This window comes from Deinococcus betulae, assembly GCF_020166395.1.
In the GTDB taxonomy this organism is placed as follows: domain Bacteria; phylum Deinococcota; class Deinococci; order Deinococcales; family Deinococcaceae; genus Deinococcus; species Deinococcus betulae.
Window position 1 is genome coordinate 1 of record NZ_JAIQXU010000021.1, and the last position, 96,348, is coordinate 96,348.

The 96,348-nt window shown below is 62.7% G+C and carries 84 protein-coding genes and 6 pseudogenes; 40 read left to right on the top strand and 50 right to left on the bottom strand.

The window, feature by feature from the left end:
- Positions 1-654 precede the first annotated feature (654 nt).
- The 4 genes from K7W42_RS15295 (at position 655) to K7W42_RS15315 (ending at position 9,090) form a co-directional block, all read left to right on the top strand.
- Positions 655-3,120 carry a hypothetical protein gene (locus K7W42_RS15295; protein WP_224575690.1) on the top strand — a complete coding sequence of 822 codons (2,466 nt, stop codon included), beginning with the start codon at positions 655-657 and terminating at the stop codon, positions 3,118-3,120.
- A gap of 125 nt (positions 3,121-3,245) precedes the next feature.
- Positions 3,246-4,085: a hypothetical protein gene (locus K7W42_RS15300; protein WP_224575691.1), complete on the top strand. Its 840-nt coding sequence runs from the start codon at positions 3,246-3,248 to the stop codon at positions 4,083-4,085.
- A gap of 2,576 nt (positions 4,086-6,661) precedes the next feature.
- Positions 6,662-6,829 (top strand): hypothetical protein, encoded by a 168-nt coding sequence (locus K7W42_RS15310; protein ID WP_224575692.1) that lies wholly within the window; start codon positions 6,662-6,664, stop codon positions 6,827-6,829.
- Positions 6,829-9,090, top strand: a complete 2,262-nt coding sequence (locus K7W42_RS15315) for an NHL repeat-containing protein (RefSeq protein WP_224575693.1) — start codon at positions 6,829-6,831, stop codon at positions 9,088-9,090. Before K7W42_RS15310 ends, K7W42_RS15315 begins: the two co-directional genes overlap by 1 nt.
- A 104-nt stretch (positions 9,091-9,194) precedes the next feature.
- Here K7W42_RS15315 and K7W42_RS15320 read toward each other — a convergent pair whose 3' ends face one another.
- Both K7W42_RS15320 and K7W42_RS15325 read right to left on the bottom strand, forming a co-directional pair.
- Positions 9,195-9,341: a hypothetical protein gene (locus tag K7W42_RS15320; protein WP_224575694.1), complete on the bottom strand. Its 147-nt coding sequence runs from the start codon at positions 9,339-9,341 to the stop codon at positions 9,195-9,197.
- A 220-nt stretch (positions 9,342-9,561) separates the two neighbouring features.
- A complete protein-coding gene (locus tag K7W42_RS15325; protein WP_224575695.1) occupies positions 9,562-10,074 on the bottom strand; it encodes a hypothetical protein in 513 nt (170 codons plus the stop codon).
- Between the two features lie 407 nt (positions 10,075-10,481).
- On the opposite strand from K7W42_RS15325, the gene K7W42_RS15330 reads away from it, so the two are divergent.
- From K7W42_RS15330 to K7W42_RS15340, 3 genes are all read left to right on the top strand, one after another.
- Entirely contained in the window at positions 10,482-10,649 is a 168-nt protein-coding gene (locus K7W42_RS15330; protein ID WP_224575696.1) for a hypothetical protein, read from the top strand.
- Complete coding sequence (locus tag K7W42_RS15335; protein ID WP_224575697.1) at positions 10,649-12,874, top strand: delta-60 repeat domain-containing protein; 2,226 nt, start codon at positions 10,649-10,651, stop codon at positions 12,872-12,874. The genes K7W42_RS15330 and K7W42_RS15335 overlap by 1 nt, the downstream gene beginning before the upstream one ends.
- Positions 12,875-13,427: 553 nt before the next feature.
- A complete protein-coding gene (locus tag K7W42_RS15340; RefSeq protein ID WP_369411372.1) occupies positions 13,428-13,787 on the top strand; it encodes an IS1 family transposase in 360 nt (119 codons plus the stop codon).
- Here K7W42_RS15340 and K7W42_RS15345 read toward each other — a convergent pair.
- Together K7W42_RS15345 and K7W42_RS15350 are read right to left on the bottom strand one after the other, a co-directional pair.
- Complete coding sequence (locus K7W42_RS15345; protein ID WP_224575699.1) at positions 13,756-13,989, bottom strand: hypothetical protein; 234 nt, start codon at positions 13,987-13,989, stop codon at positions 13,756-13,758. The genes K7W42_RS15340 and K7W42_RS15345 overlap by 32 nt on opposite strands.
- A gap of 69 nt (positions 13,990-14,058) precedes the next feature.
- Positions 14,059-14,244 carry a hypothetical protein gene (locus K7W42_RS15350; RefSeq protein WP_224575700.1) on the bottom strand — a complete coding sequence of 62 codons (186 nt, stop codon included), beginning with the start codon at positions 14,242-14,244 and terminating at the stop codon, positions 14,059-14,061.
- A gap of 74 nt (positions 14,245-14,318) precedes the next feature.
- On the opposite strand from K7W42_RS15350, the gene K7W42_RS15355 reads away from it, so the two are divergent.
- Entirely contained in the window at positions 14,319-15,122 is an 804-nt protein-coding gene (locus K7W42_RS15355; protein ID WP_224575701.1) for an IS5 family transposase, read from the top strand.
- A gap of 83 nt (positions 15,123-15,205) precedes the next feature.
- Positions 15,206-15,646, top strand: coding sequence for a hypothetical protein (locus tag K7W42_RS15360; RefSeq protein ID WP_224575702.1), 441 nt, complete (start codon positions 15,206-15,208; stop codon positions 15,644-15,646).
- Between the two features lie 170 nt (positions 15,647-15,816).
- On the opposite strand, the gene K7W42_RS15365 is transcribed toward K7W42_RS15360, so the two are convergent.
- Positions 15,817-16,869, bottom strand: coding sequence for a hypothetical protein (locus K7W42_RS15365; protein WP_224575704.1), 1,053 nt, complete (start codon positions 16,867-16,869; stop codon positions 15,817-15,819).
- Between the two features lie 266 nt (positions 16,870-17,135).
- Positions 17,136-17,534: pseudogene (locus K7W42_RS15370) on the bottom strand (HK97 gp10 family phage protein); the annotation flags it as partial.
- A gap of 41 nt (positions 17,535-17,575) precedes the next feature.
- Between K7W42_RS15370 and K7W42_RS15375 the strand changes: the two are divergent.
- Both K7W42_RS15375 and K7W42_RS15380 read left to right on the top strand, forming a co-directional pair.
- Positions 17,576-18,286: an IS6 family transposase gene (locus K7W42_RS15375; RefSeq protein WP_224575706.1), complete on the top strand. Its 711-nt coding sequence runs from the start codon at positions 17,576-17,578 to the stop codon at positions 18,284-18,286.
- Between the two features lie 432 nt (positions 18,287-18,718).
- Positions 18,719-19,231 (top strand): hypothetical protein, encoded by a 513-nt coding sequence (locus tag K7W42_RS15380; RefSeq protein ID WP_224575794.1) that lies wholly within the window; start codon positions 18,719-18,721, stop codon positions 19,229-19,231.
- Between the two features lie 281 nt (positions 19,232-19,512).
- Here K7W42_RS15380 and K7W42_RS23295 read toward each other — a convergent pair.
- The 4 genes and pseudogenes from K7W42_RS23295 to K7W42_RS15400 form a co-directional block, all read right to left on the bottom strand.
- Positions 19,513-19,932 (bottom strand): annotated as a pseudogene (locus tag K7W42_RS23295) (tyrosine-type recombinase/integrase); the annotation flags it as partial.
- A 296-nt stretch (positions 19,933-20,228) separates the two neighbouring features.
- The gene (locus K7W42_RS15390; RefSeq protein WP_224575707.1) at positions 20,229-20,867 is read right to left on the bottom strand and encodes a dihydrofolate reductase family protein; all 639 of its coding nucleotides are present in this window, start codon (positions 20,865-20,867) and stop codon (positions 20,229-20,231) included.
- A 191-nt stretch (positions 20,868-21,058) separates the two neighbouring features.
- Complete coding sequence (locus tag K7W42_RS15395) at positions 21,059-22,192, bottom strand: Kelch repeat-containing protein (protein WP_224575708.1); 1,134 nt, start codon at positions 22,190-22,192, stop codon at positions 21,059-21,061.
- Positions 22,193-23,190: 998 nt separating this feature from the next.
- On the bottom strand, positions 23,191-24,063 hold the full coding sequence (locus tag K7W42_RS15400) for a GGDEF domain-containing protein (RefSeq protein WP_224575709.1): 873 nt from the start codon (positions 24,061-24,063) through the stop codon (positions 23,191-23,193).
- A gap of 725 nt (positions 24,064-24,788) precedes the next feature.
- On the opposite strand from K7W42_RS15400, the gene K7W42_RS15405 reads away from it, so the two are divergent.
- The 4 genes from K7W42_RS15405 (at position 24,789) to K7W42_RS15420 (ending at position 29,151) form a co-directional block, all read left to right on the top strand.
- A complete protein-coding gene (locus tag K7W42_RS15405) occupies positions 24,789-25,334 on the top strand; it encodes a DUF6985 domain-containing protein (RefSeq protein ID WP_224575710.1) in 546 nt (181 codons plus the stop codon).
- Between the two features lie 197 nt (positions 25,335-25,531).
- The gene (locus tag K7W42_RS15410) at positions 25,532-27,475 is read left to right on the top strand and encodes a dihydroorotate dehydrogenase (RefSeq protein WP_224575711.1); all 1,944 of its coding nucleotides are present in this window, start codon (positions 25,532-25,534) and stop codon (positions 27,473-27,475) included.
- Between the two features lie 9 nt (positions 27,476-27,484).
- Positions 27,485-28,327: an alpha/beta fold hydrolase gene (locus K7W42_RS15415; protein ID WP_224575712.1), complete on the top strand. Its 843-nt coding sequence runs from the start codon at positions 27,485-27,487 to the stop codon at positions 28,325-28,327.
- 119 nt (positions 28,328-28,446) lie between these two features.
- A complete protein-coding gene (locus K7W42_RS15420) occupies positions 28,447-29,151 on the top strand; it encodes an N-acyl homoserine lactonase family protein (protein WP_224575713.1) in 705 nt (234 codons plus the stop codon).
- 133 nt (positions 29,152-29,284) lie between these two features.
- Here the strand turns inward: K7W42_RS15420 and K7W42_RS15425 are convergent, their stop codons facing one another.
- Together K7W42_RS15425 and mazE are read right to left on the bottom strand one after the other, a co-directional pair.
- Positions 29,285-29,713 carry a type II toxin-antitoxin system VapC family toxin gene (locus tag K7W42_RS15425; RefSeq protein ID WP_224575715.1) on the bottom strand — a complete coding sequence of 143 codons (429 nt, stop codon included), beginning with the start codon at positions 29,711-29,713 and terminating at the stop codon, positions 29,285-29,287.
- Positions 29,710-29,949 carry a type II toxin-antitoxin system MazE family antitoxin gene (mazE, locus tag K7W42_RS15430; RefSeq protein ID WP_157461367.1) on the bottom strand — a complete coding sequence of 80 codons (240 nt, stop codon included), beginning with the start codon at positions 29,947-29,949 and terminating at the stop codon, positions 29,710-29,712. Before mazE ends, K7W42_RS15425 begins: the two co-directional genes overlap by 4 nt.
- A 750-nt stretch (positions 29,950-30,699) precedes the next feature.
- Between mazE and K7W42_RS15440 the strand changes: the two genes are divergently transcribed.
- From K7W42_RS15440 to K7W42_RS15465, 6 genes are all read left to right on the top strand, one after another.
- Entirely contained in the window at positions 30,700-30,882 is a 183-nt protein-coding gene (locus K7W42_RS15440; protein ID WP_157461368.1) for a hypothetical protein, read from the top strand.
- Between the two features lie 99 nt (positions 30,883-30,981).
- The gene (locus K7W42_RS15445) at positions 30,982-31,161 is read left to right on the top strand and encodes a hypothetical protein (protein WP_224575717.1); all 180 of its coding nucleotides are present in this window, start codon (positions 30,982-30,984) and stop codon (positions 31,159-31,161) included.
- 120 nt (positions 31,162-31,281) lie between these two features.
- Positions 31,282-31,464 carry a hypothetical protein gene (locus K7W42_RS15450; RefSeq protein ID WP_157461370.1) on the top strand — a complete coding sequence of 61 codons (183 nt, stop codon included), beginning with the start codon at positions 31,282-31,284 and terminating at the stop codon, positions 31,462-31,464.
- 127 nt (positions 31,465-31,591) lie between these two features.
- On the top strand, positions 31,592-31,846 hold the full coding sequence (locus K7W42_RS15455; protein ID WP_224575719.1) for a hypothetical protein: 255 nt from the start codon (positions 31,592-31,594) through the stop codon (positions 31,844-31,846).
- 535 nt (positions 31,847-32,381) lie between these two features.
- Positions 32,382-32,651 (top strand): hypothetical protein, encoded by a 270-nt coding sequence (locus tag K7W42_RS15460; protein WP_224575721.1) that lies wholly within the window; start codon positions 32,382-32,384, stop codon positions 32,649-32,651.
- Between the two features lie 525 nt (positions 32,652-33,176).
- Positions 33,177-33,761 carry an SMI1/KNR4 family protein gene (locus K7W42_RS15465; RefSeq protein WP_224575723.1) on the top strand — a complete coding sequence of 195 codons (585 nt, stop codon included), beginning with the start codon at positions 33,177-33,179 and terminating at the stop codon, positions 33,759-33,761.
- Here K7W42_RS15465 and K7W42_RS15470 read toward each other — a convergent pair.
- Positions 33,758-34,510, bottom strand: coding sequence for a DNA/RNA non-specific endonuclease (locus tag K7W42_RS15470; RefSeq protein WP_224575725.1), 753 nt, complete (start codon positions 34,508-34,510; stop codon positions 33,758-33,760). The two genes, K7W42_RS15465 and K7W42_RS15470, sit on opposite strands and share 4 nt — an antisense overlap.
- A gap of 546 nt (positions 34,511-35,056) precedes the next feature.
- Positions 35,057-35,314 (bottom strand): hypothetical protein, encoded by a 258-nt coding sequence (locus tag K7W42_RS15475; RefSeq protein ID WP_224575726.1) that lies wholly within the window; start codon positions 35,312-35,314, stop codon positions 35,057-35,059.
- A gap of 194 nt (positions 35,315-35,508) precedes the next feature.
- Here K7W42_RS15475 and K7W42_RS15480 point away from each other — a divergent pair, with 194 nt between their 5' ends.
- A complete protein-coding gene (locus K7W42_RS15480) occupies positions 35,509-35,865 on the top strand; it encodes an ABC transporter permease (RefSeq protein ID WP_369411371.1) in 357 nt (118 codons plus the stop codon).
- Between the two features lie 12 nt (positions 35,866-35,877).
- Here K7W42_RS15480 and K7W42_RS15485 read toward each other — a convergent pair.
- The 3 genes and pseudogenes from K7W42_RS15485 to K7W42_RS15495 all read right to left on the bottom strand — a co-directional run.
- Positions 35,878-36,426 (bottom strand): annotated as a pseudogene (locus tag K7W42_RS15485) (IS630 family transposase); the annotation flags it as partial.
- A gap of 11 nt (positions 36,427-36,437) precedes the next feature.
- Positions 36,438-36,923, bottom strand: coding sequence for a winged helix-turn-helix domain-containing protein (locus K7W42_RS15490; protein ID WP_224575733.1), 486 nt, complete (start codon positions 36,921-36,923; stop codon positions 36,438-36,440).
- Between the two features lie 288 nt (positions 36,924-37,211).
- Positions 37,212-38,486: an MFS transporter gene (locus K7W42_RS15495; protein ID WP_224575734.1), complete on the bottom strand. Its 1,275-nt coding sequence runs from the start codon at positions 38,484-38,486 to the stop codon at positions 37,212-37,214.
- Between the two features lie 100 nt (positions 38,487-38,586).
- On the opposite strand from K7W42_RS15495, the gene K7W42_RS15500 reads away from it, so the two are divergent.
- Positions 38,587-39,246, top strand: a complete 660-nt coding sequence (locus K7W42_RS15500; protein WP_224575735.1) for a CGNR zinc finger domain-containing protein — start codon at positions 38,587-38,589, stop codon at positions 39,244-39,246.
- 329 nt (positions 39,247-39,575) lie between these two features.
- A complete protein-coding gene (topA, locus tag K7W42_RS15505; protein ID WP_224575736.1) occupies positions 39,576-41,633 on the top strand; it encodes a type I DNA topoisomerase in 2,058 nt (685 codons plus the stop codon).
- A gap of 96 nt (positions 41,634-41,729) precedes the next feature.
- Here topA and K7W42_RS15510 read toward each other — a convergent pair whose 3' ends face one another.
- The 4 genes from K7W42_RS15510 to K7W42_RS15525 form a co-directional block, all read right to left on the bottom strand.
- Positions 41,730-42,044, bottom strand: a complete 315-nt coding sequence (locus K7W42_RS15510; protein ID WP_157461400.1) for a hypothetical protein — start codon at positions 42,042-42,044, stop codon at positions 41,730-41,732.
- Positions 42,044-42,235 (bottom strand): hypothetical protein, encoded by a 192-nt coding sequence (locus tag K7W42_RS15515; RefSeq protein ID WP_224575737.1) that lies wholly within the window; start codon positions 42,233-42,235, stop codon positions 42,044-42,046. Before K7W42_RS15515 ends, K7W42_RS15510 begins: the two co-directional genes overlap by 1 nt.
- An 11-nt stretch (positions 42,236-42,246) precedes the next feature.
- Complete coding sequence (locus K7W42_RS15520) at positions 42,247-42,456, bottom strand: hypothetical protein (protein WP_224575738.1); 210 nt, start codon at positions 42,454-42,456, stop codon at positions 42,247-42,249.
- 175 nt (positions 42,457-42,631) lie between these two features.
- Positions 42,632-42,922, bottom strand: a complete 291-nt coding sequence (locus K7W42_RS15525) for a hypothetical protein (RefSeq protein ID WP_224575739.1) — start codon at positions 42,920-42,922, stop codon at positions 42,632-42,634.
- Between the two features lie 958 nt (positions 42,923-43,880).
- On the opposite strand from K7W42_RS15525, the gene K7W42_RS15530 reads away from it, so the two are divergent.
- The 3 genes from K7W42_RS15530 (at position 43,881) to K7W42_RS15540 (ending at position 49,156) form a co-directional block, all read left to right on the top strand.
- Entirely contained in the window at positions 43,881-45,074 is a 1,194-nt protein-coding gene (locus tag K7W42_RS15530; protein ID WP_224575740.1) for a M12 family metallopeptidase, read from the top strand.
- Positions 45,075-45,216: 142 nt separating this feature from the next.
- Positions 45,217-46,899: a tetratricopeptide repeat protein gene (locus tag K7W42_RS15535; protein WP_224575741.1), complete on the top strand. Its 1,683-nt coding sequence runs from the start codon at positions 45,217-45,219 to the stop codon at positions 46,897-46,899.
- Between the two features lie 520 nt (positions 46,900-47,419).
- Positions 47,420-49,156, top strand: a complete 1,737-nt coding sequence (locus tag K7W42_RS15540) for an NAD-dependent malic enzyme (RefSeq protein WP_224575742.1) — start codon at positions 47,420-47,422, stop codon at positions 49,154-49,156.
- A gap of 51 nt (positions 49,157-49,207) precedes the next feature.
- Here the strand turns inward: K7W42_RS15540 and K7W42_RS23450 are convergent.
- The 3 genes and pseudogenes from K7W42_RS23450 to K7W42_RS15545 all read right to left on the bottom strand — a co-directional run.
- A pseudogene (locus tag K7W42_RS23450) lies at positions 49,208-49,712 on the bottom strand (transposase family protein); the annotation flags it as partial.
- Positions 49,713-49,848: 136 nt separating this feature from the next.
- Positions 49,849-49,954, bottom strand: a pseudogene (locus K7W42_RS23455) (IS982 family transposase); the annotation flags it as partial.
- A gap of 189 nt (positions 49,955-50,143) precedes the next feature.
- The gene (locus tag K7W42_RS15545) at positions 50,144-51,025 is read right to left on the bottom strand and encodes an IclR family transcriptional regulator (protein WP_224575743.1); all 882 of its coding nucleotides are present in this window, start codon (positions 51,023-51,025) and stop codon (positions 50,144-50,146) included.
- Between the two features lie 573 nt (positions 51,026-51,598).
- Between K7W42_RS15545 and K7W42_RS15550 the strand changes: the two genes are divergently transcribed.
- On the top strand, positions 51,599-53,227 hold the full coding sequence (locus tag K7W42_RS15550) for a S8 family peptidase (protein ID WP_224575745.1): 1,629 nt from the start codon (positions 51,599-51,601) through the stop codon (positions 53,225-53,227).
- Positions 53,228-53,441: 214 nt separating this feature from the next.
- Here the strand turns inward: K7W42_RS15550 and K7W42_RS15555 are convergent.
- The 4 genes and pseudogenes from K7W42_RS15555 to K7W42_RS15570 all read right to left on the bottom strand — a co-directional run bounded on the left by K7W42_RS15555 (position 53,442) and on the right by K7W42_RS15570 (position 57,298).
- A pseudogene (locus tag K7W42_RS15555) lies at positions 53,442-54,152 on the bottom strand (IS6 family transposase).
- Between the two features lie 36 nt (positions 54,153-54,188).
- On the bottom strand, positions 54,189-55,040 hold the full coding sequence (locus K7W42_RS15560; protein ID WP_224575747.1) for a carbohydrate ABC transporter permease: 852 nt from the start codon (positions 55,038-55,040) through the stop codon (positions 54,189-54,191).
- Positions 55,037-55,951 carry a carbohydrate ABC transporter permease gene (locus K7W42_RS15565; RefSeq protein WP_224575749.1) on the bottom strand — a complete coding sequence of 305 codons (915 nt, stop codon included), beginning with the start codon at positions 55,949-55,951 and terminating at the stop codon, positions 55,037-55,039. Before K7W42_RS15565 ends, K7W42_RS15560 begins: the two co-directional genes overlap by 4 nt.
- 93 nt (positions 55,952-56,044) lie before the next feature.
- Positions 56,045-57,298: an ABC transporter substrate-binding protein gene (locus tag K7W42_RS15570; RefSeq protein WP_224575751.1), complete on the bottom strand. Its 1,254-nt coding sequence runs from the start codon at positions 57,296-57,298 to the stop codon at positions 56,045-56,047.
- 277 nt (positions 57,299-57,575) lie between these two features.
- Between K7W42_RS15570 and K7W42_RS15575 the strand changes: the two genes are divergently transcribed.
- Together K7W42_RS15575 and K7W42_RS15580 are read left to right on the top strand one after the other, a co-directional pair.
- Positions 57,576-58,004: a hypothetical protein gene (locus K7W42_RS15575; protein WP_224575754.1), complete on the top strand. Its 429-nt coding sequence runs from the start codon at positions 57,576-57,578 to the stop codon at positions 58,002-58,004.
- Positions 58,005-58,332: 328 nt separating this feature from the next.
- Positions 58,333-58,920 (top strand): transposase, encoded by a 588-nt coding sequence (locus K7W42_RS15580; RefSeq protein ID WP_224575755.1) that lies wholly within the window; start codon positions 58,333-58,335, stop codon positions 58,918-58,920.
- Positions 58,921-59,326: 406 nt separating this feature from the next.
- Here K7W42_RS15580 and K7W42_RS15585 read toward each other — a convergent pair whose 3' ends face one another.
- The 10 genes from K7W42_RS15585 to K7W42_RS15630 all read right to left on the bottom strand — a co-directional run bounded on the left by K7W42_RS15585 (position 59,327) and on the right by K7W42_RS15630 (position 75,509).
- The gene (locus K7W42_RS15585; RefSeq protein ID WP_224575756.1) at positions 59,327-60,091 is read right to left on the bottom strand and encodes a carbon-nitrogen hydrolase family protein; all 765 of its coding nucleotides are present in this window, start codon (positions 60,089-60,091) and stop codon (positions 59,327-59,329) included.
- A gap of 168 nt (positions 60,092-60,259) precedes the next feature.
- Complete coding sequence (locus K7W42_RS23300; RefSeq protein WP_224575757.1) at positions 60,260-60,955, bottom strand: 4'-phosphopantetheinyl transferase family protein; 696 nt, start codon at positions 60,953-60,955, stop codon at positions 60,260-60,262.
- 66 nt (positions 60,956-61,021) lie between these two features.
- Positions 61,022-61,351, bottom strand: coding sequence for an AzlD domain-containing protein (locus K7W42_RS15595; RefSeq protein WP_224575758.1), 330 nt, complete (start codon positions 61,349-61,351; stop codon positions 61,022-61,024).
- Complete coding sequence (locus K7W42_RS15600; protein WP_224575759.1) at positions 61,348-62,106, bottom strand: AzlC family ABC transporter permease; 759 nt, start codon at positions 62,104-62,106, stop codon at positions 61,348-61,350. The genes K7W42_RS15595 and K7W42_RS15600 overlap by 4 nt, the downstream gene beginning before the upstream one ends.
- A 10-nt stretch (positions 62,107-62,116) precedes the next feature.
- Positions 62,117-67,234 (bottom strand): non-ribosomal peptide synthetase, encoded by a 5,118-nt coding sequence (locus K7W42_RS15605; RefSeq protein ID WP_224575760.1) that lies wholly within the window; start codon positions 67,232-67,234, stop codon positions 62,117-62,119.
- A 16-nt stretch (positions 67,235-67,250) separates the two neighbouring features.
- Complete coding sequence (locus tag K7W42_RS15610) at positions 67,251-70,880, bottom strand: non-ribosomal peptide synthetase (RefSeq protein WP_224575761.1); 3,630 nt, start codon at positions 70,878-70,880, stop codon at positions 67,251-67,253.
- A 5-nt stretch (positions 70,881-70,885) separates the two neighbouring features.
- Entirely contained in the window at positions 70,886-73,732 is a 2,847-nt protein-coding gene (locus K7W42_RS15615; protein WP_224575762.1) for an amino acid adenylation domain-containing protein, read from the bottom strand.
- A gap of 20 nt (positions 73,733-73,752) precedes the next feature.
- Positions 73,753-74,601, bottom strand: coding sequence for an SDR family oxidoreductase (locus K7W42_RS15620; protein ID WP_224575763.1), 849 nt, complete (start codon positions 74,599-74,601; stop codon positions 73,753-73,755).
- Positions 74,602-75,312 carry a thioesterase II family protein gene (locus tag K7W42_RS15625; protein WP_224575764.1) on the bottom strand — a complete coding sequence of 237 codons (711 nt, stop codon included), beginning with the start codon at positions 75,310-75,312 and terminating at the stop codon, positions 74,602-74,604. It lies immediately after the preceding gene.
- 50 nt (positions 75,313-75,362) lie between these two features.
- Positions 75,363-75,509: a hypothetical protein gene (locus K7W42_RS15630; RefSeq protein WP_224575766.1), complete on the bottom strand. Its 147-nt coding sequence runs from the start codon at positions 75,507-75,509 to the stop codon at positions 75,363-75,365.
- Between the two features lie 104 nt (positions 75,510-75,613).
- On the opposite strand from K7W42_RS15630, the gene K7W42_RS15635 reads away from it, so the two are divergent.
- The 5 genes from K7W42_RS15635 to K7W42_RS15655 all read left to right on the top strand — a co-directional run bounded on the left by K7W42_RS15635 (position 75,614) and on the right by K7W42_RS15655 (position 80,917).
- Entirely contained in the window at positions 75,614-77,539 is a 1,926-nt protein-coding gene (locus K7W42_RS15635; protein WP_224575768.1) for a BTAD domain-containing putative transcriptional regulator, read from the top strand.
- 88 nt (positions 77,540-77,627) lie between these two features.
- A complete protein-coding gene (locus K7W42_RS15640) occupies positions 77,628-78,719 on the top strand; it encodes an ATP-grasp domain-containing protein (RefSeq protein ID WP_224575770.1) in 1,092 nt (363 codons plus the stop codon).
- A gap of 432 nt (positions 78,720-79,151) precedes the next feature.
- Positions 79,152-79,439, top strand: coding sequence for an antibiotic biosynthesis monooxygenase family protein (locus tag K7W42_RS15645; protein ID WP_224575771.1), 288 nt, complete (start codon positions 79,152-79,154; stop codon positions 79,437-79,439).
- A 283-nt stretch (positions 79,440-79,722) separates the two neighbouring features.
- Positions 79,723-80,478: a carboxypeptidase-like regulatory domain-containing protein gene (locus K7W42_RS15650; RefSeq protein WP_224575772.1), complete on the top strand. Its 756-nt coding sequence runs from the start codon at positions 79,723-79,725 to the stop codon at positions 80,476-80,478.
- A gap of 106 nt (positions 80,479-80,584) precedes the next feature.
- Positions 80,585-80,917, top strand: coding sequence for an HU family DNA-binding protein (locus K7W42_RS15655; protein ID WP_224575773.1), 333 nt, complete (start codon positions 80,585-80,587; stop codon positions 80,915-80,917).
- Positions 80,918-80,989: 72 nt separating this feature from the next.
- On the opposite strand, the gene K7W42_RS15660 is transcribed toward K7W42_RS15655, so the two are convergent.
- The 8 genes from K7W42_RS15660 to K7W42_RS15695 all read right to left on the bottom strand — a co-directional run bounded on the left by K7W42_RS15660 (position 80,990) and on the right by K7W42_RS15695 (position 89,536).
- Positions 80,990-81,448 (bottom strand): hypothetical protein, encoded by a 459-nt coding sequence (locus K7W42_RS15660; RefSeq protein ID WP_224575774.1) that lies wholly within the window; start codon positions 81,446-81,448, stop codon positions 80,990-80,992.
- Positions 81,445-83,115 carry a lipase family protein gene (locus tag K7W42_RS23305; RefSeq protein ID WP_224575775.1) on the bottom strand — a complete coding sequence of 557 codons (1,671 nt, stop codon included), beginning with the start codon at positions 83,113-83,115 and terminating at the stop codon, positions 81,445-81,447. The genes K7W42_RS15660 and K7W42_RS23305 overlap by 4 nt, the downstream gene beginning before the upstream one ends.
- A 229-nt stretch (positions 83,116-83,344) precedes the next feature.
- Positions 83,345-85,783, bottom strand: a complete 2,439-nt coding sequence (locus K7W42_RS15670; RefSeq protein ID WP_224575776.1) for a putative bifunctional diguanylate cyclase/phosphodiesterase — start codon at positions 85,781-85,783, stop codon at positions 83,345-83,347.
- A gap of 917 nt (positions 85,784-86,700) precedes the next feature.
- A complete protein-coding gene (locus tag K7W42_RS15675) occupies positions 86,701-86,931 on the bottom strand; it encodes a hypothetical protein (RefSeq protein ID WP_224575777.1) in 231 nt (76 codons plus the stop codon).
- A gap of 125 nt (positions 86,932-87,056) precedes the next feature.
- The gene (locus K7W42_RS15680; protein WP_224575778.1) at positions 87,057-87,563 is read right to left on the bottom strand and encodes a hypothetical protein; all 507 of its coding nucleotides are present in this window, start codon (positions 87,561-87,563) and stop codon (positions 87,057-87,059) included.
- Positions 87,560-87,781, bottom strand: coding sequence for a hypothetical protein (locus tag K7W42_RS15685; protein ID WP_224575779.1), 222 nt, complete (start codon positions 87,779-87,781; stop codon positions 87,560-87,562). The genes K7W42_RS15680 and K7W42_RS15685 overlap by 4 nt, the downstream gene beginning before the upstream one ends.
- A gap of 100 nt (positions 87,782-87,881) precedes the next feature.
- Positions 87,882-88,769, bottom strand: coding sequence for a ParB/RepB/Spo0J family partition protein (locus K7W42_RS15690; protein ID WP_224575780.1), 888 nt, complete (start codon positions 88,767-88,769; stop codon positions 87,882-87,884).
- The gene (locus K7W42_RS15695; protein ID WP_224575782.1) at positions 88,766-89,536 is read right to left on the bottom strand and encodes a ParA family protein; all 771 of its coding nucleotides are present in this window, start codon (positions 89,534-89,536) and stop codon (positions 88,766-88,768) included. The genes K7W42_RS15690 and K7W42_RS15695 overlap by 4 nt, the downstream gene beginning before the upstream one ends.
- Positions 89,537-89,760: 224 nt before the next feature.
- Here K7W42_RS15695 and K7W42_RS15700 point away from each other — a divergent pair, with 224 nt between their 5' ends.
- Entirely contained in the window at positions 89,761-90,471 is a 711-nt protein-coding gene (locus K7W42_RS15700) for an IS6 family transposase (protein ID WP_224575785.1), read from the top strand.
- A 229-nt stretch (positions 90,472-90,700) separates the two neighbouring features.
- On the opposite strand, the gene K7W42_RS15705 is transcribed toward K7W42_RS15700, so the two are convergent.
- Positions 90,701-91,102 (bottom strand): PIN domain-containing protein, encoded by a 402-nt coding sequence (locus tag K7W42_RS15705; RefSeq protein ID WP_224575786.1) that lies wholly within the window; start codon positions 91,100-91,102, stop codon positions 90,701-90,703.
- 517 nt (positions 91,103-91,619) lie between these two features.
- On the opposite strand from K7W42_RS15705, the gene K7W42_RS15710 reads away from it, so the two are divergent.
- Together K7W42_RS15710 and K7W42_RS15715 are read left to right on the top strand one after the other, a co-directional pair.
- Positions 91,620-92,042, top strand: a complete 423-nt coding sequence (locus K7W42_RS15710) for a hypothetical protein (protein WP_224575787.1) — start codon at positions 91,620-91,622, stop codon at positions 92,040-92,042.
- Positions 92,039-92,734, top strand: coding sequence for a hypothetical protein (locus K7W42_RS15715; protein ID WP_224575788.1), 696 nt, complete (start codon positions 92,039-92,041; stop codon positions 92,732-92,734). The genes K7W42_RS15710 and K7W42_RS15715 overlap by 4 nt, the downstream gene beginning before the upstream one ends.
- A gap of 19 nt (positions 92,735-92,753) precedes the next feature.
- On the opposite strand, the gene K7W42_RS15720 is transcribed toward K7W42_RS15715, so the two are convergent.
- The 3 genes from K7W42_RS15720 to K7W42_RS15730 all read right to left on the bottom strand — a co-directional run bounded on the left by K7W42_RS15720 (position 92,754) and on the right by K7W42_RS15730 (position 94,018).
- Positions 92,754-93,071, bottom strand: a complete 318-nt coding sequence (locus K7W42_RS15720) for an HNH endonuclease (RefSeq protein ID WP_224575789.1) — start codon at positions 93,069-93,071, stop codon at positions 92,754-92,756.
- Between the two features lie 63 nt (positions 93,072-93,134).
- Positions 93,135-93,410 (bottom strand): hypothetical protein, encoded by a 276-nt coding sequence (locus K7W42_RS15725; protein ID WP_224575790.1) that lies wholly within the window; start codon positions 93,408-93,410, stop codon positions 93,135-93,137.
- Complete coding sequence (locus K7W42_RS15730; RefSeq protein ID WP_224575791.1) at positions 93,407-94,018, bottom strand: ParA family protein; 612 nt, start codon at positions 94,016-94,018, stop codon at positions 93,407-93,409. The genes K7W42_RS15725 and K7W42_RS15730 overlap by 4 nt, the downstream gene beginning before the upstream one ends.
- Before the next feature lie 321 nt (positions 94,019-94,339).
- On the opposite strand from K7W42_RS15730, the gene K7W42_RS15735 reads away from it, so the two are divergent.
- Positions 94,340-94,912 (top strand): hypothetical protein, encoded by a 573-nt coding sequence (locus tag K7W42_RS15735; protein WP_224575792.1) that lies wholly within the window; start codon positions 94,340-94,342, stop codon positions 94,910-94,912.
- Between the two features lie 292 nt (positions 94,913-95,204).
- Positions 95,205-96,017, top strand: a complete 813-nt coding sequence (locus K7W42_RS15740) for a hypothetical protein (protein WP_224575793.1) — start codon at positions 95,205-95,207, stop codon at positions 96,015-96,017.
- Positions 96,018-96,348 lie beyond the last annotated feature (331 nt).

A 96,348-nucleotide genomic window follows, 5' to 3' on the forward strand; every position in this document is an offset into this window, starting at 1 on the left:
TCAATCGCATTTTTTGGACTGGACGTCAACCCCTATTCCCGGTGACTTGAATCAGCATGGCCCTCTGACTGCCTGCACGGCTGGCTCTCCACTTGTGCGCGTCCTCAATTCAGCATTAGGGCAGTCAAACGAATTGAAATGAGAAGGGAGTTGGCGCTGCGTCCGGGAACCTTGACTCAGCTTCCCTCCGCTTTATTACCGGCTTTCCACAAGTTTCTGAAAAGCTGCCACTCTCCTCAGTATTTTTGTAGCAGGCTGAAATCCACTACGTTTCATAAGTTTTAAGATTGAATGGCCGTTGAAAAGTCCACATTATTTGATGCGTTTTTGTACCTCTCCTTAAGAGTTGATGACCTTGAAATTTACTTCATGTGAAGGTCAAGTCCGAATCCTGTGAGAACTGAATTCTATACTTCCTGACGAACCACGATTTTTTACAATCCGTGCGGCGTTGCAGTTGGCCCTCTCCTTTTCCTATTCATCCTCCGGAGGCTCACTCGTATGCGTATTCCAGCTCTCCTTTTGTTGACCACCCTGCTGCTGGCCGGGTGTACCCAGAGCACCAGCGACCCTCCCTCGCCGATCGGCACTGCGCCCACTACACCAGGGCCGACGACGCCCAGCGCGCCCTCCCGAACCGTGGTGGGCGCTCCGGTGGCCATTACGTTCAGCGGTCTGGGCGGTGCCCGGCCCACTGCTTCCGCCCAGACCCTCATAGGTCAGGCCCTGACCAGTCCCAGTGGCGTCACCGTCAGCTCAACGCCTACCGTACGCAGCAGCACGGACATCATCCCGCCTGGGCAACCCCGCACGGCGGGATTTCGCTATCTCCACGTCACCTTCCCCGTCAGCGTGACCGACTCGCCGGTCACAAATCTGACATTTCTTGGCGCCGCTCTGACCGGCAACCCGGGAGCGAGCGCCGTCCTCACTCTGGACAAATACCCCGGTGGCAATGCTGCGCCGTATACCTCGTCTGAACTGGCCGCGCTTGCCGCCGCCATTGATCCGACAAGCCCCGTGACCCAGGATGTCTTCGCGCAGACCCCTGCCTTGGTGGCCGGCGAAGAAGATGCCTTGCAGCTTTACAACGAATCCGATGTCAGTGGCCTGACGCTTCCGGGTGGGCAGACCGGGAGCATCTTGCCGTACGGCTTCGTGAGCCACGCCGGGACCAGTCGCACCATTCCGGTCGGCACAGACACTGGGACGGTCACGCTGGCCATCAAGGTGCCACTTCAGGCCCAGGCAAAAGATGATCCTTATACTGTGACGCTCACGTTCGTCCCGGTGCAAGACAGCGTCACGAGCATCACAGAATCTCCAGAGGCCCAACTGCCGAGCAATCAGGCCGCTTTCCAGGCAGCCGTGGACCGACTGGGCACACCCGTGATCAAGACGCTGCCGGGGTCAACGCGTGCGGGTGGCGCCCTCTTTTGCAGTGTTCGCACGGCAGGGGCCGTGGGTGCCCCAACAGGCACACTGGCCGGGGGTATTGCCCCGGTTGATCTGGCCATCGGCGCCACCGTGCGGATCCCCGCGAACGCCACCACCTGCCTGAATGGGGGTGGCAGTGGGGCTGACTACGTCATTTTTCCTTTCAACACGTCCACCACGGCCAGTCGACCTCTGACCGTCACCACCACCAACACTGTGGCCCCTGTTGGGAGCCAATCAATAGGCGTCCCAACTCTAAGTGACCAGGCATCCGAGTTGACTCCTCTGTCAACAGAGCCGCAAGTGCTGGCGACCACTCTTTCAAGTGCGACTACGCTGTCTCAGGCAAGTTCGGTCCAGCCACAGGTGTTGCCCCCAGGTACACCGACTGTAGGCGATCAGGTGGTCATCAATGCCGCGTCTGGCTGTAACGCAGCGCCTGATTTGCGCACTGGGACAGTACGGGTCGTCGGGCCCAACGTGGTGCTGATATCTGACAATGCCAACCCGGCAGGTGGACCTCAGGTCATTGGTAGTCCAGGCACTCCTGGCTATCAAGATGTGGTTAACAGCTTTACTAATCAAATCTGGCCAGCCGTTACGGGGAGCTTTGGCCTTCCAGAAGACGCGGACAATAACAACCGAATCGTGCTGTTCTTTACCTCAGCCGTGAATGCCCGATTTGCCCAAGGGACTCTCCCCGGCCCCAACACCGGTTTGCAAGGCTTCTCTGATGCACGTGACGAGTTTCCGATCACCACTTGTACCAGCAGCAATGTGGGGGAAATCATCTATCTGCTGGCTGCTGACCTCACGGGAAGCATTAATAACAACACTGTTAATGTTGCAAACACCATCCAGTACGGGACTCAGGTCACCGCGCGTGAACTCGGCCGCATTATCAATAACTCGCGTCGTGTGCGGACGACAGGCGCACCGCTTGAGGAAGCCTGGCTCGACCAAGGTCTGGCAGATATTGCGGCTGAATTGTCTTTCTACCGGGCCAGTGGGGTAACCCCAGGTGGAGCAGATGCTTCTAAGCCTGGTCTCACACCACGATTGAATATCGCTCTGACCGATGTCAACGGAGTGGCCGCAGGAACAGCCGCCAGTGTTCGTACTGCCGCATTCAATACCTTTGCCAATATTGACTTCACTCTCTATAGGCCCTTTTTGACAAATCCTAATCAAACAGGACCTTACTGGACGACAAACACATTGGCCGCCCGAGGCGCCACCTGGAACTTCCTGCGCTATGCCGCCGACCGGTACGTCACCACGACGGGGAATACTGAAGCCAACTTCTGGACCGCCCTGATCAACTCCAACACCACCGGCTTGGCAAACCTCCAGAATGTCATCGGCACAAACCCCATCACATGGATGAATGACTGGGCTGTGGCGACTTACGCGGATGATGCTGTGGCCGGCATTGCCCCAATTTTCAACTCGCCCAGTTGGAATTACCGATCACTACTCATTGCGCTCGGCGGGTTCCCGCCTAACGCTGGGGCAAACCGTAGCGCTCGAACGCTGGTCAGTGGCACCCCCTACACGCGAACCTACGAGAAGACTTCAACGAATTACCTTCTGGCCCGCGTCGGCGCCAATCAGCAGGGCGGCATCACGGTAAGCTCCCCCAACCCCAGTGACTTTACTGTCACTGTCCTGCGCACCCAATAGGAGTGGATATGAAGCGACTGTTTCCTCTCCTACTGGGCACGTTACTCCTCGGTGCCTGCAGCCAATCCCCCACACCAACCTCAACACCCACAGTCGACCTCACGCCCGTTGGTCAGCCCTTTACTTTGACCTTCACGGGGCTCGGCACGCCGGATTTCGCGGTAAAACTTGACGCTACCCTCGCTAAACAGGCACTCACTGACCAGCAAGGCAACGTCGTTCCTGTTCGGGTGCTCAGCCGGGGCAGCGTCGACATCATTCCTTCTGGTCAGGCCCGCACCGCCGGCTTTCGGTATGTCTATTCCGTCGTCAGCGTCACCAGCAATGTGGCGCTGAACAACGTGAGTTTCATGGGTGTGCGCACGGCCGGAAGTCTCCCGAGCGGCACCAACGACACGGCCATCAGTGCGTTGATTCGCGCGCCTGGTGCCCCAACCTATACCCAGGCCGAAGCGGACACCTTGGCCCTCAATACCCAGCCGGCTCAGGCCAGCACGGTCAATCCTACGACCGGCGATCTTCAGGTGCTGCCTAATACCGATGACACCGTGCAGTACCTCCCAGAAGCAGACCTGTTCATACCGCCTGGGATGTTGGGACTGCTGCCCTACGGCTTTACGGTCCTGAACAGCAGCACCCAGGGACGGACGCTCGCCACTGGGACCGAAGCCAACCGCATGGTCATCGGGATGAAGGTTCCGCTGCAGGCCAGCACACAGGACGACCCCTATGCGTTCAGTTTCACGGCCATTCCTGTCAGTGACAGCGAGACTCGCGTGACGCAAAGCCGGGAAGGAATTCTGAGCAACAACGATGCCGGTGTGCAGGCGCGGGCGACCGCCATTGGCGGCACCATCACGGTCCTCAGCGGCAGCACCTTATCGGGTGACCTGGTGCTGCCCAGTGTCCGCACGGCTGGTGCCGCTGGCGCGGCTACCCGTACCATCGTCGCCCCTGGTCCTTGACCTCACGCGGGTTTCATCCATGCTCTTCGTCCTCTTCTGGCCTATCAGTGGTGTTTCAAAGGAGTCTCCATGAAGCGACTATCCATCCTGACCTTGACTGCCCTGCTGAGTTGCTCTGTGGGCTTCGCCCAGACGTCCACCCGAGTGGTGGTTCCGACTCCGAGTGGCTTGACGCTGACCGCCGCTGACAACGGCAAGGTGCTGATTGTCGAGAATGGCCAACTGGTTCTGGTCGACCTGGACGAATTGCCTCAACTCCGGGGCCGCGACGGTGAACGTGGCCCTGCTGGCCCAGCAGGGCCAAAAGGCGACAAGGGAGATCAAGGGGAACAGGGCTTGGGGGGTCTCCCGGGCACTCCCGGTGTCGGCACACCTGGACCGGCTGGTCCGGCCGGCCCACAGGGCGCCACCGGCGCGGCTGGCCCACAAGGCGCAGCGGGCCCAGCCGGGCCGAAAGGTGACCGGGGCGACGTCGGTCCAGCGGGCGCAACAGGCGCTGGCGTTGCGGGTCCAGCTGGGCCCCAAGGGCCTGCAGGCGCCACTGGGGCCACCGGGGCGACTGGCGCGGCGGGCGCCACGGGGGCAGGTGCGCCTGGCCCAGTTGGTCCACAAGGTCCCGCAGGGGCGACCGGGGCAACAGGAGCGACGGGTGCTGGCGCGACAGGTGCCACGGGGGCTCAGGGGCCAGTCGGGCCGACCGGAAGCGTCGGGCCACAGGGCAATGCGGGCCCGATTGGGCCTCAGGGTCCAACTGGGGCGGCTGGCGCAACTGGCAGCGTCGGCGCTACGGGGGCAACAGGCCCGATAGGTCAGACGGGTGCACAGGGTATTCCTGGGCCTGTGGGCCCACAGGGTCCAGTTGGGCCGGTGGGCGACACTGGTCCACAGGGGCTTCAAGGGGTTCCAGGGCCAGTTGGCCCACAAGGCCCGGTGGGTCCAAGTGGCGCGACGGGCGCCCAGGGGATTGAAGGGCCACAAGGTCCAGTCGGCCCGACAGGCGCGACGGGGGACACCGGTGCAACGGGCGCCACTGGCGCACAGGGAACTGAAGGCCTGCAAGGTCCAGTTGGACCCACAGGGGCGACGGGCGCCACAGGTGAGACCGGGGCAACCGGGGCTGACGGGGCTCAGGGCCTCCAGGGCGAGGCGGGTCCAGTTGGACCTACGGGCGCGACGGGGGACACCGGGGCAACGGGCGCCACAGGAGCTGCGGGCGAGATTGGTGCGCCAGGGGCGACGGGTGCCACAGGCGCAACAGGTGACACTGGTCCAGTTGGACCCACAGGGGCGACGGGCGCCACAGGTGAGACCGGGGCGACAGGTGCTGACGGGGCTCAGGGCCTCCAGGGCGAGGCGGGTCCGGTTGGACCTACGGGCGCGACGGGGGACACCGGGGCAACGGGCGCCACAGGAGCTGCGGGCGAGATCGGTGCGCCAGGGGCGACGGGTGCCACAGGCGCAACAGGTGACACTGGTCCAGTTGGACCTACAGGGGCGACGGGAGCCACGGGTGAGACCGGGGCGACGGGTGCCACTGGTGTTGCTGGTGAAACTGGTGCTTCGGGTGCCACGGGCGCAACCGGTGAACCTGGTCCAGTGGGACCGACAGGCGCGGCTGGGCCTCAAGGGAATGATGGACTGCAGGGGCCAGCAGGGGCAACCGGTGCTGATGGAGCCCAGGGCCCCGCAGGCGCACCCGGACCACAAGGGCCAGCAGGCGCAACGGGCGCAGAGGGGCCGCAAGGGCCAGTGGGGCCCACGGGTCCTGCGGGACCGAGCGTCGTGCCTCTAGGACGCATCGTGACGGGTGACGGTGAGGCGTAAACAGAGCTGACAGCATCACGCGGGAGAGGCCAGTTGGCCTCTCCCGCTTTCTTCTGAACAAGAGCTAAGAGAGAAACACAAAGCAACCCGAAGGCCACCTTCATGGCAAAGATTTCCCTGGCCAGCAGGCAAGCGTCTAGCGCAGCGGATGCTCGGGCGACCAGGGTAACAGGGTTGACCAATTGCTCGTCAAACCAGTGGGAAAAGTAGGTAATCACGTCCCAGCAGGAGGCCGCGTAGACCACATTGTGCATGGCTGACGTGTGATGGACTTGGCGCTCCCGGCGCGGTCACGAGGTCCATCCGTCCTGGGTTTCAGCGGAGCGTCAGGGGCACCGGACGCTCAGGGCAGTGTTGGCGCCACTGGGAGCACCGGCCCGACTGGCCCTGGGGGCGCAGACAGCACAGGCGGCGGCGCGGGTGGGGCGGGCATCATCGTCATCTACATCGCCAGCACCACCGTCAGCGCATTCACCCCTCTGCCGAATCAGGTGACCCAGACGCAAACGACTGTGACACTGGACGTGAGCGGTGGGAATGGGGGAGTGGAGCGGGCACCGGAACAGCCGGAGAAGTGGGCAAGGCCGGACGGATCGTGCTGCACGAAGTGGCGGCCTGAACCAACCTCACCCACAGACAACTGGCGCCAAACACTGGCCCTCGCTCGCGCTTTGGCGTGGCGGGGGCGCTTTTGTTGGCCCCCTAGTTCGTGAAAATGACCGGGCGTTTGGCCCACCGCTATCCTGTCAAGGATGACTCAAGATTCAGAGAACACCGCCCCGGCTCACCCGACTTATGTCGCGCCCCAGGTCCTGCCCCTCGGCGCCTGGGACGCTGTGACCCTCGCCCAAAGCGTGCCTATCGGCCCCGGCAGCCTGAATCTGCCTAATCCTTTTCAAAGCACTGGAGAGACCTGGTAATGCGCCGCCTCGGCCTCACCGTCCTCACCGTCTCCGTCCTCCTCTCGGCCTGTACGCCACCCCAACTGCCCAGCGTCAACCCAGACCAACCCATCACCACCGCTCCAACCGCTCCACGGTCGCTGGGTCTGATGGAAGTCAGCTTCACCGGCGTTGGCACAGACCTGTACGCCTCGAGCGTTCGCAGCCTGGATGGGGAGCTGACGGGGCAGGCCCTGACCTCAGTGGCACAGGGCCTACAGCTGAAATTTGGGACTAAGGGCAGCTTCGATGTCGGCACAGCGGGCAACGGCACGCGGTACCTCTACGCGACCTATGAGGTGCGCAACGCAGGCGTCAATGGCGTGGCCTCAACCACCGCCCGGAGCAACCTGACGTTCGTGGCGGTGGATGCCAGCAGCCCCGAAACGATCAGCGGGACGGCGGTGCGCAATTTCAAGAAGTTCGACGGCTCGAATGCGGACGCGGCGCTGGCGGCGCGGGTCATTCCAACGGTCGGGCTGACCCAGGGCAATGGCACGCTGACGGTGAACGCCTCGCAGGCGGATTTCCAGGCGCTAACGACAGCGGAAGCGAGCAGTATCGGCTTGCCGACGGGTGTGCGGGACGTGTTCCAGTATGGATTTGTGGTGCGGAACAAGAGTGGGACCAGCCGGACGCTGCCAGCCAATCCAGGGGCGAACCAGTACGACGGGCAGGTGACGTTCGCCGTGAAACTGCCATTGCAAGCGAACGCTCAGAATGATCCGTATAGCTTCTCGCTGGTGTTTGAAGTCGTAGAGGATTCCGCGAACCGGGTGACGCGGGTGCCGGAGGAAACGGTGGCTCAGGCGCAGAGCCGCGGCGCCACTCTCGGGGCCAGTCAGGTGAATGCCAACACAGTGTGCCGTGTACGGGTGGCTGGGCCAGCGAATGGTCCAGTCTCGACGCTCTACGGTCTCGGCGTCAATTCGAGCACTCCTGGCAGCTTGGATACGTGCTTTGGCACAGGTGGCCGGGTGACGACAGATATTGCTGCCGGGAACAATTCTGCCTTGGCTGCGTTGATTCAGGCAGACGGCAAAATCGTTGCCGCTGGTCAAAGTGTGCAGGCCACAACTGGAACAGATTTGGCGCTGATCCGCTATCTGCCTGACGGCTCATTGGATGGATCGTTTAACAACAGTGGAAGTGTCACGACGGCTGTGGGCGGTGGGACCAGTGGTGACTTTATTCAGGACATCGTGCAGCAGCCTGACGGCAAGCTGGTCGTGACTGGTTCATCGACCAATGTCACAGGCACGACGGATACCGATATTCTGGTGGCCCGCTACAACGTGGACGGAACGCTGGATACCTCGTTCAACTCGGTCGGGACCGTCTTAACCCCAGCCCAGCCTGGTCTGTACAAGGATTTTGCTTTTGCAGTAGACCTTCAGACAGATGGCAAAATCGTTGTTGCTGGGTATACGTCAAACGCATCAGCGGCAGCGCAGGACATTGTTGTGGCCCGCTATACCCCTGCAGGCGCATTAGACTCGACCTTCGGTGCAGGCGGGATTGTGATTACCCCGATTAGCGCAGGCACGGCCAATGACCGGGCCAGAGATCTGGTGATTCAGCCCGACGGCAAGATCGTCATTCTAGGCACCGCTGCGACGGGCGGGGGCACGGGAGATGACACGGTCCTCGTGCGCTACAACACGAATGGCACCTTGGATACCAGCTTCGGAAGTGGGACAGGGAAAGTCGTGACGGCGGTTGGGCCGAATGTGGGGAGCGCCAGCGCGGACGTGGCCAATGCCTTTGTGCGCTTGCCAGATGGCAGTTTCGTTGTGGCGGGCAGCAGCAACTATTTCGATAGTGCGAACACGACAGGGATTGATGTTGCGCTGACCAAGTTCCAGCCAAATGGCGCCGTGGATACGACGTTTGGCACGAATGGCCGTGTCTTTACATCAGTGGGTGCCGGGAACGGAACCGATGTCGCCAATGGCATTGAGGTTCAGCCAGATGGAAAATTGGTCATTGGCGGCACGTCAGTGACAGGTGGAAGCAGTGGTCAGGACTTCTTAGTCGCGCGTTACAACGCCAATGGTTCACTGGATACGAGTTTTGGAACAGCAGGGAAGGTGCTCATTGGATTTGGAGCAAGCAGCGCCACAGATATTGGCCGCGCCGTGCAACTACAGGGCAATGGCCACATTGTGGTGACGGGATCAACCTTTCTAAGCGGGACCCCGACGGGTACGGATGTCGCGTTGGTGCGCGTCACGCCCTGAGAAGACGAACGAAAAGACGCTAAATCTGCGGCCCTCGTCTCCTGATTGTTGGTGACGAGGGCTGTCTTGAGCTTGACCAGCGCTCCTAGTGACCCGCAGACCTCCTACGAGCGCACGCTGTACCACGCAGCGACGATGACGCGGGAGGGCGGCACCTGACATAGAGCCAGGCGCACGGAGACGTGCCGGATGGGCACGGCGCAGGCGGCTAGAACGACCTGCAGGCGTGGCTCGGCGAATAGAAGGCCCATCAGCTCAAAGCAGTACCCTGAGCATGTCCGCCCCAGCGCCTCTTCATAGCCGAAGTGCCGCGCTGCGGGCGGATGTCTGTGTCTTGTGACAGCGGCTCGGTACGCTGTGGGCGCGGGGTCAGGTGGACTTCACGTCATCCGACACCTGGCCCTGCACCATGAGCCCTCGCGTGCGCTTCGGCGTGGCGGGGGCTGTCAGTAGGCTGCGATGCTTGAAGGGTCACGACCGGTGTCTTCGACGCGACCACGTGGTCCATCCCCCACCGGCCAAGGCACCCAAAGCGCCGACACCGCCAAGAAGCAGCGCCAGCAGCTTCGTTGGCACGCCAACCGATACGTCCTCCTTCAAAGAGAGGAAGCACAGTTCTAACCGGCCCGGTTGCTGGAGCGCTGGCGCTCGCCATTCCCCGAGCAATTCAGCCGCTTCAGACGTTGCGGCCCAGACGACGGAAGTGGCGGTCCGAGTGATCTCTTTTGAGGTGAACTGCTGCTGAGTCAGCCAGGTAGACAACCCAGCTGTAGCTGCTGCGCTGTCAGTGTATTCGTAGATGCCCACTTGATCGCACTGCGCATGCTGGTCTGCAAGGGCTTGGTGGATTTGACCGTCTGGGAGGAACTGAGCGCCGCCCGGCCGCGCTGTGAATCCAGGCATCAGATTGGGGAAGGTGAAAGCCTGTGCGACTCCCCAGACAAGGAGCAGGGTCAGCGCCGCCGCGCGGCAAACAGCAGACATGGAGCCATTCTAGAGAGGCCTGGAGCACCACGTAGGCGCACTTGCATGACGGGTTGTGCGCCTCAACAAGGCACCTGGCCGTGGCGTCAGCCGCATGGGGATGTGGCGGACGGGTATGGGACCAGTGGCTGGAATGACCTGCAGGCCTGGCTGAAGAAATAGAAGCAGCAGTACCCTAAGCGTGTCCGCCCCAGCGTTTCTTCAGAGCCGAAGTGCGTCGCTGAGGGCGGATGTGCGTGCCTTGTGACAGCAACTCAATACACTGTGGGTGCGGAGCCAGGTGGACTTCACGTCATCCGATACCTGGCCCTGCACGACACGCCCCCGCTCATTACGTGGCGGGGCCTTCTTCTTCCCCTGATTCATAAAGGTGACTGAGCGTTCAGCCGGTCGGTATCCTGTGAAGGATGACACAACCCTCTGCCACCTCCACTCCGCCCCAGCCTTCTTATGTTGCCCCTCAGGTCAAGTCTCTGGGCAATTGGGAAGTCGTGACCCTGGCCCAAAGTGTGCCCATTGGGCCTGGGAGCTTCGGTCTGCCCAATCCCTTCGACGCCACGGCGGAGAGCTGGTAATGCGTCGCCTTGGCCTGGCGGTCCTCACCCTCTCCGTTCTGCTCTCCGCCTGCACGTCCCCACAACTGCCCAGCACCCCCACCGATCAGCCCGCCGCAACCACCCCGACCGCTTCACGGTCACTTGGGCGTGTCGAGGTCAGCTTCACTGGCGTTGGAACCCAGATGTACGCCTCCAGCGTCCGCAGCCTAGACGCTGACCTGACGGGTCAGGCGCTGACCCAGGTAGCGCAGGGATTGCAACTGCGTTTCAACAGCAAGGGCAGTTTCGATGTCGGGACAGCGGGCAACGGGACCCGCTACCTCTACGCGACATATGACGTGCGCAATGCCGGGGTCAACGGGGTTCCCTCAACGACCGCCCGCAGCAACCTGACCTTCGTGGCGGTGGACGCGAACACCCCGGAGACGATCACTGGCACCGCTATCCGGAACTTCAAAAAGTTTGATGGGTCAAATGCCGACGCGGCGCTGGCTGCTCGGGTGATCCCCACCGTGGGCATGACCCTGAACAATGGAACGCCGACGGTGAACACGTCGCAAGCCGACTTCCAGGCCCTGACGACGGCAGAAGCGACCAGCATCGGACTGCCGACCGGGGTGCGCGATGTCTTCCAGTACGGGTACGTTGTGCGCAACAAGAACGGTACCAGCCGCACCCTGCCCGCGAATCCAGCGGCGAATCAATACGACGGGCTGATTACGTTCGCCGTCAAGCTGCCCTTACAGGCGAACGCCGCCAATGACCCGTACAGCTTCTCGCTGGTGTTCGAAGTGGTGGAAGATTCGGTCAACCGAGTGACCCGTGTCCCGGAAGAAACGGTCAGCCAAGCGCAAAGCCGCGCCACCGCACTCGGAGCCAGTCAAGTAGACGGCGACACAGTTTGCCGCGTACGCGTCTCTGGCGCTGCGGGAAGCCCGGTAACGGTCCTCACCGGCTTGGGGATTTCACCTATCGCACCAGGCACTCTGGATGTGTGTTTCGGGACGAATGGCCAAGTGATCACAGACGTTCGGGGCACATCAGAAATCACGCGTGGCCTGGTGGTGCAGCCCAACGGCAAGCTGGTCGTCGCGGCGAACGTCAGCGCGCCAACAGGTGCAGCAACGGGCAATGACTTTGCCCTGCTGCGCTACACCGCCGATGGTGTTCTGGACCCTACCTTTGGAACCGCTGGCAAAGTCATCACCGAACTGACGGGTGATGAGCAACTGTTTGCCCTGGACCAACAGGCCGACGGCAAGTTGGTCGCCGCCGGTTCCAAACGGGTGTCTGGCGGTCCCAGCGGCACTGATTTTGTGGTGATCCGCTACACCGCTGATGGGGCCCTGGACACCAGCTTCGGGACAAACGGACAGGCCGTGATTGCGGTTGGGGCAGGTGGCAGCGCGGACACGCCTTATGGACTATCCATTCAGAGCGACGGCAAGTTGATTCTGGCTGGCTTTACCCCCTTGGAGCCCGGCTCATCTGATACAGAAGTGGCGGTGGTCCGCCTCACGACCAGTGGGGCACTGGACACCTCTTTCGGGACCGGTGGCAAAGTGGTCTTCCCGGTCGGCGCTGCCGGAAATCTTGACATCGCCAATGCCGTTCGGGTGCAGTTAGACGGCAAGATCGTCGTGGCTGGGTATACCTATGATCCGGCCAGCAACGATGACATTTTCGTCGCCCGTCTGACGGGTGCGGGGGTGCTGGACACCACGTTTGATGGCGACGGCAAAGTGATTACCAGGGCGTCGACCACGGTATCTGACCGCGCGAACTCCGTGGCGATTCAGTCGGATGGCAAGATTGTGGTGGCGGGTGGGGTAGGTGACCGGGGGCTTCAAACGAGGTCGGATGCGGTCGTGGTCCGGTACACGTCGGCCGGTGCACTGGACACCAGCTTTGCGTCAGGTGGAATCGGGTTCTACGCACTGGGAGCGGGACTAGACAATATCTACACCGTTCGCCTGCAAGGCGATGGCAAGCCTGTTCTGGGTGGAAGTTCAAACAATGGGGATCCGTCAGGGACCGACATGGTGCTGGCGCGGTTGACGACTAGTGGCGCTTTGGATACGACCTTTGCCGTTCAGTCGCCGCTTCCAGGCGTCTTCCGGGTGCCCGTCAGTTCGCAGACCGATGTGGCGTATGCGTTTCAGATTCAGCCAGATGGCAAGCTGGTTGCGGCGGGAACAGCCCAGGCCAACGCAGAGGTCGGCGTCATTCGCGTGAAACCCTAAGATCAACGTTCCAAGGTCCCCTGCCCGCGCTTCTAGAGTGGCGCAGGGGGCCTTTTTCGTTTAATCGGAGAACAGAGAAGGCGACCCGAAGGTCGCCTTGATTTCTTAAAGATAGCGCCGTATTCAGGATTCGTCAACGCTATCCGCCGCATGGTCGTGGATTTCTGAGCATGACGGGTGTTTCATGGAGCATGAACGGTCTGGAGTGTCCGCAGTGCGGCGCCGTCCGCATCGTTAAAAACGGTCACACCCATACGGGCAAGTAGCGGTATCTCTGCCGCATCTGTGGTCACCAGTTCACACTGAAACCGAGCTGGCATCGGGTTTCAGTGGAGACCGTCGCTCTCGTTGACCGGTTGTTGACTGAGCGCATCTCCCACCGAGGGATCTGTCGGGTCACCGGGGTCAGTCGCTCCTGGTTCCGGCTCCACCTCAAACAGCTCGGCCGCAGCGTCCCACACGGCTTTGATGACCCGATGTCCCCAGCAACAAAAGCCTGAGCATTCCAGCACCCTCCGCAAGGGTGCTGGAATGCGACGAATTATGCACGTTCGTGAGAAACCGCCAGCGACCTCTCTGGATCTGGCTGGCCATGGACCGACACACCCGACGGATCGTTGGGTGCTTCCTGGGCCCACGTGACACCCTGGGTGCCTCTGGGTTGTGGCACAGCCTCGAAACACCGTACCTGGACGCGGTCTGTCATACAGACCGCTTGGCCGCGTACAAGCGTGTCGTGTTCGGGAACCGGCACCGGATCGGCGGCACCCAACACATCGAGCGCTTCAACGCGACCTTGCGCGCCCGTCTGGCGCATCTGGTGCGCCGTTCGCTGTCGTTTTGCCGGCGTCAGTCTCACCTGGAAACCGTCGTCTGGCTCTTCATTCACCGGTACAACGCGTCATTACCTTGAACCCTCGACCCGCCGCATCTGCTTCCACGGTGTCCCGCAGCGGCCACTCCTCGGCCTGCCAGGTCTCTGCCTCTCTGCTCCACATCAGCACCTGCCCGGCGGCCGGTGAGGATGCCGTGCAGGCCACGTGGGCACTGGCGAAGGGGCCGAGGCGGCGCAGAACCTCGCCGGTTTCGGTGTGGTTGGTCAGGGCGTGGGGCATAGAAACATCATGGTGCATGCACAGCAAAAGGAGCGAGGAGGTTAGCCCTCGCCCCTTCGTTGAGACGCGTTATCCGCGTGCTAACGCAGCCAAGAAACCAAGGAAGAGGCCGAAGGCCACGAGGGCAGCGGCCTCCCGACTATTGGTCTCTACCAACCGCAGGATGCCGTCGAGCGGGAGCTTTACGCCGAGAGCATATAGTGCGAAGACGAAGGCGAGAAAGGCGAGCGGGACGAATACTTCAGTGTTGATCACGGCACTTCCTGAGAGGGTGCCAAGAACAGGTTTGAAGTTCGCGGTAGAGACTTCGCACAGAGCAGAATGGGGGAGTGAGGCGCCGAGGCTATCCCAGTGACGCGGATGCGGATGACGACACGTACTTCTTTTTACTGCCGTATCTGCTGCTGAGTCCCGAGGACCCAAAGCAACGGAAGTATCCCATTCGAGACGTGCTCAACGCCCTGGTCTGGGTCGCGCGTACAGGGGCACAGTGGGCGTATCTGCCTCATGACTTTCCCCCAGCGGAGACGGTGCGCCAACAGACGCACCGCTGGTTTGCCGCTGCATGCTTCCAGAGTACGGCGCATGATGTGCGGCTGCTGTGCCGCGTAGAAAAGGGCCGGCATGGTGAGCCAACGGCGATCATCATTGACAGTCGCACCTTGCACAGCACACCAGAGAGCGGCCACCGTACCGGCGTTGATGGCGCGAAGAAGCGTAAGGGCACCAAGGTCCATCTGGCTGTCGACACCCTGGGTCATTTCCTCGCGGTGCTCACCACACCGGCCAATGAGCAAGACAGGGCACAGGTCAAAGACCTGTGCTTGGAGGTCCAGGAGGTCACCGGTGAGACGGTTCAAGTCGCCTTCGCCGATCAGGGCTACACCGGCACCCAAGCGGCCTTGGACGTCACGCAAGCGGGTGTTAAATTGGTCGTCGTTAAGCGACCTGAAGCCACCAAAGGGTTCATTTTGCTGCCCACACGCTGGGTCGTGGAGCGCTCATTGGTCTGGTTGGCGCGCTTCAGACGCCTCGGACGTGACCTGGAACGCTTGCCCTCTACCCTCGTCGGCTTTCACGCTCTCGCGGCCTGCGTTCTGCTCTGCAACAACTTAAAGCCCCTTTTTGCATAACGTTCTTGGCACCCTCTAATAAAGACATTCGGAATCACCCTATGTGCTGTGCAAATTCCTCAAGACCATGTACGCGTTCACGTATGCCGTACATCAAATTGAGTGAGCAGATCGAGAAACTGACCAACGCCCAGCGCAGCGACGCCTTTATCAAGCAGTTCTGTGACGCCGTGCGCGAAGGCAAGATCGATGCGGTGGATCTACCGAGCCGCTTTGAACTGCCCAAGCAATTCAGCCGCCGAGGCAGCGACGAGACGTACAGCAAGACGGTGCGCGATATAGTCTTTGACCACACCCCCGAGTTTAACGCCTGGTTTGACGAGACCAATAAAGGTCTGACGGGCGGGCGTAAGGGCAGCAAACCCAAAGCGACGCTGGAGAATATTGAAGCGGGCCTCGTGGACTTTAAAGAGCTGGCAGCGGCGACCCGCGCCAAGATTGAAGCCAGCTATAGCAAGGGCCAAACCCTCGGCAAGAGCCGCAGCACCGCTGCCAAGAAGCCGGACCGTAAAGCCAAGAAGTAATCCGTTCTGAGTAATGGAGGCCCCCAGATTTGGCGGCCATTTGTGTTGTCGTATGAGTACCTCCGAAGGGGAATGAAAAACCGCCCACGGGGGGCGGCTGGGGGTTGGGGGAATGCGAAAGCCCCCGGTGAAGGGGGCCGCCAAGAGAGCTTCACATGTGAACCCAGTACTTACGGCATATTTGCCGGAAAAGCCGCTGGAGTGTAGTTGATAAAATTCGTACCACTGTATTGGTAACTTATATCATTTGTAGTTGTGAAATAGCCATATGTTCCATTCTCAGTCTGAACGATCATGCACGTTTTCAATTCTTCTGGATAAGATGTTCCAATATAATTGGTAATCCTTGCGTCTGAGCAGGTGGTAGGTGTGCGGATGTAATCATTCGACTCAATACGATATGCCTCTGATGCAGTGATCACATTTCTGAAATAAGACATGGGCGCAACAGTTTGTTCTACAGTTTCAAAGACAAGCGTGAAACTATATGGCGCATTGCCTGGTTGGGCCAGATCAATATTCGGAATGTCGAATGCAAAGGTCACGTTCCGACTCGTGCCCGGCTGCGGCAAGCCGAACACCCACCCGTAGTTTTGAACTTTAAGACTGAGTCCTGGAACGGGTGGAAACGGGATCGTGTTGATGTCTACCCCAGTAAGGGCGAAGTGATCCTCCACGAAAACAGTAGTGAGAGGATCGACTTCGGTAAGCCCCGTCTGAGCGTTGAACGTCTTTCCGCGTGTGGCGATCAGACGTTCGGCCTGGCTGGAAGCATCACTGCCATCAAAGAGGCGAACGCTGTGGAACGGGGTATCTCGGACCGTCGGTCGAGCTGCATTGTTGGTTGGGTCGCCGTCTGTGTCGGTGAGTGCCGCTGGCATAAAGACCAATGTTCCCCGCGTCCGGGCTGTGTTGTTGGTGACCTTGAATGTGGCACGCACATGCCGCGTGCGCGTCTGCGCATCAATGAATGACGCTGTTGACAGCGGCCCAGAGAATTGCAGAGGCGTGCTGAACGGCTCGGATGCCTGGGCAGTCAGACGTTGACTGTTGATGCGCGCCGTGGGCTGTGCATCTCCCCCCTGGATGGTGAGTTCATACAGCGTCCCCTTGCCGAATACGCTTGGCTGCTCGGCGGTGGTGGTAGGGGCAATCGGCGATTGCGTTTGACATCCGGCGAGCAACAGGCCGGCAGAGAGAATCAAAGGCAGCAGTTTCAACATGGGAGACCTCGGAGGAAGGGAGGAGAAAGTTCGGGAATCACTCCCGGCGGACAGCGGGTTTGAGTCTACTGAGGCGCGGCGGCCCACCAAGGCAACTTTCGACAAATACCCCCACTCCCCCCCGGTGCACCGCCATCCCTACCCACCCACTGCCATCGCAGTGCTTTGGCCGCAGCCTCGGGCGTTCTACCGAAGGAGATCCCGACCGTGCGGATTCGACCGGCAACCAGGAACGGCCTATCACCATCGCGGTGCTGCCCCTCTGATCAGTCGGCCGCGCTGGGCAGCACCGCAAGCGCGGCCTGCTGAGACAAGACCGCTTCGAGCGCATTCACTATGCGCAGGCCGGCAAACACAGCAGCGCGCGTAATCGCCGGGTTGGGCTGAATCCAGTTCGTGCCACTGCGCCCCAGCTGGAGGGGCAGCGCCTTCACACCAACCGCCGCCGCCAGCTGCTCGGCCGCGCGCGGCGTCAGGGCCCCCAACTCCCCGTATTCCAGGTGACTGGCGTACTCAGCCGTATCAAAGACCTCGACCACGATCTGCCCACCTTGCACCGTCGACGAGGCGCCGATGCTTTCAAGGTAGTGTTCCGTACGCACGTAATGCCCGGCGGGCGTAAGGTAAATCCCCGCGTTCGCACCCTGAACGGCCATGCGGCGGGCGGGTTGTGTTGTCTTAACAGGGTCAGGGTGGCTGACCCGCCGTGACCGACGCCAAGCCTTACCGCCACCGTTTCCTCATGACCATCATTCAGCACGCCGTTTGGCTGTACCATCGCTTTCCCCTGAGCGACCGAGACGTACAGGAACTGCTGCACCAGCGCGGTATCGAGGTCAGTCACGAGACACTGCGCGAGTGGTGCATCAAATGCAGTCCTCTGTTCGCTCAGGATCTACGCCACCGGGAACCCCGACGGGATTCCCGGTGGCATATGGACGAGGTCAGCACCACTGTAGACGGAGTCAGACATTGGCTTCGGCGAGCTGTTGATGAGCAGGGCTTCGTGCTCGATATCCTGCTTCAACGGCACCGTGATATCGAGGCAGCAAAGACCTTCTTGACCTGGTTGCTACAGAAATACACCGTCCCAGAGGTTATTCATATCGATCAGCTGCGTAGCTTCGCAGCTGCGATCCGGGAAATCCCAAGCCTGAAGGGTGTCGACCACCAGCAGGTGATTTCCACGGCACGCTGCAACAACATGATGGCGCAGTCTCACCGTCCCACACGACGTCAAGAACGACAGCAACAGGGATTCAAGCGGCGCAAACGCACTCAGGAATTTCTGAGCCTGCACGCCCGAGTCACCAACCTCCACCATCACACGCGAACCGGCGTATCCGCATCAACCAGACGGCAAAATCAAAAGCAAGCGTTCCAGACGTGGTCAACGGTGGCCACAGGGGTGGCCTGAACTTCAGGCCACCCCTGCCCTCAGCCCGCCGTGACGCCATTTAAGGCAACACAACCGTTTGGAGAGACTGACGATGACATTGGCATACCGCTGCGTGATGCTGTCGGCCAGACTCCGCATATCGCGCATGTCTGGTCTCGGCGCCGTGATGACGCGGCCGTGGGTGCGGGCCGCCTGACCTTCTGTGATCAGGGCTGGTTGGACTGGCTTGCTCCACGCGCTCGCGGCGGCCGAACAGCGCCTGAGCCACTTGCCGCCCCTGACCTCGTGTGTGCGAGTCCTGCCCTTCATACGCCCAACGTACCACGCCCCATTTTTCGCCAGTGTGACGTTCCTGGGCCTGGCCCAGAGTATGCCCTTCAGCGGGCCGTGACTTCAATCTGGTGTTGGTGGGCTACGATCCGAGCCAGCACTCTTGCGAGGCCTCCTCCTATGTTTTCTCCTCTCCCCATCCAGGACACGTTTCCCCGCACTGACATCCACCGCATTCACCTGGCGCTCGACGAGGAGGCCCTGAGTCTGTTGCGCCGGGCTGGTCAACAGGTGTTGATCTATGTCATCCGCCTCTTTCAGGGCGTGCCTGTGCGCGCCCTGCGGGCGATTCCGCCCGAGGAACTGGATACGCACCAGCTGCTGCCCGGCACCACGGCATATGCTCTGGCCTTCACCTTCACGGAAGATGGTAAGGCCAGAGACATGCTGGTGGTGGTCTCGCCCACCCCGGTCTGTGCGCCGCCAGACATGGGCCTGCACCAGATCGTGCACGGCACGCAGGCCACCGTGCCGATGAGCGGGTTTGACGTGCAGCGCGCGCGGGAGAAGGCCCGCCGCGAGGCCAAAGAGCGCCGAAAACAGGCGGCATCCGTGCCGCCCGTGCTTCCCGTTCTCCCGCCTGATCGTTTCCCGAAGCACTGGAAGAAACGCTCGAAGCGAAAGGGAAAATAGGATGGAGAACGCCAGCACGCGCGTCCTGCGACGAGATCAACCGCGCGTTCCAGCAGCAGGCCCGCGCGAGCTTCACCGGAGTCCTGGTGCGGGCGCCCTGCATGGGCCGGCAGCGGCAGCTCGTGATTCCCCGCCTGCAGTTGCTGGCCAGAACCTGACCTACCAGTCGGCGTTGACTTTCTTCTTGCCCCGGCGCACGTACTCCACGTACACCGTGCTGCTGTGAATCGAATCGAGGGCGTCCTGCACCTCCCCTCCAAGAGGTCTCTGGTCGTCTCGTACACCTTCGTGCCCGCCAAATGGCGCAGCGCGTGCACGGCGCGGTAGCGCACCCCGGCCTCCGCGCAGAGTCGGCCCATCATTTTTGCCAGGCCTTGTGGGGTGCGGATAGAGATGAGGTACGGCCCGGCACCCGGAGTGGCCGCCAACCAGACCCGCAGAGCGGCCGCCACCGGGCGCGAGAGGGCGACCTCCTGGCGTTTACTGCGCTTGCCGAGCACGTTCACGTAAGGCTCGCGGGCATCAAGGTAGATGTCGGTGCGGTGCAGGATCAGCAACTCGCTGTTGCGCAGGCCCGCAGTGAGCACCCAGAAGCACCACCACGGTTTCTTGCCTGCCACGCTCAGGAGGGCGGCGACGTTCTCGTCTAGGTAGGGTTTGCGTTTCTCCCAGGCCGGGACCGGGTCATACGCGGCGCGCACGTCGGCGAAAGGAGCAGCCTGGGTCGCGCCGGCCCAGCGCAGGGCACTCAAGAGTGACCGGGCGGCCGACAGGCGGGCGCGCTAGCTTCTGACCTTCAAGGAACCGGATGTACCGGAAGCCGCCGTTGGGGCCCAGGCGGACCTCTGCCTTAAGGCCCAGGCGAGGAACACCTGCACACCGGTGTGATAGGCCAGCAGGGCGTAGGCGCCGCAACCGCCGCGCAGCACAACGAACACTTCCCGAGGACTGGGTTCATGGCCACCGCGGCCTTTTGCGTCAGGCAAATCAGGCCGCATCAGTCATTGGCACGCTCAAGGTGACCCTGACGAGAGACGTCCCAGACACTGAGGACATTTCCAGAACCCGCCCAAGTTTCTGTTCGCAGCAGCTTGAACTGCACCGCAGGACGACCCGTAAAGAGTGAGCGTCCCGCACCCGCCAGAAGCGGGAAGGTCGTGAGATGCAGCTCGTCCACCAGCCCATGCACCAGCAGGTGATTCCACAACGCCCGGCTCTGATAGATGAGCAGGCTGCCCTGGCCTTGCGCTTTGAGAGCGGCAATTTCAGCCTGAGCGTCCACCAAGCGGAGAATGCGCGTACTGGTCGTCCAACGGGTGAGCTCAGCAGCCGTCAAACGATCAGAAACGATGATCTTCGGAATCACTGCCAGGCGTTCGGCAAATTCACGGCGGACGGGGGTCGCTGATGGGTCCCCAAGGACGCCTGACCAATACGTCTCATTGCCGAGAGCAGCCGCTCGCCCCCCAAGCAGCAGCGTGCTGGCCTCCTTCAGGAGCGCGGTGTTGTAGTCATCGAATTGATCATCATCCCGGTAATCAGGATGGCGATATCGGAAGAGGTCAGAGAAGTCGCCATTGAGAGTGTCGTAGAAGCCATCCAGGGTGACGAAATTGCTGACGATCAGTTTCTGCATAGGGACTCCAGAGTGAGCGGGCACAGTGTGATTGACGGGACCGGCTGTCAGTCAAAAAGGGCGCGGTTGATGACTGCGGACCCCCTGGTGACGCTCTCCCGCCGGCGACCTCATGAATATGGATTTTCAAATGCGCAGCCCCAAAAGCGTTCTGAACTGTTCCACAGCATCTGAATCTCAGTGAAGGCCACTCATGGTGCCTGGCGTGCCACATCCGGCTGGAAGCGCCAGAGCGCTGCTGTCGGCTGAATGCCCGCGTCATACCCACCGGCAATCAGCGCGCCCCCATCCGGCAAGCGGCTCACCGTGACAAATTGGTCGTTGCCTGGCATGGTCCCCATGACCGCGTCAAACCGGCCCAGTCCCACTCCCTGCCGCTGTTCGGTGTACACGTCTGCGCCACCCGCACCCGCCACCAGGATGCGCCCGTCAGCCAGCCGGACGACCGCGTCCGTAAACTTGTAACGGGGCCGCGTCATGCTGGCGGTCACCCGCGTGGCCTTTCTGGCAGGATCAAAGACTTCTGCACTTGTGAGGACCTTGTCCCGGTCGTACCCCCGCGTGCCCCCCAGCAGCAGCACTTGACCTGAAGGCAGTAAAGTGCCGGCCAGCTTGTTGCGCGGCGTTATCATGCGGCCTGCGGCATGAAAGGTATTGGTCTTTGGGTCGAAGAGCTCCAAGGTGTCCAGGGCGCCGCTGCGGTCGGCGTGGCCGCCTGCGATCAGGACGCGCCCGTCCATCAGCCGCACCGCCACGTGTGCGGCGCGTGCCTGAGTGAGTGAACCAACAGGGACAAACTGACCAGTCTGCGGGGTATAGACCTCCGCAGAGTAGAGTGCACGGCCCTCACGCACAGTGCCGCCAGTGATCAGGACTCGGCCGTCGGCCAGCAAGGTGGCCGTGTGCGCACTGCGCCGCTCGCGCATGGGGGTGTTCAGCGTGAAGCGGCCGGTCTGCGGGTCATACCGCTCGGCTGTGTCGACGACTCGCCCGACCGTCCAGCCGCCTGCGATGAGGACCTGGCCGTCTGCGAGTCGCGTGGCAGTCTGACTGACACGGGGGCTGGCGAGTGACCCGGTCGGGCGGAGTTGACCGGTACGGGGGTCAAACAACTCTGCGGTGGCACTCTGGGCGTCAAGCTCGCAACTGGGCCGGGTGCAGCCGCCCACGATCAGGACTTGCCCGTCCAGTAGGGTGGTGGCGGTTTGGGCCGCGCGGGGAACGGAGAGGCTGCCGGCGCGGTGCAGGCGGCCTGGAGTGGTCAAGGCCAGGGCCCCGGTGCTGAGGAGCAGGGCCGCGAGCGCCACCCGGGCGGTGTTGGTCATTGGCTCCATCGTAGCCGGTTGGGTGAGAGGTGACGGTTGCGACTCGTGCTGGGGCTGTTCAGCCACCAAAGGGTAAAGCACGGAGCCCGAAGGAGTTGAGCGGCGTACGGCTACGTCCACCAGAGAGGGCGTCACCCCTCATCTTGACCGCGTCGTTAAGGCTTCATTTGACTTTCTCGACGGATCTACTTCTTGCGTCACGTCCAGAACAACGGAGCTCACTGGCCTGACTACCGATGATTCGGACAGTTTGAGGCCGCTTTGAGACCGAAGTCCAGTGGCCTAGACGGCATGGTTGTGAATTCGTCGAAGTAGGGCATCCAGGCCGAACTGCGAGAACATCACTTCGGTGAAGAGGGCGTTATAGGCCCAGCATTTCATGTCCTTCAGGTAAGACACCAGCCTCTGGCCCCTGCCCGATTGCCACACTGCTTCCAAGCAATCAACCATACTCCAGGCGCACGGTGGCGATGTCCAGCGTCAGCGACCCCGTACCACAGGCCCTCTCAAATGAGCCGGCCATCTCCAGAAGTCTGGTGGAGAAGGGTATGCCGAATCCTCCTTAGTCCTCTTCAGTGGAATGGAGTTCGTTCAGCAGAGTTCCTGCCCGCGCCCAGCGCACCACTTTCTGACGCGAAGTTCGCTAGAATAAGGGGGTCCCAGCAATGGGACGGGGTGCATGACAACCGGGAGGGAGGCGCAGCACGGGACATGCGAACACGCACCCGATTGCGACTCGGGTGCGTGAAAAGGAGGTGATTCCTTATGGCTAGACACCGTAAGGATACACCGAAGCGCCCGCAAACGCCAGGGAAGTGGGGTGAAGTGGCCGTCCTCGTGACGGCCCTCGGCACCCTCCTCACTGGCCTTGCGGCTCTTCTCAACGCCCTGAAATAAACCTCTCGCTCCCGGTTCGCACTTCTGCTCTGCCCTCAGCTCACCGCTGGGGGCAGGTCTGTGCCATGGCAGGCCACCGACTCAAGTCCCTGTCCGAACACTTAACTCAGTGTGATGTCCTGCACCTCCGACAAGTGAGGCTGACGGAGTTCCGCTCGGTCCCGTCCACCTGTCTTTGCCTCATAGAGGCGCGCATCCGCCAGGCGTAGCCACTCCTCCACTGTCTCGACCTCGGCCCCCGCCGCGCCCCCCAGACTCACCGTCACCCTGACACCTTTACAGCTTCCCTGTTGCCTTACGCGCGCCAGCAGGGCTTCTGCGACCGTTTCCACCTCTCCACCACCTGGTAGAAGGACCAAAAACTCTTCCCCGCCCCACCGCGCCACATAACCGTGCGCGCCGACTCCCTGCTTCAGGCAGCCGGCCACGCTCTGCAGCACTTGATCTCCAACGTCATGCCCAAACCGGTCATTAATCCGTTTGAAGCGGTCCACATCAACCAGAAAGACCGCTGCCCGCGGGGAGAGAGAGAACGTGGCCTGTACGCGGGTCAGCATGGCTCGCCGGTTCGCCAGGCCCGTCAGGAGGTCTGTGTTCGCCAGCGCCTCAAACGCCGCCGTTTCTGCCCGCTCAATCGTGATGTTGCGCCCGAAGGTCGACAGGTGCGCCGCCAACACCCCGGCCAGGCCCACATTCCAAAGCAGCGAGTACGGGCCACCGTGGACCAACAACGCCACGCCCACAGCCAAGAGAAGGGCACCTGCATACAACACGGCCTGTGCCAAGGGAAGCACGCTGAACCCAGCCAGAAGGAGGAACACGCACCCAAACAGGATGTCCGCCGTTAACGGTGCGGTATGCAGCGCCAACTGCGCAGTCACTAAGCCGCTCGCCGCCGCGAGAATGCCGTAGTCTACCCACTGCCACGGGATCCGCTGTGACCAGAGTAGACCCCACGCCAGGAGGCAGATCACGCTGCCAGTGAGCGGCCACCAACTGGGTGGTCCCGTCCCAATCACCATCAACATCAGGGCCGTCAAGAGCTGTAAGCCCGCACCCAGCCCAGACACCCAGAGGTAAGCGGTGCGGCGCTGCTCTTCCGTGAGTCGCCAGCGGTAGGGTACGGGCTCGCCTGAGCGCGCGCGTTGTTCAGCTGTAAGAAGGGTCCGCGTTTTCAAGCGTGTTGATCTCCCAATGATCCCGCTGGTCACTGTCACCAGTGTCGTCCCGTCACGCTCACAAAACACGCACTTTCAACTTCAGCGCTATTAAGGCGATTGAACAGACCGTCACGTTGATCGCTGCGCCGCTTAGCAACAGCCGCAATACGAGTGGTCAGAGCAGGCCCGCACCATGCGAAAAACTCCAGACGACGCCTTGCCTGTGGAGCGGGCGGCCCTGCCCCTCAGGTCAGTTCAAATCAAGGCTGTGTATTCAGCACAGCAGCCCATTCGTGGATCACACGGTTCGGCTCTGAAGCCCTGATAGGTCCCTGGCCGCGCCGAGACAAGCTCTACGTGAGGGACCTCCAGTAGAAGAGTTCACTCGGTGCGATGACTTACCCTGCCAGACGCACCTTCCTCCGGCGGTTGATGCCCTTTCTCCTTGGCGTTCCGGACCAGCCAGACGCACGTACAGAACACCCGAACTGTGCTGACAACGTCTTTCCTGGGCTTTTAGTGTGCAGCAAACTCTACTCATGTCCATCCAGCCACCCTTCACTTCACTCACCTTCAAAGATGAGAACTGGTGGAGCACGGTGCCTTTACCTGTCCCGTTTTTCGATGGACTGGCATTTCCTTTCAACTTTAATGTCGATCCTGACAGGGACCAGTGGGAAACTGCGCAAGCAGCGGCCCTCGTCTTCCTCAACCTGACCGCGAAGGCCCGCGAACAAGCGACCCCACCTGTCCTGGCCGACCTCCACTTCAGTCTCGAAGTCACGTCGTACGGCGACGAGGACTACGAAGCAGAGATGGCGGCCATCAGGACTTCAGACGCCCTCTGGACGCAGGTCACGCCGAAAGCGGTCTGGGTCGTCTGTCCATCAGAGGCACCAGGGACACCGTATGTACTTGTCTTCACCGAGCCCAGCTGGGAACAGGAGCATGGCCTCCGACTGGTCCTTCGCTGGGGAAATCAATTGGTCTGCCTCAGGCCGAACGAGTTGGACCTTCCAGATTTGACCAATCCTCAGCGCCAGGGTGTCGTAAACCCGCCACTGGACCTCAACGACGCGGGATGACTCATGCAGTCTGTCCAGCAGTTCGGAAGATCACCGCAAACTGTAAGAGAGTGATGTCGTGACCCTCGGTCTTCCGTCTACTCGCAAGCTGCATCAGGTGGCCCGCTGCATGTCCCTACACCCCCCCATCATGACCTTACCCGGCGGGTGGTAAGGAACAATGCAGAACCATAGGGCGCGCTGTACTGAACTGCAGCATGCCTGACTGGTCGTACCGTCCTCTCCTGCGGCCGCTCCTCTTCTGGCTGCCCCCTGACCACGCCCAGCGCCTCACCCTCACGGTACTCAGCCGAGTCGGCACCCATCCCAGAGGCCGGCAACTGCTGGACCTCGTGGGTCGTCTCCGACCTCACCCGTCTCTCCAGCGTGTCCTTCTCGGCCTCACCTTCCGGGCGCCCGTCGGGCTGGGCGCCGGCGTAGATGTCGGTGGCCAGGCCGCCGCAGGGCTCCGCACTTTCGGCCTGGGCTTTCTTGAAGTCGGCCCACTCACGTTGGACCCAGTTCCGTCTTCTCCACAGGACCCCCTGGCAGTTCGCAATCCTAGGACAGAGACTTTGCAGAGCGGTCACCGCCTCATCAACCAGGGCGTCCACGCGGCACGCGTGGCACTGGCGGGACAGCACCAGCCAGGCGTTCCCCTCCTGGGCCGTCTGGCACACGCACCGGACGCGACTGGACCTCAAGTGATCGCCGAATGGCATGAGCAGATTCAAGTCCTTCAACCGGTGGTCGACCTGTTCACCTTGGACATCACGGCAGCTGTGGTGCCCCAGTTGCACGCTGAAACACTCCGCAGACTGGCTGCCGCGTCCGCCCGGCCTGTACTGCTGGCTGTGCCTCCTGATTTATCAGCAGAGCACCTGGCCAGCGTCTGCGCCATCATCCGTGCCGCTGCGCTGCCTGGCGTCCTGATCAAAGACACGCAGGCGTCCTCTCAAGGGCAGACAACTGGACCAGCCAGCTTCGCGCCGACCCTCCAGACCCTGGGCCACGTGCGTCAACAGCTGGGGCCTGAGGCCCTCATCGTGGCGGGCAGCGCCCACACTCCAGAAGAGATCCACAGCCTCCTGGCGTCGGGGGCCAACTTGGTGCATCTGCGGGCCGGCCTGATCTATCACGGCCCTGGTCTCGCGCACCGCGTGCACGAAACACTGGCCCTGAGCGCACCGCCGCCGCCCAGCTGGCTCTGGATGCTCCTGCTTGGTCTTGGGCTCACTCTGGGGGGAGTGCTGGCAAGTTGGATCGGGCTCCAGTGGGTCGTCTTACCTTACGACGAAGCCTTTCTCCGTCAGGGGGGCCCTGGACTGGAGGACTTGAACCCTCACCTGCGCGCGTTCCTGACGCATGACCGGCTGACCCTGGCGGGCACCATGGTGTCGCTGGGCGTGCTGTATGCCGGGCTGGCCTGTAGCCCCTTGCGGCGCGGGCGGGCCTGGGCCTGGGACGCGCTGCGGTGGTCTGGCGGCGTGGGCTTTCTGAGCTTCGGGTTGTTCCTGGGCTACGGTTATTTTGATCCGCTGCACGCTACGGTTTCGCTGCTGCTTTTGCCTCTCTTTCTGCTGGGTCTCCGGGACCGACCCCAAACAGAAGGACTGGCTGACGGGCCTGACCTGCGCAATGACCGCCGCTGGCAGCTGGGCATGGCAGGTCAACTGCTGTGGGTCGCCACAGGAACAGGGTTAATACTGGCCGGCTTGACCATCTGCTTTGTTGGGGTGACCCAGGTCTTTGTGCCGCAGGACCTGATGTTTCTGCACACGACGCCCGAGGCGCTGCGGACCGTTAACACCAATCTGGTGACGCTGATCGCGCATGACCGGGCCGGATTCGGTGGGGCCCTGGTTTCGAGTGGCATCGGGGTACTGCTCAGCGTGCTGTGGGGCTACCGGCGTGGCGCCCGGTGGTTATGGTGGACCCTCCTGGCGTCGGGGGTACCCGGGTTTACAGCGGCGCTGTGGGTCCATCACCATGTGGGCTACTTGGCGTTCTGGCATCTGGCGCCGGCGTGGCTGGGGTTGGCGCTGTTTGTGGGTGCCCTGGGGCTCTCTGCGGGCTTCTTGCATGACCAGGCGCAGCGAGCAGTGGACAACCTGTTGAAGCCAGATAAAAGTCGCGGCGAGCCCAACTCTGTGTTGAAATGAGCGGTGACGATGGACACCCTGGTCATCACGATGCCGAATGGTCAGCCGCTTCAGGTCTACCGGGTGGATCCACCCGAACCAGTCGCCCTGACGGTGTTCTGGCACCACGGCACCCCGAATGTTGGCTGGCCGCCCGCCCCCCTCTTCACCGCGTCCGCTGCTCTGGGTGTGCGCTGGCTTGGTCATGACCGCCCAGGCTACGGCGACCGCCCACGCCACCCCGGCCGCACGGTCGCCGACGCGGCGCACGACGTTGCGGTCATCGCCCGTGCACTGGGCATCGGGCGCTACGCGGTCATGGGGCACTCGGGCGGCGGCCCACATGCCCTGGCCTGCGCCGCCCTCTGCCCCGAGCAGGTGGTGGCCGCCGTCAGCCTCGCTGGCCTGGCGCCCTACGGTGAGCCGGCCCTGGACTATTTTGAAGGCATGTATCCCGGCGGGCGCGCGGAACTGCAGGCGGCCCTGAAGGGCGAACCCGCGCTGGCCAGCGTCCTGAAGGCCAGTGTGTTCGACCCGGAGATGTTCACTCCACACGACCACGCAGCCCTGGCAGGTGACTGGTCCTGGCTCAACACGGTGGTCCGCCCCGCGCTCGCCCAGGGGCCAGGCGGCATGATTGACGACGATCTGGCGTACGTCCGGCCCTGGGGAGTGGAGCTGAGTCAGGTGCAGGTGCCGGTCGCGCTGTATCACGGGGGCGAGGACCGGATCGTGCCGGTGGCGCATGCAGCGTGGCTGGCGGCCCACTTGCCCCGGGCGACCCTGACCCGGTCAGCGGGGGACGGGCACCTGTCGGTGCTGAACGCTGGACCGCAGGCCCTCCACTGGCTGCTCCAGCAGGCCGCCGGCTGAACGGGGCAGCCGCTGGTTCGTCTTGCGTTGCCACGTGAATTGATGCGGGCCTGTCCCTCGCCCTGCCAAGCCTCGCGGCTCAAGCGGCTAACCCGTGCATTCGCCTTCAGGAGGCGCAGATGAGTCAGACAGATGTAAAGCGGTTGTTGCTCATGCAGGTGGGATCCATGCCGGCCTACCAGATCCCGGTTGTGTGTTACCTCGTGCAGACCACAACTGGCCGCAACATCCTCATTGACACTGGTCTTCCAGACCCCATTCCTGAGGCCGCCGCCGACTTTCAAAACGGGCAGGATGTGCTCCAGCAGTTGGCTCGGATTGGCGTTACCCCTGAAGAGATCGATACCATCATCTCGACGCACTACGACATTGATCATGCCGGGCGCCACGCGGCTTTTCCGAACGCACAGTACGTGGTGCAGCGGACTCATCATCTTGATGCGGCGAGCAATCCACGCTTTGCCGCTCTCCGGGCCCAGTGGGATCAGCCTGTCGACCGCCTGCAACTGATCGACGGCGACACGACCCTGCTGCCGGGTCTGGAACTCATCGAAACGAGTGGGCACGTGCCAGGTCATCAATCGGTCCTTGTGCGGTTGCCGGAGACAGGGTTAGTGCTGCTGACGGTGGACGCGGTGCCGTTCCGGGTGGGGTTTACCCGTAACCCACAGGCGGAGGGGAGCGCGCCAGATGGTGAACTGACCAGGGCCAGCACGATCAAGTTGCTCGACCTGGTGGAACGCGAGCAGGTGGAGCTGGTGATTTTCGGACACGATCAGGCGCAGTGGGCAGAGCTAAAGCAGCTGCCGGCTTCATACGAGTAAGGGAACGCGCACTCCCAGCCAAACGGTGACGGAAGGGCTTCTGGTCACGGGCGGTTTCCAACTTTAAGTTGCCAGAACCCACTGGACTAGCTATCCGGAGGCGGGCTGCATATCGAGCAATGGACCGGAGATCTCAAGCCCCCCCAGGAATCACTAGCTGAAGCGTAGGGTACGCCTGCCGGTAATGCGTGTCGTCCAAGGTGATCAAGTGTGCCCCCACTGCCAGGCTGTGGGCGCCGATCAAGAAGTCGGCGAGGATGCGGCGGGGTGGTCCACCTCCAGACTTCGCACGCCGCCGGGCATACGCGCTGTACGCCTGCCCGCTCTGCCGCCAGACCGCTTCATCAGTGGCCCAGTCCACCTGCACCTGACCCCGAGAAAGAAGGGAATCGAGACGGCTGGGCGCCGTGCCTGGGGCGGCCAACAATTCAGCGTACACGCTGCCATGAATCATCAGAGGGCCAGCCAGGCGCAGGGTATTGAGGGTGCGGGCGATGCCTGGTGCGTTGACTTCTCCACTGAACAGCGCGCTGAGGACATTGGTATCGAGACAATGGGTCATTCGTCGCCGGCACCGTCACGCTGCTCTCGCCAGTAGGTTCTGGCATCGGTGGGAAGGGGCGGCAAGGTGCCGATGAGGGCGGTGAAGGGGTTGTCGTCTTGAGGGGCGAGGAGGGTGACGGTATCACCCTCAATCTGGAAGACCAGGCCGTCGCCCTGCTTCAGGCCGAGCCGCTCCCGGACTTCGCGGGGGAGGGTCACTTGCCCTTTGCTGCTCAGTTTGGCAGTCACGTTCATGGCAGGCTCCTTACAGATCAGTATAAAAGTAAGGAAACAGGAAAGCCAGGGTTCTTGCCTGCACCTTCACTGGAGAGCCAGAACATCCACTCTGACTCGTTGCCAAGGGAGATTGTGGCAATTAAAGTGCGCCTGAAAACCGTACTGGAGCAGGTTTTCTTTAGAGGTGGGCCGCGTGGGTATGGCGGTGGCAAAAAGGTCCGCGGATCGAAGTGTCATCTGTTTGTAGATACATGCGGGCCTGTTATGGCGATTGGGGTCCATGCTGCTGCACAGGGCACGCGCTCGCCCAGCCCTAGAGGGCAGGCAGAGGGTGCCGGGGCACGGCCGAGAGAATAAAAGGAGGTAGAAGCACACTGAGGTCTAGTGGATGACCATAGGCATGACTAGGTCCATGACTTCGCGATGATGAGAGCCTTCCAGGCCGTCCTGGTGCAAGAGTCTCCATTCTTAGCCGCACACGCTTTTGCCCTGCTCAATCCTGTGGTCATGCATTAATGCCCGAGAACAGGCGACATTGCTTAGGGACATGCACTGGGGTGGTGCCAGGAACCACCACGACAAGCTCACAGACAAAGAAACCAGCCTACAGCATGGCTGTGGGGTCAACTCGACAGCTGTTCTGGCGCTCCCGCACATTGAGCACTTCTAGTCCCCGCCAGCCGGAAGCTCAACAGCTGCTCAACAGTTGCTCAGTCTGGCTTGAGCTGCCTCTGACCGTGGGGCGGCTGCGGCGTGGTCTGCTGACCTATGGAACTCATCTTGGTCGGCGTGCTGCTGATGGGCATCTGTGTCATGGGGACCGTACTGTGGCAGGCGATGGCCCCAGCTGGGCAGACCGTGAGCACACCCTGGGGTCCACGTACGGCCATGACCCTGTATTTCGTCCTGCCGGCCCTGCTGGCCTACTTGGATCTGCTGCAGAACCTTTAAAGGGTTGAGCACCAAGGCCTGCGCCCGGAGGACCGTCGCTCGCCGTGCCTGTTGACTTGCACCTTGCTTTGACCGCCTGGTCATGTACGCTGCACCTACATGGAACTTCTGACGGTCGGCGTCATGATCAGCATCTGTGCCCTAGGGGCCACGGTGTGGCGCGGCATGGCCACCGATGGGCAGCTGATCCACACGGCCTGGCCCCTGCGTGCTGGGCTGACGCTGTACTTCGTCTTGCCTGCTCTGGCCCTGTGCGTTGACCTGCTGTCTCGCGGCTGATGGCGTCAGGCCAGCGGCCTGATGGGTGTCCCCCCAACCCTCAACGCCCGCTAAGGAAGAGCTGTGCGGGCCCTGAACGTGGGCTGATGTGCCGCGTCCTCAGGCATGCTCTCGTGGTGCATGGAGCCTCTGAGTGTTGGTGCACTCTTCGTGGGCGTGGCCGCCCTGGGGGTGCTGGTGTGGAGTGTCTTGAAGCTTGGGGTGTTGCCCGCCGGGCAGCCCTGGCCTCAGGACGTCGTGTTGGCGCTGCATTTCTCGCTGCCTGTGCTCCTGGTGTGCGTCGCCCTTTGTCAGACCAGTTAGACGGGTGCCTGAGTCAACGTGGGCTTAAATGCTGGCTCTGGACTGGATGACGGCCCGCTGCACTGCGTAGGCGCCCACAGTGGTGTGATGGGGCATAGACCCACTGAGCCTTGGGGCATTGCTGTTGATGGCCGCTGCCGCCGGGCTGCTGACCTGGACGCTGGCCCCGCTGTTTCATCCGAGGGCACAGAAGCTCCTGAGACACGGCAGCCTGCTGTCCCTGCTGCTGGTGCTGAGCCTAGTGGGGGGCAGCGTCACGTTGTGGCAGGTCAGTCAGGTTCGCGCGACGACTCCGGCGCCCGTCGCAGCGCCCCCCTTGACTTGGACGGCTGAGCATGTGGAGCGTCTTGAAGGCCGCCTGACCCTGCAAACGGTGGACTGATATCGACTCCGATTAAATCGTTTGCAAAAACGGTTGAATCCGAGCAGAGCGAGCAGGAGCAGGGCGGGTTTCGGGCGAGGAGTGTGCAAACCAGTTCTGTCCTGGTTTGTAAACGGAATAGACGGAATCCGTATGAGGCAGTTACCCGGCCCTGGGTGGGGGCATCTTCCCACCACTGCGTCGGGTTCCGCACAGGCGCTTGGCCAGCACATACGCTCTGATGCGTGCTGATGCTGTGGAGTGGTGTCTTCGTGTGCGTGGCGTTGGCGCTGGCGGTCTGGGCCATCCGGCAGGTGCGCTGTTGCCAGGTGGGGGCGGCCTGGCCCGTGAGTGCCCTGCTGATGCCGCCCCTGGTGCTCCTACTCCTCATCGGCAGCGTCGGCAGTTGGCAGGCTGCCCAGTCCAGCGCTTCAGACCTGCTGCGGAGCCCGCAGCAGGAGGAGGCCGGGATGGGTGTGACTCCTCTGCTCCAGGAGCGCAGCCCTCTTCTGCTGCTTCCCGTGGGAAGAGAGCGGTCAGCATGGTTTGATGCGGCATGGTGCCGCTGCTGATCTGCTTTGGATCTATCCTGCTGTTCCTGGCCAGCACAGAAGTCCTGAGCCGCGCCAGGACCGCTGGGCGGCCTAAGCGCTGGGGCTGGGTCCTGGTGGCCGCCGCGCCGGTGCTGCTCATCGTGGGCTCGGTGATCTGGTGGATGTCCCTGAGCCCAGCCGAGCAGGAACGGCAGCGGGCCAAACGAGTGGCGCAAGGTGCGGTCCAGCTCTGCCGCATGGGTGACGGTGTGATGATGGAGGGCGTGGTGTGATCAAGTATGGCCACGTCTGGACTCGCCTTCCTGGTCGCTTTCATAGGCCTTGGGACTGTCAGTGGCCAACTCCGCAGCCGCGGAGGGGCGTCGGCACACCGTGCGGCTGGTCTGGTCGGTGGCGTCCTCCTGGCCCTGCTCAGCACTGGGGTCAGACTGGTCGTGCAGAGCTTGGGCATGATGTGTTCGCAGACAGTGGGTAAGCTGCCCAGTTGATGCGTGCAGGCGGACAGCAGGCCGTGGACCGAGCGTGGAAGTTCTCTGACGCTCCACCCACCTCCGCCGCAGGCGTCCTGCCTGTGAGGCTGATGAAGAGCCGCTGATACCGAGTTGAGCACAATTCTTGAACTGTTAACAACTGTCGTACTGGCCGCGAAGGGCTGTGTTGTAGCGCCAGCATTTCGCCGCAACGAAGGTGCTGAGAGGAGCTGTCAGGCGCAGCCAAAGGTTTTCTGGTGAGCCATGTAGTTGAGCTTCAGTCCGCCCGTGAACTCCTCTTGACGCCCAGTGTGTACGCTGACCGCTATGTCTGCTGCCTTCGGTGACGCCCTGCGCCTGGCCCTGCCGGCCCTGGCCGCCCCACTTCGTCCGCCAGCTGACTCCGCAGACGTGCAGGCTGCCGAGGCGGCGCTGGGCCAGCCCTTGCCAGTGGCTGTCCGGCAGACTTACGCCACCCACGATGGTCAGGACGGCATCCTTCCCGGCGTCCTGTTTGGCCTGACCTGGTTGCCGCTGAAGCGTGCCCTGCAGGAACACACCACCTGGATGGATCTGGCCCAGGAGGATGCCAGCCTGACCAGCGAGCCCGACGGCGCCATTCGGGCTGTGAATTTCAGTCAGGGCTGGCTGCCCTTCGCCACCGACGGCGGCGGCAACGGGCTGGCCGTGGACCTCGATCCCGGCCCGGTCGGCACGCCCGGCCAGGTCATCACCTATGGCCCTGACGAACAGCCCCGCCGGGTGGTCAGCGCCGACCTCACCGCCTTCTATGCCTGGGCCGCCCGAGCCGTCGAGGCCGGCGACCTGACCCTAAGCGGCGACGACGCCCGGTATCAAGGGGCGTCGTCGTTCCTGGATGCGCTGCGAGACTTGCCGCTGCCCTTGGCTTAGCTGCAGCCCTTGCCGATCAGCCAGCTCACGGCCTGCTGGCGGTACGCCGTGCCGTTGGGGCCGCCACCAGCCGCGTTGTTGAACGTCCGTGTGAAGGTGTCGCTACCGATGGTCATCTCGATGGTCCAGGTGCTAGGTGTATTCGTGCTGCTGTTGGGGTAGGTCACGCGCGCCAAGTAGGTCAGGGTACCGTTCGCCAAGCGGCTACATTTAGCGGCCTGGTTTTCGATCTGCACCCAGTTGCCCCGGTTGAAATTCTGTTCCTGTGGGGCCATGTTCGCCCGCTTGCCCCAGCCGCCGAGCTGACTGCCGATGAGATGACCGCCGTCGTACCCGTTGGGGTTATCGAGATTGCCGACTGTGCCCTGGCAGGCGGTGTCGCGGGCGGCGGCCGTGACGGGCGGCAAATACCGGTAGGCGCTGCGGGGGCGGCCCTCAGCATCAATGTAGTAGTGGCCGCCGCTGATGACATGCCACTTGTTGCGCTCGGTACTGGCGAAGCGGGTAGGACAGCCGTCAGCGAGCTGCGCGCTGAGGGCGTCATGGTGCTGGTAGCCCATGCCGTAGCTGGCGAAGAACGCCTGAGCCTGTTCGGGACTCAGGTCTCTAGTGAGCTCGGTCAGCGCTACCTCGCCGCCAACAGCAGCGATCAGGCGGTCATAGGGGTCGGTGACGGCCACGGGGGCCGGGCTAGGCGAACAGGCGGCCAACAGCAGACTGGCCAGCAGCAACGCGGCAGATTGTTTCACGCGACCATCCCAGCACCGAATTGTAAGCATGATGTCAGTCTACCGGCTGCAGTTAAGCTCGCAGGCTTCGCGGCCGCAGCTTCTGTGGTTTCAGGCGCTGGTACAGCTGCACCAAGTTGGGTGGTAGCGGTTTTTCGTGGTTCGAGAAGACTTTGAGGCGCGCCTGGGTCATGCCCTACAGGGCCTCGCGGTCATTCGGGTCTAGGTAGCCCTCGTTTAGGGCGCATCGCAGCGCCGTCACGGTCTCGTCCATGTGGCCCAGATCGTGACGGGCCCAGCAGCAAGATGCGCCGCTCCCCTTGGCCCATTGGCAGGCGCGGCGCACGTCGTCGCTTGCCGGCCACCAGGTCAGCTCGCCCATCAGGTCAGCAGCTCGGTAGGGCGTGGCAGCAACATCACCTCTAAATTATCGTCTGTGACCGTACCTCCCGCCTGGTAAAGGCAGCGAAGCCAACGACTACACCTCCGGACCACCGTCCAGCAGCCGCACGTTGGCGGGGCCTCCTTGCACCCCCATCCTCTCAACGATCTCCATCTCGCCCTCGGTTATGGCCCCACTGTAGGTGGGTCCAGCATTAGGCCTGACGCCAGCAGGAAGATGCCGCCGATGATGCACAGGAAGGCAAACAGGCGCACCAGCGGTTCTAAACAGCCCGCCGCCACCGAGTGGCCGTAGCTGCGAAATTCCTGCACCCCTGAGGCGTTGCGCCGCATGAAGGCCCGCCGGCCCATCCAGACGTTGAGTATGATCCCCAGCACCAGCGCCACGCCACCTATGGTCATCAGCATTCTGGTCTTCACCATGACACACGCCGTGGGCTGCGCTGGCCGGTATCACGCGCTATACAGTGGGGCATGCCGCTCTACCCGTTCCGGTTTCCACCCGAAACCCATGAGCGTCTCCCCGCCGAGTTGCGTGAACAATCAGCCAGCCGTCCGATGCCCTGACCGCCCGGGCGGCGGCGGCCGCGTTCGACAGCCTGTTTCTTGGACTTGGCATGGTGGCTCTAATCGTAGGCGCTGTTGGAGTCGCGAACATCATGATCATTTTGGTGCTGGAACGCCGCTCCGAGATCGGGCTTCGGCGTGCTCTGGGCGCGACCCAGGGTCAGATCCGGATGCAGTTCCTGGCGGAGTCGATGCTACTCGCCAGCCTTGGTGGCAGCGCCGGTGTACTGCTGGGAGTAGGGGCAACAGCCATATATGCCAGTGTGAAGGGCTGGGCCATTGTCATTCCGGCAGAGGCGTGGTTGGGCGGTATCACCTCAGCCGTCCTGATTGGTGCGTTCGCTGGCCTGATGCCAGCTCTACAGGCGTCCCGCCTGCCCCCTGCCGTAGCGCTACGAACGTTATAATACGGACTCCGATTAATTCCTTAACAATGGCCACCAATGGAAGAGGGTTTGGCGGGTAACGAGGTCGGGCTGGGCTTCCAACCAAAGGCATCGTGCCGAGAGCGCTGCCTCTACTTCAGCCAAGCTGTTGAATGCTCGGTTGGCAATGGGCGTATCCGTCAGTTCCCACAGTCGTTCTGCGGGCTGCAATTCCGGCGAATACGGCGGCAACGTGACCGTCTGAATCCCTGCAGGCTGTCCCCCCAACGGCGCAACGTGAAAGCCAGCCCCATCCTGAACCACCAAGACCTGATGGTCGGCGCCCGCGCCGACCGTCTGCGCAAATGATGCCATGACGGTGCCATACGCGTGTTTGTTGACCACAGGGATCAACCAGAACAGGCTCTCACCGGTCTCCGGATTGGCGAAGGCGTAGATATACAACCACTCATAGCCGGGACGAACAGGACAAGTCAACGGTTGTCCAGTGGGCGCCCACACCGGTCGCCGAATCGGTTTGAGCCCAATTCGATGTTCATCCATGCACCACAGCGACACGCGAGGAAAGAGACGCTCCGCCTGGCGGAGCGCCTCTACGAGGACTTTGTTTTGAACGCTTCCTTCGCGGCTTCATCGCCACCACCATGTCGAGGTCGGGGGTGTTGAAGCGTGAACCCAGCGGCCCGCAGGAATTCATAAGTGCGCCCGAGGTACACCGTCAGGCCGTACTGCTCACGGAGCCAATCCTGAACGTCTTTGCCTGACCAGACGATGCCCTGCTCAAAGTCTGTGTGCAGTACGGCTGCCAGAGTCTGCTGTTGTTCCACACTCAGCAACCGGGGCGCGCCCCGGTTGCTGTGACGCCCGTCGCGCAGTCCGGCGAGGCCCAACTCGCGGTAGCGCCCCACCAACGCGTAGGCGGTGACCCGGCTATACCGGGTCACTTGCAGAATCTCCGGCAGAGGGCGTCTTTCAGCGAGTAGGGCCAGGAACTGAGCTCTGCGCCGTTCCACGGCGCAAGTACTGCCTGTGTAGAGGTGCCAGAAGGTGTCGGCGTCATGCGCCAGGGGAGCCGTCATCGTTGTCTGTTTGATCAGATCACGATAAACCTTTTAATCGGACTCCGTATAAGTGAAAGTGGAATTTGCTTTCCGGATGGATGGGAAGCCAGCTTATATTGGCAGGGTTGCAGCAAGTTTTTGGGGTAGAGCAGTGACGTGGTGAACAGGTACAAGCTCTCGGGTGACCTTTACCTAAATGCATCACAGCCGTGGTCTCCGGTCAGTTCAACGCTCCAGACGCCCTCCACAGCCGAGACCTTGGAAGCGTATCCAGCGAGTATCGTTTTCATTCCCGGAATCGGCCTTTCATTGAGGTACGGCTGTTGAATGCTCGGGCATCCTGTGCAGCTTCCAAAGAGGAGCAAAGAAGAGTGGGAGGAAGCAGAGCAGGGCCCCCACGCATACAAGCATCAGCGCCCGCCGGAGCCCAAGCCCCGTTGCCAAGACGCCACCGAAGACGGCCCCCAGCGCCCCGGCTCCCTCAATCAGGAAGCGGTTGCTGGCGGAGACGCGCCCACGGAGGTGTGCTGGCGTGACGATTTGCCGCAGGCTCCACTGCTGCACATTCACTACTGTGAATATCAGTCCACTGATCACCCTTGCCAACGCGAGCACCCCCACGACGACGCCCAACGGTCCACCCATTAGGGGCACCACCAGCAGGCTCAGTACCCACGTCATCGTGCCAAGAATGATCGTCGGGCCGACAGGAAACCGCTGGGCTACGCTGGTCGTCAGGAACGCGGCGGGCAGGGCGGCGAGACCCCCAGCCGCCGCGATCAGACCGATCCACCCCGCGTTCAAATGCAACTCGCGCGTCGCGTAAAGAATGTACTGGGCCTCGAAAGCCCCGGTGAAGAAGATGATGGCCGCGCCGCATACGGCCCAGGCCCCCAGCAGGTGTTGGCGCAGCAGAGCGGACAGCCCTTCCCGCACATCATTCACGACATTGAGTGGTGGAGATTTGCGCGGAGGCGGCGCCTCCGCGCAAATCCTGAGCAAGAAGAGGGCTGAGGCGAGGTAGGTCAGCGCATCGAAGACCAGAGCGAACGGCGCCGTGAGCCACTGCACAATCAAGCCCCCGAGGCCGGGGCCGGCTGAACTGGCGGCGGAATGGCTGACCTGTAATTTGCTGTTGCCATCTAGAATCTGCGAATCAGGTAAGAAGGTCGGCACGTATGCGGAATGCGCGACCTCAAAGACGACGGTCAGGGTACCAAGCAAGAAGGCCACCACATAAAGCTGCGTCAGGGTCAGAACACCCATAATGACCGTCACGGGAATGGAGAGCAGCGAGGCGGCCCGGAGCACGTCCATCCAGATCATCAGCAGACGTTTGTTCTTTATACGGTCCACCCAAACGCCGGCGAAGAGGCTGAACAGAAGTGAGGGGAAGCGTTCGGCTGCTGCCAGATAGCCCATATGAAGTGGAGTGGCGTTCAGGGTAAGGGCGGCGAGTAGAGGCACGGCGAGCGAGGTGATCTGCGAGCCGATGAGAGACACGCTCAGGGCAAACCACACCTGCCTAAAGTTTGCATTGGTCCAGGCCTGTTGGGTGAATGCATGCTCCTGCACAGTCATCTGGTCCAATCTCCTCAGAGCTTACCCCTAAAACTCTATTTGGTGGTAAGTTCAGTTTGAACCTTACCATACGGGAGTATCTTGACGGTAAGGACTTGAGATGACGACGCGAAAGCTAAACAAACAGATTCGGGCTCACGGCAAGGTGGCTGGATTCCCGCGCTTGCTGGGCGGGCGACTGTGCCTGGAGTTCGTGAATACTGTCGAGGGCCGCATAAGCGTGCAGCCAGGAGAGTTCCTGACCGACTACTTCAGCCTGATCCGGTGGGCCTACCACGTCGGACTGATCTCGGATGAGGCCCGAGAAGACCTGTGGGAACAGGCCGGGCAGCAGACCGAACAGGCTGCTGCCCAGTACCGAGAGGCCGTGGCACTCAGGGAGGCGATCTACCACGTTTTCCTGGCCTTATTTCAGGGAGAATGTCTCCCGCCTGAGGACTTGACTGTTCTTCAACGAAGCTATGTTGAAGGGCTCAGGCGCGCCGAACTGCAGGCAAGTGAGTCTGGCGTCCAGTGGAATTGGGCGGCGACCCGTGACTTGGCCGGGGTGAACTGGACTGTTGCCCGGTCAGCGGTCGACCTGCTGACTTCTCCGGACGCCAGGCGTGTTAAGCAGTGCCCAGGGTGTGGGGACTGCGGTTGGCTCTTTTTCGACACGACCAAGAGCGGGACCCGGCAGTGGTGCAGCATGGAAGGGTGTGGCAGCCGCGCGAAGATGCGGCGCCACTACCAGCGCCAGCATGGATCAGGCGCGCTGTAGAACTGGCGCGCCTTACAAATCCGTGTAGGGAACAGCTTCATCAAACCACACCCAGTGCCATGTTGTCCGTCAATATAACTATCAGGACCACGATAAGTGTGCCTGGTGAAAAGGCTTTAGCTGAAATGCGCGCTTCTCTGATCTGATCGGAGACAATCAGAGTGCATTCCTCTTGCAGGTCATGCAGTGTCAGGCTGTACTGTAAGCTGTGCCTGATTATTCAGTTCAGGTGCGCCCTGTGCCACTCGTACCGTTCAGGCGGCGCGAAAGCCTTGTAGAAGGCGCCATTGACCACGCTGCCTTCAGGCCCGCGCCACTACCCTGAGGTCATGGCGACCCTCGTGATTGTCGAAAGCCCCGCAAAGGCCCGGAAAATCGCCGGGTATCTCGGGCGTGACTATCTGGTGCGGGCGTCGCTCGGCCATGTCCGCGATTTGCCCAGCACCAAGGCGGACATCCCCGAGCGCTACCGCGCCGAATCCTGGGCCAGCCTCGGGGTGAATCCGGAGACCTTTACCCCCATCTACGTGGTGCCGGCCAGTAAGCGCGCCACCGTCAAAGAACTCCAGCAGCTGGCAGCCAAAGCAGACCGGATCCTCTTCGCCTCCGACATGGACCGGGAAGGCGAGGCGATTTCTTATCACCTCAGCCGCCTGTTGAAGGTCGATCAGCCCGTACGGATGGTCTTCACGGAAATCACTAAGGAGGCCCTGCAGCGGGCGCTCCAGACCACCCGGCCGCTGGACCTGCGCCTGGTGGCTGCCCAGGAAGCGCGGCGCGTCATTGACCGCCTGGTGGGCTACCAGGTCAGTCCACTGCTGTGGAACAGTGTGGGCGGCAAACTCAGTGCAGGCCGGGTCCAGAGTGCAGCCTTGATGTTGCTCGCGCAGCGGGAGATGGCCCGCATGCGTTTCCGGCCCGCGACATTCTGGGCCATCCGGGCGGACGTGCTGACCCGCCCGAAGTTCACGGCAACCGTCACGCACGTGCGCAGCAGCGAGCACCCGGACGGGCTTCCGATTGCCAAGGCCAGCGATTACACCCAGGACGGCGTGTTGAAGCCAGACCTGCGGGTGCTCGAGATGACCGACGAGCAGGCCCACGCCCTGACGACGTACTTGGACGGGAAAGACGCCACCGTGGCCAGCGTGGAGGTCAGTGAGACGCGTTCGCGCCCCGCGCCGCCGTTCATCACGAGCACGCTGCAGCAGGCGGGCGGCCGGCTCAGCCTCAGTGCGAAGCGGGTCATGGACATCGCACAGAAGCTGTACGAGGGCGGCTACATCACGTACATGCGCACGGACTCGCCGGCACTGTCGGACGAGGCGCTCACCGAAGCGCGGCGGGAGGCGACGCGCCTGTTTGGCCCCGCCGCCGTGCCCGCCCAGCCCCGGCAGTACGCCACCCGGAACAAGAATGCCCAGGAGGCACACGAGGCCATCCGGCCTGCTGGGACCACCTGGCGGGCTCCAGACGTGGTAGGGCTGAGTGGAGACGACCTGGCGGTGTATACCTTGATCTACCAGCGCACTGTGGCCTCGCAGATGCACGACGCGGTGTTCGACAAAACGGTCGTGACACTGACCTGTGGTGCGGCCACCCTTGCGGCCCAGGGGCGAGTCCTGAAAGAGCCCGGGTACCTGCAACTGCTTCAGGACGAAGAGGAGGCGCAGGACGAGCAAGCCCTACCGAAGCTTCAACAGGGGCAGCGCGCGCCGCTGAAAGCGCGGCCGCCGGAAGGGAAGAAAACGTCCCCGCCGACGCGGTACTCCGAGGCCACACTCGTGCAGGCGATGGAGAAGGCGGGCATTGGGCGGCCCAGCACGTACGCGCAGACCCTGAGCACCTTGCAGACGCGCGAGTACGTCCGCAGTGTGGGCCGGCACCTGGGGGTGACCGCGGTGGGGCTGCTGGTGACGACGTACCTGGCCCGCCAAGTGCCGGAGGTGTTGGAGAAGGACTTTACGGCCACGATGGAAGCGGGCCTGGATGATGTGGCTGCGGGCGAGACGACGCGGGTGGCGTACTTGACGCGGTTCTGGACGGAGGGCCTGGCGCCGACCATCAGGAGGGCGTCTCGTGAAGCGCCGAACCTGCCCTTACCGCACCTGGAGGGGACGCGGTTGCGGGCGACGGGCAGTGGGCCGCACCTGGTGCGTGGGGGGCAGAGTGTGCCGCTGCCGGTGGAGATTCTGCCGGCGGAGCTGAGCGAAATTGAGGCGGAGGCCATTGTGCAAGGCGTCTGGACGCCTAAGACTCCCAGGGCCAAACAAACGGGTCCGGGAGATGAGACAGGCACCGCCCCGAAGACAGCCAGGAAGCGCAAAGCCGCTGGGGCCACTTCGTCAAGAAAACGAGCCGCGAAGCCGTCAAAGACAGCGGAATAATCCCTTTGGGTCGCGCGCAGGCGGCATCAACGGGGACGATGCCAGTCGACGTCAGTCGAAGTGTAAGTGTGCCTTGCCCGTGTGGGGCGGGTTCGTTTAGGCGCGGAGGCCTGGTGGTCGCGCGGGTTGGGGCTTGAGGCGCTGGTAGACCTGCACGAGGTTCCCGGGTAAGGGTTTGCCCTGCTCGGACAGCGCTTTGAGGCGTTCTTTGGTCATCCCGTACAGCACTTCCCGGTCGGCCGGGTCCAAGTAGCCTTCGTTCAGACTGGCTCGCAACGCTTCCACGGTCTCATCCATGTGCCCCAGTTCGTTGCGGCGCAGTAACCCGCGCAGGGTGCGTTTCTCCGCCTGGCCCACCGGCAGCAGCGGCGCGCGGCGCACGTCGTCCTCCGCCCAGCCCCAGTCGTCCATCAGGCGGGCACCCCATCAGGCCAGGGCAACAACACGGTCTGCATGCCCGCCTCGCTGGCCCGGCAGCCCACCCGGTCGCCCGGCACCACGCTCACTGGCAGTCGAGCGAGTGCCCAGGTCTCGATGCTGGTGTCGGGCAGGCGCACGCTGGCCAGATGGCCTTCAGCCTGCAGCACCTCGATGATCTCCATCTCCCCCTCGTTCATGCTTGGGCTGGGGTGTCCAGAATCAGTCCGGCCCGGTCCATCTCCGCCAGGATCTCCGTCGCCAGTCCCCGCGCATACGCGATGGCGCGCTCCTCCTCGTCTGGGCGGAAGGTGCGGTGCTTCATCGTCATCCGCTGTGTACGTGGGCTGAACGCCGTCACGCTGAACTCGTTCTTGCCGCCGGGCACCGGCCACCACAGGTACACCACCCCCTGCGGCCCGACGATCTCCTTGAACTCGGCGTTCGCCGAACATGAGCTCGAACTGATCTAGCCGTTCGGGCACGGCGCTCGGCTCGGCCAGGGACCCCACATGCGGCGGGAAATCATCATGCAGCGACCAAGTGACTGTCATGCCCTGAGCGTACACCTGCCGCGCGTGTCACACGGCGTCATCGGCATCGGCCAGAACGTCCAGCCACTCCAAGCTGAAAAAGGCCTGATCGACGCGGGGCTGCACGTCACGCCGGGCATATCGCGTGATGCCTTTAGGCCAGAACCCGCAGAACAGTGGGAGCGGCGCCTTCATAGGGGCCTGGGCCTGACGCAGATGCAACCGGGCGCCATACTCGTCCGCCAGGCACCGCTTCAGTTCCGCGAGCGCGGGCGGGTCTGCCTCCCAATCCGGTGGCACGATGACCAGAAGCACGGGGTGCAGGGCGGCAGGCAGCATGGCTGGATGCTAGGGAGGTGCCACACCGTAACGCGGGTGCCATCTGGGGGTGCACTCGAAGGCACGACGCACTCACTGTCGCCCCTCTGCCTCACTGTCCTTGGTGTCGCTCTGGCGCTGGGTGCGGCCGGGACAAGCACAGGCGCGTGCTGGGGATGACCTTTCACTCTCCGGCGTAAGCCCTGTACGGGCTGCTCAACCTATGAACATCCGCAGCCCTGATTGTGTCCGGAATCGCACGGCTGCTCAACGCGGCGCACTTGGCCGATCAGGGTTATGCGGTGGCCGCACCGGACAACCTGATCCGCGCGGCGTTGGCGGACCGCTTGGGCTGCGACGACTATCTGCGCCGCCGTGTATAGCGCTGGCAGGCAGAACGGGTGTCTACGCCCCTGACATGTATGTCCGCCGCCTTCTTATCTGGGCCTGCGTGTTGCGCCAAGTCCTGACCGCCAAGCAGCCACGGAAAATCTACACTCAGCCCTGAAAAACCAGATTTCAATCTTGAAGACACGAGCCTGATCCGGATGGAAGAAACACGGACACCATGCAGTATCTGTGTTCCGACTGGGCCTTGATTATCTCTAAAACCTCATGCTTCACCCATCATCTTGAGAAGCCTTATAGGGAGTTTCAACTGGTCATCAGAGCGATGGTACTCGCGCTTGACACTACCCCAATAGCCTCTCGATGCACGGCTTAAAATTTCACTGGATGGAATTTGTCTAATAAAACTTTACAGTATTAGCCGAATTGTCTGATCAACTAGGCCTGGTAGGAGAGAGCCGGACGTACAGTAGCGCTACCTCACAGCTCGTCCTGTTCTCACTTTCCTTATCGGTTCAACAGGTGTTTTCGCGCTCGTTGACCCCCGCTTCCTACCATTCAACGGGTCGGCATTTGGTGCCCGCCGAACCTCATGTCACATCAGGCTGTTGTGCGCCTTAAGGAGTTCCCTATGCACCAACGACTGTTGTTCGCCATAGCTGTTACTGCTGCGCTGGTCAGCTGCTCTCAGCCAACCTCTCCATCTCAAGGTCAGACACAATCATCTTTGACCATTGATCTCCGAGGTACAGAATTACACGCCCTCACCCCTGAACAGCGTCTAGGTCTGGAACAAGCGCCACACGTGACCCTTACGCTCCGGGACGGCAGCACCTTCGTCTACGAAAATATTGATGGACAGATGATGCAGGATGGGGACATCATCCTTGGTCATTCCCATGAGGCGCTGGCCCTCCTGACAAAACAGGTGGCAGGCCGCCTTAATGGTCAGGCACTCTCTATTTTTCCAACTGGTAAAGCCAACTGGAGCAACCGAACAGTTCCCTACTTTTGGAATAATAATGTGTTTAGTGCCAGCGAAATCTCAGCCTTGAATGCGGCCATTGACCTCTGGAATTCGCAGGCTGGCAGCGCAGTCCGGTGGGTTTGGAGCACGACGGCTACGAACCGAGTCCGCTTCGTGAGAGGGAGTACGGGGTGCGGCGCATCAGCCGTCGGTTCCGCAGGTGGCGTCCAAGACCTCTCTCTCGCTTGTTTTACCAACAACACCATTCTCCATGAGATGGGCCACGCGTCCGGTTTCCAACACGAGCATCAGCGCTGTGACCGAGATAACTATGTCGTCATTAATCCTGACTACATCAGTGACACTTTGAATTACGGCAAGGGGTGTAGTTGGTCTACTTATGGACCCTATGACTATGACTCCATCATGAATTATTTTCCCCCATATGTGAACGCCCGTACCCAGCCGAGCGGTTCATACACGGGCTCCCCTAGCAATCTTGGGAAAACCAGTCGACTCAGTCCCGCCGATCTCAGTGGCTTGCAAGCAATCTATAAATCCGGTGGCACCACCTACACTGGAACGGTCACTGTTGGCTCGAGTGTCTTTGAACCGAAAACATCTGCTGGCTTCCGTTATGCTGGTGGTACGTTAAAAGCGGTACTCAGTGGGCCGGGCGGCACAGACTTCGATCTGTATCTTCTGCGTTGGAATGGGTCGAATTGGGTGCGCGTTGCGAAGAGCGAAGGGGCAACAAGTAGTGAGTCGATCACTTACAATGCGGCCTCTGGGGATTACAGTTGGGAAATCGCTGCCTATCAAGGCAGTGGCACTTACTCCTTGGCGGAGAGCCGCTAAGAAGCAGCGGTGTTGCGAGAAAACAAGCGTATTGAGGAACGCGGGTTGCCAGCATGTCTGGCGGCCTGCGTTATTGTGTTGATCACGCCTTTAGAACCCGTCAAGGTGTGCTGGCCTACGGCTACCCCTGAGAGGTTAGTCAATGATTGAAGAGTTGGCCGCTCTCCGTGAACAGATGGAACTCTCCACAGGTCATGTTCGGCTGAACCTCCTTCTAGAGTTGGCCTTTTTGTACCGTGATGTCGATGCGCAGCTGGGTGTATATCTTTGCCGGGAGGCTGCTGCACTCGCTGACCAGTACAATGACGCTCCGTCTCAGGCCTTGGCTTTGATTACCGAGGCAATGAATCTTGAACGCCTCGGCCACAATCTACATGCACTTGACAGATTGAGCGAAGCACAAATCATTGTTGAACGCAGCAAGGACGCCTATGTTCTCGCCCGACTCTGGCATGCTCGTGGCATCATTGATGTGACGCGCGGACAATTTTATGAAGCGCTCCGCTCATTTCTGAGATGTGAAGGAGTCAGCGCTGTCTCGGACAATTTATGGCTCCTGAGCTCCGTGCTGAGCAATATTGCTTTGATTTATGATCAGCTGGGCGAACATGCGGCAGCAGCATCCTATCATCAACGCTCTCTCAAATTATCCTTAGCAACAGGTCGGTCTGATGTCCAGTTTTATGCAGTCAACAACATTGGGGTCAATTGTATGTGTCTTGGTCTCTGGAAAGAGGCCCTGGCGTATCACAAGGAGGCCTATGCAGTGGCGAACTCTCAAGGACGTCTCTACGGCGTGATGCTTTCAGCTTTGAATCTGGCAGAAACCTATACGGCGCTTGGTGAGATCGACGCAGCGCAAATTGCTTCGGAGGAGGCTATCCACCAGGCCAGACACCTCCAGGATAAGAAGATTTTAGCCGGTAGTCTTGCGATTTACGCGCAAATTCAATACAACCTTCAAAATTTTGAAGCTACAATCCTGGCCTTGCGAGAGGCGCTTCGTCTGGTCAGCGAGCTGGGAGGGTTTCACAAATCCTCCAGTTACCATCTGCTTCTTGCCGATGCTCTGCTGCGTTTAGGCGAAGATGATCGTGCTTGTTTCCATCTGCACGCGATTCTGGATGTTGGCTTGGCCCTCCCGACAGAAGACCACCTACTGGCTTGTCAACGTCTGGTTCACCTTTTCGAAGCGAAAGGAGAGATTGACACTGCGCGGGCCTATGAAGTCAAACGTCAAGAGGCAGAGACTGCCTTTCAGACTCTACAAGACCACCACCAGAGAAAACTCACTCAGATCGAGAGTTTTGGGTTTGAATTTGCTGGGACTCGGCAGGCGTCCAGTCAAGGTGACAGTGCACATAACACAACGCTGGCTGTGGTGCAGCAGGAGTTGCAGGATGGCTTTGATCGAGCGCGCCGGCGGTTTGAGCCGTTTGCTGTTGTGGTGCTGGCGGTTGACCATTCCGAACGTGTGCCTCTAGAAGCGCTCTCTGCAGTGCAGACCACTCTGAAGCAGTTGTTGGCGACGGCGTATGACACTGTTACTCTGCTGCCCGCCGCAAATGCATTGACCTTTCTGATGCTATCAACGTTGCCGAGCCGTGAGGTGGCGCCACAAGTGCGGAAATTCGTCAAACGCGTCCAAGCCCTAAGGTGGCCGTCATCCCCTGCTCTGCGAGTTACGGCGAGTGCTGGCTGTTGCACCACCCTGGCCTGGTCGCAGGCAGAAGATATGCTGCGGGTGAGCAGTCGTCTGCTCAGCCAGGCACAAGGTCTAGGCGGCAATCAGGTCTGTGCAACTCCGCTTGAGGGACGCCAGTGAATTCAGGTGTGAGCTGAAGGGATTGTGGCCAATTGAGTGGAGGTCGGCTCTGACCTATCTCATTGCAAAAACACGTTGGTGTCGACTGTTCCGTGGCTGTCAGGAGTTCTGATTGGTCATCGGATGACTATGACTACATCATGAATAATTCCCCATCTTACGTCAGCGCAAGGGCCGAGCCTCAGGGATCCTACTCAGGAAATCTGAATGCTCTCGGTGAAATGTATCAACTGAGTGGAACTGATGTCCTCGGAATACGGTCTGTCTGTAACAGATAAAATCTGCCAAGATCTAATCTATACATTCTACAGCTCGTATTTGAAACCGCCCTACGCTGAATCTCATGCGCGGAGATTTTTATCTCTTCGTGCAAGATACACATCCATTTAACTTCCCAGAGACGTTTGAGACATAGGACTTCGGTACCCGATTATTGAAACAACTCCCGATCCATTTTTAGAGTGTGATTTCCATTTGTACTATCCGTTCATCGCCACCCCTTGACCTTGGAGAACCCCCAATGACCCGCGCACTTTTGCCTCTGACTGACCACTACGACGTGCGCCGCGATCTGAGCGGTCACCCCGCCCTCTATCCACGGGTGCGGGGCTTTTCCCTGCTGCGCTTTCCCCTGCTGAACAAAGGCACTGCTTTCACTGAAGACGAGCGCCAAGCGCTGGGGCTGGACGGCTTGCTGGCGCCGCAAGTGGACACACTGGACGAATTGATAGAGCGGCAGTACGCCGATTACCAGCGCCTGAGTGACCCCTTGGAGCAGCACATCTTCCTGCGTCACCTGCAAGACCGCAACGAGGTGCTGTTCTATGCACTGCTGTCCCGGCACATTGAGGAGATGCTGCCAGTGGTCTACACGCCCACAGTGGGCCTGGCGGTGCAGGAATTTAGCCGGATCTACCGGTATCCACGCGGCCTAACGCTGTCGACTCGGAACATCGGCCGCGCCGATCAGGCGCTGGCGAATGTGCCTCTCAACGACGTACGCATTATCGTCGCGACCGATTCCAGTGCCATTCTGGGGATCGGCGATCAAGGCTTTGGCGGCATGGCGATTTCGATTGGCAAGCTGTCGCTGTATACGGTGGCGGGTGGGGTGGGCCCTGACAAGACGCTGCCCGTCGAATTGGATGTGGGCACTGGCCGCGCTGACCTGCGCGCCGACCCGGCGTATCTGGGGGTGAAACACGAGCGCCTGACCGGCGAAGCGTACCTGGCGTTCTTAGACCGTTTTGTAGAGGCGACCTTGGCCCGCTATCCCAAAGCCATCATCCAGTGGGAAGACTTCTCCAAAGACGCGGCCTTCAGCGTGCTGCACCGGTACCGCCGCGTGGTGCCCTCCTTCAATGACGATATTCAGGGCACCGGTGCGGTGGTCCTGGCTGGGGTGTTGAACGCTTGTCGCGCCAAGAACGAGCGGCTGCGCGATCAGGTCATTGTGGTCCACGGTGCAGGTGCTGGGGGCGCAGGCGTGGCGGCAGCCATCCGGGAAGGCCTGCGGCGCGAAGGTCTGACGCCCGAGGACGTGGCCGCGCGCGTCTTTGTGCTGGATTCGCGTGGCCTGCTCACCGATGACCGGCCGATGGAAGAGTACAAACGGGCGCTGGCCACGCCAAAGGCACTGGTGGCGGGCTGGAGTGGCCTGGATCTCGAAAGTGTCGTGCACCAGAGTCGCGCCACCGTCTTACTCGGTCTGAGTGGGCAAGCGGGCATTTTTAGCGAATCTGTTGTGCGCGCCGCCCATGTCAATACCCCCCAGCCCTTGATTTTCCCGCTGTCGAATCCCACCGCTAACACAGAAGCGCTCCCAGAAGACATCTTGCGCTGGACCGGTGGGCAAGCCATTGTGGCCACTGGAAGCCCATTTGCACCCGTCACGCTGAAGGGAATCACACATGACATCGGTCAAGGCAACAACGCCTTTATCTTTCCAGGCCTGGGGTTTGGTGCCGTGTTGGCTGGCGTGCGCGAGATTACCGATGAGATGGTGACGGCCGCCGCCTACGCCTTGGCCGACTACACAGCGCGCGAGTGGCCGGGCCGCACTTACCCTCCCGTGTCCCAATTGGGGGTCGCCAGCGTGCAGGTGGCAGTCGCGGTCATCCGGCAGGCCTTGCGGGATGGAGTGGCGACTGATTTCAGCTTGTGGTCTTTGGACGATGCGGCTCTCCTGGAACTGGTCGAGCGCCGTTTCTGGCAACCTGAGTACCTCCCGTTCCGGGTGGAAGAGGCCGCAAATTGATCCTGATTCAGGCCAGAACGCCGTTGAGGGAGGTGTGAAATTGTGCGCGAGGATGGCCAGGACGACACGCCGTCGGAGTGAGCGTGGCGTCTTGGTGTGAACGGAGCAGGTCTGGGCCTCCACCACTCCATCAACGACCGCTTCAATGCGTTTTTGCGTTCTCGCATGGCAGACTGGCCGCCACCTGGTGTCGTACCGGGCAGTGCTCTTTGATGGGAACACATCCCCCAGGCAGCAGTACACCTTATCCCTAATGCTGGGTGGCCTGCCGAAGTCGGCCACCGCTGGCTGAGCTCAGAGCTCACAGTCGTATTTTGCAGGTTCGCTCGGTAGAGCAGCTCTTGCACGATGTCACCAGATGGGGTTATCCATGCATGAAGCTTATGTCTGTAGACGTCGCTCTGCGTCCCAAAGCCCCACCGAGTTCTGGGGAACCTGCACCGGTTGCCCCTCTTGGGCCGGCAGACGGGCAGTGCATGGAATTGACAATCACTTCTGCACAGCGCTGTGACGGGCTGGTCATCGCTTTAAGTTGTTCGAGCAGCCGTTGCCTCTGATACGGACTCCGATTGAATCGTTTGCAAAAACGATGAAATCCGAGCGGAGCGAGAAGGAGAAAAACGGGTTCCGGACGTGGAGTTGGCAAATCGGCGTTTTCCCGATTTGTCAACGAAACAAAGGGAATCCGTATGAGTGTACGCCTGCGTGCAGGAGGGAAGATCGACACGATCTTCCCTCAAGATGCTCCACCAGATGGATGGGAACGTATTTGAACAGCAGACGGCTGAGCAACAGGGCGACCAGCAGGGCGTTACTCCCCCTCTGATGCGAATACTGTTTGCGGTCGTTGGAGTGTCGTCTGGCCCAGTGGTGAAGAAGCCGGATGACGGCTCAATTGTGATGGAGACGGTCTCGAGCTATACCGTCTCCATTTTTTGCCTTCTGAGAGCTGCTGACCCGGTCAAGGAGTGATCCCCAAACGAGGTTTCAGATGGGGTAATTCACGAGGTCATTCCCAACCGAGGACGCCTCTGTGAACGCCAGAACATTCACGCTCTCCAGAATCTGGAGAAAGAACGCCGGGTCGCCCTGCCATTCCCGCGTGTACCCGAGGTCACGTGAGATCCGCTGCGCCGCCTGATTCAAGAGGCCCAGTTCCTGTTCCAGCACAGCCCGGGACGGAGGCGTGCTGCGCGAGCGCTCCAGGCCAATAGACGCCACCAGACGGCCGTCCCCCTGAAACACTGGGGCCGCGAGGTCACAGCGGTCGGCCGGCTGCCGGCTGACCTCCAGCGCCAGCCAGGCTTTGCGGGTCAGGCCATCCAGCAGCTCCTGGTGTGGGCGGGTGTGTGGGTGCTCGGCCCAGAGGCTCGCCAGGACGCTGCGCCGCACCTCCTGCGGGGCGAAGGCCAGCAGCACCCGTGAGACCGCCCCCGCCGACAGATCCAGCGCGGCGCCCACCTGCACCCGTTCGGCGGGGTGTTCTGGAGACGCCACCACCTCCAGGGTGAGGGCTTCCTGGCTTTCCAGCACAGACCAGCTGACCGCCAACCCCGTCAGGCGGTGCAGGTGCTCCAGGTGGGGCAGCGCGAGGCGGCGCGAGGGCGAGGACGCCATGGCGTTGGCACTGAGCCGAACGAGCTGACTGCCCAGCCGGTACTGCATGTGGTCACGGCGCAGGAACTGATATTTCTCTAACACCCGGATGGCGCGCAGACAACTTGCGGAGGGCAGGCCACTGGCCCTCGACAGCCCTGAGAGGGTCCAGACCGGTTCCTTGGCCGTAAAAAATGTCAGCAGATAGAGGGGCCGCTCCAGCGTGGGCACGGCCGGATCGTCGGAGGGGTTGGTGGACTGGGCAGGGGACATGGAAAGGCCTGTGTTCAGAGCAGAAGGGGGTAAGGTCGGCTGACCCCGTTCAGACGACAAGTCTACCTGTTCGTGACCTTCTGGCCGGCTCATCCCTGACCGGTGGCCATGACCCGGTTGCCCCCCAGGCCCTGGGCCTGGCTGAGCAGGCGTTCTGCGGAGCGCGCAGAGGTGTAGATGCTTCATCACCGAGACTGGAACGCGAGATACGGCGGCCAGCAGCAGTCGCCAACTTCATAAGTCCAGTGTTGGGTGAGCAGAACTCAGTGCACGGGAAAGGATGCTGAATGACCTGGGTCAGAGGGAGTAGAGAAGTAAGGACGAGTGATTTCGGCACTTGTTGCATCAGGTGCTCCAGGCGTGCTGATGAAGGTCATTAGATCCTAAGTCATTCTTTTCGATGAATGAAATTATCTTGGCTCTAGGATCCTTTATCGGTAAAGTTGCCTATACATATTAATTTATTCACACTTTGCTGACATCTACACTCACGTCGTCACCACAACGTTTTTCCTGCACTGCACCTGCGGTGGCCCTTTTGTTCGCTCAGTGAACAATTGTCTGGAGGCTCATATGAATGTACGGCTCGCTACTGGAACCCTTGGCTTGACCCTGCTCCTTGCTGCTTGTGGACAACAGACCCCGACTGCACAGCAGCCCACTGCTCAGCCTAAACTTCAAGGCTCGCTGCCGACGACCGTGACGCGTACAGCTGCCCCTTTGCTGGGCACGAGCAACCCTGCAGCCATTCCTGGCCAATACATCGTGGTCCTGAGTGAAGGCGCTGTCAGCAATCTGTCCGTGCAGAGTGCCGGCGGATTGGTGAGCAGCCTTGGTCTGAACCCGCAGGGCGTGACGATTCAGCACGTCTACGGGGCGGCCCTCAACGGCTTTGCCGCCAAACTGAGCGCGCAGAACCTGCAAACGCTACGCAGTGATCCCCGTGTGAAATACATTGAGCAGGACTCCACCTTCACGGCGAGTGCGACGCAGTCCAATGCCACCTGGGGCATTGACCGTGTTGATCAGCGCAGCTTGCCGCTCAGCGGCACGTACACTTACGATGTCACGGCAAGCAACGTGACGGCGTACATCATTGACACTGGGATCCGGACGACTCACCAGCAGTACGGTGGCCGTGCCGTTTGGGGCATCAACCAGACAGGTGACGGTCAGAACACGGACTGTAATGGCCACGGCACTCACGTCGCGGGCACGGTCGGCAGCACGACCTATGGTGTGGCGAAGAGTGTCAAACTGGTCGCTGTCAAGGTGTTGGGGTGCGACGGTTCTGGTTCCAACAGTGGCATCATTGCGGGTGTCAATTGGGCGGTCAGCAACAAGAGTGGCCCGGCAGTGGCGAACATGAGCCTGGGTGGCGGCTTCAGCCAGGCCTCCAATGACGCTGTGACCAACGCATACAACAAGGGTCTCTTCATTGCGGTAGCCGCTGGCAACAACAATGGCGATGCGTGCCAGATCTCTCCAGCTAGTGCGCCGAATGCATTTACTGTTGGGGCCACCACCAAAGCTGACCGCCGGGCCGATCCGCAGGACTGGGGCTATGACCGCAACGGGAACCCTCTGGGCAGCAATTACGGGACCTGTGTGGATATCCTCGCTCCAGGGACTGGCATTCTCAGCACAGTGAGGACCAGCGATACCTCGGTGGACGATAAGAACTGGAACGGCACCTCCATGGCCACACCCCATGTGACGGGCGCAGCCGCCCTAGTCCTGTCTGCCAACCCGAGCTACACGCCAGCTCAAGTCGCTTCGGCGCTGAACAACACCGCCACGACAGGCAAGCTGACGAACCTCAATGGCAGCCCGAACAAACTGCTGTTCACCAACCCTGGTGGCGGGACCACCCCGACGCCAGACCCTGATCCCACGCCGACCCCCGGCAGCAAGACCTACACCGGCACCGTGAATGCTGGCCAGTTCAGCTACCAGCCCGGCACAGCAGGCTTTACCTATGCGGGCGGTACCCTGAAAGCGACCCTCACTGGCGCCACCGGCACCGACTTTGATCTCTACCTCCTGAAAAAGAACACGAACGGGACCTGGGCCTACGTGGCCGAGAGCGAAACCCCCTCCAGCAGCGAAACCATTACGTACAACGCGACCAGCGGCACGTATGTCTGGGGCGTGTATGGGTACGCTGGCAGCGGTCAGTACACCCTCGTCGAAACAAAATAATCCTCTCCCAGTGGCGGCTGGGGACTGGAGGGGCACGCCAAGGCGTGCCCCTTACTGATTCAGACACCACTGAGAGAGAACCAATCAAACGAAAAACGCTTGTCCGAACTCTTCGCCCCGACGTCCCGACATCTTCGCCGAGGTTCTATGAAACGTCACCTGACCGGGTGTGGCAAGTTGTTGGTGCTCAGAGGTGCGGCGCGTGGTCTGAAGTTCAGACCACGCGCCGCACCACTTCCTGCCACGTCTTGAACGCAGATTGTTGCTGGTAACGACGATGGCGAGCGCGGACAGTGGAGCGAGCGGCGTGGTGAATGTTCGAGACTCGAGCGTGCACGCCCGAGAAAGCCCTGTGCTCGTGGTCGTGACCTGAACCCCCGCTGCTGACGTTCGTGTCGTGGTGTGGAGCGGTGAGAGTGCAGGGTCAGATTTTTGCATCAGGCGGAGGAGATGACTTGGACGTGCTCCACGCTGTGGAGCACAGGAACTTGCCGAAGGGCTGCACCAGAACTCCAGAGCTTGTCCGTATGGATGACCTCCGGCACGTCGTCCTTCCTCAGCAGCCGGGAGAAGAACGATTGGGCGGCCTCCGTGTCTCGGTGTTGCGGTAACACGACGTCCAACACGGCGCCATGCTCGTTGACCGCCCGCCAGAGCCAGTGTTTGACGCCGCCGACATCCACGTACAGTTCATCGAGGTGCCACCGGGAACCACGACGTGGTTCCCGGTGGCGAAGGCGCTGGGCGAAGAGATCGCTGAAGTTGATGCACCAAGTGCGGATAGATTCACGGGTTACGCAGATGCCTGCTCCAACAACAGTTCTTCGATATCGCGGTCGCTCAGGGTCAATCGGTGGGAGAGCCACACAGCGTACCCAATGACCGCGAGAGGGAACCAGTCGCCGGGGAGCTCCTGGCCGCTCAACACCGCGTCACCCTACCCCAACACCTTGCCACAACTTTACTTCAATGCTCCTCCCGTAATGCCACTGACCAATTGCCGGGAAAACACGGCGTACAGCACCATAATGGGTACGATGGCCAGCGTCAGAGCCGCCAGAACTGCGTTGTAATCGTTGACGAATTGCCCTAGAAACGCGCTTGCCCCCAGCACTACCGTTTTGGTCTTCTCGCCTGGTGCCAGGATGAGTGGGAACCACAAGTCATTCCAGATCGGAATCATACTGATGGCTGTCACGGCCCCGATGGCTGGGCGTACCAGGGGCAGGATGAGAGTGTAGACGCGGTATTCGCTGGCGCCGTCAATCCGGGCCGCCTCTTTCAGATCCCGCGGCACACCCTGCATGAAGGAGCGCAGGACAAATACCGCCAGTGGAATGCCCTGCGCCGTGTAGACCAGGATCAGGGCCCAGAGCGTATTGACGAGATGCAGACTGACCATCAAGTTCAAGATGCCCACCGTCCCCAGGCGAATAGGCACCATGATGCCGATAGATAGGTACAGGGCCAAAAGCGGGTTGAGGCGGAAGCGGTATTCGCTGAGTGCGAAAGCTGCCATGCTACTCACCAGCACGATCAGCAGCAGAGAACCAACCGTGACGGTCAGGCTATTGAGAAAGAACAAGCCGAAATTTGCGGAACTGGCCACCGTTTTATACCCTTCGAGTGTGAAGCTCTGTGCGGTGGGCAGCGCAAACGGCTGCGCAAAAATGCTCAGACGGTCCTTGAATGAATTCATGATGATCAGCAGTGTGGGCAACGTCGCCAGCAGACTGAACAGCAGAAGACCTGCGTGAGCCAGCACCTGAGCGCGGCGGCCGACCACTGGCGCACTTTGATCTGCGGCGGTCACAACTCAACCTCATTGAGGCGGCGCTGCCACAGCACGAGGTACAGCAACAGGCCGATCAGAATCAGAAGCAGCATAAAGCCGGCCACTGCTGCGCCCATGTGAGGGTCGCCGGGTTGCAACTGATACCCAAAAAACGTGCGGTAGAACAGCGTCCCCAGGAGATCCGAGGCAAAATTTGGGCCAGCCAGGGCGCCCTGAACGGAATACACCAGGTCAAAGGCGTTGAAGTTTCCCACGAAGGTCAGGATGCCTACGATACCGACTGTCGGGAGAATCAGCGGCAATTGGATGCGCCGGAAAATAGTCCATGCGCCGGCGCCGTCGAGGCGAGCGGCCTCGTACAGCTCATCAGGAATCCGGACCAAAGCCGCCAAAAAGAGGAGCATGGGAATGCCGATGTTCTGCCACACACTGATCAGTGACAGGGTCGAGAGTGCCGTGTGCTCAAGCCCCAGCCACGGCTGATCCAGCACTTCCAAATGGAGTGGCGTCAAGAGGCCGCGCTGCACGCCCCATGCGGGATTCAAAATGAGTTTCCAGACGAAACCGACGATCACCACAGACAACACCGTAGGCGTGAACAGCACTGTGCGGTAAAAGGTGCTGCCCCGCAGGCGGAAGCTCAGGAGCACCGCCAGCAGTAAGCCCACAGGATTTTGGACCAGCATGTGAATCAGGAAGAAGACAAAGTTATTGGCCGCTGCCTTCCACAGTGGCCGGGCGTAGAGCTCTGTGGTGAGCAGGCGAGCGTAATTCTCAAAGCCGGCGAAGTGGACGGCCCCTTGAGCTGTCGTGGACTGCAGGGACAGCCACAGGGACGACAGAATGGGATAGATCATGACCAGTGTGTAAATCAGCAGAGCAGGTGCAAGAAAGACGAAAAGATGCCACGGCAGGGGGCGTCGAGTCATAGGGCTCCTTCAGAGGGCGCCGCCCACCCAGGGGTTGGGTGGGCGGCGGATGGAAGCAGTGGAGGCGCGCCTTTTAGGCGCGTTGGCCTGGATTCACTTGCCCTTCTGCGGCGCGTACCAGCTGGCGAGATTTTTCTGCACCAGATCGGCGGCGGCCTGCGGGGTCATAGTCCTGTTGAGTAGCTGTGATGAAGCATTCCACAGGTCGTTTTCGTTGTTAGGATTGGCATTGCGCGACAGGATCTGGTACGAGGTCCGGAAGCTCTTCCCGCACTGGCTGCGCCACTTCAGAAAGTCCTGAGCGACCGGGTCTTTGACCGTGTACTTCACGTTCGCCAACGGGAAAAAGCCGGGTAGTGCGTTGGCGTAGAGTGAAGCGAAGGTGTCCGAAGCGACCCAATTCAGGAAGGTCTTGGCGGCGGCTTGATTCTTGCTCGCCGCGTTGATGCCCATGCCGATGTCGGGATGGTCATCCACCACGCACTTCTGACCTGCAATGGAGTACGGCGCGAAAGCCCCGAGGTCCATCTTGGGGTTCATCTGCCGGAAGGTGCCAATGTCCCAGCTGCCGGCCGGATACACGGCGCCCCGCCCCTGCGCGAACATGTTCTGCGCGTCAGCGTAAGCCAACGCCTGATAGCCACGCGGCAAATAGGGCTGCCAACGGGCGAGCGCCTGCCACGCCTGCAAAAACCCGCCCTTGTTGTACTGGGCCGCGCCGCTGATCAGGCCCTTGCGCCCGGTCTCGCCCTTCCAGAGGGTCGGCCCGATGTTCTGGAAGCCCATGGTCGCCGCCTCCCACTGGTCCTTGGTGCCCATGACCAGCGGCTCGTACTTGCCGCCCTGCTTGACCTTGCCCAGCAGCGCCAGGAACTGCGCTTCAGAGGTAGGGGCACTCAGCCCCAGTTCTTTGAAGACCGCCTTGTTGTACAGGAACCCGTGAATGACTGATGCCATCGGAATACAGAAGGTCGTCTTGCCGTCATCGGTGGACCAGGCGGCTCGAGCCACTGCATCAAAGTTTTTCAGGCCGCTCAAACCCTTGAGGCTTACTAGCCGTTTAGCCGTATAGAGCTCCAGGCTTTTGTCGAAGGGTCGACAGGTGATGAGGTCGCCAGCGGTGCCCGCCTTCAGTTTGGCATCCAGTACAGCGTTGTATTCCGGGGGCGCGCTGGGTGAGAAGACGACGTGGATGTCCGGATGGGACTTCTCAAAAGCGGGAATGATCGTGTCACGCCAGATTCTGAGGTCGTCGTTGCGCCAACTTTCGATGGTCAGTGTCGTCTTTTGAGCTGCGGCAAGACTGCTGGCGAGAAGAAGCGAAAGGGAAAGCCAGAATCGTTTCATGCATGACCTCCGCTCCAGGCACAGAAACCTGTGGCGCCGCACCTGAAAATTAATTTTATCAACCATAGACCAACAGAAAAAAACTTGCAAATGGACGAATGGTCAGCCAAAGGTTGCCGCCTTTTGTGAAGGGTCTGACTGTACCTATACGTGTTCAATTCCAGCTCGTTGAGAGCTAAGGGTTCAACCTAAATTGTTTGAACCCTATGACCTGTAGCCCAACAGGTGTTGGGTCTCTTCTCACTGGTCACTTGAGGAGTGCCCACACCCTAGAAATATGACCTCACGTCCGTATACAGCCCTGGCAGCCCTGCTCTTCTTGGCGCCGGCTTCGCTCTCGTCATCGGCCGAAGCCCAGGTCATGAACCGGCCACAGGACGTCATCATCAGGTATTACAATGCGCTCGGCCACAAGGACTACGCGGCGGCCTACGCCCTGTGGGACCGCAACGGCCAGAACAGCGGCAAGAGCTACGCGGCCTTCAAAAACGGGTTTGCTCAAACGTATGCCACTTATGTTGCTATCACCGGACCCGTGCGGGTTGAGGGCGCCGCCGGCTCACTGTACGCCACTGTGCCCGTCAAAGTCACGGCCCAACTCAAGACTGGTCAGCAGCAAGCGTTCTCTGGCACCTACGTCGTGCGCAAAAACAACACAGGTGCGGGAGTACAGATGTGGCGGATTGACCGCGCAGCACTGCGCTGAAGATGGCCTGACCTCAGGCGGTTGTCGCAAGTTGCTGAGGCAGAGTGACGCGGTGATAAGCTTCCTGTTGACCGATTTCCTCTCGCAGTGATCGGCTATGCCGTCTGGCTCTACCATCAGTTCACGCTCAGCTACCGTGACATTGAGGACCTGCTGCTGGAACAGGGCTTCTGCGTCGCCCATGACTCCATTCGGACTAGGTGCATCAACCTCAGTGATCTCACTGCTCGGGGTCTCCGTCACCGGGAACCCCGCCCTGGTTCCCGGTGGCATCTGGACGAGATGCAGATCCTGTCGGCCAATTCATTGATGGGTGCAGACTCTGCACATGTCCCTGAACATCCAGCCCCTGGAGCCCATCCCTGAAGAAACCGCTCAGGTGGCCCGGCTTGCCTTTCCCAAGGGCCCAGTGGCAACCAGGCTGCGGGATGCGTTCCAGCAGCTGTATCGGAATGAATCTTTCCAGACGCTGTCTTCGCGTCGAGGCCCACCTGCGTTTTCTCCCTGGCGGCTGGCCTTGGTGACGGTACTGCACTTCATGGAGCAGTTGAGTGATCGTCAAGCGGCCGATGCGGTTCGGGGACGCACCCACTGGACATACGCGCTCGTCTCAGAATTGACGGATCCTGGCTTCCACTTGAGTGTCCTGTTCGAATGTCGCAGTCGCTTGGTAGGCAGCAGCGCGTGTGCGCTGCTGCTTGACTTGATGTTGGAGCGGTGTCGAGCAGAACAGCTGGTCAAGGCGCGAGGAAAGCAACGAACCGACTCACCCCATGTTTTGGCGACGGTGCGCGAACTTCATTTGACCGAGCTGATCGCCGAAACGCTGCGGGCCACATTGAATGATCTCGCCACCGTCGAGCCGGACTGGCGGCGAGACGGGGCTCCACCAGCGTGGTTCGAGCGCTCCTCATGACGGATTGAGGAGAAACATCTGCCGCACGCCCGGCTGGCCCGCACAACCTCTGTCATTCAGGTGGGGCAGGACAGTTTTGCCCTGCTGGACGCCATTCAGGCCTACGACGCTGGAGGGTCAATTCAAGTCCTGTGGGAACGTCCTACGGTACAGATCCTTTGGCAGGTGTGGGCGCACCACTTTGAACGCCAAGCGAAAGCTTGCCGTTGGCAAGAGCCTGGAGAATGCCTGCCGACCAGTGAGCGCGTGCATTCCCCCTACGACCCTGAGGCCCATTTCAGCTTTACCGCCGCACCTAAAGTAGTAGGAGAGCCAGACAGAGGATCACATCACGGCGGGGGGAAACCGGTCGCCCGCAAGCTTTTGACCGCTCAGCACCGCGTCACTCTATCCCTACACCCTGCCACTACCCCGTTGAGCGGAAACGCATGAGGTCCCCGTAGACCAGGGTGTCCACCACCAAGGCATCTTCACTACTGGCAATCATCCGCCGCTCTCCCGTGGGGCTCCAGGTTCCGCTTTGGCCACAGGAGGTCCACCCCAGACCCGACCCGCCGTGATTGGCAAGCAGGGTGAAGACCCGGTGATCCATTGCCCGACTTGCCAGGTGCAGGTCCAGCCGACGCTCCTCACCCTGGACGTACACCGCCGACACCGCGTACACATCCATGCTTTCCTGCACAGCGCTGAGCGCATGGGCAGGGAAGGCCACGTCAAAACAGATGGCGAGGGCGATCCGCCAGCCGTCTACGGTGAGCACAGTTGGGGCGCACGTCCCAGCCTCAAACAGGCGCTGTTCCTGACCGTGCAGATGTGTCTTGGCTGCGGTCACAATGTCGCCGCTGGGGGTGAAAGCCAGCATGGCGAGGCGAGGGCGGCCAACCTCATCGTGCAGCGCTGCCCCGACAATGATCGTCAGGCCATCGGCCACAGCCGCATCCCTCAAAGGAAAGAGCCGGGCGTCCGCCGCACTCACCCAGAGCTCCGGGCGACTCAGCAGTGGAAGATCATATCCTATGAGAGACAGTTCTGGGAGAAGGAGAATCCGTGCTCCCCGCCGCGCAGCTGCGTGGGTCAGGACGACGGTTCGCTCCACGTTGTGGACAAGGTCACCTGGGGTGGGGGTGTACTGCGCCGTAGCAACCGTAAGGGTGGCATGAGGGATCCTCATGCGTTCCCCCACTCGAACTGAGCTTGGCTCCAAGATAAAAGCTTCTGCTGCACTTCTGTGCCAGAAAGATCTGAAGGGGCCCCAGAACACGGGGTAGTTTGTGGTAATTCCAGATAGGTCAACATGTTGTCCCTTTAGTCCTTCGGAATGAAATGAGGTGGAGCGCTCTCACCGGTTTGAAGAAGCGATGACAGTCAAGGTGACTGGAGAGCGGCCAATCACCAGTACGGTGCCAACCAGACGGTGTGGGTCGTCCTGCCACTGGGCAGCCGTGTAGCGGCCTGCCATTTTGCCAGAGGGCGGCCACACATGGGCGACAGATGCGGCGAGATTGACATGGTGGAGAGTGTCCAACTGGACTTCACCGAGCTTAATCAGGGCTTCTTTGTGGGTCCACAGGCGTGCCATGGCCTGTGGCCGGCTCAGGACGTTGCAGGCGGCCAGCGCAGTGCGCTCCTCGACATGAAACACCTGAGCGTTTTGAAGCAGGGCTGGCGGGAAAGTGTCCCAGTGTTCCACGTCCACACCCACTGGCTGCAGCGACGCCGCGGCCGCCACGGCCAAGCGGGTATGACTGAGGGACACCTGCACCTGCGGCTGATCTCGGAAAGAGGGAGGGCCGTGCGCGCCTCCACAAGTTGGACAGCGCTGCTGCAGGTGGAGTCTGGAGGCGCATATGCCAGTCAGCTGCGCGGCCACATGGCGAGCGAGGCGGTGCGCGGCAACATAGGCGTAGCGGTCGTGCGTGTGCCGGAACTGGTCTGCCCGGGCCTGTTCGTACGGTTGGAGCGGCCAGGGCGGGAGGGTGTCCAGCACGGCTTGACTGGTGCCCCAGGCAACATGGGTGGGAAAATGGTCAGTCACATCTAGCGCCTTCTAGGTCTTGCGGGGTCAAGCGCTGCAAGTGGAGCGCTTGACCCAACCGCTTGGTCACTGCAGCAGGAACGTCAAGCCAAAGAACACGGCGATGCCGGCGCCGCTGGCCAGCAACAACTGCTTCGTGCGGAGCATCAGCAGCAGGGTGGCCGCGCCCCCCGCGAGGGCCGGGGCTGCCCCCCGCAGGCCAGTCCACTCGCCGCTGGGGAGCAAGAGTGCGGGCACGACAATGGCGGCCAGTACCGCTGGCGGCACGTACCCCAGAAACGCCTTGACGGGTGCACTCAGGGCGCGGTCTTTCCAGAGCACCAGGGGCAGGTAACGGGGAAGGAATGTGACGAGGCCCATGGCCACGATCAGCAGGGCAGTCTGGGTCGGTGTCATGGGGTTCCTCCGTGGGCGCGGCGCTGCTCGATCTGTTCGCACAGCACGCCGACCAGCGCGCCCACGAGAATACCGGCGATCAGGCCCAGGTTATAGGGCAGGGTGTGCGTGAGCAGCGCCACCAGTCCGCCCGTGGCGGCGGCCGTCCAGGCCCGCCAGTGGCCCAGGGTGGAGGCGAGCATTGCGGCGAAGATAGCGGTCATCGGGAAATCCAGGCCGTGCTTGATGAGATCTGGGAGGGCTTCGCCGATCAGCATGCCCACCACGGTCGCGGCGAGCCAATTGACGTACATGACGCTGGACGCACCGACGAAGAACCACGGCCAGGACGGCTGCTGGCCTTCGGGGGTCTTGAAACGCTCCATCACGGTGAAGAACACCGCGTCGATCAGCCCGAAGGCGAGCAGGGCCCGCCACCTCGGCGAGAGGCCCTGCGTATGGGGGCGCAGCATCACGGCATAGATCAGCATCCGCAGACTGACGATCAGGGACGTCAGCAGGATCGCGGTGACGGTGCTGCCGTCCCGCAGCAGCGCAATCCCGATGAACTGCACCGTGCCGGAGTTCGTCAGGGCGGCCAGACCAAAGGTCTCCAGCGGGTGTAACCCACTGGTGACACCGAATGCACCTGCAATCAGCCCCATCGGGAAAGCAGACACCAAGAAGGGTGACATGGCCCGCACGCCCTGCCGCAGTGCCGCGCGGGGCGTCAAGACAGGGAAAGGAGCGCCGGCTGGGAAAGTAGAGGTGGTCATGGGGCTCCTGTCAGGCCAGGACGGCGGGCGCCGCGGCGGAGGTAGAGGCGATGAGGGCCGCCACCTGCGCCGGCTGGGTGCGGCAGAAGTAGTGCCCGCCACGCTCCAGGGTATGCAGGGTGACGTGGGAGGCGCAGGTGTGCCACGCGGCGTCCGGGGCGAATTCAGTGTGAGTGAGGGGATCGTCCTGCGCTATGACGACCGTGAGTGGCGCGCGCAGCGACCGGTCCGCCCAGTGTTCGCTGAGCGTGGCGAGGTACTGGTTGGCCCCCACCGCGTCGTCCCGGAAGCGGCGCACCATGGTGGCGCCCACGTCGGCGGCGACCCCGTCGAGTTCCGCGTAGCCAGTGGCGGTCACGAGGTAGTCCAGGACGTCCGCGTCCGACATGGCCTGCATGGTCTCCACGCCCGAGAGGGTCTGGGCGCGTCCAGCCAGCACCTTCCCAGCGACGAAGACGCGCTCCACCTCGGCGCCTGCCTCTTCCAGCAGGCGCGCAGTTTCAACCGCGACGGCTGAGCCCACGCAGTGACCCCACAGCAGGACGGGGCCCTGAATTTCACGGGTGATCACGTCTCGCAGCTGCGCGGCGAGCGCGGGCACGTCCACTGGGCCTGCGCGCTGGGCGTCGGCAAGGTCAACAGCGTACACGGCGACCCGTGCCCCGCGCGCCTGGAGGGCCTGGGCCAGCGGCTGGAAGTTGATCGCGTTGCCACCTGCATAAGGCACACAGATCAGCGTGCGGTCTACCGGGAGGTCCGCCGCGCTGACGCGGTGCAGGATCTGTGCGGTGGCCGCTGCTTTCTCGTCGGCCACCCGGGCCAGGGTGCTCAGCTGGGAGTGCCGCATCACGTCCAGCAGCGTGACGCGCCCTTCCAGCAGCAGCGCCACCCGCAGGGCCGCCAAGGAATTCCCGCCGAGGTCGAAGAAGTTGTCGGTGGCACTGATGGACCCGTACGGGACGCCCAGCAGGTCGCTCCAGACGGCCGCAATGCGCTGCTCGGTGGGGGTGGCAGGCGGGAGGTGGTCACCCTGGACCGCGGCGGTGGCCGTTCCCCGATGGAAGATGCGGCCCTCAGCAGGCGCGGCCTCCAGGGCGCCTCCAGGCAGCATACGGACCCGGCTCGCGTGGCCGGGTCGCCGACCGGGTGTGCCGACCGGCGCCAACTGCCCGGCGGTGTCCAGGATGGGCGCGCCGGAGATGAGGAGGGCCTGACGTTCAGCCTCGCCAATCAGGCTCGCGCCGCCGTGCTCCGCATTCAAGTCAGCGGTCATCAGCTCGAACGCGCGGCGGTAGTACCCGCCCATGCGCTCCACCTGCGCCGGGGTGAACACATGGTCGTGAAAGTGCAGACTCAGGCGAACGTCGTCCGTGAAGAAATGCCGTGAGAACTCAGCGCGCAGCACGAATTCCGTCTCGGAGTTCGCGCGGACGTCCAGCAGCGCGAACTCTGGGAGACGCTTCAGTTCCTTAAGGAGGTAAAAGTGCGTGTAGTTGAACGCAGTCTCGAACAGAATGTCCTGCGTGCCAAAATCCTGTTTCATGCGCGCCATCGGGTAGCGGCGGTGCGGGAGCAGCGCGGTTTCTGCGTCGTACACCCGGCGGATCAGGTCCGACCAGCGGCCTGGCGCGGCTGACACCCGGAACGGCACGGTGTTCAGAAACAGCCCGATGGCCTGCGTGGCCCCCTCCACCTCCGGGCGGCCGCTGTGTTCATAGCCGGTCATGACGTCTGAGTCGCCGGACAGCACGCTCAGGACCTTCAGATGGGCGGTCATCAGCACCGTCTTGACCGGCACGTTCAGGCGTTCAGCCAGCGAGAGGATCGCGTCGGACAGCGCGCGGGGCAGGTGAACGTCATGGAACTGCACGTTCAGTGCGCCGCCCGGATCCTGCTCTGGCGACCAGCGGGGCAGGTGCGTGAAGGGCGCGCCGTCTAAGACACTCAACCAGAATGCCTGACTGTCCGGGTTGGCGAGCGCCTGCCGTTCGAGGCCCATGTAGTTGCGCAGGTGGTTGTCCACGGCGGGCGCGGTGACCAGATCGCCGCTCAGCAGTTGGTGGTAGAACCCGAACAGCTGCGTGTGCACCAGCGTGATGCTCCAGCCGTCCAGCGCTGAGTTGTGCTGGCTGAGGGTATAGCGGCACAGGCCGTCACCAAGCACGTGCAGGTGCAGCCGCACCAGGCCGCCGTCCTCCCACACGAATCGGTGCGCTTTCTCATCTCGTAACCACTGCTGGTACCAGGCGTCCTGCTCCTCGGCACTCAGGCCGCGCAGGTCCGCGGTGAACAGTGGCAACGGCAGTTCCTGGTGTACCAGTTGCAGCGGCTGGCTGAAGCCGGTGAGATGGTAGCTCGTGCGGAAGATGGGGTTGCGCTGCACCAAGAGCCGCGCCGCGTCGCGGAAGCGCTCCAAGTCGATGGGCGCCTGGATGATGTAGCTGATGATGTCGTGGTACTGCGCGGTGCCGAACGTCAGTTCGTTCTGGAAGATTAGTCCCTCTTGCAACATGGACAGTGGGTACGCGTCCTCCAGGTCTGCCGGGAGTCGGGCGCGGTCGATCTCGCTGATCAGCTCGAACGGCTGCGCCTGATGCTGCTCCTGCGGCCCATGTGGCGCCTGCGCCAAGTGCGCGCACAGGGCCGCGACAGTCGGGTGCGCGAACAGCTGCTGGAATGTGAAGGTCAGGTTGTGCGCGCGGGCCCGGGCAAGCACGGTCACGAAGTGAATGGAGTTGCCGCCCAGCGCAAAGAAATTATCGTGGATGCCAACCCGCTCTACGCCCAGCACATCCTGCCAGATTGCGGCGAGCGCCGCCTGCTGCTCGGTCTCTGGCGCAGCGTACGGCACCCCCGCCGCGTGTTCTGGGTCTGGTAGGGCGCGGCGGTCGAGCTTACCGTTCGGGGTCAATGGGAAGGCCTCCAGGACGGTCAGGTGCGCCGGTACCATGAAGTCCGGCAGAGCCGCGGCCAACTGCTGGCGCAGCGCGCTGGGGTCCAGATCCGGGTCGCCCACCACATACCCGCACAGCACGTCCTGACCGTCCTGGCCCGGCCGGGTGAGCACCACAGCGTCCATGACGCCGGGCGCGCAGCGCAGCTGCGCCTCAACCTCCCCTAACTCGATGCGGTATCCGCGCACTTTCACCTGATGGTCGATGCGGCCCAGGTACGCCAGCGCCCCGTCGTCCTGTAGGCGGACCAGGTCCCCGGTGCGGTAGACACGGTCCTCTCCGGCGTCAGCAAGAGGTATGAACCGCTCGGCAGTCAGCTCTGGGCGCCGGTGATACCCGCGCGCCAGCCCCACGCCCGCGAGGCACAGCTCCCCAGGCACCCCGACAGGCTGCACCTGCCCCGCGCCGTTCACGACGTACACGCGCGTGTTGTCGATGGGACGGCCGATCGGCACGGTGCCCGGCAGGTCCGGCGTGCAGAACTGATGCGTGACGTCCACCGTGGCCTCGGTCGGCCCGTAGAGGTTCACCAACACCGCGCCGGTCACCGCGTGCACCAGCGCATTGAAGCGCCGCATGTGATGCTCGCCTAGCGCCTCGCCACTGGCGAACACCTGCTTCAAAGACGCCAGTCGCCCCGCGGCGCCAGTCGCGTCAACGTATGTGAGGAACGCCTGGAGCATGGACGGCACGAAGTGCAGGGTGGTCACGCCCTGGGTTTCAATGGTGCGCACCAGCAGTTCGGGATCGCGTTCACCGCCTGGGGCGAGCAGGCACACGCGCGCCCCAACGAAGAACCACCAGAACAGCTCCCAGACCGATACGTCGAACGAGGTAGGCGTCTTCTGGAGGATCACGGACGCGGGCGTGAGGGGGTAAGCGCGCTGCATCCACGCGATCCGGTTCATCACCGAGTGATGCTCGACCAGCACGCCTTTGGGGGCGCCCGTCGAGCCGGACGTGTAGATCATGTATGCCACGTCCCGCGCTGTGCCAACCACCGGCAGCGCCGAGGCGTCCGGCGAGTAGCTGAGCGGGTCGTCCAAGTGAAGTACCTGCACGGCAGGCGGCAGGGCGGACTGCAGCACGCCCTGCTGGGTGAGCAGCAGCGTCGCGCCGCTGTCCTCGAGCAGGTACGTGATGCGCGCGTCAGGGTAGCTTGGGTCAACCGGCAGGTACGCCGCGCCTACCTTGAGGATCGCCAGGATGCCGGCCAGCATCTCGGGCGAGCGGCGCGCTGCGATGGCCACGGTGCTGCCCGGCTGAACGCCGCGACCCTGTAGCGTCCGGGCGAGCCGGGTGGCCCGCGCGTCCAGCTGCGCGTAGGTCAGGCTGCCGTCGTCCGTAACAACCGCCACCACGTCCGGTGTGGCCTGCACCTGCCGGGTGAACTGTTCGTCCAGTCGCCGCGCTGCCGGGTAGGGCGCCGCCGTGTCATTCACTGCGTCCAGCAGGGTCTGATCGTCTGGCGTGACCAGCGTCACCTCGGTCAGCGGCGCGTCCGGCGCCGCCAGTGCCCCGGTCAGCAGCGCGAACAGGTGCCGGGCCAGCCGCGCCGCCCCTTGCGGGCTGACCGGGCCACCGATCTGCAGGGCACGGGTCTGCGGAACGAAGGTCAGGTGCAGACCCGCGGCCGGAGTGGGGCGGTGCAGCCCCTCCGTGCCGATCACCACGTCGAAGAGAGGCGCGGCCTGATCCGGCTCGGCGGGATCGCGGTGCACCGCGACCGGGTAGTCCTGATGTTGGGCGGCCGCCACGGTCACCTGCCGCGCCTGCTCCAGCCACTGCCGAAATGTCAGGGTGTCGTCGGCCTGAAAGCGCAGCGGCACGGCGTCTTGGAAGGTGCTTGGTACGTCGCCCGGTCCGGCGGGCCGCAGCGGCTGGCCGATTACCAAGTCAGCGTGACCGGTGTAGCGGTAGAGGAGTGCCGCGACGCCAGCGGCCAGAAGGGCGTGCAGCGCGTCTGGATCGGAGCGCGAGACCCGCTGCAACTGCACGTCCAGTTCTGCCGGGAGGGAAAATATTTCATTGGTTGTGCTGCTGGTCAGGTGCGGTTCGCTTGGGAACGCGGAACGCTCCCAGGGGGTGGCGAAGACCGCCGTCCAGTACGCCCGTGCCTGTGGCCGCTGCGCCGCCGCGACTCTCAGTTGACCGTTGGTTTCGATGGATTGCATGGGGCTCCTGCGCGCGTCACAGCGCGAAATCAAGGGAAAGCGAAGGGGACGCCGCGGCCTCCGGGCTGACCAGCAGGTCGCCGAGCGGCGCCAGGGGCCGGGCCAGCGCCTCGTCCAGCAGGCGCAGGTACAGGGCGCTGAACGCCTTGACGGTGGGTAGGTCGAACAGAGCCGTGGCGTACGTCCAGGCGGCCGTCAGCTGGTGAGGATGATCTTCAACCTGTACGTTCAGGTCGAACAGCGTGCGGCCAGTGGTCTCTGGCCGCCACGCGGGGGTGGTCCCCAGGACGTCCGTGCGGTGCAGGGCGGTATTTTGCAGGGCGAACATGCTGTCGAACACTGGGTGACGCTGCGTGCCGGGTGCCCCCAGCTCCTGCACCAGCTGCTCGAATGGGTAGTCCTGATGCTCAGTGGCAGCCAGAGCGGCGCACGCCACCTCTTGCAGGTGCGCGGTGAAGGTCAGGTCTGGGGCCGGGCGCAGGCGCAGCGGGAGGGTGTTCACAAACATCCCCTGGGCCGCATCAAAGCCCGGCAGGTGCCTCCCGGCAAAGGGCGTGCCGACACGCACGTCCGGCTGTCCGGTGACGGCCGCCAGCCAGTGGCTGTAGGCCGCCAGCAGCACATGGAAGGTTGACACGCGCGCCTGGCGGGCCAGGGCCCGCACCTGACGGGTTCGGGTCTCGCCCAGGTCCACGTTGAAGGTCGCGCCTTGGGTGTCCCGCAGCAGCGGTCGGGGCCGGTCCGTGGGCAGATCGGCTCCGGCGGGTGCATCCCGGTACAGCTCAGTCCAGAAGGCGCCCTGAGCGCTGGTGTGCGCGGCGCCCGCCGGGCTACGCTGCCACGTCGCGTAGCGGCCGTACGCGGCGTCTACGGACGCGCTGCCGGTGCCGGGTTCCGCCACGCGGCGCGCCCACTGCGAGAGCAGCAGTGCTAGCGCGTGCCCGTCGGTCAGGAGGTGGTGGATGTCAAGCGCCACCAGCGTGTGATCAGCGCCGGGCCGCACCGCAATCCGCCATAGGGGCGCCTCATGCGGATTAAAGGGGGCCACCAGGGCCCCGAGTGGGTCGGGGGCACCGTCCGGCAGGGGCGTCCAGCGCGCCTCCAGGCGGGGCACGACCTCCTGCGTGGTCTCAGCGTCGCCATGGCGAAAGTGGGTGCGGAGAATGGCGTGCTCATCAACGAGGCTCTGCCACGCGGCGAGCAGCCGGTCCGGATCAACCACACCAGGCAGCCGCACTTCGAGAGGCAGGTTGTACGCCGCGCTGCCCGGCTCCTTGACCTGCTCGATGTACACGCGGCGCTGCTGCGCCGTGGCCGGATAGCGGGCCTGAACCGGCACGTCCGGCACCTTCAGTGGCGGGTGCGTGCCAGCCGCGTCCGTCCGGGCAATCAGGGCCGCGACGCTGGGCGAGCCAAACAGCCACCCAGCCGGGCAGCGCCGCCCGGTGGCGTGCTCCACCTGCGCCGAGACCAGCGCCGCCGTGAGCGAAGAGGCGCCCAGTGCCAGCAGGTCATCGTGCGGTTGAAGCTGCGGAGCGTCCAGCGCCCGTGACCAGGCCTGCAGCAGCGCGGGCGCGAGGTCACGGGCCAGTGGCGCGTCCTCGGTCACTTCATCTGCCGGAAGGGCGCGGCGGTCTACCTTGCCGTTGACGGTCATGGGTAGCTGCGCCAGGCGCGTCAGGCGGGCGGGCACCATGTGGGGCGGCAGCGCCTGGGCCAGCGCCGCCTGCACGGCCGGGACCGTGACCTCGCCACTCAGGTAGCCGTGAAGGTATACCTCCTGCGTGTGGGGCCGCGTGCGGGCGACCACCACCGCGTCCGTCACACCCTCACAGGCGCGCAGGGCCTGCTCGATCTCCCCGGGCTCCACCCGGAAGCCGCGCACCTTGACCTGCTGGTCGCGCCGGCCGAGGTACTCCAGCTGTCCGTCTGGTCGCCACCGGGCCAGGTCGCCCGTCCGGTACAGGCGCCCGTCCGGACGCCAAGGGTCAGGCAGGAACTTTTCCTGCGTGAGTGCCGGGCGCCCGTGGTACCCAGTGGCCACGCCCTCGCCGCCCACCACCAGTTCGCCCACGTAACCGGGCGGCAGAGGATGCCCGTACGGGTTGCACACCATGGCGGTCGACCCCGGGATAGGCCGGCCAATTGGGGCGGCCCCGCTCTCGCCTGCCGTGACGGGGTATAGCGTAGAGATCACGCTGTTCTCGGTGGGGCCGTAAGCATTCAGCAGGCGCAGATCCGGGCAGGCGGCCAGCACGGCCTGCGCTGGACCGGCGGGCAGGACGTCGCCGCCCACCAGCAATTCACGCACCCCTTGGAAGGTCCGGGGGTCATGCGCGGCGAGTTGCGCGAACAGCGCGGCGGTGATCAGCGCTGTCGTGGTGCCATGCCGCGTGAGGAACGCGGCGAGCGCCGGAGCGTCAAGCAGCGTGTCACGCGGCGCAATCTGCAGGCACCCACCATGAAGCAGCGCCGCCCAGATCTCGAAGGTGGACGCGTCAAAGGCTACGGCCCCTGCCTGCAGCACCCGCGCGTTTGGCCCCAGCGTCCTGAACGTGGGGGGATGCACGAGCCGCGCAATGCCCCCGTGGGGGACCGGCACCCCTTTGGGCGTGCCGGTCGTGCCAGAGGTGTACATCAGGCACGCTGCTTTCGCTGCGCCTGCCCCCGCCGGAGGCAAGGGGGCGCCGTGCCCGAACAGGTCCGCGTCTCCCAGGCGGTGGACCGGCCCCAGGTCGTCTAGCGCCCGCAGGTCAAGCAGCAGGCCCTCAGCGGCCTCGCCAGTCGTGATGACCTGCACGGCGCCCGCGTCGCGCCGCATGAACGCCACTCGCTCGGCTGGATAGCGCGCGTCCACCGGCACGAAGCACGCGCCCGCCTTCAGGCAGCCCAGCAGGGCGACCACCATGAGCGGGTGACGTTCGGTAACGATTAGGACGTTCTGGCCACAGATATCTCCAGCGGCCTGCAGGCGGCGCGCCACGGCGTTCGCGGCGTCGTCCAGCTGCCGGTACGTGAGGGTGACCGTCCCGTCCGTCACGGCAGGGCGGTGGGGGGCCCGGGCGACGTGCACTGCAAACTGATCTTCAAGTCGCGCGGGCCACGTTCGGGGCTGGGCGGGCGGAGTGACCTGCGCGGCAAACGCCCGAGCCTGTTCGTCCGGCCAGGGCGTCAGGGCCCGGACCGGCCGCGCCGGGTCGTTGACCACCTGCGTCAGGACGTGCAGCAGCAGATCCGCGTGCTGGGCGCCGCTCAGCCCCTCGGGTGTGGCCGCGCAGTGGAGCGTGTCCGGGTGCAGCTCATCCGGGCCTTCAAGCCAGATCGCCACGGGGGCCGCGCCGGCCGTTGCGGACGCGCCGAACTGCCACGCGCCGGGCCGGATGGCCCCGGTGATCTGGCCGCCGGCCAGCGTGTGCAGCAGTTCTAAGCACGACTGGTCGCCCGTCACCCCGCCAGGCACTGGGTACCCCTGGCCGGCGGTATCCAGCTGATCCACGGCGGGGGTGTCTTCCCCATAGAGGTGGTGCAGGAGGATCAGCCACGCGCCCAGCACCACCGTCCCAGGAGTCGCGTTCACCTGCGTGGCCGTTCGCGCCAGGGCACCTTGGAGGGCCGCGCCGAGGGGGCGGCGATGACTGGTCGTCACGGCACTCACCTCGGTCCGGCGGCGGCCAGTGCGATGAACGGTGCCAGGCGGCGCACGGTCTGGTGAACGTACAGTTCCCGCAGCGGCAGGGCGGGTAATCCCCGCTCGCGCAGCAGCGCGGAGATCCGCACGGCGTATAGGGAGTTGCCACCCAGCTCGAAGAAGTTGTCGTCCAGACCGACCGGGACGCTGAGGACCTGCTCGAACAGTTGCCGCAGCACCTCCTCGGCGCTGGCGGCCCGGCTGGGCGCCGCCACGTCTGGGTCCGGTGCCCGGGGAGGCTGGGCGGGCGGCAGGCGCCGGACGTCCAGCTTGCCGTTCGCGGTGAGGGGCACGTGATTCAGCCGCGTGAACGTGGCGGGCTGCATGAAGGGCGGCAGGTGCTGCGCCGCGTGGCGCCGCACGTCTCCCAGGTCGCTCTGGGCGGGTCCGGGGGCGTCTAACGTGACGTAGGCGTCCAGCCGGGCGCTGGCAGAATCGTTTGGGTCCGGCTGGTGAACGACGACCGCGGCTGCCGTGACATGCGGCGCGCCCATCAGCACGTGCCGGATCTCTTCCAGTTCAATGCGGAAACCGCGCAGCTTGACCTGCGAGTCCAGGCGGCCGAGGTGTTCAAGCTGCCCGTCCAGACGCAGGCGGCCCTTGTCGCCGCTGCGGTACATGCGGCCCGGCGCGAATGGGTCCGGCAGGAAACGCTCGCGGGTCAGCTCGTCACGGTTGAGGTACCCGAGGGCCACGCCGTCACCGCCTACGTAGATTTCCCCCGGCACCCCAGGCGGCAGCAGGCGCTGCTGCGCGTCCATGACGTACAGGTGCCAGCCGGGAAGTGCCGGGCCCACTGAGCGCGACGCCTGCAACGCTTCCCGGCGCCGCACAGTGAGGGCCGTGACATGCACCGTGGTTTCCGTGATACCGAACATATTTACCAGGCGGCAATGGCGTTCTGGGTACCGGTCGAACCAGCGCAGCAGCACCGGCGCGTGCAGGGGTTCTCCGCCGAAGATGACGAGGCGCACACCCAGGGGCGGGCGGGTGCGGTCCGCCTCGATCAGCTGCGTAAACGCAGACGGCGTCTGGTTCAGGACAGTCACGCGGCGCTCGCGCAGCAGGTCGTGAAATTCGGCTGGGTCGCGGGACACCCAATACGGCACGACCACCAAGTGACCACCAGTGAGCAGCGCGCCCCAGATCTCCCAGACAGAGAAATCGAAAGACGCCGAATGAAACATCGTCCAGGTGTCGTTAGGCCCCAGCCCGAAGTCGTCACGCGTGACGGCGATCAGTTGCCCCACGTTTGCATGCGGCACTGCCACACCCTTGGGTTTCCCGGTTGAGCCAGATGTAAAGATGACGTACGCGGCGTCCTCCGCCGTGGTGGTGGGCGCGGGGAGCGGCGCCGTGAGCGTGGCTCCGTATGCACTCACGGCGTCCGGGGCGAGTGCCTGGCCGTCCGGGGCGAGCGGGAAGTTTGGCAGGTCCGTGACCACCAGCCGCACCTGCGCGTCTGTGACAGTGTGCTGCAGCCGCTCGCGCGGGTAGGTTGGGTCCATCGGCACGTATGTGCCGCCCGCCTTAAGAATACCCAGCAGGACGACCACGAGATCTAGTGAGCGCTCCAGGCACACCCCGACCCGCTCATGGTCTTTCAGACCATGGGCCCGGAGGGCACGGGCCACAGCGTCGGCGCGCCCGTTGAGCTCCCCGTACCTCAAGGTTTGGTCCTCACAGCTGAGGGCTGGGGCGTCCGGGCAGGCGGCCGCCTGCCGGGTAAAAGCCTCGTCCAGCCGGGCAGTGGGCCGCGCGGGAGCCGCTGCCGAGCGCCCGAGCGCCGCCACCTCGGCGTGCGCCTCGTCGCTCAGGAGGGGCAGGGCGCAGGCTGGACTCTGGAGGGCAGCTCTACCCAGCAACTGCGCGACCGCGCGCACGAACGTCCTGGCCATGCTGGGGGCCACTTCCGGGGCGTGCTCGCACGTCAGCAGCAGGCCTGCACCGGTGTGCTGCAGCTGAAGGGTCACCGGATAGGGCCGCTGCTGGTACGCGAGGTGCGCTGCAGGCGTCACGACTGGCGGGGTGAGGTCAGCTACGATGCCCACGGCGGCGGTTATGTTGCCGATCAGGGCGTGTCCGGCCGCGTCGTCCCATACGGGCGCTTGCAGGTGCGTGTCCGCCTGCGCGGCCAGGGCGCTGAGGGAAACGCCGGACCGGGCGGCCACTGGCACAAGCGCGAAGGCCTCGGTGCCGTCTGCAAGACTGGTCAAGGCGGCCAAGAGTGGCGTGTCCTGTTCAGTGAGGTGGGCCAGGACTGTCCCGGCAGCGGCCAGCAGCAGGCTTAGATTCGTGTCGTCTGGGACGGGCAGACGCAGGTCTGTGGCGGGAATGGGCATGGCCGGGCCGGTGGCCCAGTCGAGGTTCAGGTGACGGTCGGCGCCCTCGAAAGCGGCCAGCAGGTCCGGCGTGACGGCCCGCCGGGTTGGCGTTGATGGGACGGGTGTGGACGGCGGCGCAGGCGGCTCTGCGGCTGCCGTGGCTGTCAGGTGCGCGCGCAGGGCCATAGGCACCCGCGCACGGTCATAGGTGAGGCACAGTTGCAGGGACCGGTTGGGCGCCCGCAGCAGCGTGGCTCGCCAGGCGCGGCCGGGCGGTAGGGGCAGGCGCAGTTCGCGCGCCACCCGGTCCGCGGCGCGCGGGTCGTCCGGGAGGAACGGCGTGACGTCCTCCCAGATCGTACCTGGCTCGGCACTCAAAGCGTGAAGGCGGCGCAGCAGCACCTCGGCAGTTGTCGTGACGGGGAAGGCGGTGGCGGCCACGCAGGCGGCGCCTGCGGTGGAGCGGGGCAGGGCAGATGGGGTCACAGCAGTGGTCCTCTCGCGGTTCAGCGCGTGGTGAAGCCACCGTCCACGGTGAGGACCGTGCCGGTGACCTGCCTGGACGCGTCGGACGCCAGCCACAGGGCGGCGGACGCGATGTCGTCCGGTTCGATCAGGGCGTTCATGGGCTGGGCCTGCACAAACGTCTCCTCGTGCTCCGAGACGGGGACGTCCAGCGACCGGGCGATTTCGGTCAGCATGCGTCCCTCGACCGTCACGTCGTCCCGCACGGAGCCGGGGCACAGAGCGTTGACCCGGACTTTCAGCGGAGCGTAGTCCAGCGCAGCGGCGCGCGTCAGGCCGATCACGCCGTGCTTGGCGGCCACGTACCCAGCGAAATGCCGGTACCCGACCAGCCCGGCGGTGGACGCGACGTTGACGATGCTGCCGGAACGCTGACGCGTCATGATGGGTCCGACCGCCTGAATCATGCGCCAGGCGCCGGACAGGTCGACATCTACCATCAGCGCCCACTCGTCTTCGGTGATGTCGTGTGTAGCCTTGCCGCTGGGCGCGGCGATGCCCGCGTTGTTGATCAGGGTGTCCACGGTTCCGAAGCGGTCCAGGGCGGCCTGAACGGCGCGCTTTACTGCGTTAGGCCGGCGCACATCCACATCGTGGGTAAGGACGGGCACGCCGGCGTCGCGGCAGAGCTCAGCGGTGTAATCCAACTGGCTGGCGGTGCCCAGGGCGTAGGGCACCAGCGGGTCCGGCTCGGGGACGTCCATGAGCACCAGGGCCGCGCCCTGCTGGGCGAAGCGAGTGGCGCAGGCCCGGCCAAGGCCGCGGGCCGCGCCCGTGATGATGACGGTCTTGCCGTCCAGGGAGGCCGTGTCCAGCGTAGGGGCGCGCATTCAGGCTGGGACGCTGTCCGGTAGAAGCTGCTGCGTCAGCCGGTCAAGGAGAGGCGCGGGGTCATCCAGGAAGTACATGTGCCCGCCAGGCAGCTCCGCGGCCGTGAGAGGCTGCGTGGTGGCCCGCTGCCAGCCGAGCAGATCCTCGGCACTCACCAGTTCATCGGTCGCACCGCGTAAGGCTGTGACCGGCACGGCGAGAGGCTGATCCGATTGCGGCCGGTACTGCTCGTGCAGTTCCACGTCGGCGCGCAGGGTGGGGAGCAGTAGCGCCCGCATGTCCGGATCCTGAAGGGCCTCATGCGTGTACCCGGCGAACTCGGAGACGCGCGCCAGGAACGCTTCGTCGGTCAGGCCCGTGGCGGTGTACGCGCGGGGCGCCCAGGGGCTGGGTGAGCCACTGACCCACAGGTGCTGCACAGGCACATGCCGGTCCAGCAGGCGCCGGGTGAGTTCGTACGCCAGCACCGCGCCCATGCTGTGCCCGAACAGAGCAACGGGGACGCCGGGGGTCAACCGGGGCTGCACTTCCTGCGCCAGGGCGTCGGCGGCGGTATGGGCGTCGCGGTGGGCCTCTTCAATGAAGCGTTGCTCGCGGCCGGGCAACTGTACGGGTAGGACATTGATGTGGGGAGCCAGAGCGCTCCAGGACCGGTAAATGGACGCGCCAGCACCAGCAAAGGGCAGGCACAGCAGGTGAACGTGATGCATAAAGCTCCTTGGGAGGTGTGCCGGGAAGTAACAGCGCCGCTAGACAGGAGTCAGCGGCTGGTGGATGCGGTTGAATTACCTGGAGGCGCCACCTTCAGGCCGCCGCCAATAACGGTGCCGACAGTGCAGGGCATGGTCAGGACACTCCAGAGCGTTAGCAGGGACAGGGGCAGACTGGCAGCGGATTGACGCTTCATGTCAAGGCCCTCCTCAGGCCTGGATGAGGGTAGTTGACGCCCTCTTTTTGTCCGTTGCCTGGATGAGTGCCGGCCTCTTTTAAGCCCGCCTTTACACTGTCTTTATGAGCCGAGCCCAGAAGATCTACCGCACCATGCTGGCGGGTCAATACGCCCAGGCGCTGGAACTTCATGCCGCCTGGGCCACGCCGACCGCTCAGGCGGACCGCTGGGCCGGCTACTGCCTGTTCTGTCAAGGTGAACTGCTGCTCGCCCGCGATATGCTGCTGCGCGCCCTGAACGGCAAGGCCGTCGCCGCAGCTGTGGAACTGGCGACCGTTTACCGGCACCTGCGGCAACTGCCACAGGCCTGGGCCATGCTCCAGAGCCTTGATCATCATCCCCTCGAGCCGCTGGACGAGGGCCTGGCGTTCCGGGAGCGCGGCGCCCTCCTGTTTGAAGAGGGCCGGCTGCGTGAAGCGGAAGACGCCTTCGAACGGGCCTGGCAGCTGCTGCAACATGTGCCAGAAACCAGCGTGCGTGTCAACACTGCCTACGCCCTGGGCTACATCCAGAGTTTCCTCGGTAAGGACCGGCGCGCCCTCCATCACCTCAATTTGGCACTGAAGGAGACTCAGAGTGGACGCCGACTGCATCCGCTGCTGGCGCGCGCGTTCGCCTACCAGTCACTCGGGCGCTTCGACCTTGCCGAGCAGGACCTGAGTGAAGCAGACAGCTTGGGCAAGAGTGTGCCGATGGCGCAGAGCGTCCTGTCATACAGCCGCGGCGCGCTCTACCGTGTCCAGGGCCGCTGGGTTCAGGCACTTGAACACTTGGAACGCGCGGCCCAGCAGGCGCGCGACCTCGATGACCGCGGCACCGAATGCTTTGCAGAACTCGACGCCAGCACCGTGCTGGTCGCCACTGGTCGCCACGCCGAGGCCCAGCTGAAACTCTGCCGAGCCGCCGAACTTGCTGACGCGCCGCGCGCCCGCGCCCACTACCTGCTGCGTCTGGGCCACCTGCAGGTTCACACAGACCATCCAGAGGCCGCCCATACCCTTGAGCAGGCCCGCGCGCTGTGCCAGAGTCTGCACCTGCAACGTGAGCAGCTCCTTGCCGACCTGCACATTGCCGAATTGGCCCTGCGTCAGCGCGACGACGCCTCTGCAGATGGAGCCCTTCAGCAAGCCCTGGAGAGCCGGTACGCGTTGGGTCACGGGACGGCTGTCATCAGCGAGCTGCGCGGCCTGCCCAATGTACTTGGCCGACTCGCTGCCTGCCCACCCAATGATCCCCGTTCGATACTGCTTGACGATTGGCGCGCTTTGGCAGGTGCAGCGCCACTGAAGGTGCACTTACAGTCTCTTGGTGCGCCGCAACTCCACACGGACAGCCGACCAGTACGCCTGACGATGAGGCGCTGCGTAGAAGTGATGGTCTATCTGCTGTTCTCTCCCAACAGCAGCCGTGAGCAGCTCCTGGCGGCGCTGTGGCCGGATGAGGTGCCGGCCCGTGCGGTGAGCTATTTTCATCAGGTTCGGCATGAACTTGAGCACACCGTCCCGGGCCTCCGTCTGCGCTACGACCGAATCACACGAACCTACGCCTTGTGCGCGGCTGGACTGCAGTTTTCCTGGGACGTTGAAGACGTAAAGAGCGCCCTAAGTGAGGGCAGTGAAGATGGATTGCACCGTGCACTACATCTGTACGCCGGTCCACTGCTGCCGGACACACCTGGCGAGTGGCTCCGAATGGAGCGTGATGCTTTGGAATGGTCCCTGATTAAAACCGGCCTGCACCTGATCGAACGCTGGAGTGAGGCTGGTGAGTACGCCAAATGCCTCACCCTTGCTGAACGCCTCCTCGAAATTGATCCTGTCAACGAGGTGCTTGCGGAGTACCTCCTGCAGGCCACTTGGGAACTTCAGGGCAAATTAAGCACTCGGCGCCAACTGGCTGAACTGACCTCCCGCTTCACCGATCAGGTGGGGGAGGTACCGCCGACCTTCGTGGTCTGGCAGCGCCGCGTAGAGGGCTTCAAGGCCTGACCAAGAACCAAACTGCGCATAAAGTCTTTGCAAAGAGGGCCCGCCTAGTCTGGGAACATTCCACTGTAGCCCCAGCAGGAGGTGCCTGATGAGCAAAACGTTGATGGTGGTGGCCGGCACGCAGGTGCTGCCTGACCAGATCTTGAAGAAGCTCCAGCGCCATGCAGATGTGCGCATCGTTGTCCCGTCACCGGGCTTAGCTGTTCCCGCCGCCTGGGGCGCATGGGGTAGGCAGGTCCACGTCCTTTCCGCCACCCCGGACACCACAACTGCGCTCGTTGAGCTTGCTGCCCAGCAGCATGCTGACGCCCTGATGACCTTTGACGCGGCTTGGAGCGGCCCTGTGTCGCGGGCCGCAGCGTACCTGGGGATCCCAGGCAACGCACCTGATCTGCCGGCGGCCCGGTGGCAATCGGCGTTCGTTCAGGCGGGCGGCACCCTTACCGATCTGCGCAGCGCGCGGAACCTACCCGACCTGCTCCACAACCTGAGCCATACTGGCGTTCCAGCCCTGCTGCGCCTTCCAGATGGCTGGGGAGACAGTCATCACTGGCCAATCACCGCCGACGATGACCTCACCACCGTGTGGCACGAGTGGAGAGCTGCCCTCAGCCGTCTGCGCCAGCAGGGTCTCCTGCCCTTCAGTGCCGAGCCAGATGAGGCGGCTGGAATCGTACAGGCCCAATATCCTCCTTTTGAAGCGGTTGTCCATGTCACGGGCCTGGTCAGAGACCATCTGTGGACACCTGTGTCCCTGCTGTCTTCTTCTGCCCAGGCCCATCCATCTCCGCAGGCCAGCCTCAGCCTTCCCTGTGCCGCCAGTCAGGAAGATCAGCATTGGGTGCAGCGCGCGGCTCAACATCTGGCTGACGTCTTAGGGCTGCGCCGCGGCGCACTGCAGCTCACCATCGGACGGGACGCCTGTAATCATTTCTGGCTGCTGCACGTCCACCCTAGCGTGTCTCTGGACGCCGCCATTACGACCGAACTGAGCACTGGTACCGATCTTGTTGATCTGTGGGTTCGCGCCCTTCTGGATTTACCCTGGCACGAGGGCTCAATCTCACCTATAGAAACCCAGACTGCGGTTGGCGCTGTGCCATTCACGCCAGTAGACGCCCGTGGGGAACCCTGGCGAAATACGCTACGCCTCAATACCCTCATCGACTTTCAAGCTTAACTTCAACCACATGTGCAGGTAGCGGTTCGTTGGCATCAGCCGCATCACCATGGCCGAGCAGTGGCTCGGTACACGCCGCTGCTCGGTACATGTGTTCATCTGGGCACAGCCTACCTGACGGCGCCGGACCATCAGGCCCTGTTGGCCGCCCAATCCTTTCTTCAAGCAAACACCGAACGGATTTTAGGATCCTATGATCTGCATGCCCCACGTTGGCGTACCTAGCCCACTGTGATGCAGATTACCAGCCCCCTCTGGTTCTTCTGAAGCAAGCAAGGTGAGCGCCAAACGGTTGTGGCAAGGTGTAGAGATAGAGTGACGCGGTGCTAAGCGGTCAGAAGCTTACTGGCGACCGGTTCCCTTTCGCCGTGATGGACTCCTCCGTCTGCTCGCTCTCGCCGCTTCACCTAATCAGGCCAGAAAGGAAACACCATGATCCACATTTGGGCCACCGTTCATGTTGAAGACGTGCAGCACTTTATCGGTGTCTTCTCAACCATTGGCGCGCACGTCCGGCGCCAACATGGCGGCCAGCGGAGCTGGCTCTTCACCGTCCCAGAACAGGCCAATCAACTCCGCGTCCTCTTCGAATGGGAGAGCCGCGAAAGCTTTGATGCGTTTCTGGCGGATACCGAAGTGCGGGCCACCATGCAGTCCAGCGGCACCATCGGCCGACCAGACTTCCTGTTTTTAGAGGCCCTGGCTGACCTGCCGGCTTGAACGCCAGCGACCTGTTCTCGAGTGACTGCCGAGCTTAAGGGATTGCCGCGAGACCGCCTGAAAGTCAGGCGGTCTTGTTCATGTCGCGCAACTTGGCCTTTTCACGGCCTGAGCCAGCGCTCTAGACGAGGCTGTGCCTCCAGTTCTGCCTAGCAGGACGTCAGGCGATCGGGGCCCGCCTCTCCCCTCTTCGTGGGCGCCATCCGCTCATCATAGGCCGCCACCTACGCTTCGTCCACAGCCAGGGGCCGCAGCCATTCGCGGCCTTCTCAGGAGGACCACCATGAAGCAAGCCACCACCATCATCCTCGCGCTCGCGCTCACCACCTTGTCTGCCTGTGGCGGCGTGGCGAGCCAACCGACCCTGCCACCCCACCAGAGTCCACAGGACCCTGAACGCCCACCTGCGGCCACACCTTACGTCGTTTCTGGAATGGTCCAGAACACGCTTGGCGAGCCGTACGTTGGCGTGACGGTCATTGCGACTCCTGAAGGGGAAGGAGCGCTAGTCAGCACCACAACGGACGTGGCGGGTCGGTACCGACTGACGTTGCCCCGCACCACGCAGGCGTGGACGGCCCAGGCCCATGTCCTGATGAGCCTTGGAGGCGACGGCATGGTGGTGACCTGGGGCCCTGACGAGTTCCAGCCGTTTCCAGGTGCCGGTGGCGCGGTGCGGAACATTGCCGTTGGCATTCATCAGCCGCTTGGGTCTGTGGACCCAGGGGTAGAGCATTCCGGCGTTGAGTTGGATTACGAGACGTTGGAACTGACCTTCACGCCAGCGGTGCCGAACGTCTTTGGTCACACGCAACCGTTCACCCGGCGCTATGTGGAGGGCGAAGGCATTCGAAACGTCCCGTTGGGTCTGTATTATGTCACTGCGACGCAGGTGCTTCAGGGTGAAGTGCAGGAACTGATGATCCGGCAAATGACGGGGATTGGAATTAAGCCGCCTGCGCCCGCTTCAACGCGGTATCTGGCGGGATTTAATACCAGGGATGTGATGGGGCTGTTTTTGAGTCAGGGCGAAGACTGAGAGGGAGAGCCCGAGGATGGAGTGGACCGTTGGAAGATATGTGGGAACGCCAGCCAGCGCACATTTGGGGCTGCAAGCCGTGCAGCGCGCGGTTCACCCTGCGGCCATGACGAAGAAGTCGAAGCCCGCCCCGAAATCCGCCGCCCAGACTGCCCCTGCCAGCAACAAGATTGCCAAGACCCAGCTCGTAGACATGGTCGCCGACAAGACCGGCCTGACCAAGAAGCAGAGCGAAGAAGCCGTCAGCGCCGTGCTGGACATCGTAGTGGACACCCTGAAGGGCGGCCAGAGCGTGGGGCGGCCCGGCCTGGGCACCCTGAGCGTCAAGGCCACCGCCGCCTGCACCAGCGTGCGCCCCGGCACCAGCGAGAAGATCCAGATTCCCGCCAGCAAGAAGGTCGCCTTTAAGGTCGCCAGCGACCTGAAAAAGAACCTCTAACCTCGCCCAATAGAAGCTGCGCCCTCAGACGGGGCGCGGCTTTTCGCATGTGGTGAGCGCTGGCGGCTTGGCTCACTCCAACGTATCGATGGTCACGATGACAAACCCTTTGCGAGACTGGATTTCGGGTCGCCCCTCTAAATCTGCAGAGTCGGTCCGTTCGTACACCACGCCGAGCCGCCAGGACGTATCCCGCCAGGCAAACCCTGCGCCGAGGGTGCCATAGTCATCCCGCCACCGCGTCAGCTGGCGCGCTTCTGTCTGCTCGGCCATCGCCTGCTGAATGTCCGACCCAGACAGGTCCGTTACATAGCAGGGGGTGTCCGGTGTGACCGTCATGACCTCGCCACAGTCAACTCGTGTCAGTTGCAGCTGTGTCTCGGCAAAACGCTGCATTTGCGTAAACACGGTTTCCCGCGTTGAGTTCGTTGTCTCCACTGCTGACCTCCTTTGCCCTTGCGTCGTGCTGAGCACAGCAGCGGCCGCGGCCAAAATGACCAGCAGCGCTGCGAGCGGCCCCCACGCCTTCACTTGACACCCTCGGCGCCAGGGTGCCAGTAGTGCCAGCGTTCTTCCAAACGCCTTGACAATTGCTGACGGTCCTCAGCATTCAACTTGACGGGCCGGTCGAGCGCTGCGTTGGCCATGCCCAGCGTCACCAGGTCATCGCGGCCCATCAACCCGTAGAACTTGACGTCTTCCATCGTCAGCACCACGCCTTCCGTTCCCAGAATTTCGGCCCGCAGCGGCGCCAACGCCTTCTTCAGACCGCCCGCCTGCTTCACCTGCTCAGCCGAGATCCGCGCCAGCCGTTTGTCCACCCGGTCCAGCAACACCTCATACGGCATGTCCTGCAGTAGCCGCGAGGTGGTGGCCGCCGCATAGATGAACGGCGTCGCTACCCGGCGCGCCGCCTCCGTCTGCACCGTCGGATCGCGCTGCGCCTGCGACAGGTTGGCCAGCACCTTCGCCGTCACCTTGCGGGGATCGTACTCACCGTCTGTGAACGCCTGACTGTCCACCCCGCCGTACTGCACCACGGCCCGCTGCACGTCGTTCAGGTCTTTCTGCGGCACGCGGGCCAAGTAATCACGCAGCACAAAAGCGTTGTGCGCGGCTGCCCCTGCCGGCCCGTTGCTCTTCTTGAAGGCCTCCGCGCCCTGCGGCCGGCTGACCTCATACCGGTCAAAAGCGAAGATCGCCCCGTCCAGCCGCTGCTCACCGCCACCCGGCACGATGTCGCCAGTGGCGTGATAGTGGCGCGCCGTCACGGCCTGGCTGCGGTGGTCCTCGTTCCAGTCCCGCAGCCGCTCGACGTCTTTCTTATCAATGGCGGGGGCCGCGAAGGTCACCACCGACTGCACCAGTTCGGGGCTGTCTGCGCCCGCAATTTGGGCCAGGGCGCCGCCCAGACTGTGCCCGGTGCTGACCACCCGGCCGCCCTGCGCGGCGGCGTGCTTGAGCTGCACGCGAATCAGGTCGCGGTTGGGCAGATACTGGCCGTACCCAGGGCCACGGACGTTCATGTCCCCGGCCACGGTGTCGCGCACGCTCTCCAGTTCTTTCGTCTCGGCCTTGGCCCGGTCGGGCACCTGCCAGGGCATGCTGACGCCTTCTGTGCCCCGGAAGGCCGCGAAGGTCTGCGTGTATTTGGCCCCCTTGCCCGGCGTGAACAGGCGCATCTGCAAGCCCCAGCGCCCGTGAATGGTGCGCCCGGCGACGTACCCCATCGTCTTAAGCAACTGGCCGGTGGATGAGCTTGACTTGGCCTGCTTGGCGTCGCTGAGGTCGGTTTCGTTGCTGTACGCCGCGGAGATGGCCAGTTGCTCGGCGAAGGCATCGAAGCTCAGGTGGGCATTCAGGGGCTGGCTGTAATGCTTATTGACCTGGTCCCGCAGAGCTGCGGGGAGGCCCTTGAGTTTCTGCGCGATGTCGGTCAGCAGCGTTCGCCCTGTGCTTTGCTTGTACAGCAGCGCCAACTGTTCAGGCTCGGTGCAGGACTTGAGCAGGTTGGCGAGCTTGAGCATCGCTTCTTTGGACATCGGCATGGGGGAGTTCCAGCCGGGGAGCTGATAGCCAACGGTGCGGATGATCTGCGCGGCCGTTACGCCACTGGCGGGCGGGGCGGCCGCCGGGGCCGCGGCCTTGGTGGTCTGGCCCGAGGGCTGCTGGGCTTGAGGTTTGGGGGTGAAGGTCACAGGCTCCTCCTGAAGGTCCACCTTAGACCATGCGGCCGCGCGGCGCCGCTGATTCTGACCAGGTGTCCAGCCGCAGCGCTTGGCCTCAAGCGAGAGGAGAATTCTGTCAGGAAAGTCGCAACGCTGTCATTTCACAGGGTTACCACACCTCTGGTGTCCGCACGAGCCAACTCACGTTCGGCTGTGCTGGCGGGATCTTCCGCTCACTCACCTCCTTCCCCTACGTGTCTCAGGCCTCGACAACTTCCTCAACCCACTCGGTCCACCACGGTGGCACCGCTGCTGCGGGCATCGGCCGCCCAAACAGATACCCTTGCATCGCCGTACACCCCAGGTTCAGCAGCACTCCGGCCTGATCGTCTGTCTCCACACCTTCGGCAATCACGTCCAACTTCAAGCTCCGGGCCAAAGCGATAATGGCGGTGACCACCGCAGACGCCTGCTCATCCCCCGGCACTCCTCGCAGGAACGAGCGGTCAATCTTCAGCACATCTACGGGGAACGTCTTGAGATAACTCAGGCTGGAGTAACCAGTCCCAAAATCATCAATCGACACCCGCACCCCGAACCCTTTGAGGGCCGTCAAGGTTTGCTGCACCTGACCCACGTTCGCCATGAGCATGCTTTCCGTCAGTTCCAGCTCCAACTGTTCTGGCGCCAGGCCACTGACCTGCAAGCACCGCTGAACGGTCTCTAAGAAACTGGCATGGGTGAACTGCACCGGCGAGATATTGACAGAGACCGTCAGCGCCATCCCATGCTGATGTGCCCACGCCTGACTTTGCCGGCAGGCCTGCTCCAGCACCCAGGCGCCCAAGGGCAGAATCAGCCTCGTCTCTTCGGCGACTGGAATGAAGTCAAGAGGGGAGACCAGCTGGCCACCCGGCCGGACCCAGCGCAGTAAGGCTTCAACCCCGAGCACCTGCCGGCTCTGGAGATCAATTTTGGGCTGGTAGACCAGCGTGAACTGCTGCTGTTCAACCGCCAGTCGGAGGTCTGTGTGAAGGGTCTGTCGTGAGACCGCTGCCTGATGGAGATCAGCGGAAAAGAAGCTGTGCCGGTTGCGCCCCTCGCCTTTCGCGCGGTACATGGCGGCATCTGCGTGCTGGAGGAGCGTCTCCGTATCTTGTCCATCCTCGGGGTACAGCGCTACACCCAGGCTCAACGTAATATTCAGCTGACGGCCAGCAACGGTGTACGGCGCCGTGACCGCCTGCATCAGCTTGTCGATGACACGCTCGACGTGTTCGGTGGCCCGCACGTCCGGCAGCAAAATGATGAACTCATCCCCACCCTGCCGGCTGACCGTATCGGACGCGCGCAGTGCCCCACGAAGCCGGTCCGCCACGGCTTGCAGGAGCTCATCACCGACATGGTGACCGAGGGCGTCATTCACATGCTTGAAGTGGTCCAGATCCAGAAACAGCACCGCGAAGCGCGTCTTGAGCCGCCTGGCCTGCTGGATGGTCTCAAAGACCCGGTCTTGAAGCAGCACCCGGTTCGGCAAGTCAGTCAGGACGTCGTGCTGAGCCAGGTAGCGCATCCGCTCGGAGAGCACCCGCGCCTCACTGACATCGTGGAACACGAAGACTCCACCCAGCAGTCCACCGTTTTTCTTGACGATGGGGGCGGCCGATTCCACGATGGCGTGGACCTGTCCATGCCGGTCGGTGAGCAGTTCATCCCGCTCAACATCAATGCGGCGACGTTCCTGAAGCGCCAACCGGAGGGGATGCGCGGTGAGGGCGTCAGGCTGGGCCGCCGTGAGGGGAATGACCTGCTCCACCGCCTGGCCCTGGGCTTCCTCCGCCGTCCACCCGGTCAAACTCTGCGCCACCGGGTTAATAAAAGTGATATGGCCAGTGGGATCGGTGGTGATCACGCCGTCCCCGATGGAGTTGAGGGTGGTGCGGGCCCATTCCCGTTCCTCGATCAGGGTGAGTTCCGCCTGTCGGCGCTCGGTAATGTCCATCGCCATGACGAAAAAGCCTTGGACGCCTTCAGGTTGCTGATCTGGAATATACGAGAAGAGGGCGTACCGTTCCCGGCCAGCCGGATCGGTAAACAGGCGCTCGAAATGCTGAGGTTCGCCGGCCAGGGCGGCGCGCATGTGGGGCTCGTTCAGCGCAAACATAGCCTCGCCAATCACATCGCGGATGTGGATGTCCTGCATCTCCTGAGGACTGCGGCCGTACCATTCTTGGTAGGCGGCGTTGCCGAACTGGTGCCGGAGTGCCCGGTCCTTATACCCGACGATGCCGGGCAAATGATCCATGATGGTGCGCAACCGGTCCTGCGTGCGCTGCAAGGCCTCTTGCGTGCTCAGGGACGTACTGGCCGCGTTCGTTACGGGCAACGCCTTACGCTCAGCGTGCAGGACGAAGTGCGCCTGCTCGGTCACCTGGACTTGCAGCAAGATCAAAGGCGGGGCTGGCGGTGGCTGGGGGACAGCAGAGAGATTGAGTTCGAGGGTCGTCCCTGCAGGGACGAGCAGGTCAGGATGTGGACGGGCGGTGAGGGTCAAACTGGTTGGGTGAGCCGTCCAGAAGTGTTCAAGGGCTCGCTGCGCCAGGTCATCATCCGGGTGAACCAGTTGGGCCAGGGAGGGGGCGTCTGGCGTGGGTGAGTAAGCCAGGAAGGCGGGATTCGCGTCGAGAGGGTGGCCCATGGAGTCAAGGAGGGCAGTGCCCTGGGACGAGCAGCCGAAGAGTGTTGAAAAAGGCAGGGGTCCCAGGGCCATACGTCACCGTACTTGGCGTGCTCTGACAATCCTGTCATGCACGGTACGGTGCCCCTGTCTTCGAGAGCAAAAGAACAGCTGCCAAACCGACTGCTCTTGCCGACCAGACACAGAGGGCAGGTGTCCGCATTTTGCTAGCGGCACGGGCAACGATGGCGATTGAGAGAGGCAAAAACTGGGCTGCGCCTAGCGGAAAAACCGCTCTTCGACCTTCGCCGTCCAGCTGGCCGTCGCCGCTTTGTAGGCGGCCTCGTGGCAGTCGGCATCACCCCGGCGGGCCTCCACCGTCATGCGCTCGGCGCGCAGCTGGTCTGCGACGCGGCCCCACGCACCTTGGTGACTGCAGAGGCCTCCATCTGCACCGCAGGCGTAGGAACGTAATCCTGGCAGTCCTGACCGACGTCCGTGCCATCGTCGCCCTCCTCCTGCACGTCGGGGGTAAGCACGTGATCTTGGCGCTCGGCGCCGGCGGCAGGGACCGCTTCGGTTTGCAGCTCGGCCCAGGGGGCAGCGGCGTGGGGGGCAGCTCAGTCTCTTCGCCAGCCGCCTTCAGGATGTCGCGGGCCTCAGCCTCCACGCACGGGGTTTTCAGGCAGCGAGGGTTGTGGGCGGCGTTGCCACCCCCGCCCGCTTCTAGGCTTTCCTTCATCCTGCCCAGCAGGATGTGGGCTTCGTCCAAAGTGGTCATCAGCGCTTCGTTCATGATGCGAGTTTTGCTTGGGACAGAGCGCCGGTGGTGTGTCCTCTGTGTACGAGAAAGCGCTGCTGTGAGTGGGAAAAATAGCAATCAGATTGACCAAAAATGTGTGGGAATGAGTGTCTATTTTCCTTCGCTTCGTGGCCACCTATTCGGGTACAAATGGGGACGGCTCTCCACCAATGAACGTGCAAGCCACATCCCCGAGCGGAACGTCCTCGCCCACATCCTGGTGCACCGCCACCACCCGGCGCATGACAACATCGACGGCAGCGCCAGAGTCAATGGCGGTCAATTCTGCTGGGGTGACGAAGCCGGTCACGGACACCCCGCCCAGGGTCAAATGGAGCATTTCAGAGGCTTCGGCAGCATCAGGCATCCGTTGAGCATAGAGCCTACTCAGCGTCCTTCAAGCGGTGTTCGGTGGTCAAGGGCTGAGCTGCATGGGTCAGCTGAGCACAACAATGCGCCGCCCCAGGAGCAGGGCGGCGCAGGCAAGAGCGGTCAGGGCAGGCGGGCGTGCCCCACGAACAGACGGCAGCCCTCCTTAGGGCAGGCCACAGACAACTCCAGCAGGCGCCAGTCCCAGCCGGTGGGGGTGGCGGCCCAAGCCCCGGCCAGGGGCAGGTGCGCCATCCCACGTAGGTCCACGTCCACCGCGCCCAGGGCCTGCAGGTCGGCCTGCAGGTCGGGCAGGGTGCCGCGCAGGGGACGGGTGCGGGCCAGGTCGAGGGCCTCCTGGCCGACACTGAGGTTGTCGCGGGTGATGAGGCGGGCTTGGACGCCGCCGCGCATGAGGGGCAGGGCGCGGGCGGCCTGGCCGAAGGCCTGGGCGGTGAGGGTCTGGCCTTGCTCCAGACGGCAGCAGGGGTCGCCGAGCAGGTGGTGGGTCTGGGTATAGGCGTGCTGGACCTGGCGGCGCAGGGGGCGGTCACGGCCGGGGCGGCCGGGCTGGAGACGGAGGTTGGTGGCGCGCAGGACGTACTGGAAGGCCTCGGTGCGGGTGCTCATGAGTTTTGCTTGGTTGAGAGGCCGAGTGGTGTGTCGGTTGCGTGTAGATAGAGCGCGTGCCAGACGGCATCCGGCGCCACGGTGGCGCAGAATTGGTCGTCCGGCGCCAAGGTGACCGTCACGGTGCGTCGGCCATCCCAGTGCGAGGGCAGGGCCAGGGAGGCGAAAGCAGCGGTGCTGGCGACGGCGCTGGTGCAGGGAACGTCGCGTTCGTACATACTGGCAGCGTTGCTTGGACGACAGGGCTGTTGACGTGTCGCTTGTGTGTCTGAAACGGCACAAACCTGTCTTCCCCGGCTGTTCGTACCGGTACGAACGCTAGTCCGATTCGCGCAGCAGCGCGGCGGGCATACGGGCCAACCACTTCTCCACGGCCTGTTGGTCATCCGCCGACAGGCCAGCCATGAAGCGCCGGCTGCCCAGTTGGCGGGCGGCATGGGCGGCGCGCGAAGGGATGGTCTTCTGCACCTTGCCCAAGCGCTGCGCCTCGGCGCGCAACTGGGTGCGGGACGCCCCACCCAGGGCAAGCGCAATGAGGGCGCCATGATGTTCGGGCGGCGCGCCGGCAATCAGGGCGCCCAGGGTCAGGGGCAGACCCGCGCGCAGAGCGTCCACCAGTTCGGTAGGCCAGCGCAACACCCGCAACTTGTTCTTGGCGAACGACAGCCAGCTCTCCCCCAGCGGCGCGAACACGTCGTTCAGTGCGGCGTGGTCGGCGCCAGGCGCCTCCCGGAGCAGCTGGACCAGCCGCGCCCGCGCGCCTTCCAGATCGGTGTTCAGAGCCAGCGCCACCAGCGCCAGCTTGCCGTCAATCTCTTCTATGACGTTGAGGTTCTCGCGTTGCAAGTTCTCTATCAGGGCGGCCACCCGCGCCTGCTGGTCATCGAGGGCACGGATGAGAACCGGCACCTCGGTCAGCCCCGCCTGCTGCGCGGCCCGCCAGCGGCGCTCTCCGGCCACAATCTCGTAACCTTCCCCCGCCGGGCGAACCAGCAATGGTTGCAGCACCCCCTGGCTACGGATGCTGGCGGCCAACTCGGTCAGGGCCGTGGAGTCAAAGGCCCGCCGGGGTTGCCAGGGGCTGGGGCGCAGGGCGGCGGTGGACAGGGTGGACGGGGCCCCGTCCCCGCGCCCCCGTAGGGGACCGAGGTCCTCACCCAGCAGGCCCTTCAGGTCGCGGGCGCGACTAGGCCGGGAGCGGGTCACGCCACGCCTCCAGCGTAGACCAGGCCTGTCACCTGGGCCAGTTCACGGGTCAGGCGCTGAATATCACGGTGCACGGGGCTGCCCGGCGCGTAGAGGCCCACCGGGGCACCCTGGGCGGTGGAGTCCAGCCACACGGCCTCGCGCTGCGGCATCGGCTCGGCGAGCGGCGAGAGGGCGGCGCGCAGGTCAGACAAAACCTCGCGGTCATGCAGGCGCCGGGCATCGTAGAAGGTTGGCACATACAGGGCCACGTCCAGGTCGGGGCGAACTTCGCGGTACTCGCGCAGCGCTACCTGGAGGCCGGGCAGAGCGTCCAGACCCTTCTGGCGGGTCGGGACCGGCACAATCATCTGGTCAGCGGCCAGGGCGCCCAGAATGGCGAGTTGACCGAGGCTGGGGGGACTGTCAATCAGGACGACGTCGTAGTGGTCCTGCACCATTCCCAGCGCACGGTTAAGACGCCCCTGCGCCCCCACGGCTCCCATCATCAGCCGCTCGGCCAGGGCCAGGGTCATATGAGAGGGAATCAGGTGCAGGCCATGCACGGGCACTGGCGCTGGCAGGGGGCGGCCCTCCACGGCCACGGGGTGGGCGGTCTGCTCTGGAGTCACGCCTGTGACGCCCAGCCACCCGGTGAGGCTGGCCTGAGGGTCTAGATCAATCAGCAGCACCCGCAGGCCCGAGGCGGCCAGCTCGTGGCCCAGATTCAGAGTGAGCGACGTCTTCCCAGCACCTCCGGCATGGTTGAACACGGTGAACGTTTGCATGGTTGCACGATACAGCGCAGGTGTAACGCAGCGGCGCTGAGCAGCACGCACCTCCTCCTTAATGGCTCCTGCTGTCTCCCAGATGGTGACGTCGTGTGCCAGCGAGATCATTACGTTCGGCACTTGCGGGTGCAGAACTTCCTGAGCGCGTTGGCGAAAGGCCGTGATGCGTGGATGACTCTCACAGGGGTTCTAGCAACTTAACCTCGGTAGGCTGGTGAGCTGTGACTGACCGGAAACCGTACCGCCATCGTTTTCCCCTGAGCGTCATCGGCTACGCCCTACGGCTCTACCACCGCTTCCCGCTCAGCCAGCGTGACGTTCAGGAACTGCTCCACGAGCGCGGTGTTCAGGTCAGCCACGAAACTCTGCGGCAATGGAACATCAAATTCGCACCCATCCTCACCGAAGAACTGCGCCACCGAGAACTCCGCCGGGGTTCTCGGTGGCATCTGGATGAGGTCTACGTCAAGGTCGGTGGGGTGGGGCATTGGTTGTGGCGCGCGGTTGACGAATACGGAGCCATACTCGACATCCTCCTTCAGGAACATCGAGATACCGAGGCGGCCAAGTCCTTTTTTATCCGCATACTCGGTGAATATCGCGTCCCAGAGGCCATTCACACCGACAAGCTGTGGAGCTACGGGGCGGCGCTGCGTCAGCTTCCCGTGCTCCACACCGTGGAGCACGTTCAGGTCGTCTCCACCGCCCGCTGCAACAACCTGATTGAACAGTCGCATCGCCTGACTCGGCAGCAGGAACGTGCTCAGCTCGGCTTCAAACGACGAAAACGGACTCAAGAATTCCTGGCCCTGCACGCCCGAGTCTCGAACCTCCACCGCCACACCCGGACCACGGTCCCCGCCGCCCTCAGACGAAGCCATCAGTCCGCAGCCCTGCTTCGCTGGCGAGAGGTGATGCAGCAGGCGGCTTGAGAATCAAGCCGCCTGCTGGGATCCTTCGGCCCCGCCGAGGTTAAGTTGCCAGAACCCTCTAGGCTCACATGCCCATGCGTCCGGACATGGTGTGCTTCCAGCAGGTCCAGTAAGGTGGCTACATCGCGTTCTGCCACGGCCGCCACAGTCCGGCGCCGACGTTCCTCTGGCGCCAAAGCTACCCAAGCCCGGGACGGCGCAAGTTGTCCGTGCCTGTACAGCTCCAGCGTCACCGGATCAACTCCACTACGAAGGGAAGGTCCGGCAGGCGAGCCCAGTTCTGTTCTGCCGTCAGCACAGCCAGCCCATGTGCTTCGGCTGTCCCTAGACAGGCCGCGTCACCAAGACTCAGGCTGTACGGATTTTTGCGCGCGTAATAAAAGGTGGCCCGTGCCCGACAGGCAGCATCAAATGCTAGTTCGGAGACCAGGGGTGCCAAATGGCCCCACACAGCTTGCACTTGCCCATGAGTGTAGTCCCCTTTGCCGACCAGCTTGCCCTCCAGTTCGGTCAGGGTCACGCTGCTCACCTGACAGGCTCGGCTCGTCAGAGCCGCGCGCACGGCTTCATAGCCAGGCTCTTTCCGCCACAAAGCGATAACAGCGCTGGCATCTAAAAGCAGACCTGTCACCAGCCTCTTTCTGCCGCTTCTTGGCTCCGGTCATCCAACAGCTCCCGAGTCAAGTTGCGCTGGTCATGCCGAGCAAGGCTCCCGGTGGCCGCCTCAATCAGGGCCAGCCGAGTCGTGAGGTGGTAACCCTGGGCATCCTTGACCAACAACACCTCATCCCCTTCTTCAACCTTCAAGTCAGCCCGGACAGCTGTAGGGACGACTAAGCGACCCTGTGCCTGAATCTTCAAATTATAGTATTGAGGCTGCGACATAGTACTTATTTTACCTAACAAAGTACTCAAAATAGTGACTCCCCGTTCCAGCCTCTTTATCTTTTTGGTAATTCTGTTTACCAGAAGGATAGGGGATTTAGGTTTGAAAATGAGCTGAAAGGCGCCTAGATAGGTCTTTCTATTCGCTGTTCGCGAATAGCGAATATACTTTGGATGTGCTCAAGCCTCAGGATCTCCTCGTCCTTCTCAAACTTCTTCAGTCGGGCTGGACCACCCATAGCCAGGTTGCCCTCGCCCTCGGCATGAGCACATCCGAAGTCCACGCTGGGATCAAGCGGCTCAAGCATTCCCGCCTCGTCAAAGGCGAAGCCGTCCCCATCCGCACTGCAGTCCGTGACGTGCTCCGGTACGGCGTGCCTTACTTCCTTCCTGCTGAACGGGGCGAGTTGACCAGGGGCTTTCCTACCGCCCACGCTGCTCCTCCACTGAACGAGCTGATCGTGCAGGGTAATGACCCACCGCCCGTGTGGCCAGATCCAGATGGCCCAGTTCGTGGTCAGGCTTTCCAGCCGCTCTACCGGTCCGTCCCCTTCGCGGCCCGTCAGGACCCTGGGCTCTACGAATGGCTCGCGCTCATCGATGCCCTCCGGGGCGGGAGCACCCGTGAACGGCACCTGGCCACCGGGCTTCTGGAAGAACGCCTGCTAATGCCGGTGTCCCCGTGAGCAACGCAGAGAACCTGCGGCGGCTGAGCGAGACGGTCCGCCGCCTTGGGCACCTCGCTGAACAGATGGTGTTTGTCGGGGGCAGCACGACGGCCCTGTTCATCACCGACACCGCAGCGGCTGATGTCCGGGCGACCACTGATATCGACGCCATTGTCGAGACGAGCCGAGTCGGTTACGTTCACTTGACCGAAGCACTCAACCAGCAAGGGTTCTACGAAGACACCACCGAAGGCGCCCCCATCTGCCGCTTCCGCAGTGGGGAACTGGTCTTGGACGTAATGCCGACCGACGAGCAGGTTCTGGGCTTCAGCAACCCCTGGTACCTGCCGGCGATTCGGCATGCCGAGTGGTGGAGTCTTCCGGACGGCGGGCGCGTTCGGGTCATCACGGCTCCCTATTTCCTGGCAACCAAACTGGTGGCCTTTAGAGGGCGCGGTGAGGGCGATTACGGGATGAGCCATGACATCAGCGACGTCGTGTCTGTGCTTGACGGCCGCTCTGAACTCCTGACAGAGGTTAGGGCGAGCGATCCGGAGGTCAAAGCGTTTCTGGTCGAAGCGGCCCAGAACCTCCTGGCTGAGCCTGCCTTCCTCGACACCTTGGCCTACCACCTGCTGCCCGACCCCGCCAGCCAGGCCCGGGAGGACCTCATCATTCGGCGCCTGCGTGACATTGCTCGGCTGACCTGACCTGGGCAGCACCAGCCTCTCAGGTGACGAACTGGAAGAGAGTCCCCTGCGCGCCCGGCCGGTAAGCCTCCAGCAGATCAGGAAACAGGGTGGGTTGACCATGCCGGGCGCGGCGCAGGTACTGCTCCAGGGAAGCGTGGTGTCTTTGACTGCGCAGAACCAGCAGGTTGTCCCGGGTGTTGTTCAGCGAGTTGCCGTCCAGATGGTGGACGACCTCACCGGGCAGCAGAGGCCAACCTAGGGCTTCAGCCGCCCTGAGGCGGTGTACACGGACGCTGCGGCGCGCGACGGGATCCCAGACTGTGGCGTACTTCTTTTGGGCGCGTTGACGGCTCACACAGGTCTCCTCTGTGTCAAAGTATATCATTTCGGCTGTGCAAAATTCTAAAATTTTGCACTTTTATCTTTTTAACCATTCATCCAGCAGTTCGTTGACCAGGGTACTGACCTCTTTGCGCTCGTCCAGCAGGCGCTTGCGGACCTCCAGGTAAGTCGGACCGTGCAGGAGCACCGTGACCTGCTGATAGTCCGGGTTGGAACGCTTACCTGGCGGACGACCCACCCGGCGCCGCGGCTCTTCAGGAGCCGGCAGGGGAGGGGCGGGGGCCTCTGCTTCGATCTCACGCTCCCGGCGCTCACGCATGGTCCGCAGGCCAGAGAACTTGCTGCCCGTCACGCCTGCTCTCCAATGGCCGCCACGATCTCCTGTGCGGCGCGTTCGTAGTCCCACCACGCCAGTTTGGCTGCCTTTGAGTTTTTGACTGCGTAGACAGGCACGCCCTGAGCACTGGCATGCCGAAACGCGGAGGTCTGCCGAATAGACGCCGTCATGACTGGAAGGCCTTCCCCCTCCAGAAGCGCACGGGCTTCATCACCTTCGCGTGAAGGGCTGGGCGGAACCAACGTGAGGAGAATCCGGTACTGTCCACCCAGACTTTGGAGGGCTTCGGTTGTCTGGAGGAGAGCGTCCAGGCTCATGGCTTCAGGGTTGGTTGGAAGCACCAGGAGGTCACAGCCACCCACCAGGTCGCGCAGCTCGTCACCCGACGGCCGGGCCCCGGTATCGATGACGATGTGTTCAAACTGCCGCGAGAACTTCATGGCCTGGGCTTCGGGCACCACGGTAAAGGGCAGGCCCTCATGCGAGGCCCAGAGCGATGCACTCCGGTTGGCATCACCATCCACCAGCAGAGTAGGGGCTGAGTTCTGGAGATAGGCCGCCAGATGAACGGAGGTGGTCGTTTTGGCGACTCCACCTTTAAAGCCTGCGACAGTGATGATCATTGATCTACTGTACAGCTAGATGCACGGATAAGGTTTTGAAAGGGCATCATTTCATATGTGCAAAATTGTAAAATTCTGATTTTGAATCTTAAATGTGTGGCCTGACGACCGAGACTCACCTCTCTGTGACGTCATTCGCGCCCTCCGCACTAACGGGGCGTTAACGCCGGCGGGCCTACCGTGGTCTCATCCCAGCGCGCCCCACCCACTGTGCTGGCCACGCTGGGATCAGCGACTGCCTTCGCTGCGGAGGTTCATCATGCACCGTCATCCTGTCGTCGTCTCCCGCCTTCCCCCTTCCGCCTGCTCCGAGCGTTCCACATGACCTGGACTGCTGTTCTCCGGCAACTGCCCGCTCAGGGCACGATCGCCTTCCGCGGCGCCAACAGCGTCAATTTCTTGCCGGCTGGGCCGCCCAGTGGAGGCCAGTGGAGTGGCGTGTACTTCGGGTCCACCACTGACCACTCTGTCGGCTACATCGAACTGGAAAATGGGGTCGGTTCCCTCTGGACCGCCGCGCTGCCTCAGATACTGCCGGTTATTTTTGCCACTGGCACGAGCTACGGCGACCCCACCATTCCTGGTGACATCAAGGCCCAGCACCTGCGCCAGGAAGCCGCGAACCTGGGCTTGAATCTCCCAGACACTGGGCAGGTCATTACCGACCTGGGCAGCATCGGGTACGGCTACGTCGGCGTGGACAGCGAGGGCACCCGGGAACTGATCATCGGGCACAATCTCATTGCGGCGGCGCCTGTGCCGGTGACGGGCACCATTATTGCTTACGTCAACCGGCAGAACTACGTCAACCAGGGGTGGAGTGCGGTTCCCACGGGACCCTTCAATCAGCCACAGCCGGCCAATCAGACCTCGTACATCCAGACGATGACCTGAGCTTTGATGTTGCTGATCTGAAAGAAGCGCCTCAAGGCAGCTGCTCTAGAGCCAGAGTGAACTGACTTCACCTGTGGCGCAGGAGAAGAGGATGGGGTACGCCCCGATTTGATCCATGCCTTTCAGATCAGCTTGAGACAGACGAGGAAGTTCTTTGCTTCTCGCGAAGACCTGAGTTGCTGCCTCGGCTTCATGGACAGACCGGCCTGACCGCCTGGCCTGCAGGTCGACAGGAGGCCGTCCGCCCCCATCCACCGGCGGTCCCCAACACACACCTGAGGAGGAATCACCCATGGCCCCACTGAAAAACGCCATCAATGCGCTGGACCCAACGCCCGACAAGAAGAAAGACATCACCCTGCTCCTGAACCTGCTGTCTGAGCTCTCCGAACAGAAAGTGGCGATGTTTACCGAGCGGATCGAGACTGAGTTGCGCACTGCCGGCACCGTGGAGAACCGAACCGTTCCGGTAACGGAAATCCTGGCCAATCACACCGAGTACCGCGCCTACGTCAAGCAGGACGCGGGCAAGATTGCCGGGGAAGTCACTGGCGCTCTGAAGAAGTTCCTGAGCGGGGGGTCGGGAGACATTCTCGACGGGATTGCCAGCCTGGTAACCACCGGTCTTGAAGCGATCATCGGCGCCGGTTCGGGGAGCCAGCAGGAAATGAAAAGCTACTACATCGTGGTGCAGAAGTTCGGGATGGTGCGCTTCGACATCCGGGCGTGGTCGCGGCAGATCGAGGCGCAGGGCATCACCTCCCAGATTGAGACGTGCATGGCGATTGTGGCGTACAAGTCGAGTGTCAACGTCAAGAATCTGTCGTTCAATTCATTCCTGGTGCTCTACCAGGATCAGCTGGCCAAAATCGGGATTCCCGAAGCGGACTGGGACAAGTACCTCACCGAAGCGGAGGCGATGTACAAGAAGCTGGGCGGCAATACAGGGACATCGGACCTGGCCGTGCCCGATGGGGTGATGTTTCAAACGACGCCAGGCCGGCTGTACGGCACCCTGTGGGAAGACCCCAGCCGACCAGTTCAGCCCCAGCGCGTGCACGCCTGGCCAGAGAGTCCGTCGCTCACCAGCGTAACGGCTGACTGACGAAGCCAGGTGGGTGCCGCCCAATTAGGGCGGCACCTTGAGGACGCTTAGCGGGGGTGAGGTGCCGCCCCGGCTCCTGGCTTGGCCGCAGGAGGCTCACAGGCTGTGCGCGGCTGTGGCACCCAGCGCGGCATCCCACGAACTTGAGAGTCCTTGGAGAGTCCAATCTGATGGCCACCTTCATCCCTATGACTGCTCAGAGCATAAGTTCATAGCTCTGAAGTCTGGAGTGTTTGACTCTTGGACTATTCCTCAGTCAGGAACGCTCAGAAGTGAAAGGCTGTTTGCACAACTCTACCGCTGTGAATCAATGCACGGATCAAGCACCACG

Coding starts and splice junctions, on each gene's coding strand:
- K7W42_RS15415 (WP_224575712.1), top strand. CDS start 27,485: ATGGACACCCTGGTCATCACGATGCCGAATGGTCAGCCGCTTCAGGTC.
- K7W42_RS15395 (WP_224575708.1), bottom strand. CDS start 22,192: ATGACCAACACCGCCCGGGTGGCGCTCGCGGCCCTGCTCCTCAGCACC.
- K7W42_RS15640 (WP_224575770.1), top strand. CDS start 77,628: ATGAGCAAAACGTTGATGGTGGTGGCCGGCACGCAGGTGCTGCCTGAC.
- K7W42_RS15465 (WP_224575723.1), top strand. CDS start 33,177: ATGTCTGCTGCCTTCGGTGACGCCCTGCGCCTGGCCCTGCCGGCCCTG.
- K7W42_RS15410 (WP_224575711.1), top strand. CDS start 25,532: ATGCCTGACTGGTCGTACCGTCCTCTCCTGCGGCCGCTCCTCTTCTGG.
- K7W42_RS15535 (WP_224575741.1), top strand. CDS start 45,217: ATGATTGAAGAGTTGGCCGCTCTCCGTGAACAGATGGAACTCTCCACA.
- K7W42_RS15495 (WP_224575734.1), bottom strand. CDS start 38,486: ATGACTGTGCAGGAGCATGCATTCACCCAACAGGCCTGGACCAATGCA.
- K7W42_RS15450 (WP_157461370.1), top strand. CDS start 31,282: ATGGAGCCTCTGAGTGTTGGTGCACTCTTCGTGGGCGTGGCCGCCCTG.
- K7W42_RS15650 (WP_224575772.1), top strand. CDS start 79,723: ATGAAGCAAGCCACCACCATCATCCTCGCGCTCGCGCTCACCACCTTG.
- K7W42_RS15455 (WP_224575719.1), top strand. CDS start 31,592: ATGGCCGCTGCCGCCGGGCTGCTGACCTGGACGCTGGCCCCGCTGTTT.
- K7W42_RS15390 (WP_224575707.1), bottom strand. CDS start 20,867: ATGCAGAAACTGATCGTCAGCAATTTCGTCACCCTGGATGGCTTCTAC.
- K7W42_RS15730 (WP_224575791.1), bottom strand. CDS start 94,018: ATGATCATCACTGTCGCAGGCTTTAAAGGTGGAGTCGCCAAAACGACC.
- K7W42_RS15405 (WP_224575710.1), top strand. CDS start 24,789: ATGTCCATCCAGCCACCCTTCACTTCACTCACCTTCAAAGATGAGAAC.
- K7W42_RS15580 (WP_224575755.1), top strand. CDS start 58,333: ATGTCCCTGAACATCCAGCCCCTGGAGCCCATCCCTGAAGAAACCGCT.
- K7W42_RS15595 (WP_224575758.1), bottom strand. CDS start 61,351: ATGACACCGACCCAGACTGCCCTGCTGATCGTGGCCATGGGCCTCGTC.
- K7W42_RS15420 (WP_224575713.1), top strand. CDS start 28,447: ATGAGTCAGACAGATGTAAAGCGGTTGTTGCTCATGCAGGTGGGATCC.
- mazE (WP_157461367.1), bottom strand. CDS start 29,949: ATGAACGTGACTGCCAAACTGAGCAGCAAAGGGCAAGTGACCCTCCCC.
- K7W42_RS15575 (WP_224575754.1), top strand. CDS start 57,576: ATGACCTCACGTCCGTATACAGCCCTGGCAGCCCTGCTCTTCTTGGCG.
- K7W42_RS15320 (WP_224575694.1), bottom strand. CDS start 9,341: ATGGGCCTTCTATTCGCCGAGCCACGCCTGCAGGTCGTTCTAGCCGCC.
- K7W42_RS15565 (WP_224575749.1), bottom strand. CDS start 55,951: ATGACTCGACGCCCCCTGCCGTGGCATCTTTTCGTCTTTCTTGCACCT.
- K7W42_RS15645 (WP_224575771.1), top strand. CDS start 79,152: ATGATCCACATTTGGGCCACCGTTCATGTTGAAGACGTGCAGCACTTT.
- K7W42_RS15490 (WP_224575733.1), bottom strand. CDS start 36,923: ATGACGGCTCCCCTGGCGCATGACGCCGACACCTTCTGGCACCTCTAC.
- K7W42_RS15625 (WP_224575764.1), bottom strand. CDS start 75,312: ATGCATCACGTTCACCTGCTGTGCCTGCCCTTTGCTGGTGCTGGCGCG.
- K7W42_RS15510 (WP_157461400.1), bottom strand. CDS start 42,044: ATGGACGACTGGGGCTGGGCGGAGGACGACGTGCGCCGCGCGCCGCTG.
- K7W42_RS15550 (WP_224575745.1), top strand. CDS start 51,599: ATGAATGTACGGCTCGCTACTGGAACCCTTGGCTTGACCCTGCTCCTT.
- K7W42_RS15365 (WP_224575704.1), bottom strand. CDS start 16,869: ATGTTGAAACTGCTGCCTTTGATTCTCTCTGCCGGCCTGTTGCTCGCC.
- K7W42_RS15585 (WP_224575756.1), bottom strand. CDS start 60,091: ATGAGGATCCCTCATGCCACCCTTACGGTTGCTACGGCGCAGTACACC.
- K7W42_RS15500 (WP_224575735.1), top strand. CDS start 38,587: ATGACGACGCGAAAGCTAAACAAACAGATTCGGGCTCACGGCAAGGTG.
- K7W42_RS15570 (WP_224575751.1), bottom strand. CDS start 57,298: ATGAAACGATTCTGGCTTTCCCTTTCGCTTCTTCTCGCCAGCAGTCTT.
- K7W42_RS15540 (WP_224575742.1), top strand. CDS start 47,420: ATGACCCGCGCACTTTTGCCTCTGACTGACCACTACGACGTGCGCCGC.
- K7W42_RS15600 (WP_224575759.1), bottom strand. CDS start 62,106: ATGACCACCTCTACTTTCCCAGCCGGCGCTCCTTTCCCTGTCTTGACG.
- K7W42_RS15735 (WP_224575792.1), top strand. CDS start 94,340: ATGACCTGGACTGCTGTTCTCCGGCAACTGCCCGCTCAGGGCACGATC.
- K7W42_RS15530 (WP_224575740.1), top strand. CDS start 43,881: ATGCACCAACGACTGTTGTTCGCCATAGCTGTTACTGCTGCGCTGGTC.
- K7W42_RS15710 (WP_224575787.1), top strand. CDS start 91,620: ATGAGCACATCCGAAGTCCACGCTGGGATCAAGCGGCTCAAGCATTCC.
- K7W42_RS15620 (WP_224575763.1), bottom strand. CDS start 74,601: ATGCGCGCCCCTACGCTGGACACGGCCTCCCTGGACGGCAAGACCGTC.
- topA (WP_224575736.1), top strand. CDS start 39,576: ATGGCGACCCTCGTGATTGTCGAAAGCCCCGCAAAGGCCCGGAAAATC.
- K7W42_RS15330 (WP_224575696.1), top strand. CDS start 10,482: ATGACACAACCCTCTGCCACCTCCACTCCGCCCCAGCCTTCTTATGTT.
- K7W42_RS15515 (WP_224575737.1), bottom strand. CDS start 42,235: ATGGAGATCATCGAGGTGCTGCAGGCTGAAGGCCATCTGGCCAGCGTG.
- K7W42_RS15680 (WP_224575778.1), bottom strand. CDS start 87,563: ATGAGCACCCGCACCGAGGCCTTCCAGTACGTCCTGCGCGCCACCAAC.
- K7W42_RS15345 (WP_224575699.1), bottom strand. CDS start 13,989: ATGCCCCACGCCCTGACCAACCACACCGAAACCGGCGAGGTTCTGCGC.
- K7W42_RS15695 (WP_224575782.1), bottom strand. CDS start 89,536: ATGCAAACGTTCACCGTGTTCAACCATGCCGGAGGTGCTGGGAAGACG.
- K7W42_RS15480 (WP_369411371.1), top strand. CDS start 35,509: ATGGTGGCTCTAATCGTAGGCGCTGTTGGAGTCGCGAACATCATGATC.
- K7W42_RS15335 (WP_224575697.1), top strand. CDS start 10,649: ATGCGTCGCCTTGGCCTGGCGGTCCTCACCCTCTCCGTTCTGCTCTCC.
- K7W42_RS15440 (WP_157461368.1), top strand. CDS start 30,700: ATGGAACTCATCTTGGTCGGCGTGCTGCTGATGGGCATCTGTGTCATG.
- K7W42_RS15635 (WP_224575768.1), top strand. CDS start 75,614: ATGAGCCGAGCCCAGAAGATCTACCGCACCATGCTGGCGGGTCAATAC.
- K7W42_RS15545 (WP_224575743.1), bottom strand. CDS start 51,025: ATGTCCCCTGCCCAGTCCACCAACCCCTCCGACGATCCGGCCGTGCCC.
- K7W42_RS15630 (WP_224575766.1), bottom strand. CDS start 75,509: ATGAAGCGTCAATCCGCTGCCAGTCTGCCCCTGTCCCTGCTAACGCTC.
- K7W42_RS15685 (WP_224575779.1), bottom strand. CDS start 87,781: ATGTACGAACGCGACGTTCCCTGCACCAGCGCCGTCGCCAGCACCGCT.
- K7W42_RS15380 (WP_224575794.1), top strand. CDS start 18,719: ATGTTTTCTCCTCTCCCCATCCAGGACACGTTTCCCCGCACTGACATC.
- K7W42_RS15655 (WP_224575773.1), top strand. CDS start 80,585: ATGACGAAGAAGTCGAAGCCCGCCCCGAAATCCGCCGCCCAGACTGCC.
- K7W42_RS15445 (WP_224575717.1), top strand. CDS start 30,982: ATGGAACTTCTGACGGTCGGCGTCATGATCAGCATCTGTGCCCTAGGG.
- K7W42_RS15525 (WP_224575739.1), bottom strand. CDS start 42,922: ATGCTGCCTGCCGCCCTGCACCCCGTGCTTCTGGTCATCGTGCCACCG.
- K7W42_RS15675 (WP_224575777.1), bottom strand. CDS start 86,931: ATGCCTGATGCTGCCGAAGCCTCTGAAATGCTCCATTTGACCCTGGGC.
- K7W42_RS15325 (WP_224575695.1), bottom strand. CDS start 10,074: ATGTCTGCTGTTTGCCGCGCGGCGGCGCTGACCCTGCTCCTTGTCTGG.
- K7W42_RS15605 (WP_224575760.1), bottom strand. CDS start 67,234: ATGCAATCCATCGAAACCAACGGTCAACTGAGAGTCGCGGCGGCGCAG.
- K7W42_RS15310 (WP_224575692.1), top strand. CDS start 6,662: ATGACTCAAGATTCAGAGAACACCGCCCCGGCTCACCCGACTTATGTC.
- K7W42_RS15425 (WP_224575715.1), bottom strand. CDS start 29,713: ATGACCCATTGTCTCGATACCAATGTCCTCAGCGCGCTGTTCAGTGGA.
- K7W42_RS15315 (WP_224575693.1), top strand. CDS start 6,829: ATGCGCCGCCTCGGCCTCACCGTCCTCACCGTCTCCGTCCTCCTCTCG.
- K7W42_RS15740 (WP_224575793.1), top strand. CDS start 95,205: ATGGCCCCACTGAAAAACGCCATCAATGCGCTGGACCCAACGCCCGAC.
- K7W42_RS15360 (WP_224575702.1), top strand. CDS start 15,206: ATGCCGTACATCAAATTGAGTGAGCAGATCGAGAAACTGACCAACGCC.
- K7W42_RS15475 (WP_224575726.1), bottom strand. CDS start 35,314: ATGGTGAAGACCAGAATGCTGATGACCATAGGTGGCGTGGCGCTGGTG.
- K7W42_RS15460 (WP_224575721.1), top strand. CDS start 32,382: ATGGTGCCGCTGCTGATCTGCTTTGGATCTATCCTGCTGTTCCTGGCC.
- K7W42_RS15670 (WP_224575776.1), bottom strand. CDS start 85,783: ATGGGCCACCCTCTCGACGCGAATCCCGCCTTCCTGGCTTACTCACCC.